General features: G+C 66.8%; 90 protein-coding genes, 2 tRNA genes and 15 pseudogenes (2 of these 107 only partly in view). 63 read left to right on the top strand and 44 right to left on the bottom strand.

Going from position 1 to position 115,343, the window contains the following annotated elements; translation table 11 throughout:
- Positions 1-5, top strand: partial view of a DUF4917 family protein gene (locus tag DL544_RS19280; protein WP_023123965.1) — the end only. The gene continues 1,018 nt to the left of window position 1, outside the view; 5 of the gene's 1,023 nt are visible here — the last part of the coding sequence; its start codon lies off the left edge, out of view; its stop codon occupies positions 3-5.
- Between the two features lie 76 nt (positions 6-81).
- Here the strand turns inward: DL544_RS19280 and DL544_RS19275 are convergent, their stop codons facing one another.
- Complete coding sequence (locus tag DL544_RS19275; protein ID WP_139727848.1) at positions 82-2,115, bottom strand: ParB/RepB/Spo0J family partition protein; 2,034 nt, start codon at positions 2,113-2,115, stop codon at positions 82-84.
- A gap of 79 nt (positions 2,116-2,194) precedes the next feature.
- A complete protein-coding gene (locus tag DL544_RS19270) occupies positions 2,195-3,022 on the bottom strand; it encodes a DUF932 domain-containing protein (protein WP_023123964.1) in 828 nt (275 codons plus the stop codon).
- Positions 3,023-3,304: 282 nt separating this feature from the next.
- Between DL544_RS19270 and DL544_RS22625 the strand changes: the two genes are divergently transcribed.
- The 10 genes and pseudogenes from DL544_RS22625 (at position 3,305) to DL544_RS22615 (ending at position 15,074) form a co-directional block, all read left to right on the top strand.
- The gene (locus tag DL544_RS22625) at positions 3,305-3,835 is read left to right on the top strand and encodes a DUF6988 family protein (RefSeq protein ID WP_425524976.1); all 531 of its coding nucleotides are present in this window, start codon (positions 3,305-3,307) and stop codon (positions 3,833-3,835) included.
- A 266-nt stretch (positions 3,836-4,101) separates the two neighbouring features.
- Positions 4,102-5,226 (top strand): AAA family ATPase, encoded by a 1,125-nt coding sequence (locus DL544_RS19265; protein WP_023980278.1) that lies wholly within the window; start codon positions 4,102-4,104, stop codon positions 5,224-5,226.
- Positions 5,223-7,448: a S8 family peptidase gene (locus DL544_RS19260; RefSeq protein WP_023082437.1), complete on the top strand. Its 2,226-nt coding sequence runs from the start codon at positions 5,223-5,225 to the stop codon at positions 7,446-7,448. The genes DL544_RS19265 and DL544_RS19260 overlap by 4 nt, the downstream gene beginning before the upstream one ends.
- 54 nt (positions 7,449-7,502) lie before the next feature.
- Positions 7,503-8,282: an RNA polymerase sigma factor gene (locus DL544_RS19255; protein ID WP_019184003.1), complete on the top strand. Its 780-nt coding sequence runs from the start codon at positions 7,503-7,505 to the stop codon at positions 8,280-8,282.
- Positions 8,279-8,872, top strand: a complete 594-nt coding sequence (locus DL544_RS19250) for a hypothetical protein (protein WP_023082436.1) — start codon at positions 8,279-8,281, stop codon at positions 8,870-8,872. Before DL544_RS19255 ends, DL544_RS19250 begins: the two co-directional genes overlap by 4 nt.
- Before the next feature lie 3 nt (positions 8,873-8,875).
- Complete coding sequence (locus tag DL544_RS19245; RefSeq protein WP_139727846.1) at positions 8,876-12,346, top strand: UvrD-helicase domain-containing protein; 3,471 nt, start codon at positions 8,876-8,878, stop codon at positions 12,344-12,346.
- A gap of 55 nt (positions 12,347-12,401) precedes the next feature.
- Positions 12,402-13,331, top strand: coding sequence for a multiubiquitin domain-containing protein (locus tag DL544_RS19240; RefSeq protein ID WP_021156364.1), 930 nt, complete (start codon positions 12,402-12,404; stop codon positions 13,329-13,331).
- Complete coding sequence (locus DL544_RS19235; protein WP_019183999.1) at positions 13,331-14,737, top strand: ThiF family adenylyltransferase; 1,407 nt, start codon at positions 13,331-13,333, stop codon at positions 14,735-14,737. Before DL544_RS19240 ends, DL544_RS19235 begins: the two co-directional genes overlap by 1 nt.
- Positions 14,734-14,970 (top strand): annotated as a pseudogene (locus DL544_RS22620) (ubiquitination-like system serine protease family protein); the annotation flags it as partial. The gene DL544_RS19235 and the pseudogene DL544_RS22620, both read left to right, overlap by 4 nt.
- Positions 14,971-14,993: 23 nt before the next feature.
- Entirely contained in the window at positions 14,994-15,074 is an 81-nt protein-coding gene (locus tag DL544_RS22615) for a ubiquitination-like system serine protease family protein (protein ID WP_479692452.1), read from the top strand.
- 183 nt (positions 15,075-15,257) lie between these two features.
- Here DL544_RS22615 and DL544_RS22130 read toward each other — a convergent pair whose 3' ends face one another.
- Positions 15,258-15,707 (bottom strand): DUF1016 N-terminal domain-containing protein, encoded by a 450-nt coding sequence (locus DL544_RS22130; protein WP_255313000.1) that lies wholly within the window; start codon positions 15,705-15,707, stop codon positions 15,258-15,260.
- A gap of 75 nt (positions 15,708-15,782) precedes the next feature.
- A complete protein-coding gene (locus tag DL544_RS19220; RefSeq protein WP_021156366.1) occupies positions 15,783-16,982 on the bottom strand; it encodes a tyrosine-type recombinase/integrase in 1,200 nt (399 codons plus the stop codon).
- A 345-nt stretch (positions 16,983-17,327) separates the two neighbouring features.
- On the opposite strand from DL544_RS19220, the gene yegS reads away from it, so the two are divergent.
- From yegS to DL544_RS19185, 7 genes are all read left to right on the top strand, one after another.
- The gene (yegS, locus tag DL544_RS19215) at positions 17,328-18,275 is read left to right on the top strand and encodes a lipid kinase YegS (RefSeq protein WP_139728159.1); all 948 of its coding nucleotides are present in this window, start codon (positions 17,328-17,330) and stop codon (positions 18,273-18,275) included.
- A 200-nt stretch (positions 18,276-18,475) separates the two neighbouring features.
- Positions 18,476-19,951 carry an anthranilate synthase component I gene (trpE, locus tag DL544_RS19210; protein ID WP_065178876.1) on the top strand — a complete coding sequence of 492 codons (1,476 nt, stop codon included), beginning with the start codon at positions 18,476-18,478 and terminating at the stop codon, positions 19,949-19,951.
- A 67-nt stretch (positions 19,952-20,018) separates the two neighbouring features.
- On the top strand, positions 20,019-20,798 hold the full coding sequence (locus DL544_RS19205) for an SIMPL domain-containing protein (RefSeq protein WP_065197061.1): 780 nt from the start codon (positions 20,019-20,021) through the stop codon (positions 20,796-20,798).
- A gap of 2 nt (positions 20,799-20,800) precedes the next feature.
- On the top strand, positions 20,801-21,388 hold the full coding sequence (locus tag DL544_RS19200; RefSeq protein ID WP_139727843.1) for an anthranilate synthase component II: 588 nt from the start codon (positions 20,801-20,803) through the stop codon (positions 21,386-21,388).
- A 16-nt stretch (positions 21,389-21,404) separates the two neighbouring features.
- Positions 21,405-22,436, top strand: a complete 1,032-nt coding sequence (trpD, locus tag DL544_RS19195; protein WP_049443905.1) for an anthranilate phosphoribosyltransferase — start codon at positions 21,405-21,407, stop codon at positions 22,434-22,436.
- Positions 22,437-22,509: 73 nt separating this feature from the next.
- A complete protein-coding gene (gene trpC, locus DL544_RS19190; RefSeq protein WP_139727841.1) occupies positions 22,510-23,304 on the top strand; it encodes an indole-3-glycerol phosphate synthase TrpC in 795 nt (264 codons plus the stop codon).
- Entirely contained in the window at positions 23,301-24,017 is a 717-nt protein-coding gene (locus tag DL544_RS19185) for a haloacid dehalogenase-like hydrolase (protein WP_139727839.1), read from the top strand. The genes trpC and DL544_RS19185 overlap by 4 nt, the downstream gene beginning before the upstream one ends.
- Positions 24,018-24,158: 141 nt before the next feature.
- Here DL544_RS19185 and DL544_RS19180 read toward each other — a convergent pair.
- A pseudogene (locus tag DL544_RS19180) lies at positions 24,159-24,919 on the bottom strand (sulfite exporter TauE/SafE family protein).
- Between the two features lie 134 nt (positions 24,920-25,053).
- Positions 25,054-25,743 (bottom strand): cAMP-activated global transcriptional regulator CRP, encoded by a 690-nt coding sequence (gene crp, locus DL544_RS19175; RefSeq protein ID WP_010482649.1) that lies wholly within the window; start codon positions 25,741-25,743, stop codon positions 25,054-25,056.
- 148 nt (positions 25,744-25,891) lie between these two features.
- On the opposite strand from crp, the gene speD reads away from it, so the two are divergent.
- Both speD and DL544_RS19165 read left to right on the top strand, forming a co-directional pair.
- Entirely contained in the window at positions 25,892-26,686 is a 795-nt protein-coding gene (speD, locus tag DL544_RS19170) for an adenosylmethionine decarboxylase (protein ID WP_005411315.1), read from the top strand.
- Positions 26,687-26,854: 168 nt separating this feature from the next.
- Entirely contained in the window at positions 26,855-27,175 is a 321-nt protein-coding gene (locus tag DL544_RS19165) for a DMT family transporter (protein WP_005419816.1), read from the top strand.
- A gap of 84 nt (positions 27,176-27,259) precedes the next feature.
- Here DL544_RS19165 and coq7 read toward each other — a convergent pair whose 3' ends face one another.
- Entirely contained in the window at positions 27,260-27,904 is a 645-nt protein-coding gene (coq7, locus tag DL544_RS19160; protein WP_065178880.1) for a 2-polyprenyl-3-methyl-6-methoxy-1,4-benzoquinone monooxygenase, read from the bottom strand.
- Positions 27,905-28,100: 196 nt separating this feature from the next.
- Between coq7 and rplM the strand changes: the two genes are divergently transcribed.
- Complete coding sequence (gene rplM / locus DL544_RS19155) at positions 28,101-28,529, top strand: 50S ribosomal protein L13 (RefSeq protein WP_005414692.1); 429 nt, start codon at positions 28,101-28,103, stop codon at positions 28,527-28,529.
- A gap of 2 nt (positions 28,530-28,531) precedes the next feature.
- Positions 28,532-28,924, top strand: coding sequence for a 30S ribosomal protein S9 (gene rpsI / locus DL544_RS19150; RefSeq protein ID WP_005411311.1), 393 nt, complete (start codon positions 28,532-28,534; stop codon positions 28,922-28,924).
- Positions 28,925-29,247: 323 nt separating this feature from the next.
- Here the strand turns inward: rpsI and DL544_RS19145 are convergent.
- A tRNA-Gln gene (locus DL544_RS19145) sits at positions 29,248-29,322 on the bottom strand.
- 55 nt (positions 29,323-29,377) lie between these two features.
- Positions 29,378-29,454 (bottom strand) — tRNA-Met (locus tag DL544_RS19140).
- A gap of 120 nt (positions 29,455-29,574) precedes the next feature.
- Between DL544_RS19140 and DL544_RS19135 the strand changes: the two genes are divergently transcribed.
- The 3 genes from DL544_RS19135 to bfr all read left to right on the top strand — a co-directional run bounded on the left by DL544_RS19135 (position 29,575) and on the right by bfr (position 31,224).
- Complete coding sequence (locus DL544_RS19135; RefSeq protein ID WP_005419809.1) at positions 29,575-30,198, top strand: RNA pyrophosphohydrolase; 624 nt, start codon at positions 29,575-29,577, stop codon at positions 30,196-30,198.
- 203 nt (positions 30,199-30,401) lie between these two features.
- A complete protein-coding gene (locus DL544_RS19130; RefSeq protein WP_065178881.1) occupies positions 30,402-30,611 on the top strand; it encodes a (2Fe-2S)-binding protein in 210 nt (69 codons plus the stop codon).
- Positions 30,612-30,753: 142 nt separating this feature from the next.
- Positions 30,754-31,224 carry a bacterioferritin gene (gene bfr / locus DL544_RS19125; protein ID WP_005419804.1) on the top strand — a complete coding sequence of 157 codons (471 nt, stop codon included), beginning with the start codon at positions 30,754-30,756 and terminating at the stop codon, positions 31,222-31,224.
- Position 31,225: 1 nt separating this feature from the next.
- Here bfr and DL544_RS19120 read toward each other — a convergent pair.
- The 3 genes and pseudogenes from DL544_RS19120 to DL544_RS19110 all read right to left on the bottom strand — a co-directional run bounded on the left by DL544_RS19120 (position 31,226) and on the right by DL544_RS19110 (position 36,009).
- Positions 31,226-33,458: pseudogene (locus DL544_RS19120) on the bottom strand (ATP-binding protein).
- 1 nt (position 33,459) lies between these two features.
- Positions 33,460-35,373 (bottom strand): EAL domain-containing protein, encoded by a 1,914-nt coding sequence (locus tag DL544_RS19115; protein ID WP_139727837.1) that lies wholly within the window; start codon positions 35,371-35,373, stop codon positions 33,460-33,462.
- Positions 35,374-35,392: 19 nt separating this feature from the next.
- Positions 35,393-36,009 (bottom strand): annotated as a pseudogene (locus DL544_RS19110) (DUF4126 domain-containing protein).
- A 179-nt stretch (positions 36,010-36,188) separates the two neighbouring features.
- Between DL544_RS19110 and DL544_RS19105 the strand changes: the two are divergent.
- The 5 genes and pseudogenes from DL544_RS19105 to ampE all read left to right on the top strand — a co-directional run.
- Positions 36,189-36,925: pseudogene (locus tag DL544_RS19105) on the top strand (DUF6776 family protein); the annotation flags it as partial.
- A gap of 9 nt (positions 36,926-36,934) precedes the next feature.
- Positions 36,935-37,398: pseudogene (locus DL544_RS19100) on the top strand (bactofilin family protein).
- Positions 37,399-37,429: 31 nt separating this feature from the next.
- Entirely contained in the window at positions 37,430-37,822 is a 393-nt protein-coding gene (erpA, locus tag DL544_RS19095; RefSeq protein ID WP_005419789.1) for an iron-sulfur cluster insertion protein ErpA, read from the top strand.
- Between the two features lie 119 nt (positions 37,823-37,941).
- The gene (gene nudC, locus DL544_RS19090; protein WP_065178883.1) at positions 37,942-38,847 is read left to right on the top strand and encodes an NAD(+) diphosphatase; all 906 of its coding nucleotides are present in this window, start codon (positions 37,942-37,944) and stop codon (positions 38,845-38,847) included.
- 146 nt (positions 38,848-38,993) lie between these two features.
- Complete coding sequence (gene ampE / locus DL544_RS19085; protein ID WP_139727835.1) at positions 38,994-39,881, top strand: regulatory signaling modulator protein AmpE; 888 nt, start codon at positions 38,994-38,996, stop codon at positions 39,879-39,881.
- A gap of 482 nt (positions 39,882-40,363) precedes the next feature.
- On the opposite strand, the pseudogene DL544_RS19080 reads toward ampE, so the two are convergent.
- The 10 genes and pseudogenes from DL544_RS19080 to DL544_RS19035 form a co-directional block, all read right to left on the bottom strand.
- Positions 40,364-40,788, bottom strand: a pseudogene (locus DL544_RS19080) (DUF2752 domain-containing protein).
- Positions 40,789-40,831: 43 nt separating this feature from the next.
- Positions 40,832-41,113: a CD225/dispanin family protein gene (locus DL544_RS19075; protein WP_065198179.1), complete on the bottom strand. Its 282-nt coding sequence runs from the start codon at positions 41,111-41,113 to the stop codon at positions 40,832-40,834.
- Positions 41,114-41,147: 34 nt separating this feature from the next.
- Positions 41,148-41,435, bottom strand: coding sequence for a CD225/dispanin family protein (locus tag DL544_RS19070; protein WP_065198178.1), 288 nt, complete (start codon positions 41,433-41,435; stop codon positions 41,148-41,150).
- A gap of 230 nt (positions 41,436-41,665) precedes the next feature.
- A pseudogene (locus tag DL544_RS19065) lies at positions 41,666-43,554 on the bottom strand (MFS transporter).
- A 98-nt stretch (positions 43,555-43,652) separates the two neighbouring features.
- The gene (locus DL544_RS19060) at positions 43,653-44,447 is read right to left on the bottom strand and encodes an SDR family NAD(P)-dependent oxidoreductase (protein WP_065178885.1); all 795 of its coding nucleotides are present in this window, start codon (positions 44,445-44,447) and stop codon (positions 43,653-43,655) included.
- A gap of 141 nt (positions 44,448-44,588) precedes the next feature.
- A complete protein-coding gene (yccS, locus tag DL544_RS19055) occupies positions 44,589-46,766 on the bottom strand; it encodes a YccS family putative transporter (RefSeq protein ID WP_139727832.1) in 2,178 nt (725 codons plus the stop codon).
- Between the two features lie 95 nt (positions 46,767-46,861).
- Complete coding sequence (locus DL544_RS19050; RefSeq protein ID WP_139727830.1) at positions 46,862-48,928, bottom strand: TonB-dependent siderophore receptor; 2,067 nt, start codon at positions 48,926-48,928, stop codon at positions 46,862-46,864.
- A gap of 286 nt (positions 48,929-49,214) precedes the next feature.
- Complete coding sequence (locus DL544_RS19045; protein ID WP_065186763.1) at positions 49,215-52,337, bottom strand: efflux RND transporter permease subunit; 3,123 nt, start codon at positions 52,335-52,337, stop codon at positions 49,215-49,217.
- A gap of 31 nt (positions 52,338-52,368) precedes the next feature.
- Positions 52,369-55,602 carry an efflux RND transporter permease subunit gene (locus DL544_RS19040; RefSeq protein ID WP_065186764.1) on the bottom strand — a complete coding sequence of 1,078 codons (3,234 nt, stop codon included), beginning with the start codon at positions 55,600-55,602 and terminating at the stop codon, positions 52,369-52,371.
- Positions 55,603-55,676: 74 nt separating this feature from the next.
- Positions 55,677-56,921 carry an efflux RND transporter periplasmic adaptor subunit gene (locus tag DL544_RS19035; RefSeq protein WP_065186765.1) on the bottom strand — a complete coding sequence of 415 codons (1,245 nt, stop codon included), beginning with the start codon at positions 56,919-56,921 and terminating at the stop codon, positions 55,677-55,679.
- A 186-nt stretch (positions 56,922-57,107) separates the two neighbouring features.
- On the opposite strand from DL544_RS19035, the gene DL544_RS19030 reads away from it, so the two are divergent.
- From DL544_RS19030 to DL544_RS18980, 11 genes are all read left to right on the top strand, one after another.
- Positions 57,108-58,427 carry a M20 family metallopeptidase gene (locus DL544_RS19030; RefSeq protein ID WP_053500212.1) on the top strand — a complete coding sequence of 440 codons (1,320 nt, stop codon included), beginning with the start codon at positions 57,108-57,110 and terminating at the stop codon, positions 58,425-58,427.
- 491 nt (positions 58,428-58,918) lie between these two features.
- Entirely contained in the window at positions 58,919-59,737 is an 819-nt protein-coding gene (queF, locus tag DL544_RS19025; protein ID WP_139727828.1) for an NADPH-dependent 7-cyano-7-deazaguanine reductase QueF, read from the top strand.
- 203 nt (positions 59,738-59,940) lie between these two features.
- Positions 59,941-60,234, top strand: coding sequence for a LysM peptidoglycan-binding domain-containing protein (locus DL544_RS19020; protein ID WP_005419771.1), 294 nt, complete (start codon positions 59,941-59,943; stop codon positions 60,232-60,234).
- A 43-nt stretch (positions 60,235-60,277) separates the two neighbouring features.
- The gene (locus DL544_RS19015; protein WP_072169182.1) at positions 60,278-60,790 is read left to right on the top strand and encodes a hypothetical protein; all 513 of its coding nucleotides are present in this window, start codon (positions 60,278-60,280) and stop codon (positions 60,788-60,790) included.
- 315 nt (positions 60,791-61,105) lie between these two features.
- Positions 61,106-63,328, top strand: a complete 2,223-nt coding sequence (locus tag DL544_RS19010; RefSeq protein ID WP_139727826.1) for an NADP-dependent isocitrate dehydrogenase — start codon at positions 61,106-61,108, stop codon at positions 63,326-63,328.
- 307 nt (positions 63,329-63,635) lie between these two features.
- A complete protein-coding gene (locus DL544_RS19005) occupies positions 63,636-64,601 on the top strand; it encodes a hypothetical protein (protein WP_065196830.1) in 966 nt (321 codons plus the stop codon).
- On the top strand, positions 64,594-65,142 hold the full coding sequence (locus DL544_RS19000) for a GTP-binding protein (protein ID WP_065178843.1): 549 nt from the start codon (positions 64,594-64,596) through the stop codon (positions 65,140-65,142). Before DL544_RS19005 ends, DL544_RS19000 begins: the two co-directional genes overlap by 8 nt.
- Positions 65,135-65,551: a roadblock/LC7 domain-containing protein gene (locus DL544_RS18995; protein WP_065178842.1), complete on the top strand. Its 417-nt coding sequence runs from the start codon at positions 65,135-65,137 to the stop codon at positions 65,549-65,551. Before DL544_RS19000 ends, DL544_RS18995 begins: the two co-directional genes overlap by 8 nt.
- 53 nt (positions 65,552-65,604) lie before the next feature.
- A complete protein-coding gene (locus tag DL544_RS18990; protein WP_005419760.1) occupies positions 65,605-65,964 on the top strand; it encodes a hypothetical protein in 360 nt (119 codons plus the stop codon).
- Between the two features lie 146 nt (positions 65,965-66,110).
- Entirely contained in the window at positions 66,111-67,841 is a 1,731-nt protein-coding gene (aceK, locus tag DL544_RS18985; protein WP_065178841.1) for a bifunctional isocitrate dehydrogenase kinase/phosphatase, read from the top strand.
- An 80-nt stretch (positions 67,842-67,921) separates the two neighbouring features.
- A complete protein-coding gene (locus DL544_RS18980; protein WP_065196831.1) occupies positions 67,922-68,824 on the top strand; it encodes an energy transducer TonB in 903 nt (300 codons plus the stop codon).
- Positions 68,825-68,863: 39 nt separating this feature from the next.
- Here DL544_RS18980 and DL544_RS18975 read toward each other — a convergent pair whose 3' ends face one another.
- The 3 genes from DL544_RS18975 to trxA all read right to left on the bottom strand — a co-directional run bounded on the left by DL544_RS18975 (position 68,864) and on the right by trxA (position 72,953).
- Positions 68,864-70,438 carry a sensor domain-containing diguanylate cyclase gene (locus DL544_RS18975; RefSeq protein WP_139727824.1) on the bottom strand — a complete coding sequence of 525 codons (1,575 nt, stop codon included), beginning with the start codon at positions 70,436-70,438 and terminating at the stop codon, positions 68,864-68,866.
- Between the two features lie 208 nt (positions 70,439-70,646).
- A complete protein-coding gene (gene rho / locus DL544_RS18970) occupies positions 70,647-72,395 on the bottom strand; it encodes a transcription termination factor Rho (RefSeq protein WP_053498291.1) in 1,749 nt (582 codons plus the stop codon).
- A 228-nt stretch (positions 72,396-72,623) separates the two neighbouring features.
- Positions 72,624-72,953 carry a thioredoxin gene (trxA, locus tag DL544_RS18965; RefSeq protein WP_005411275.1) on the bottom strand — a complete coding sequence of 110 codons (330 nt, stop codon included), beginning with the start codon at positions 72,951-72,953 and terminating at the stop codon, positions 72,624-72,626.
- A 508-nt stretch (positions 72,954-73,461) separates the two neighbouring features.
- Here trxA and rhlB point away from each other — a divergent pair.
- The 6 genes and pseudogenes from rhlB (at position 73,462) to rpoH (ending at position 79,648) form a co-directional block, all read left to right on the top strand.
- Positions 73,462-75,185 (top strand): annotated as a pseudogene (gene rhlB, locus DL544_RS18955) (ATP-dependent RNA helicase RhlB).
- Positions 75,186-75,300: 115 nt separating this feature from the next.
- Positions 75,301-75,987, top strand: coding sequence for a cell division ATP-binding protein FtsE (gene ftsE / locus DL544_RS18950; protein ID WP_005419728.1), 687 nt, complete (start codon positions 75,301-75,303; stop codon positions 75,985-75,987).
- 3 nt (positions 75,988-75,990) lie between these two features.
- Positions 75,991-76,937: pseudogene (gene ftsX, locus DL544_RS18945) on the top strand (permease-like cell division protein FtsX).
- Positions 76,938-76,944: 7 nt separating this feature from the next.
- A pseudogene (locus DL544_RS18940) lies at positions 76,945-77,785 on the top strand (response regulator).
- Positions 77,782-78,494: pseudogene (gene ung, locus DL544_RS18935) on the top strand (uracil-DNA glycosylase). The pseudogenes DL544_RS18940 and ung overlap by 4 nt, the downstream one beginning before the upstream one ends.
- A gap of 278 nt (positions 78,495-78,772) precedes the next feature.
- Positions 78,773-79,648 carry an RNA polymerase sigma factor RpoH gene (gene rpoH, locus DL544_RS18930; protein WP_005411269.1) on the top strand — a complete coding sequence of 292 codons (876 nt, stop codon included), beginning with the start codon at positions 78,773-78,775 and terminating at the stop codon, positions 79,646-79,648.
- 134 nt (positions 79,649-79,782) lie between these two features.
- Here rpoH and purD read toward each other — a convergent pair whose 3' ends face one another.
- Together purD and purH are read right to left on the bottom strand one after the other, a co-directional pair.
- Positions 79,783-81,066, bottom strand: a complete 1,284-nt coding sequence (gene purD / locus DL544_RS18925) for a phosphoribosylamine--glycine ligase (RefSeq protein WP_139727820.1) — start codon at positions 81,064-81,066, stop codon at positions 79,783-79,785.
- Between the two features lie 61 nt (positions 81,067-81,127).
- Positions 81,128-82,711: a bifunctional phosphoribosylaminoimidazolecarboxamide formyltransferase/IMP cyclohydrolase gene (gene purH, locus DL544_RS18920; RefSeq protein ID WP_139727818.1), complete on the bottom strand. Its 1,584-nt coding sequence runs from the start codon at positions 82,709-82,711 to the stop codon at positions 81,128-81,130.
- 207 nt (positions 82,712-82,918) lie between these two features.
- On the opposite strand from purH, the gene DL544_RS18915 reads away from it, so the two are divergent.
- From DL544_RS18915 to DL544_RS18890, 6 genes and pseudogenes are all read left to right on the top strand, one after another.
- The gene (locus DL544_RS18915; protein WP_099485488.1) at positions 82,919-83,536 is read left to right on the top strand and encodes a CDP-alcohol phosphatidyltransferase family protein; all 618 of its coding nucleotides are present in this window, start codon (positions 82,919-82,921) and stop codon (positions 83,534-83,536) included.
- A 34-nt stretch (positions 83,537-83,570) separates the two neighbouring features.
- Positions 83,571-85,322, top strand: coding sequence for a bifunctional alpha/beta hydrolase/class I SAM-dependent methyltransferase (locus DL544_RS18910; RefSeq protein ID WP_139727816.1), 1,752 nt, complete (start codon positions 83,571-83,573; stop codon positions 85,320-85,322).
- A complete protein-coding gene (locus DL544_RS18905; protein WP_139727814.1) occupies positions 85,322-86,650 on the top strand; it encodes a phosphatase PAP2/dual specificity phosphatase family protein in 1,329 nt (442 codons plus the stop codon). The genes DL544_RS18910 and DL544_RS18905 overlap by 1 nt, the downstream gene beginning before the upstream one ends.
- Entirely contained in the window at positions 86,647-87,084 is a 438-nt protein-coding gene (locus DL544_RS18900; protein WP_005419714.1) for a hypothetical protein, read from the top strand. Before DL544_RS18905 ends, DL544_RS18900 begins: the two co-directional genes overlap by 4 nt.
- Before the next feature lie 13 nt (positions 87,085-87,097).
- Positions 87,098-87,727 (top strand): lysophospholipid acyltransferase family protein, encoded by a 630-nt coding sequence (locus DL544_RS18895; protein ID WP_005419712.1) that lies wholly within the window; start codon positions 87,098-87,100, stop codon positions 87,725-87,727.
- Positions 87,724-88,700, top strand: a pseudogene (locus DL544_RS18890) (phosphatidate cytidylyltransferase); the annotation flags it as partial. The gene DL544_RS18895 and the pseudogene DL544_RS18890, both read left to right, overlap by 4 nt.
- A gap of 201 nt (positions 88,701-88,901) precedes the next feature.
- Here the strand turns inward: DL544_RS18890 and fis are convergent.
- From fis to prmA, 3 genes and pseudogenes are all read right to left on the bottom strand, one after another.
- The gene (fis, locus tag DL544_RS18885) at positions 88,902-89,177 is read right to left on the bottom strand and encodes a DNA-binding transcriptional regulator Fis (protein ID WP_005419706.1); all 276 of its coding nucleotides are present in this window, start codon (positions 89,175-89,177) and stop codon (positions 88,902-88,904) included.
- A 115-nt stretch (positions 89,178-89,292) separates the two neighbouring features.
- Positions 89,293-90,058, bottom strand: a pseudogene (locus DL544_RS18880) (DUF3426 domain-containing protein).
- Positions 90,059-90,100: 42 nt separating this feature from the next.
- The gene (gene prmA, locus DL544_RS18875) at positions 90,101-91,021 is read right to left on the bottom strand and encodes a 50S ribosomal protein L11 methyltransferase (RefSeq protein ID WP_065186334.1); all 921 of its coding nucleotides are present in this window, start codon (positions 91,019-91,021) and stop codon (positions 90,101-90,103) included.
- 163 nt (positions 91,022-91,184) lie between these two features.
- On the opposite strand from prmA, the gene DL544_RS18870 reads away from it, so the two are divergent.
- Both DL544_RS18870 and DL544_RS18865 read left to right on the top strand, forming a co-directional pair.
- Positions 91,185-92,150, top strand: a complete 966-nt coding sequence (locus DL544_RS18870) for a hypothetical protein (protein ID WP_065178827.1) — start codon at positions 91,185-91,187, stop codon at positions 92,148-92,150.
- Positions 92,147-92,521: a hypothetical protein gene (locus DL544_RS18865; protein ID WP_005419699.1), complete on the top strand. Its 375-nt coding sequence runs from the start codon at positions 92,147-92,149 to the stop codon at positions 92,519-92,521. Before DL544_RS18870 ends, DL544_RS18865 begins: the two co-directional genes overlap by 4 nt.
- Positions 92,522-92,654: 133 nt before the next feature.
- Here the strand turns inward: DL544_RS18865 and accC are convergent, their stop codons facing one another.
- The 4 genes and pseudogenes from accC to DL544_RS22610 form a co-directional block, all read right to left on the bottom strand.
- Positions 92,655-94,022, bottom strand: coding sequence for an acetyl-CoA carboxylase biotin carboxylase subunit (gene accC, locus DL544_RS18860; protein ID WP_065178826.1), 1,368 nt, complete (start codon positions 94,020-94,022; stop codon positions 92,655-92,657).
- 10 nt (positions 94,023-94,032) lie between these two features.
- Positions 94,033-94,512, bottom strand: a complete 480-nt coding sequence (gene accB / locus DL544_RS18855) for an acetyl-CoA carboxylase biotin carboxyl carrier protein (RefSeq protein WP_019660824.1) — start codon at positions 94,510-94,512, stop codon at positions 94,033-94,035.
- 59 nt (positions 94,513-94,571) lie between these two features.
- Complete coding sequence (gene aroQ, locus DL544_RS18850) at positions 94,572-95,015, bottom strand: type II 3-dehydroquinate dehydratase (RefSeq protein ID WP_065186305.1); 444 nt, start codon at positions 95,013-95,015, stop codon at positions 94,572-94,574.
- A 349-nt stretch (positions 95,016-95,364) separates the two neighbouring features.
- Positions 95,365-96,092, bottom strand: a pseudogene (locus DL544_RS22610) (DOPA 4,5-dioxygenase family protein).
- Positions 96,093-96,257: 165 nt separating this feature from the next.
- Here DL544_RS22610 and DL544_RS18840 point away from each other — a divergent pair.
- Positions 96,258-97,085: an isocitrate lyase/PEP mutase family protein gene (locus tag DL544_RS18840; RefSeq protein WP_065178825.1), complete on the top strand. Its 828-nt coding sequence runs from the start codon at positions 96,258-96,260 to the stop codon at positions 97,083-97,085.
- 33 nt (positions 97,086-97,118) lie between these two features.
- Here the strand turns inward: DL544_RS18840 and DL544_RS18835 are convergent, their stop codons facing one another.
- Positions 97,119-97,652: a hypothetical protein gene (locus DL544_RS18835; RefSeq protein WP_005419691.1), complete on the bottom strand. Its 534-nt coding sequence runs from the start codon at positions 97,650-97,652 to the stop codon at positions 97,119-97,121.
- 125 nt (positions 97,653-97,777) lie between these two features.
- Between DL544_RS18835 and DL544_RS18830 the strand changes: the two genes are divergently transcribed.
- Positions 97,778-98,374: an NAD(P)H-dependent oxidoreductase gene (locus DL544_RS18830; RefSeq protein WP_065178824.1), complete on the top strand. Its 597-nt coding sequence runs from the start codon at positions 97,778-97,780 to the stop codon at positions 98,372-98,374.
- 16 nt (positions 98,375-98,390) lie between these two features.
- Positions 98,391-98,984: a TetR/AcrR family transcriptional regulator gene (locus DL544_RS18825; RefSeq protein ID WP_065178823.1), complete on the top strand. Its 594-nt coding sequence runs from the start codon at positions 98,391-98,393 to the stop codon at positions 98,982-98,984.
- 13 nt (positions 98,985-98,997) lie between these two features.
- Here the strand turns inward: DL544_RS18825 and DL544_RS18820 are convergent, their stop codons facing one another.
- The gene (locus tag DL544_RS18820) at positions 98,998-99,780 is read right to left on the bottom strand and encodes a D-alanyl-D-alanine carboxypeptidase family protein (RefSeq protein WP_065178822.1); all 783 of its coding nucleotides are present in this window, start codon (positions 99,778-99,780) and stop codon (positions 98,998-99,000) included.
- A 133-nt stretch (positions 99,781-99,913) separates the two neighbouring features.
- Here DL544_RS18820 and DL544_RS18815 point away from each other — a divergent pair, with 133 nt between their 5' ends.
- Entirely contained in the window at positions 99,914-100,480 is a 567-nt protein-coding gene (locus DL544_RS18815) for a GIY-YIG nuclease family protein (protein WP_005419685.1), read from the top strand.
- A 7-nt stretch (positions 100,481-100,487) separates the two neighbouring features.
- Here DL544_RS18815 and DL544_RS21360 read toward each other — a convergent pair whose 3' ends face one another.
- Positions 100,488-100,631: a hypothetical protein gene (locus DL544_RS21360; protein ID WP_162911598.1), complete on the bottom strand. Its 144-nt coding sequence runs from the start codon at positions 100,629-100,631 to the stop codon at positions 100,488-100,490.
- Between the two features lie 98 nt (positions 100,632-100,729).
- Here DL544_RS21360 and DL544_RS18810 point away from each other — a divergent pair, with 98 nt between their 5' ends.
- Positions 100,730-101,641 (top strand): LysR substrate-binding domain-containing protein, encoded by a 912-nt coding sequence (locus tag DL544_RS18810; protein WP_032954576.1) that lies wholly within the window; start codon positions 100,730-100,732, stop codon positions 101,639-101,641.
- Here the strand turns inward: DL544_RS18810 and DL544_RS18805 are convergent.
- Both DL544_RS18805 and DL544_RS18795 read right to left on the bottom strand, forming a co-directional pair.
- A complete protein-coding gene (locus DL544_RS18805; protein WP_061478210.1) occupies positions 101,625-102,341 on the bottom strand; it encodes an ABC transporter substrate-binding protein in 717 nt (238 codons plus the stop codon). The genes DL544_RS18810 and DL544_RS18805 overlap by 17 nt on opposite strands.
- Before the next feature lie 270 nt (positions 102,342-102,611).
- Positions 102,612-103,451: an arylamine N-acetyltransferase family protein gene (locus tag DL544_RS18795; RefSeq protein WP_005419680.1), complete on the bottom strand. Its 840-nt coding sequence runs from the start codon at positions 103,449-103,451 to the stop codon at positions 102,612-102,614.
- 202 nt (positions 103,452-103,653) lie between these two features.
- Between DL544_RS18795 and DL544_RS18790 the strand changes: the two genes are divergently transcribed.
- Positions 103,654-106,194, top strand: a complete 2,541-nt coding sequence (locus DL544_RS18790; protein ID WP_139727812.1) for a methyl-accepting chemotaxis protein — start codon at positions 103,654-103,656, stop codon at positions 106,192-106,194.
- 92 nt (positions 106,195-106,286) lie between these two features.
- On the opposite strand, the gene DL544_RS18785 is transcribed toward DL544_RS18790, so the two are convergent.
- The 5 genes from DL544_RS18785 to DL544_RS18755 form a co-directional block, all read right to left on the bottom strand.
- Complete coding sequence (locus DL544_RS18785) at positions 106,287-108,809, bottom strand: PepSY domain-containing protein (RefSeq protein WP_065196840.1); 2,523 nt, start codon at positions 108,807-108,809, stop codon at positions 106,287-106,289.
- A 645-nt stretch (positions 108,810-109,454) separates the two neighbouring features.
- Positions 109,455-110,018 carry a TlpA family protein disulfide reductase gene (locus DL544_RS18770; RefSeq protein ID WP_139727808.1) on the bottom strand — a complete coding sequence of 188 codons (564 nt, stop codon included), beginning with the start codon at positions 110,016-110,018 and terminating at the stop codon, positions 109,455-109,457.
- Positions 110,015-112,396 carry a protein-disulfide reductase DsbD family protein gene (locus DL544_RS18765; RefSeq protein ID WP_139727806.1) on the bottom strand — a complete coding sequence of 794 codons (2,382 nt, stop codon included), beginning with the start codon at positions 112,394-112,396 and terminating at the stop codon, positions 110,015-110,017. Before DL544_RS18765 ends, DL544_RS18770 begins: the two co-directional genes overlap by 4 nt.
- The gene (gene cutA, locus DL544_RS18760) at positions 112,393-112,731 is read right to left on the bottom strand and encodes a divalent-cation tolerance protein CutA (protein WP_139727804.1); all 339 of its coding nucleotides are present in this window, start codon (positions 112,729-112,731) and stop codon (positions 112,393-112,395) included. Before cutA ends, DL544_RS18765 begins: the two co-directional genes overlap by 4 nt.
- Positions 112,732-112,799: 68 nt before the next feature.
- On the bottom strand, positions 112,800-114,539 hold the full coding sequence (locus DL544_RS18755; RefSeq protein WP_255313136.1) for an endonuclease: 1,740 nt from the start codon (positions 114,537-114,539) through the stop codon (positions 112,800-112,802).
- Positions 114,540-114,885: 346 nt separating this feature from the next.
- Here DL544_RS18755 and DL544_RS18750 point away from each other — a divergent pair, with 346 nt between their 5' ends.
- The gene (locus DL544_RS18750) at positions 114,886-115,173 is read left to right on the top strand and encodes a co-chaperone GroES (RefSeq protein WP_005411227.1); all 288 of its coding nucleotides are present in this window, start codon (positions 114,886-114,888) and stop codon (positions 115,171-115,173) included.
- Between the two features lie 81 nt (positions 115,174-115,254).
- Positions 115,255-115,343, top strand: partial view of a chaperonin GroEL gene (gene groL, locus DL544_RS18745; RefSeq protein ID WP_005411226.1) — the beginning only. The gene runs 1,561 nt beyond the window's last position; 89 of the gene's 1,650 nt are visible here — the first part of the coding sequence; its start codon is at positions 115,255-115,257; the stop codon falls past the right edge of the window.

The following is a 115,343-nucleotide window of genomic DNA, read 5'->3' as shown; positions in this document are numbered from 1 at the left end:
GCTAACCCTACGTCGGCTTTCAGCGTTATCCGATGGCATCGTTGAAACCCCGGCGCGGTGCGCCGGGGTTATGCTGCTATGTCAGGCGGCGAGCGCGTGGGCTTCCACTACGTCGGCAGTATCTTCCACGTCCTCCGCGCCGTCCTGCGGCTCCGTGTCGTGTCCGCTCTTGAACACGGCGGGCATCCAGCCCATACCATCGGCCAGCCGTTCCGCTTCGCTGGCAATGTAGGCCTTCTTCAACTTTGCCAACCGTGTGACGTGTTCCGCTGCGAACTCGCCCACGGCTTCCAGAATCGCGGCCTTCGGCACATGCTGGAAATACCCGTCTGCGGTGGGCTGCCACCATGCGGCCATGTCTAGCCCCACGGCCTGCGCCAGTTCCGCGCCCGGCTGTTGCGCCGTGGCGCGAGGCGTCACCACGTCCACGGTCGCCGCCACGCATACCGCCAGCAGCCGCACCAGTTCGCCTTGCTCCATCGCCAGCAGCGCGGCGAACAGTTCGGCGCTGTCCTGCGGCAGCGCTTCGCCCGCGACCTGCTGCAACTCGCGCAGGGCTACGGCGGCGGGCGATTCGGGCCAGTCGGGGGCCATGCCTTCCAGCCGGTCTTGCACTTTCAGGCTCACGCCCAGCGGCAAGTCGTGGCCGTAGTGGTTGTCCTGCAAGACGCTCTGCACCATGCCATGCACCAGCGCGGCCAGCGCGACTTGCGGATGTCGGGCGACTTCGATTTGCAGCGCGGCGGTGCGGTGCGCGCTCAACCGCTGCGCCAGCCGGTCGGACAGGCTCGCGGCCTTGGGCTGCTCGGCGTCCTCGCCTTCGTCGTCGTTCCCGGCTTCGCCTTCCGCGCTGCCGAAACCCTGCCGCAAGCGTTCCAGCGTGCGCAGCGCGTTGGCTTCGGCTTCGCGCAACAGCCCGCGATGAATCACAGCTTCGCCGCCGCGGTCGAGGGTGACGATGGCACCGGCCACGGCGCGCACGTCCGGGGCGTAGCCCCGCAAGGCTTCCTCCACGGCTTGCAGTTCCCCGGCGACCTGTTCGCGGCGCGGTTCCAGCGCCTCGGTCTTGTCCTCGTCCTCGGCGTCGTAGGCTTCTTCCAGTTCGGCGTCGATCTTGTCGAGGCGGGTTTGCAGCGATGCGATGCGGCGGGCTTCGCGGGCGCTCGGTTCGCGGCGCTGGCGCGGCGCGTTCTGGAACGCCTGCCGCTCGGCGTAGCTCATGTGCGGCACGGCTTCCACCCATGCCCAACCCTCGGCGCGCACGTTCCCGGCCAGCGCATCCAGCTTGCTGCGCACCAGCGTTTCCAGCAGCGCGGCGTCGGTCAGGTAGGTTCCGGCATCGCCTTCCGCGAACAGGTCGCGGCGGATGCCGCCGCCCGCCGCCGTGTAGGCGTCCAGCCCAACGAAGCGCACTAGCGGATGCGTGGCGTCGATTTCGCGCTCGGTCAGGCGTTCGCGCAACGCGGACGCGCCACGCTGCCATTCGGGCGCACCGTAGAACGCGGCTTCCTGCGCGGCGTGGTCGTCGGTGATGGTCAGGGCCATCAACTGTTCCAGCGTGACGGCTCCGCCCCGGTAGTCGGCCAGCAGGCGCGGCGAGACGTTGGCGAGTTTGAGACGGCGCTGCACCACAAGCGGGGTCACGCCGAAGTCGGCGGCAATGTCTTCGATGGGGCGGCCTTCCTTGACCAGCGCGGCGAACGCCTCGAACTGGTCGGCGGGGTGCATCTGCTCGCGCAGCAGGTTTTCCGCGAGGCTGACGGTACGGGCCGAAGCGTCGGGCACCAGCAGGCAAGGCACTTCAAAGTCGGCGGCGATGCGCTTCTTCTTCGCCAGCAGCTTCAACGCGGTCAGGCGGCGGTCGCCCGCCACCACTTCGTATTGCTCGCCATCGGCGGACAGGATGACGACGAGGTTTTGCAGCAGACCGATGCGGGCGATGCTCGCGGCCAGTTCGGGAATGGACAGGCGCGGGGTCTTGCGTGCGTTGCGCTTGGAGCGGCGCGGCAGCAACTGCGAGAGCGGAACCAAAATCAGGTTCTTGGTCGGGTCGGCCACTTCCAACGGCGCGGCGGTTTCGATGGCTCGGGTTTCGATTTGGGTAACGGCGTTCATGGTGATAACTCCTTGCGGTTAGGGATGCAGCAGCGAGAGAAGCGGCAAGGGCTGCTGCCTGCCCCTGCCGCGTGGGGATTCAGGCTTTCAACTGGCGCATGCCATCGGCTAGCAGCCAAAGCGCACGGTTGAGGCGGATGTTCTGGTCGATGCCCTGCACCGGGCGGGTTTGCTGGCGGCGTCCGTTGGCGCTGCGCCCGCGCAGTCCGCCTTGGGTCAGGTTCTCTTGCGTGCGGTTGAACACGCTCCACAAGTCCGGGCGGCGATCATCAAAGCGGCGCGGCATCAAGATTTGTGATTCCGTGATGGGCGCGGGCTTGTCGGGGTCGTCGTACTTGAGGGCCAGCGCGGCGCGGGCGAACACTTCGGATTCGCCATCGTTCAAGGTGATGGCGCGCATGGCATCGCGGGATTCCTGCACGTGGTCGAAGCCGCGCAAGACTTCGTAAGCGCCTTCGATGACGGAACCGGCCACGTCGCCTTTGTGCGGCACGCGCACATCGGCCACTGTGTCGCCGCAGACAAGGCCATTGCTGCAAACGAACCGGAACATTCCGGCCAGCATCTGATAGCTGCTCGTGCCGTCATGCGAGTTCAACAGCACGATTTCATTGGCTTCCGCGCCGTTGATCTGGCTGGCGTGGCGCAGGCGCAGCATGTGCTTGGTGAAGTCGCGGCGGTCCTCGTTGCGCACGCGGGTCTGCGCCACCATGAAGGGCTGGAACCCTTCCTTGCGCAGTTCCGCCAGTACGGCGGCGGTTGGGATATAGGCGTACCGCTCGGAACGGCTTTCGTGCGGGGCGTCCGCGAAGATGGACGGAGCTACGCGGCGGATTTGGTCATCGGACAGCGGGTAGTCGCTGCGCAGCGACGGGGAGCGGGAAGCGAATCGGGATGCGAGTTGCATGGCATTTCTCCTGACGAAAAAGGTTTGCTGTTCAAACCGCACACCGGATTCCTAGATTCGGAGCCCAGCCTTTCGGCTGTTCGGTGCGGTCGGCACGAGGAACCCGGTTGGCCTCGTTGCCACCGTCTTTCCTGAGTTCATCGCCCGCGGCCAAAGGAGCGCGCGGACGGGGGCCGTCAAGGAAACGAGCGCAGGGTTGGTGCGGCCCGCAGGCGCAGCCGAGGACACGGCCCTGCGCGCCTTGACGGCACACGGGAGCGGGCTACGGTCGCGGGTAAGGTGATGAAGTCAGGGGAGACGGCTGGACAAGGCAACGGCCATCCCTGTATGCCGACCGCACGCAAGCGAAGCGCGCAGGCCCGAAGCTGGAAGCCGGGCCGAAGGCGTCAGCCGAGCGGAGCGAGGGAACGATGGACGCCAGATAGGGGCGAGACTCGCGCAGCGAGGCTCGATGCGCTACGCGCACGACAGCGCGACCGGCCATTGCTCAGATGGCCGGGGACGCCCGAACGCAAAGTGGCCTTTACGATGACGCTATGCCCGAGACAGAACACGCCGATTCCAACGATCCCCTGGAACACATGTTCCAGCGCTCGGAGGCCTTGCACGAACGGTTCAACGAACTGCTCGACGGCGCCGATTTCGACGGCTCCCCATGCATCTGGCCTGGAGGTGCTGCGTAACTCGAACGGCCTGAGGACCATGATCGCCATGATGATGGCCATCCTCAGCGGCGATGAAGCCATCACCATTCCGATGGGCAAGGCCCAGCCGGCGTTCGCCGACTGCCCGCCGGACTTGCTCAAGCCCTGATGGCCGGTCATACGACACCCCGCCCGACCAGGCGCGCATAGGCGCTCAGGCGCTTCTGGGCGTGGAATCGCAGATCACGCTAGACGGCAAACCTGCCAGTCGACGACGGCGCTGTGACCGCCACTGCCGCAGCCTCTCTTACCACTTGACCTCGCTTTATGAGATAATTACTTTAGTCCATTGAAGAATTTTTATTTTTCAATATAAATCAATTAGTTATCGAGGTTGCGGGCGAAATGAGAGAAGAGCAGTCAGATTTAGCCCAGATGGTCCGCCTGGCTTTGGCCGAGCAGAGTGAGGATGTGCGCCTGTTCACGGCGCGGCTAGTCCGCAAGTACCGAGGGACGGCGCCCGACTTGGCCGAGCAGCTCGAACTGTTCCTGAAGTCGAAGCCAGTACGCAGTGTCTCTCCCATGCGCAAGCTGTCGCCTCAGCCGCCAACGGCCCACGCCTTGCCGGTTGACGACGAATCCCGTCTCTCTCTCCTGAAGGTGTTCAAGGACGAACCGACGACAGATGCGCCGCTGCTGTCCGGCGATGTCGAGGATTCACTGGGGCAACTCATCGCCGAGCGCCGGCAGAGCGATCGACTTCAGGCCATGGGGCTGACGCCGACCCGCTCGGCCATCTTTGTGGGGCCGCCCGGGGTCGGCAAGACACTCACGGCCCGCTGGCTGGCCGCGCAATTGAAGGTGCCGCTGTACGTGCTCGACCTGACAGCCGTGATGAGCAGCCTGCTAGGCAAGAGCGGCACCAATCTGCGGGCGGCCATCGATTTCGCCAAACGCGAGCCTTGCGTGCTGCTGCTGGACGAAATCGACGCTATCGCCAAGCGACGCAGCGATGACAGCGACGTAGGCGAACTCAAGCGCCTGGTCACGGTGATCCTGCAAGAAGTCGACGAATGGCCTGCCAGCAGTGTATTGCTGGCGGCCACCAACCACCCGGAACTGATCGATCCGGCGCTGTGGCGACGCTTCGACCTGGTAGTCCAGTTCAAGACGCCCGATGAACAGGCAGTCAAGGAAGCCATCAAGCGATTCCTGGGGCCGGACTACGCCCTTTTTGCCCGTTGGATCGACATCCTGGTGTTTGCATTCGCCGGCCATTCGTTCAGCGACATCGAGCGCGACGTGCAGCGCTTCCGGCGTGCCGTGGCGCTGGGCACGACCACCGACGCTGATCTGGTCGAAGACTTCATGAAGGCGCGTGCGTTGGCGCTCGATAGGCAGGGCCGCATCGATCTGGCAGTGATGCTGGCCAAGCAGACCCGCCTGTCCCAGCACACTGTTTCCGACATCACCGGGGTGAGCCGGGACACGATCCGAAAGTACACCAATGAGACGTCTGCGGTACGAAAGGCCGCACAACGGAGAAAGGCTGACGCATGAGCCAAACCAATTTCCTGATCGGTCGTGGCGAGCTGCTGACCCATGACATCGTCGGTCCGAAGCGCATGCCAGGCAAGGCCGAGGTCTACACGTTCGCGCAGGCGAGGGAGCGAATGGTTCCTCAGTTCCGCAGTGCAAGCAAGGCGCTGGACGAGCTATCTGCTGACGCTTGCCCGGGCGACTTCGCGGTAGCCCGGCTGATGATGAATCCCAGCTTCATTGCGCGCTCGTATTTTCCGACAGGACTGCTGCGTAGTACGGGACTGGAGTCCATCGGGAGCCGTACCGTCAAGGTCAAGCCGCAGGCCTGGACCCGCAAGGGGCAGCCGCATGAAACCACAACGACCGAACTGTTTGTCGCCGGCAAGCGCCAGGCTTTCCGCAACCTCTCCCGATGGACGCAAACCATTGAGGCGGAATCCGACGAGGGCGAAGATCTTGCCCACATCGAACAGTTTGCCGCCTTTGCGCCAGCAGAGCGAATCGTGGGCCTCGGCGGCCCGAAGGATCGCTTTTTCGAAGTAGGCCTACATCTGCTACCGGATGAAGACCCGGGCCTAATCCAGAAGGCTTTCGTGAAGTTCGCGCAGCAGGAAGGCGTGAAGGTCCACAGTGAAGTCGATTTCATCGCCGGCAATCTGTGGTTCGTGCCGGTCGAGGGCAAGCCGCGCGACATTGAGCGGTTGGCCAGCTTCGCCTTCGTGCGGGTGATCCGTCCCGTGCCAAAGCTGCGTGGTATCCGTCCCTTGCAACGCAGTGGTGGGCCCTCAGTGGGATGCAGCCTCCCCACCGAACAGGCCCTTTCATCCGAACCTCGTGTCGCCATCCTGGACGGTGGCCTGCCTAAGCACCATCCGATCGGCCCCTGGCTGCGCTCGTACCGCAAGCTCGACGAAGACGCCGACGATGATCCGGACGGCCCGGAGCATGGCTTGGGCGTGACCTCGGCCGTGCTGTTCGGTCCGATCCAGCCCAACGGTACGGCCGGCAGGCCGTTCGCCCCGGTGGACCATCTGCGCGTGCTGGACCAGGAGGCGGGCGGCGAAGATCCATTGGAGTTGTATCGCACACTCGGTCTCATCGAGCAGGTTCTGCTGTCGAGGTCCTACGAGTTCATCAACCTGAGCCTGGGCCCAGATCTCGAAGTGGAGGACCGGGAAGTTCACGCTTGGACGTCCGTTATCGACGAGTTGCTCAGCGACGGCGACACGCTCATGACGGTGGCCGTTGGCAATAACGGAGACCGGGACCGCGAGCTCGGCTACAACCGCGTACAGGTTCCATCGGATTGCGTGAATGCGCTCGCGGTCGGCGCGGCCGACGACACCGATGCTGGCTGGGCACGCGCGCCCTACAGCGCGATCGGGCCGGGCCGCAGCCCCGGGGTTATCAAGCCAGACCTGATGGCGTTCGGTGGCAACCCAGCAGCCAAATACTTTCATGTGTTGGCGCCGAACGTGAAGCCGGTGCTGACGCCGCAGTTGGGTACCAGCTTCGCGGCTCCGTACCTGCTGCGTAGCGCGGTCGGCGTACGCGCGATCCTGGGCGGAGATCTGACGCCACTCGCCATCAAGGCCCTTCTGGTTCACGCGGCCGATCCTGGCGAGCATGATCCGGTCGAAGTGGGTTGGGGCAAGATTCCTGAGGACACCCTCGACATTATCACCTGCCCGGATGGTGTGGCCCGCGTGGTCTACCAGGGCGAGCTCAAGCCCAGTAAGTACTTGCGTGCCAGCCTGCCGCTGCCCAAGGAAGGACTGCTCGGCAATGTGCGTCTGAAGGCGACGTTCTGCTATGCCTCACCCACCGATCCGCAGGATGCCGCGGCCTACACCAAGGCCGGCCTCGAAGTCGTCTTCCGGCCCAACGACGAGAAGATCAAGGATGGCAAGAGCAACGCGGATACCAAGGGCTTCTTCGACTTGAAGAAGTTCGCCACCGAGCAGGAGCGGCGTTCGGATCAGGGCAAATGGGAAACTGTGCTGCACGGAGCCAAGACCTTCCGCGGCTCCAGCCTCAAGAACCCCGTTTTCGACATTCACTACAACGCCCGCGACGGCGGCGGCCGGGCCACCACTGGTGCCGAGAAGATCCGCTATGCACTGATCCTCTCGGTCGAGGCCCCGAAGCATGCTGATCTCTACAACGACATCTTGCGTGCCTATGCCAAAACCCTCGTGCCGATCCAGCCGCAGGTGTCCTTGCCGATTCGTGTTCGGTGACGGTGGAAAAGAGAACGCATGTATAGAGCGGGCTGACGGGCAAGGAGAAGATCGATGCCGAAACCCTTGAGAAGCAAGGATAAAAACGGGGAGCCGTTCGCGCGACCCCCGGAGATCGACGCCTGTTTGCAGAGGCTGGAGTCGATCGATGCCGCGACACGCCTGCAGGCCTTCACCGTCGCGTCGAGGAAGAGCGACGGCTATGTGCCGTCGGAAGCACTGACATATTTCCTGCGGCGCGCCCATGCGACAGGCGCAAAGGACGAGTTCAAGCAGCTTTTCGGACTGCTCATGAAGCGCGTCGGGCAGTCTCTGTTTGCATCGATCCCGGACTCTCGTATGGCCGGGGCACAAGACATCAGAGAAGAGGTCATGAGCCGATTCGCTGAGCGAATTGCCAAGGACTGCAGCGGCCGCTTCGCTATGCTGGATTTCTTTGAAGTGCGGTTCGACCTAGCATTCGCCCGGTTCCGCAAGACCGTGCTGAGGCAGATTGGTCCGGCCTCGGTCCTTACAGTGCCGCTGTCCACGGATGACGATGAGGGTCAGGACATTTCACCGGAGGTCGAGGCAGCAGCGGCCGACTTCCTCGGAGGCGACCCTCAAAAAATTGACGACCCGGCTTTCCGGTTGGAGTTGGACGCTGCGATTGACGCATTACCAGACGATCAGAGGCGGGTCGTTGGCTTGCTACGGCAAGGCTTCCAGATCGACTCGAAGGACCCGAACATCATGACTATCGCGAAGATGCTCCAGTGCGATGAGAGAACCGTGCGCAATCGCCGCGACCGTGCCTACAAGACCCTCAGGTCTGTTCTGCAGGAGGACGCATGAGTACGTCAAAGCCTTTCGCTGCAGACGAGGAATCTGTGCTGATGGCGTTCTCCATGGAGCCCAACCATGGCCGGGAAACGCTTGAACGCTACATTAGGGAGTACCCGCAGCATGCGACCGCGCTGATCGACTGTTCGATCGATCTGCTTTATGAGGCGCCAGAAGGCGATGTTCCGGCGACCGAAGTGCCGGACAGCGCGATTGATAAGGCCTGGCAGCGATTCGAGCGGGCTGTCCAGCAGCCCGATGCGGAGGTTGCGAATCCGTTCACCAAGCTCAATACGAGCAGCTTCAAGTCGCTCGCACGCAGCCTGGACGTCAGTAACCTCTTCCTCATGCGGGTGCGCGATCGGGCCATTCGTACTGCCACCATTCCTGCCCGATTCGTCGAGAAGCTTGCGTCAGAACTGGGTGTCACCGTTCAATCTGTGAACGCATACCTGCAGGGGCCACCGGGCATGGTTTCCGGACACGCTTTTCGGTCAAATGTGAAGCCGAGTGTGGGCGAGCAGATCACGTTCGACCAAGCTGTCGCGACTTCACAACTCACGCCGGAGCAGCAGGCGACGCTAAAGGCACTGTCGGACTGAACGATGGACGCCACCGAGGCCGCTCGACTGGAAGCAGAACGCCTGCACCGTGCGAACGTCGCGGCCGGCGGAGATCCGACCCGGCCTTTAGTGTTTGCGCTTCAGGAAGCCTCAAATCGCGGCTTGGATGTGTACGCGCTGCGAGAAGGAGACCCACAGCTTAAGGGAGGCAAAGCCACGTTCGACTGTCAGGCTGGAGGCATCCTCTACGAGGATCGTGGATCAGACTTCGAGCGCGCGTTTTTGATTGCACACGAACTCGGCCATGTCGTGCTGGAAGGTGGCACGCTCGATGTGGTGACGGTGGATGTCGAGCCCGACCGATCGCTGGAAGACGCACCGGTGGGCGTCGATCGTGTCCTTGACTACGGGGCGCGTGAGCGACGTGAAGTGAAGATGGACCTCTTCGCGCGCGAGTTCCTGCTGCCGCGTCCTGTGTTGCGCGAGTTGCATGTCAACGAAGGACTGACATCCGACGCGATCGCGATGCGCTTCGGCGCGCCGCTCGCTGTGGTGCAGCAACAGTTGCTTGATGCACTGCTGCTGCCAGCGGCCGAAGAGCCGAACCCCGTAGGCGCCGGCGCCGTGGCAGCTCCGCTCACCCCAGACCCCACGCAGGCTCAGGCGGCAGCACATCGTGGCTTGGCGTTTCAGCTGCAGGCAGGGCCGGGTACGGGCAAGACGCGGACGCTTGTTCGTCGCATCGAAGGGTTGCTTGCGGACGGCGTCGATCCCACCACGATCCTGGTACTCACCTTCTCCAACAAGGCGGCCAATGAACTGTGCGAGAGGATTGCCGCGAGCAATCCTGTCGCGGCGGCGGCGATGTGGATCGGCACATTCCACGCATTCGGGCTGGACATCGTTCGCCGCTTTCACGACCGACTGGCGCTGCCGCCGGACCCACGATTGATCGACCGGACGGAGGCCATTGAACTCCTGGAGGACGAGTTTCCGCGGCTCGACCTGAAGCACTATCGCAACCTCTGGGACCCGGCCCTGGATTTAAGCGACATGCTGAGCGCGATCTCGCGCGCCAAGGATGAGGTTGTCGATGCAGCAGGCTATCGCGCCCTCTCGCAGTCGATGGCGGATCGAGCAGGGACCGACCAGGACGCGAAGGTTCGTGCGCAGAAGTGCCTGGAGGTCGCCACGCTCTTCGAGGCGTACGAACGGCTGCTGACCGCGCGCCAGCTGCTGGACTTCGGTGACCTGGTCGCGCTGCCGGTTCGTCTTGTCGAGGGCAGCGCCGAGGTAAGGGATGCCCTGCGTGCTCGCCATGAGCATGTACTGGTAGATGAATACCAAGATGTCAACCGCGCCTCGGTCCGGCTCCTGAAGGCCATCGTCAGCGACGGCCGCAACCTGTGGGTTGTCGGCGATGCACGCCAATCCATCTACCGCTTCCGCGGCGCCTCTGCGACGAACATCGCGCGCTTTGCGATCGACTTCCCCGGCGCGCAGGCCGCACAGCTGGGCGTCAACTATCGCTCCGACGAACGGATCGTCGATGTGTTCACCGAGTTCGCGCGCGGCATGCAAGCATCCGCCGGTGCGTTGCCGCTGAACCTGCTGGCCGACCGCGGCTCCACAGGAGAACGGGTTGAGCTTCGCGTTGCCGGGTCGGCTGACGATGAAATCTCCGCGCTTGCCGCGTCGATCACGGCCCTGCACGAGCAGGGCATTGCCTATGGTGGCCAGGCGGTGCTGTGCGCGTCCAATGCGCGCCTGAACGCCATTGCAGAAGGTCTTGAGGCCCGGGGCATTCCCGCGCTGCACTTGGGCAGCTTGTTCGAGAGGCCGGAAATCAAGGATCTGCTGGCCTTGCTCTCGCTGGCGACCGACCCGCGGGCGGCCGCGATGGTGCGCGTGGCAACCATGGCTCGGCACCAAATGCCCTTGAAGGATGTCATGCGGGTCATTGAGCCGCTGCGGACGACGAATCCAGCTTCGCTGGATTGGTTGGCAATACACGCCGGAGTGGATGGCCTGACAGACGGCAGTCGAGAAGCGCTATCTCGCCTGTCCGCGCTCTTTGCAGGTGTGAACGCATCGACTGACCCCTGGCTCTTACTTGCTGGATGGACGATCGATGGTCTCGGACTCGCGAAGACGCTTTATTTGGCTGGTGATCCGCAGAGTCGCATGCAAAGTCTGGCTGTCTGGCAGTTCTTGAACTTCTGTCGCCGGCAGCCAAGAGGCCAAGGCATGCCAGTGGTTCGCCTGCTTGATCGCGTCAGGCGGTTAGTTCTGCTCTCTGAGGATCGTGGATTGAGCCAGTTGCCCCGCAGTGCCGAGAACATCGAAGCAGTGCGCTTGATGACCATCCACGGAAGCAAGGGGCTGGAGTTCGATGTCGTTCATTTACCTGGCATGGTAACGTCCGGCCTACCGCGCAACAACGTGCCGCCGCGTTGTCTTCCTCCGGACGGTCTGATCCATGGTTCGGAGGGACTGACCGGCATCGAGGCGGTGAAGGCCGGCCACGACGAGGAAGAAGAGTGCTTGTTCTTCGTAGCGCTTTCGCGAGCGCGCGATAGGCTGCAGCTGTATGCCTACGCCAGGCAGGCAGATGGTCGTACGCGTAGCGCCTCCAAGTTTATCGCCCCGATCGACCGACTCCTTGTTCGTCCGGTACCGGTGCCGTTGCAAGCCGGCTCGACATCGACGGGCACCCCGCTCGCCATCACATGGCAAGGGCGTCCCCAATGGACCGACATCCAGGTCAACCTCTTCGAGCGGTGCCCGCGCCGCTTCTTGTACACGCACGTGCTGAGGCTTGGAGGTCGACGAACTGAAACCGCATTCATGAAGATGCACAACGTCGTGAGCGACGTGTTCGATTGGTTGAAACGGGAGCACGAGACGACAAGTCCCACGGTCGACGAGCTGGCTGCATGCTTCGAGGAGGCCTGGTGCTCCAAGGGTGCGACAGAGCATGGATATGCGGAGGACTACCGCCGCATCGGCAAGCGGCTCGTCGATTTCCTCATCGAGAGCCGGAATCGTGACGTGGCCGCGCCGGCGCCACCGATCTCGCTGGGTTGGGCCGAGGGCGAGATCCTCGTAACCCCGGATGGTGTAGCTCACGGAGCCGGTGGCCGGGTCACGGTGCGGCGCGTCATGACGGGCAAGCAGCGCTCGAACGCCTTCGATGATATTGAGTACACAATTCTCCAACTCGCCGCCGTCCAGGCTTATGGACCACATGCGCAGGTCGAGGTGACCTACCTTACCAGCGAAACCATCCAGCCGATGGAAATCACGTCGCGCAAGCTGGAATCCAGGCGCGAGAAGCTGCAGACCTTTCTTCAGGCAATGCAGGCCGGGCAGTTCCCCTCTAAGCCCGAGGCTCGTAGCTGTCCGCGCTGCCCGCACTTCTTCCTCTGCGGCGAGTTGCCCGGAGGGGGTGGGTACAAGAAAAACTTTGATCGACCTTTCCGGTCTGCCGCTGGGCTGCGATTGACCAAGTAAGGGGCTAGAAAACCTGCAATCCCGCAGATGACGGCTCTCCCTATGAGGCAATCAAATGCAAACCCAGACCACCAGCGGTGATGACCGCTTCGATGTCGAAGATGTTGCTGCGGCGATCCGCGAAGGCCGCAGCCTGCGGCCAGCGGCGCTCTACCGGATCGTCGTCCTGGACGACCAGCTCCACGAACGTCACGTCGATCTCTCCGATCCGGTGCCGACCGGGCGCCAGATCCTTCAGGCCGCCGGATCGCGCCCGGCCGATGAGTACAGCATTTATGCGATTTTGACCTCTGGCGAGTTCGAGGACCTGCGTCTGGACGAAACCTACGATCTGCGCGGCCGCGGTGCGGAACGTTTCGTCATCTTCCAGACTGATCGCGCGTTCAAGTTCACGATCGATGACCGGCAACTGGAGTGGGGCAAGCCCAGCATCAGCGGCCGCGTGCTCAAGGCGCTGGCCGGTGTCCCACCAGAGACCTACGACGTCTATCTCGAAGTGCGTGGCGGGGGCCAGGACATTCTGATCCGCGACGGTGACCTGATCGATCTGGGTAAGCCGGGCATCGAGCGCTTCATCACGCTGATCCGTGACACCACTGAGGGGCTGCTCACGCTGCCCGAAGCGGACCAGCGCTATCTGAGCAGCCATGGCGTGGCTTTCGAGATGGTGAGCGACGGTGCGCACACGGGCGTCATCTTCAAGCAGTTGCCGCTGCCCTCCGGAAAGCTCAACCACGCCACGGCCGATGTGCTCGTTCTCCTGCCGCCGGGCTATCCCGATGTTGCGCCGGACATGTTCTATTGCGACCCGTGGCTGACGCTGCAAAGCGTTGGGCGCTACCCGACCTGCGCTGACCAGGCCCACGCGTTCCAGGGCCGCAGCTGGCAGCGCTGGTCGCGCCACAACACAGCGTGGCGCCCGGGCATCGACGGCCTGCACACTATGCTCAAGCGCATCGAGCACGCCCTGGCGGAGGCGAAGTGATGTCGCCGGCCGCTCTGGACATCGTCCTGCTGGAGCCGCACGAGGCGGCCCTGCGCTTGCTGCTGCAAAGGGAAAACGGTGCCGAGGCGTCCGCCTACGTGCTGTTCGGCAAGGCTGACATCTCGGCAGACCCCTGGTCGGGAGTGCCTCGCACCAGATTGATCTCGCACGAAGTCATCCCCGTCGCGGCCGATGAAATGGTCTCCGCATCGCCTGTCCATGTCACATGGTCCACCCGAGGCTTCATGCGCATTCTCGGCATCGCGAAAGAACGGGGCTTGGTTGCGGGCCTGGTACACACGCATCCGAACGCGGCAGCGTTCTTCTCCGACCAGGATGACCGAAACGAGTCGGAGCTGGCCCGGACGACATTCAACAAGGGCGTTTCCGGCCTAGCCAGCATGGTGTTCGGCCGCGATGACGCCATCGCGGGCAGGCTCTGGACTGCCCCCGGCAAGACGGTCATGGCATCCTCGATCTCGCTGGTAGGAAGCCAGATCAAGATCGCGCGCAAGGTGGCTGCGGCTGACGAAGATCAATTCCTGGCGCGGCAGGCCGCGCTCTTCGGCCAAGGGTTCAATCCAGTCGTGCGCGGGCTGCGGGTGGGTGTCGTAGGGGGCGGCGGCACGGGCAGTGCTGTCGCGATGCTATTGGCGCGGCTGGGCGTCGGCTTTCTGGGGCTGATGGACAAAGACACCATTGATGTCACCAATCTCAACCGCGTGCATGGCTCGCGCACCGCAGATGTGGACGCCGGCTTGGCCAAGGTGGACATCCTCGCGCGCGAGATTCGCGCCGCGGGTCTCGGCACCCAGGTCGTCACCAAAGAGGAGTGGGTCGGCCATCCTGATCTGCGCGATCTGCTGCGCTCCTGCGACGTGCTTTTCGGCTGTACCGACGACCATCAGGGGCGGCTGACGCTCAACCGCCTGGCGCACTACTACGGCATCCCGCTGATCGATGTGGGCCTGCGCATGCGCGCGGCACGCAGCGGCGCGGACTTCGACATGACGGGGCGCGTGTCGACGATTGGGCCCGGCAAACCTTGTCTCATGTGTCTGGGAGTAGCCGATCCGCGCCGCGCTGCGGCCGAAGGACTCCGGCGCAGCGACCCGGCCGAGTTCGAGCGGCGTAAGGCGGAAGCCTATGTGGACGGCGGCGGCGACCCGGCGCCTGCGGTGGTCACGTTCACTACGGCCATCGCCTGCGCGGCCGTCGATGAACTCATTCAGGGACTGACCGGTTTTCGCGGTCCTGCGGGCATGTCGCACAACAGGATTCGCCGCTTTGACCGCGTAGAGGATCGCACCATGACCTGCCGACCCTTGGCGTCTTGCCCGGTTTGTGCCAGCCAGGCGAGCTGGGGACGCGGCGATGTCAACCCATTTCTTGGGGTGATCGGATGACCATGAAGCGACTTATCGCGCGAGCGCTGCGCCGGCTCGGGTGGCTGCAGTACAACCTGCTCGTTTACCCGGTCGCGCAGCATCCGGGCAATAATGCCGTGCCGCCGGGAGAGCTGTGGCTGGTCATCGACACCGGCGTCAAGAAGTGGGCTTGCATGAGCTGCCCCGGCGGTTGTGGCGTGCAGATATCACTTTCCCTTAACCCGGATCGACGACCCCGGTGGTCTGTCGAAACAGACTTCTGGGGCGACCAACCATGTCGCCCTCCATCCACCAGCATCGGGCATGTTCCTGTCACTTCTGGGTAAAGAAGGGTTTGATCGAGTGGTGCCGGTAGAGACCCACCCGGCACCATGTCCGGCCGATACGCAATCGACGCTGTCGTCGGCAAAGGTGCAGCCTTTGCCAAGCTCCGGGAGAAATCCACCATCCGCTGGTCGACTGCTGTTTAATATCAGATTCCGAATATTCGTCCTTGCGGTTCAGTGACTCCAACTCATACGAGCTCTTGATTGCATCGTCAGGCTTTGGCGGTGCGCTCATAGAAGTGGCTGCCGATCTGCCTTCGAGCTGGCGCACCGCGCACCGCGCGGCGCCTCGGCCTCGTAAAACCGACGGGTATGGTCATCCTTGACCGCCAGCAGCCGGACATAGGCCGACCACAGCAACCTGAAGACCAGGGCCAGTTCGGAGAGGTCAAATTTCCGAGACAGCGTCTCGGAAATTGCCTCAAGGGGTAAGCGGCAAAGAAGCGCCGCATGTTTTCCAGGTTGTCCGGGCTGAACCCGCGCCCAAAGCGCGCCGTCAGACCGGCGGACAACCGCGCCATCAACTGCTCGCCGTAACCAGCCCGCCGCCTGCCTTTCTGCTCGGCTTGCACGATCCGGCGGCCAATCTCCCAATAGCTGGTCGTCATCAGCGCATTGACACTGCCCGCCGCTGCTTGGCGCGCGGCATCCAGCAGTTCCACGATGCCGCCCTGGATGCCAGCATATCCAGCCCCGGTAAGGCGGCGGATTCCCCACTGCTGCGGGCGTCTTCCTTGTCATGCTGTCACCTCCACAGAACGGGACGCCCCGGTAATCGCCAGCCGCCGATTCGCCACCAGCTCGGCGGCATCTCGCACCGGCTTGTCCTCGGTATGTACGTAGTGCATAAACATCGCAACGGTCTTGTGACCTGTGAGCTTCATGCCCACTTTGGTTGGCACGCCTGAGTTGGCAATGTCGGTCGTCGCTCGATGGCGGATGCCGTGCGTGCCGACATGCGGCACGCCGGCGGCCTTGAGCACGCGCTTCCAGCCGCCATAGTGTTCGCCATGCGTCAGATGCCGGGCCGGGTCGTTGGGCGACGGCAGGACGTAGGGGGAGCCCTCCCGGCGCGGCGCCGTCGAAAGCAGCCGATAGGCTTCCTCGCTCATGGGTTTGGAAATGCCGCCGGTCTTGCTGTCGGGCCAGACGACGCGGCGCTTTTCCAGATCAACCCAGCCCCATTCGAGCGGGCAGATTTCGGAGCGGCGGGCGGCAAACTCGAATTGCAGGCGGATCGCCAGCGGGATGACGTAGTTCTCCAGTCCCTCGGCTTCCAAGTGCTCCAGGTGACGGAAGATCCGCACCAGTTCATCGTCCACGATGAGCCGGGTTTCCTTGCCGGGCGGAAACATCGGGACGTGGCGGCACGGGTTTGTGCCGTCCGGACGCAGCCCCCACACTTCGGCCAGGTTGAACATCTTGCGCAGCACGCCGAAGGTGCGGTTGGCCTCGGCCGGCTTGTGGGCCAGCTTCTTCATCAGCGCGGCCACGTCCGGGCGCTTCACGTCCTGCACCTTCATCCGCCCCATGATCGGGATGATGCAGCGGTCGATGACGCCCTGATAGCCGCGCTGCGTGCTGGGCTTGTTGCGCTGCTTGGAGTAGTCCTCCATGAAGGTGTGGCAATACTCCTTCATGGTCTGTGCCTTGCGGGCGGCGGCCTTAGCCGCGCTGGGGTCGCCGCCCCGGCGCACCTCGGCCAGCCACTCCTGCGCCATGACACGGGCCTGCTCGACGGTCAGTTCGCCGTACTGGCCCAGGGCCGGCTTGCGGCGCTCGCCGGCGTTCGTCCGGTACTGGAGCATGAACACCTTGCGGCCGGCCGGGGTGATCTTGCACAGGAAGCCGGGCACCACGGTGTCCCGCAGTTCGATGGCCTGCGCCTGGGGCTTGGCGGCATCGACAGCGGATTTGGTGAGTTTGATTCTTGCCATGATGACTCCTCGGAAACCTCGGTTTCCAAGAGCCACATGGGAGCCACGCGACCGGAAGCCGGGTCAAGTTTCGGAAAGCACCGGCATATGATGGACGCGCCTAAGTCCTTGATAAACCTGCTGTAGCGGGCCTGGGCGCAGTCCAGCGAAGTGCCGGGCTGGAGTCATCGTCAAACAAAAAAAAGCCACGCCAATCACTGGCGTGGCCTCGCTGCATGCGTGGGAGGCTGATCCTGCCTCCATCCGTCGTCCCTGCTATGGCCTTCCATTCTCCAGCAGCTGAATGACACCTGCGTGACATTCACTGCGGGCAAACAGTGCATTGCTAGCCTGTGCCGCCCTGACCTGGAAGTACCGCATGACCACCCGCGCTGGCGCCTGATCCTCAACGGCAAATCGGCTGGCAACGATGAACTGCGCGACGCCGTGGGCCATTGGCGCGGGCAGGGCGTGCAGCTGGAGGTGCGGGTGACCTGGGAAGACGGTGACGCTGAACGCTACGTTGCCGAGGCCATCCATCATGGCGTGGACGTGATCGTGGCGGCCGGTGGCGATGGCACGCTCAGCGCGGTGGCCGAGACGCTGGCCCATCGTGAGGAACCGGCAGAAGCGCTGCCTTCGCTGGCGTTGATTCCGATGGGGACCGCCAACGACTTCGCCACGTCGGCAGGCATTCCCACCGAGCCCGGCGATGCCCTCGCGCTGATCGGCCAGGTGCCGGCACGGCCCATCGACCTGTTGCGCGTGGATGCCGATGGCACGCCCTGGTGGTGCGCCAACCTCGCCAGTGGTGGCTTCGGCACGCAGGTGACGGTGGAGACCGATGCCGGCTTGAAGAAGATGCTCGGTGGGCTGGCCTACGTGATCACCGGCATCGCCAAGCTGGGCCGCATCGAGCCGATCGCCGCGCGCCTGTCCGGCCCGGACTTCGCCTGGGAAGGTGACTTCATCGCGCTCGGCATCGGCAATGGCCGGCAGGCCGGCGGTGGCCAGCAGCTGTGCCCGCAGGCACTGATCGATGATGGACTGCTGGATGTGACCGTGCTTCCGGAACTGGAAGGGGAGGTCGCCGCCACCCTCGGCCAGATGCTGAAGTCCGGTACCCAGGCCGCACTGGAACAGCTGGCCACACGGGCGCGGCTGTCGTGGCTGCAGATCGATGCGCCCAAGGCGCTGACCCTGAATCTGGACGGCGAACCGGTGCAGGCCCGTCACTTTCGCGTCGAGTGCGTGCCGGGCAGGGTGCGGATGCATCTGCCGACCGGATGCCCGTTGCTGGAGGGGCAGGGGTAGAGTCATCAGTCCCCGTGGCCACTGCGGGCGTCCGGTGGTTCAGTTTCCCAGGGTTCCCCTGCCGCGCAAGCTGCGATACAGTCAAGGGGTGTCCAGCCAGACGACCCCGCATACTCTTTCTTCCGCACGCCGTTGGTGGCGATGGTGGCCCGTTGCCGTCGTCCGCCCCCATAACGCTGTGTCCCGGAAGGAAAGTCGTCTTGAACTCGCACGCTCAGTTTCAGCAGCAGGCCGCTGAAGGCCACACCCACATTCCCGTCGTCCGCGAAGTGCTGTCCGACCTGGACACGCCGCTCTCGGTCTATCTGAAGCTCGCCGACGGCCCCAATACCTACCTGTTTGAATCCGTCGAAGGCGGCGAGCGCTTTGGTCGTTACTCGATCATCGGCCTGCCGGCGCGCCGCGTGTATGCCTTCCACGGCCACACGCTGACCGTGCGCGAAGACGGCCAGGTGGTGGACACCCGCGAGGTAGCCGATCCCTTCGCCGAAGTCGAGGCGCTGCGCAGCGCCCACTCGGTGCCCAAGCTGGAAGGCCTGCCGGGCTTCACCGGCGGCCTGGTCGGCTGGTTTGGCTTCGAGTGCATCGGCTACATCGAGCCGCGCCTGGCCCCGCCGGCTGGCCGTGATGAGCTGGGCACGCCGGACATCCTGCTGCTGGACTCCAACGAGCTGGCGGTATTCGACAATCTCAAGGGCCGGCTGTACCTGATCGTGCACGCCGACCCGCGTGTCGACGGTGCCTTCGAACAGGCGCAGGCGCGCCTGGACGCACTGACGGCGAAGCTGCGTGCACCGGGCGCCGGCTATCCGGCACCGCTCAACAGCGACGTGCTGGACGAATCGGATTTCGTCTCCGGCTTCACCCGCGAAGGCTTCGTCGATGCGGTCCAGCGCAGCAAGGAATACATCCGCGCCGGTGACATCTTCCAGGTAGTGCTCAGCCAGCGCCTGAGCGTGCCGTTCAAGGCGCGCCCGGTGGATGTGTACCGCGCGCTGCGCGCGTTGAATCCCTCGCCGTACATGTATTTCCTCGATGTCGGCGACCTGCAGGTGGTCGGTTCCTCGCCGGAGATCCTGGTACGCCTTCAGGATGGCGAAGTCACCGTGCGCCCGATCGCCGGCACCCGCCCGCGTGGCGCCACGCCCGAGCTGGACCTGGCACTGGAAGCCGAGCTGCTGGCCGACCCCAAGGAACGCGCCGAGCACCTGATGCTGATCGACCTCGGCCGCAACGATGCCGGGCGCGTCTCCAGGGCCGGTACCGTGGAAGTGGGCGAGCAGTTCGTGATCGAACGCTACAGCCATGTCATGCACATCGTCAGCGAAGTCACCGGGCAGCTGCAGCCGGGCCTGAGCTATGCCGACGTGCTGCGCGCCACGTTCCCAGCCGGCACGGTCAGCGGCGCGCCAAAGATCCGCGCGCTGGAAGTGATCCGCGAACTGGAACCGATCAAGCGCAACGTCTACGCCGGCAGCATCGGCTACATCGGCTGGCACGGCGATGCCGATACCGCGATCGCGATCCGCACTGCGGTCATCAAGGATGGCCGCCTGTACGTGCAGGCCGGCGCCGGCATCGTCTACGACTCGGACCCGGACAAGGAATGGGACGAGACGATGAACAAGGGCCGTGCGCTGTTCCGCGCCGTCGCCCAGGCCGCCAAGGGCCTGTGACGCTCCCCGTGCCGTGGCCTGCGCCGCGGCATCTTCCGCTGTTCCCATTGAAGACAAGGAGTACCGCATGAAGCTGCTGAGCGCATTGCTGTGGTCGTCGCTGCTGGCCACGATGGCCCCGTCTGCGTGGGCGCAGGCCAATACCATTCCGTCGCAGCCGCACCTGCTGGTGAAGGGCGAGGCGCGTCGGGTGGTGATGCCGGACCGCTTCGGCCTGCAGTTGAACATCGAAGAGACCGACATGGACGCCGACGCCGCGCGCCGCCGCGTGCAGGACAACGTGGCGCGCGCGCTGGCGCTGTTCAAGCAGCACAAGGCGGTGGACGGCAGCGTGCGTGCGGACAACCTGCGGATCGGCCCGGCGACGCGCTATGAGCAGAACCGGCAGGTCTTCATCGGTACCCGCGTATCGCGCCAGCTGCGTGCGAGCTTCGCCAGCGTGAAGGCGATGCAGGATGTGCTGGGTGCGTTGAAGGCCGACGAGAACGTACAGGTGAGCAGCCTGGCGCCAACCTATTCGGGTGAAGTGGCGCTGCGCCGCGAACTCAAGGGTGAGGCGGCGGCCCGGACCCGCGAGTCCGCGCAGGGTCTGGCCAAGGCCTACGGCACCCGGCTGCGCGGCCTGTACAGCATTTCCGACGTAGCGCCGAACTTTGCTTATGGCATCCAGGCCGGCAGTTGGCCGAGCAGTGGGGATCTGGTGACGCCGCCTTCGCCGCCCGCGCCCGAGGCACCGATGAACAGCATCGAGACCACGGGCTCCCGCCTGCCCGAGTCGGTCGAAGCCGGCCCCATCACCTACACCGAAAACGTGTACGCCATTTTCCTGATAAGCGACGGAACCTGACCATGTTGTGGATGATCGACAACTACGACAGCTTCACCTACAACCTCGTGCAGTACCTGCAGACGCTGGGCGCTGAAGTGAAGGTGGTGCGCAACGATGCAATGAGCGTGGACGAGATCGCCGCGCAGAAGCCCGAGCGCATCGTCATTTCGCCCGGCCCGTGCACCCCCAACGAAGCGGGCGTGTCGCTGGAGCTGATCCAGCGGCTGGGCCCGACCACGCCGATCCTCGGCGTGTGCCTGGGCCACCAGGGCATCGGCCAGGTCTACGGCGGCATCGTGATCCGCGCCGGCAACATCATGCACGGCAAGACCTCGCCGATCCGCCACGAAGGCAAGGGCGTGTTCGCCGGCCTGCCGGACCGCTACCAGGCCACCCGCTACCACTCGCTGGTGGTGGACAAGAACAGTCTGCCGGACTGCCTGGAAGTGACCGCCTGGACCGAGAACGAGGACGGCTCGATCGAAGAGATCATGGGCCTGCGCCACCGCCAGTTCCCGGTGGAAGGCGTGCAGTTCCACCCCGAATCCATCCTCACCGAACACGGCCACGCCCTGCTGCGCAATTTCCTGCAGCGCCCGGCGGCCTGATCCAAGGAGCATTCCCATGAGCTTCTCCCCCCAGGAAGCCCTGCAACGCACCATCGAGCACCGCGAGATCTTCTTCGACGAGATGGTCGACCTGATGCGGCAGATCATGCGCGGCGACGTGTCGCCGATGATGACCGCCGCCATCCTCACCGGCCTGCGGGTGAAGAAGGAAACCATCGACGAGATCGCCGCCGCCGCCACGGTCATGCGCGAATTCGCGCTGGCGGTGCCGGTGGCCGACAGCACCCACCTGGTCGACATCGTCGGCACCGGTGGCGATGGCTCGCACACCTTCAACATCTCCACCTGCGCGATGTTCGTGGCGGCTGCGGCCGGTGCGCGCGTGGCCAAGCACGGCAACCGCAGCGTGTCGTCCAAGTCCGGCAGCGCCGATGCGGTGGAAGCACTGGGCGCGGCCATCGAGCTGCAGCCAGCGCAGGTGGCCGCTGCCATCGAGCAGACAGGCATCGGCTTCATGTTCGCGCCGATCCATCATCCGTCGATGAAGGTCGTCGCGCCGGTCCGCCGCGAGATGGGCGTGCGCACCATCTTCAACATCCTTGGTCCGCTGACCAACCCCGCCAGCGCGCCGTCGGTGCTGATGGGCGTGTTCCATCCTGATCTGGTGGGTATCCAGGCGCGCGTGCTGCGCGAGCTGGGCACCGAGCGCGCCATGGTGGTCTGGGGCCGCGACAACATGGATGAGATCTCGCTCGGCGCCGGCACCCTGGTGGGCGAGTTGCGCGACGGCAAGGTGCGCGAGTACGAGATCCACCCGGAGGACTTCGGCATCGCCATGTCGGCCAGCCGCAACCTGCGCGTGGACAGCCCGGAGCAGTCCATCCAGATGCTGCGCGCGGTGCTGGACAACGAGCCCGGCCCGGCGCTGGACATCGTCGCGCTCAATGCCGGCGCCGCGCTGTACGTGGCCGGCGTGGCCAGCGACATCGGTGATGGCCTGGCCCGCGCCCGTGCCGCCATCGCCAATGGCAGCGCCCGCCAGCGCCTGCAGCAGTATGTGGAGACCACCCGCGCGCTGGTTGCCTGAGCGCGCGGTTCAGCCTGACCCCGTCGATGGCCGATAATGGCCGTCCTCAGCGCCCCGCACCGAATCGAAGACGATGAGCGACATCCTGCAGACGATCCTGGCCCGCAAGGCCGAAGAAGTAGCCCAGCGCCGCGCCCAGCGCCCGCTCGAGGAGCTGCAGGCCGCCGTGGCCAGCGCCCCGCCGGTACGTGGCTTCGTGCGCGCGTTGCAGGCGGCCGTGGCCAACGGCGACCCGGCGGTGATTGCCGAGGTGAAGAAGGCCAGCCCGTCCAAGGGCGTCATCCGCCCCGACTTCCGACCGGCTGACATCGCGGTCAGCTACGAGTTCGGTGGTGCCAGCTGCCTTTCGGTGCTGACCGACGTGGACTTCTTCCAGGGCGCCGATACCTACCTGCAGCAGGCCCGTGAAGCCTGCACGCTGCCGGTGCTGCGCAAGGACTTCGTGATCGACGCCTACCAGGTGTACGAGGCACGCGTGCTGGGCGCCGACTGCATCCTGCTGATCGTCGCCGCGCTGGACGACACCCAGCTGGCCACGCTGTCGGAACTGGCGCTGTCGCTGGGCATGGACGTGCTGGTGGAAGTGCACGACATCGACGAACTGGAGCGCGCACTGCAGGTGCCGGCGCCGATGATCGGCATCAACAACCGCAACCTGCGCACCTTCGAGGTGTCGCTGCAGACCACGCTGGATATGCAGCAGGCCGTGCCGCGTGACCGCCTGCTGGTCGCCGAAAGCGGCATCCTCGGCCCGCAGGACGTGGCGCTGATGCGCGACGCCGGCATCCATGCCTTCCTGGTCGGCGAGGCCTTCATGCGCGTGGAAGAGCCGGGCGAGGGCCTGCGTCAGCTATTCTTCGCAACATGACAACGCACTATCCGACGCCGCGCGAGGATGCGCCGCTGGTGGTCTTCGACTTCGACCACACCCTCTACGACGGCGATTCGGGTACCCACCTGTTCGCCTCGCTGATCAAGCGCAACCCGCTGCGCATGCTGGCGGCGCTGCTGGTCACGCCGATCGCCGGGCCGATGGTGGCGATGCTGCCGACCCGTCGCGCGGGCATCTCGGTCTATGTGTGGATCGGCAGCTTCGGCCTGCACCGTGCGCGCGACTTCAACAAGGTGATCGACGCCTACGTGCTGCGCAACCAGGCGCAGATGCGCGCCAAGCTGCTGCCGCAGGCGCTGGAAGTGTTCGCCGCGCACCGCGCCAAAGGCGATCGCGTGGTGGTTGCCACCGGCGCGCCGCCGGAGCTGGCCCGCGCGATCCTGGCCTTCGTGGCCCATCAGGATGTGCCGGTGATCGGCACCGAGGTCGGCCCGCGGCTGGGCGGCGTCGGTCCCACCCGTCACTGCCACAACGAAGAGAAGATGCGCATGCTGCGCGAGCGCGGCTATGGCGACATCGATATCGCCTATTCCGACAGCACCGCCGACCTGCCGCTGCTGCTGGCGGCCAAGGCGCCGGTGGTGGTGAACCCGAAGCCGGGGCGGGTGGCGTTCTTCCGCCGCGTGCTGCCGACCGGCACCCGCATCCTCAACTGGGGATGCGTGGATCGCGGCGGCGACAAGGCGTAGCCCGGGGCCAGATCCCATGGGGGCTCTGACCCCATCGCACGATGACGGATCTGCCGGCCAGCGGCCGGCGCTACCCTTCTCCGTCGCGGTTGTGCCGACCCTTCTCCGTTCCGGTAGTGCCGGCCGCTGGCCGGCAAGCGCTCAGCGCCCCAGGTACCCGTGCACCGCATGCCCGATCTGGAACAGGCTGATGCCCAGTACCAGCACGCCCACGGCCACCAGCACCCAGCGCTCCTTCACCCGCTTGACCAGGATCGCCGCCACCGGCGCGGCCATCATGCCGCCGATCAGCAGGCCGGCAACGATCTGCAGATGCTGCACGCCCATCGACAACAGGAAGGTCGCTGACACCGTCAACGTGACCACGAACTCGGCTGCGTTGACTGTTCCGATGGTGGTGCGCGCCTGGCCGCCGCGGGCGAGCAGGGTGGACGTCGCGATCGGCCCCCAGCCACCGCCGCCGCTGGCGTCGAGCAGGCCGGCGAAGAAGCCCAGCACCGGTACCCGGCGGATCTCGCCCTGGGGCATCCAGCGCCCAGCGGCGCGGGCCAGGATGATGATCGCCAGCACCAGCAGGTACAGGTAGATCAGTGGCCGGATGATCTCGCCCGGGACCTGCGTGAGCACGTACGCGCCCAATGCACCGCCCACTGCGCCGGGCAGGGCCAGGCGCAGGAACAGGCGTTTATCGACATTTCCGGCTGCGAGGTGCGACACCCCCGAGGCGCCCGTGGTGAACACTTCAGCGGTGTGGATGCTGGCGCTGACCTGCGCCGGGGCAGGCCCATGCTCAGCAGCACCGACGAGGACACCAGGCCGAACGCCATGCCCAATGCACCGTCCACCAGCTGTGCGCCGAGGCCGATGAGGATGAACCACCAGAATTCGCTGCTCAGCTCCATGCACCGAGCCTAGCCCAGCGGGCCGCGCAGGGGCCGTGTAGAGCTGAAGCCATGCGCGGCTGCCTTCGACGGACAGCAGCCGAGCGTCGGCTCGGCTCTACAGGATGGCTCGGCAGCCTTGGGTTGCCTTGCAATCAACGGGTGCCGTACAGCACCACGGTCTTGCCGCGGGCATGCAGCAGGCCGTCGGTCTGCAGTTTCTTCAGCACGCGGCCGGCCATTTCGCGCGAGCAGCCGACCAGTCGCGCCAGTTCCTGTCGCGATACGCGCAGCTGGCTGCCCTGCGGGTGGCTCATCGCCTCCGGTTCCTGCGCCAGGTCGTGCAGGGTGCGCACGATCCGGTCGGTCACGTCCAGGAATGCCAGGCGGCTGGCCTTGCGGCTGGTGTCGAGCAGGCGCTTGGAAATCTGCTGGCCCAGCGCGTACAGCAGGCGCGGGGCATCGGCCGACAGCGGGCCGAGGAACAGCTGATGCAGGCGCTCGTAGCTGATTTCAGCCAGCTCGCAGGCGGTACGGGTCCGCAGGATCACCTCCCGGCGGTCCGATTCGACGAACAGGCCCATCTCGCCGACGAACTCGCCGGCACCGAAGTAGCCCAGCACAAGCTCGCGATCGTCATCTTCCTCGGCCATGATCGAAACCGAGCCGCTGATGACGTAATACAGGGTTCCCGCCGGGTCTCCGGGCCGGAAGACGTCGGTACGGGTGGGATATCGCCGCCTGTGGCTGTGCGCCAGGAAACGATCGATTGTGGCGATATCCAGGGCCAGTGGACTGCTAGCTAGGCGCACGGTTGACACGATAGGAGCGCTCCCTCTGCGCATGAACGGATTCACGGGGTCGATAGCGGAGCTTAACCAGCGCAATTGTTAAGGGCAAACAGTGTGCCAGAACTCTTGCGTCTTCACGTTCCCCCGGGGGCAGTTTGCCCCATAATTCCCCCTTTCCCTTCTTACACAGGAATCGACCGCCGTGGTCAAGCCGTTGCCTCGCCTGAGGCTGCAGGGTTTCAACAACCTCACCAAGGCGCTGAGCTTCAACATCTATGACGTGTGTTACGCGCGCACCGAAGAGGAGCGTCAGCGTTACATTGAATACATCGATGAAGAGTACAACGCCGACAGGCTGACTCAGATCTTGACCGATGTCGCCGAGATCATCGGCGCCAACATCCTGAACGTGGCCCGCCAGGACTACGATCCGCAGGGTGCCTCGGTGACCATCCTGATCTCCGAAGAACCGGTGATCGACAAGAAGCTGGCCGGCAAGGAGCTGATCTCCGACGCCGTGGTCGCGCACATGGACAAGAGCCACATCACGGTCCATACCTACCCGGAAACCCATCCGCAGGAAGGTATCGCCACGTTCCGCGCGGACATCGACGTGGCCACCTGTGGCGTCATTTCCCCGCTGAAGGCCCTGAACTACCTGATCGAGAGCCTCGAGTCGGACATCGTGATCATGGACTACCGCGTCCGTGGCTTCACCCGCGATGTGAAGGGCAAGAAGCACTTCATCGACCACAAGATCAACTCGATCCAGAACTTCCTGGCCAAGAACATCAAGTCGCGTTACGAGATGTTCGACGTCAACGTCTACCAGGAGAACATCTTCCACACGAAGATGCACCTGAAGGACTTCGACCTGGACCAGTACCTGTTCGAGGAAAAGGCCAAGAACCTGTCGTTCAAGGAACGCATGAAGATCGAAGCGCTGCTCAAGCGCGAGATCGAAGAGCTGTTCCACGGCCGGAACCTGTCCGAGTAAGCCCCATGTGCGATGCCCGCAGGCATCGCCACCCAGGCGGGACGACCCGCCCCGTGGAACCAGTGCCTCGCACGCGTTACAGTTCCACGGTGATGTACCGACCCACGGCCCGGTGTGAAAACACCGGGCCGTTTCGTTTTTCTCAAAAAAGGTAAGGAGCCCCCACCCATGCCCTGGATCTACCTGCTGCTGGCCGGCCTGTTCGAGATCGGTTTCGCCCTCGGAATGAAGTACTCCGAAGGCTTCAGCAAACCCCTGCCCACCGTTGCCACGGTGGTATCGGCCCTGATCAGCCTGTACCTGATGAGCCAGGCGATGAAGAGCATCCCGGTCGGTACGGCCTACGCGATCTGGACCGGCATCGGTGCCATGGGCGTGGCTGTGCTCGGCATCTACCTGTTCAATGACAGTGCGTCGCCGGCCCGCCTGGCCTGCGTGGGCCTGATCGTGGCCGGCGTGATCGGCCTGAAGCTGGTCTCGCCCAATTAATCGGTAGTGCCGGCCGCTGGCCGGCAACCTCTTGATCTTCTGCGGTGCCTGCGCGGTCGCCGGCCAGCCGGCACTACCCCGGGCCTACAGCCGGTAGGCGATGGTCTTCATCACCCTGGAGGCCAGCGCCATCACGCCAGGGATCGGGAACGGCAGGCGGCGTGCGCCGGCCTGCTCGGCGTGCTCCGCATGGCGGGCTTCGTCTTCCTTCATCACCTCGATGACCGCACGGCTGCGCAGGTCGCCGGCCGGCAGATCGACCAGGTGCTCGTCCAGATGGGCTTCCACCTGGCGCTCGGTTTCGACCACGAAGCCGAGGTTCCAGCCGTCGCCGCGCAGCCCGGCCAGGGTGCCGATGGTGTAGCTGCCGGCGTACCACAGCGGGTTGAACAGGCTCGGGCGGCTGTCCAGCTCGCCCAGCCGGGTGGCACACCACGCCAGGTGGTCGGTCTCCTCCTGGGCCGCTTCCAGCAGGTGTTCACGCGTGGCAGGGTCGCGGGCCACGGCGGCCTGCCCGAAATACAGGCCCTGTGCGCAGACTTCGCCGACGTGGTTGATCCGCATCAGCCCGGCCGCGTGGCGGCGTTCAGCGTTGTCCATGCCCGGCTCGCTGGTGTCCGCGGCCGGGTAGGGGCGGGCTGCCGGCGGGTTGCCGAACACCGTGTCCAAGGCGCGCTGCGCTTCGGTCAGCAGATGGTCCAGCGGTGTGGTCTGGCGGAGCACGGTCATGGCGGTACGCGGTGGGACGGAAGACCCCTCGATTCTCCCCCGGCTCCGGCCCCCTGCCAACCCGGGACATGGCCGGCTTGCACCGGGGGCTTGACCTGCGTACAATCCCGCCTCTTACGCTTCACCTTTCACAACGCGTGGCAGAGTTCCGGCGAGCCGTTCGCCGCAATGAGCCCGACCTAACATAGAGTTCTTCATGAGCACTTTCACTGCCAAGAACGAGACCGTCCAGCGCGACTGGTACCTCGTCGACGCCGAGGGCAAGACCCTGGGCCGTCTCGCCACCGAGCTGGCCCGCCGTCTGCGTGGCAAGCACAAGCCGGTCTACACCCCGCACGTTGATACCGGCGACTACCTGGTCGTCATCAATGCAGAAAAGATTGCCGTCACCGGCAAGAAGCTGCAGGACAAGATGTATCACCGTTTCACCGGTTACATCGGCAACCTGAAGACCGAGTCCCTGGCCCAGGCGCTGGAGCGCCACCCGGAGCGCGTGATCGAGATCGCCGTCAAGGGCATGCTGCCGAAGGGCCCGCTGGGTCGCCAGATGTACCGCAAGCTCAAGGTCTACGCCGGCACTGAGCATCCGCACGCCGCACAGCAGCCGCAGGTTCTGGATATCTAATCATGGCTATCACTCAAAACTACGGCACTGGCCGCCGCAAGTCCTCCACCGCTCGCGTGTTCCTGCGCAAGGGTTCGGGCAACATCACCGTCAACGGTCGTCCGCTGGACGAGTTCTTTGGTCGTGAGACCGCGCGCATGATCGTGCGCCAGCCGCTCGAGCTGACCAAGAACACCGAAAGCTTTGACATCCTGGTCACCGCCGCTGGCGGCGGCACCACCGGCCAGGCCGGTGCGATCCGTCTGGGCATCGCCCGTGCTCTGGTCGAGTACGACGAAACCCTGAAGTCCGAGCTGCGCAAGGCTGGCTTCATGACCCGTGACGCCCGTGAAGTCGAGCGTAAGAAGGTTGGTCTGCACAAGGCCCGCCGCGCCACCCAGTTCTCCAAGCGCTGATCTACCGCGCCTGGTTGGGCTCCTTCGGGAGCCCGCTGGATGGGAAAGCAAAAGCCCGGCTTCGGTCGGGCTTTTGTCGTTCTGGGGTCATCGATGTCCTGGTTGCCGGCCAGCGGCCGGCACTACCCGGGGCGTCGCATCTCGGAAGGGGTGGGGTGGTGCCGTTTCCTGCGGAGCAGGGTCCGATCCCGCGGGTGCCTCTCTGGAGAAGAGCCCCCTTGTTGTTCAAGGGGCGCGCCGACAGGCGCAGGGATCAGGTGGAATGCGCGACCAAATTAAAAGCAAAAGGCCAGATCTTTCGATCTGGCCTTTTGCTTTTAATTTGGCTGCCCCGGATGGATTCGAACCACCGAATGCCTGAGTCAGAGTCAGGTGCCTTACCGCTTGGCGACGGGGCAAAACGTGCAACTATTTTCTCACTTTTCACACTGAAAAACAACTTGATTTTCAGTGTGGTGGCTATGGGTGGACTCGAACCACCGACCCCAGCATTATGAGTGCTGTGCTCTAACCGGCTGAGCTACATAGCCTTGGTGAGCCCGCTATTCTGCGGATGTGTATCGGCCCTGTCAACACTTTTGTGCCGTGCTTGTGGGCCGACAGAGGGCATGGATAGTCCCGACCAGTAGATTTTCTTAGGAGTCCGCATCGTGATCGATCCGGACGGCTATCGACCGAACGTCGGCATCGTGCTGATGCGGCAGGACGGCCAGGTGTTCTGGGCACGACGCGTGCGCCGGGACGGCTGGCAGTTCCCGCAGGGTGGCATGAACACCGACGAGACGCCTGTCGAGGCCATGTATCGTGAACTGCAGGAAGAGACCGGCCTGCTGCCTGAGCACGTGGAAGTGCTCGGGGCGACGCCCGGCTGGCTGCGCTACAAGCTGCCGGCGCGGGCCATCCGCCGCAATGAACGGCAGGTCTGCATCGGGCAGAAGCAGGTCTGGTTCCTGCTGCGCCTGACCGGCGACGAATCGCATGTGCAGCTGGACCATACCGACTCGCCCGAGTTCGACCACTGGCGGTGGGTGGACTTCTGGTACCCGGTGGAGCACGTGGTGATGTTCAAGCGTGGCGTCTATGCGCGCGCGCTGCGACACCTGGCGCCGTTGGCGCGTGGGGTGGCCGGGCAGGGCGTCAGCGCCATGCCCAAGAGTGCCGCCGAGGCCTGGATGCCGGGCCACGCGGCCGGCCATGACAGGCCCCGGAAGCGCACGCCCAAGCGCGGCGGCTACTGGCCGCGCAAGGCCAAGGGGGAGTCCGGGGCGGTTTGAATGGGAGGCCACGCAGGCTGCGGGCCGATCCGTCACAACGCGTCCCCGCCGGCTGTTTCCAGCAGGACCGGGCTGTCCGGCGGGCCGGCCAATCCGACTGTGAACGGTATCGAGAATGGTTCAGGTCTCTGATTGACAACCATTCTCGTTTCCATTGGAATAGGCAACAGGCCGCTTCTGGCCTGCCAGCCCGGTTCCCGCCTGTGTACGTCTGCATCTGCAACGGAGTCACCGACCACCAGATCCGCGAAGCCGCCCACCATGGTGTCAGCACGGTGGCCGAACTGACCATGCGTACCGGTTGCGGTGCCACCTGCGGTTCCTGCCTGGACATGGCCGGCGACCTGCTGGCCAAGGCACGCGCGACGCACGATCTGCCGCTGCCGGTATTGGGCCTGGCCCAGGTTGCCTGATCGTTTCCTCGCGGCCTGTTGACGCCGCGCTTTCGCGTCCTTCACCTGCAACCGCGCAGGCCAATGCGCACGATTCGCGTTCCTTCACCACCGCACGCAAGGCGTTACAGTGCCTGCGTTTTCAGCGTGCAGGAGCATCCCCATGAAGGGCGACACCAAGGTCATCGAATTCCTCAACAAGGTCCTCTACAACGAGCTGACCGCGATCAACCAGTACTTCCTGCACGCCAAGATGCTGAAGAACTGGGGCATCAAGGAGCTGGCCGAACACGAGTACAAGGAATCGATCGACGAGATGAAGCATGCCGACATGCTCGCCGACCGCATCCTGTTCCTCGAAGGCCTGCCGAACTTCCAGGCGCTCGGGAAGCTGCGCATCGGCGAGAACCCGACTGAAATCCTGCAGTGCGACCTGTCGCTGGAACGCGATGGCGTGGTCACCCTGCGCGAGGCGGTGGCCTATTCCGATTCGGTTGGCGACTATGTCAGCCGCCAGCTGTTCGTGAAGATCCTCGACTCGGAGGAAGAGCACATCGACTGGCTGGAAACCCAGCTCGACCTGATCGAGCGCATCGGCGAGCCGAAGTACCTGCTGAGCAAGCTGGAAGAGTGAATCAGCGGTCCTGGCCGGCGCGATGCTGTGCCAGGTAGCCCGTCAGTGCAACGCGCGCCCGGGCGAATTCCGCAACCAGCAGCGCCACCGCGACTGCGGGCGCTGCAGGCTGCCACTACGGGCCTCGTGCTCGATCCGCTGCGCGATCGCCGACAGCGACAATGCCCCCACGTTCGCGCTTGATGATTTCAGGCTGTGCGCGACGGCCTGCATGCGCGGTTCATCGCTGTTCCGCGCGGCCAGCTGCAACTGCTGCACCATCGCCGGCGCATCTTCAAGAAATACCGTGACGATCTGGGTGGCAGCATCGCCGATCACCGCGTGCAGTTCATCCAGTACATCGCGGTCGAGCACCGGTTGTGCTGCTGGCGCCACCTGCTTTTCCGGATTCGGTAGAGCCGAGCCATGCTCGGCTGATGGCGTGCGACTGCAATTGGCCGTCAGCCGAGCATCACCCGGCTCTACAGAAGGCCGTGCAGGTGCTGCGGCTTTACCGCCACCCCAGCGCTGCAGCAGCGCATGCAGCGTGGCGCGTGCGATCGGCTTGGACAGGTAATCGTCCATGCCAGCCTGCAGGCAGCGCTCGCGGTCGCCGGCCATCGCATTGGCGGTCATCGCGATGATCGGCAATCGCGCATGCCCGGTTTCCGCTTCTTCGGCGCGCCAGCGGCGCGTGGCGGCGTAGCCGTCCAGCACTGGCATCTGGCAATCCATCAGCACGATGTCCAGCCCGCCTTCGCGGAGGGCGGCCAGGGCCTGTTCGCCATCGGCGACGTTGCGCACCTCGCACTGGAACACCCGCAGCAGCTGCTCGGCCACCATCCTGTTCACCGTATTGTCCTCCACCACCAGCACGCGCAGATGCAGCGGCGGCAGCGTGGCAGCCGGTTGCTCGTGTTCCGCGCTGGCCAGCAGCGCAGCGGGGCGGGCAGAGGCGACCGGTGCTGCCAGCAGTGCATGCAGGGCGGCGTCGTCGAAGTGGGAGGGCAGCTGGCGCTGGCGGGGGCGTTGCGCAATCGCATCCTCCTGCAGCCACAGTACCTGCAGTGCATCGTCGTCGCCGCGTTCCCCAGTGCGAGCTGCAGCGTGGCCTCGCCGTTGCGGCGTGCGCGCGCATCGACCAGCAGCCAGGCGGGTGCCGGTTTTCCGGGCCGCGCGGGAGCGCGCAGGCGCTCGACCACGCTGTCCAGTTGCGCCAGCACCTCCACCTGCAGTCCATGGTGGGCAGCGATGCGCTCGATGCGTGCCTGCAGCGTTGCATCGGCACTGAACAGCAGCAGCGGTGCCGGCGCGCGCGTCATCGCCGGCAGGTCGCCAGGAACCTTCAGCAGCGGGATCTCGAACCAGAACGTAGCACCCTGGCCGGGCGTGGACTGCACACCAATACGCCCATGCATCAGGTCGATGATGCGTTTGCAGATGGCCAGGCCCAGGCCGGTGCCGCCGTAGATGCGCGTGGTGGATGCGTCGGCCTGGCTGAAAGACTGGAACAGGCGTGCCTGCAGCGCGTCGTCGATGCCGATGCCGGTATCGATGATCTCGAAGCGCAGCTGGTGCTGCGCGGCACCTTCGCCCAGGCGCAGCACGCGCAGCTGCACCTGGCCGCGGGCGGTGAACTTGATCGCATTGGCCAGCAGGTTGCTCAGCACCTGGCGCAGGCGCACCGGGTCGCCGCGCACCGGCAGGCGCACCGATGGATCCAGCTGCAGGCCCAGTGCCAGGCCCTTGGCGTCGGCGGCGCGCTGCATCAGCTGCACCACGCCATCGAGCAGATCGCGCAGGTTGAAGCTGGTGATTTCCAGCTCCAGCGCCTGTGCTTCCAGCCGGGAGTAGTCGAGGATGTCGTCGACGATGCGCAGCAGCTGCTGCGAGCTGGCCGAGGCGGTGGCCAGCATCTGCCGCTGGTCCTCGCTCAGTGGCCCGCGTGCGATCAGCTCCAGCATCGGCAGGATGCCATTGAGCGGGGTGCGGATCTCATGGCTCATCGTGGCCAGGAACTCGCCCTTGGCCAGCACGGCCGCCTCGGCGGCCTGCTTGGCCTGCAGCAGCTGTTGTTCCAGCTGGCCCTGGCGTTCAGTGGTATGGCGTAGCTGGTCCCGTTCAGCGGCCAGCGCTCCGTGCGTGCGCTGCAGCTGCGCCAGCGCACGGTCGCGCGCGCGAAGCCGCAGGCCCAGCACCATCAGCGCGATGGTGGCCGCGGCGAGGGCAACCAGCAGCACGCCCCACAGCGGCACGTCAGAGCACCGCGTTGTGGAAGTCGAAGTTCAGGTCGCTGCCGGCCGACTGCACCATGTTGCCCTGGATGTAGTCGACGCCGCCGACCCACATCGCCGCCGCAGCCTGCGGATCCTCGATCTGCTGGCCGATGATCTGCAGCCCGGCGGCATGGGCCTGATCGATCGCCTTGCGCAGCTCCTCGCGCGTGGCCGGATTGGCATGGCTGCTGGAAAAGCGCGCAGCCATGCGCACGAACGACAGCGGCAGCTGGTTCAGCAGGGCATCGGCCTCGCCGCTGGGTTCGAACTGGCTCAGGCAGAAGCGCACCCCGGCACTGGCCATGCGCTGGCAGAACTGCTGCAGCGGCACGGTGTGGATCAGTGCGTCCGGCAGGCGCACGTCGATCACCAGTGCACTGCCCGGCAGGTCGCGCTGCTGCAGTGATTCCAGCAGCCAGTCGGCGAAGGCGTCGCGCTGCAGGGTGCGCAGCGACTGCGAGACGAACAGGTTCAGTGGCTGCGTCGCGTGGCGGTACAGGTCCAGCAGCCCCAGCGCGTGATCCATCACCTGCTGGTCGAGATCGGCAATGCGGCCTGCGGCTTCCGCTGCCGGGATCACCTGCCCGGCCGCCAGCACGGTGCCGTCGGCCTGGCGAAGGCGCAGCAGCAACTGGTACTGCGCGGTGTTGCCGCCGGCAACAGCGACGATCGGCTGATAGGCCAGTTCCAGCTGTCCTTCCAGCAGCGCCAGGTGTTCCTGTTCGGTGACTGCCTGGCGGTGCACATGGCCGGCCACCCCGGCGCTGAGCAGGCGCGCCTGCAGGGTGGTGCGCTCGACGGCTTCCAACGCACTGTTGGCATCCTCGAAGCCCGGTGACAGCGGTGCATAGCCAACTACGCCGCGCAGGTGCACGGATTCGTCGTCGCGGATCACGAAGGCACGTGCCGACAGCTGCTCGCGCAGGCTGGCAGCGATGCTTTCAAGGGCGTCCTCGTCGGCGCTGCGGGCCAGCAGCAGGAAGCTGTTGTCGTTCAGGCGTGCCAGCAGGTGCGGATGGCCGGCTTCGGCCAGGCGCTGCCCGGCCTGCACCATCAGCCGTTCAAACGCGGCATAGCCATAGCGTTCGCGCAGGCCCAGCGCGCTGGCCACTTCGATGAAGAACACGCCGCCCTGATCGCGGTGGGCGAGTGCGGTGTTGAGCTGCTGCAGCACGTGGTGGCGCGTCGGCAGGCCGGTTTCCGGATTGCTGGTGGCCGGTGCGCCGGTGGCGCCGGGCAGGGTCGCGGCCTGGGCTCGTGCGCGGCGGATGCGGTTGGCCACCGCTGCGATCAGGTGGCGGGGCCGGATCGGTTTGCTCAGGTAGTCGTCCGCGCCGCTGTCGAGGACTTCGAACTGGCGCTCCGGATCCGGATCACCGCTGAGGAACACGATCGGAAGCAGCTGCAGGCCGGGCTGCTGGCGGATCAGCGCGGTCAGGCGCATGCCGTCCAGGCCGGGCAGGTGAAGATCCATCAGGATCAGGTCGGGGCGGTGCTCCTTGATGGCCTGCAGCGCGGCATCGGCATCGTTGTGGACGATCGCCTGCATGCCGGCGCCGTGCAGCACGCTCTGCGCGAACAGGGCCTGCGCCCGATCGTCTTCAACGATCAGCACGCGGTAGGGCGAGTCCGATGGCGACGGGGCCAGATCGTTGTTGCCGGCGTCGGCCAGTGCGATCGGGCCGGGCAGCGGCGGCGGTGCGCTGTTGGCCGGCGTGGACGCATCGGCCGCGACAGGGGATGGGGTCGCCGCCATCGGTGGGTCCACGGCCGGAGGTGCCGTCTCGGGGGCCCAGCGCTGCCAATGGTCGGCCGGAGGGGTTTCAGCGCGTCCCGGGCGGGCGCCCGCGGGGATTCGTTTGCGGCCATCGGTGCTCCTGGTGTTCGCGTCCATTATGCGACAAGCCCGGCGCTCAGCCGGTACCGGTGTGCCCTGGCGGTGCTGCCGATGCACCGCGCGCCAGCCAGCGCACGCCCTTCCACAGGGCGCGCCAGACCAGCCACACCAGCAGCGCACCGGCCAGGCTGCAGGCCAGTACCACGATCAGCGCGATCCACGGGTGTGCCAGGGCGAGGGCCAGGCCACCGATCACGACGGTGTCTTCGGCCGCAGAGGCGACCCAGTTGCTGGCCGGTTCCGGCGAGGTGTTGAGCAGGGCGCGGGTACCGGCCTTCAGGCCATGGCTGGCCAGGGCGACGCCGGCGCCGGCGGCGAGCGCACCGGTGCCCAGCTGGCCATCCGGCGACAGCGTGGCCGCCGCAAGGAATGCGCCGGCCGGTACGCGCGCGAGCGTCTGCACCAGGTCCCACACCGAATCCACGCCAGGGATCTTGTCGGCGAAGAATTCGGCCACCGCCAGCGCCGCCGAGGTGCCCAGCACCCACCAGGATTCGGTGGCCTGCAGGGCGGGGGGAGGTCGACCCAGCCAAGCAGCCCGGCCAGGCCGACACCGAACACGGTGAGGTAGACGCGGATACCGGCCAGCCAGGCCAGCAGGATGCCGATCACGAACAGGTGGGCTTCGGTCATGGCGGTGCTCCGGCGACGGAACTGTGCAGGGGGCCACACTATCGACGATGGCGTGCCTGAACGCCACCGACCGTGGCCGGCCACTGCGCAGGAAACCCACCCGTCCTGTCATACACTAGCCCGTCGTTTGCCACAGGGGCCGTACCGGTGTCGCCCTTGCGATACCCCGGAAACCACCCATGACCAACCGTCCTCCCATGCGCGTGCAGGTCCGCCTGCCCGGCGCGCCGCAACCGCCTGCCGACCGTCGCCGCCTGCTGGTGATCGGCGGCATCTGGCTGCTCAGCCTGGTGCTGGCGGTGCTTGGCGGCTGCTGGATGGCCACCCGCGCGATGCCCAGGGCCAGCGCCTGCAGGCCGCCGAAAAGCGTGCCGAGGCGCTGCAGGCACAGCTGACCGAGCTGCGCCAGAAGCAGGCCACGCTGGAAGCCTCTGACCGCATCAGCCGTGCCGCCAATACCGAGGTGCAGTCCTCGCTGGCAGAGCGCGATGAGGAAATCGCCGGGCTGCGCGCCGATGTTGCCTTCTATGAGCGGCTGGTCGGCTCGACCAGCCAGCGCAAGGGCCTGAACACCCATTCGATCGAGTTCAGCCCGGAAGCGGCCGGCACCTGGCAGTACACCGCCGTGCTGACCCAGAACCTCAACCGCGGGGCCATCAGCCAGGGGCAGATGCGCTTCACCGTGGAAGGCGTGAAGAACGGCAAGCTGGCCACGATCAGCTGGGATGATCTGCACCAGCGCAGCAAGGTGCCGGGACAGGACTACTCGTTCCGGTACTTCCAGCAGCTCACCGGCAGCGTGATGCTGCCGGCTGACTTCACCCCGCAACGCGTGCGGGTGACATTGGGGAGTGGTACGGGGGGTACCACCCAGGTATTCGACTGGAAACAGGCCGGTGCGCCGGCCAGCAAAGGGAGTAGGCAGATGTTCGGAAGCAGCAAATCCAACCGTGAAGGCCAGCTGGTGGTGGATGCCCTGATCGGCAACCAGGTGGTGATCCGCGGGATGTGGAATTCAGTGGTGGCCTGTATGTGGAAGGCCGCATCCACGGCAAGGTGATCGCCGCCGAAGGCGCCAGTGGTGCGACCCTGACGGTTGCCGAGCACGGCGTGATCGAAGGTGAGATCCGGGCCCAGGTGGTGGTCATCAGCGGCCGCCTGGACGGCGATGTACACGCCACCGAGAAGGTCGAGTTGACCCCGAGCGCACGGGTCAATGGCAACGTCCATTACCAGGTGGTGGAGATGAACGCGGGCGCGCAGCTGAACGGCCGCCTGATCCATGCCAGCGCCCCGATGGCAGCCTTGCCGGCGCCGGAAGGCGAAGACGCCCATGATGGCAAGGGCGATACCGCCGCGCGTCGCAAGCTGGCCGAGGCGATGGCTTGAAAGCCGTCGTCGGCACCCCCATGCTGGCAGCATGAGCACGCTAGTCTCCCTGCCCGGCGCCACCCCGGTTGCCGCGCCCGATTACCAATCGCTGGAGCGCCCGCTGAACTTCACCGAGTCGGCGGCCGCCAAGGTCAAATCCCTGATCCAGGAAGAGGGCAACCCCGACCTGGCCCTGCGTGTGTACATCGAGGGAGGCGGCTGTTCGGGCTTCCAGTACGGGTTCGAGTTCGACGAGAACCGTGCCGAGGATGACCTGGCGGTACAGACCAGCGGGGTGACCCTGCTGGTCGATCCGCTGAGCCTGCAGTACCTGATGGGCGCGGAGGTGGATTACACCGAGAGCCTGACCGGTGCCCAGTTCGTGATCCGCAACCCCAACGCAAAGACCACCTGCGGCTGCGGCAGCAGTTTCAGCATGTAACCAGGGCGCGGGACCTGTGTCCCGCGCGACAAGGTGTGTGGAGCAAGCTCCGGACCCACAGGCGGTTTCCGCAAAGCCTGCGGCTTGCCACCTGCATCGATTGGCGGCACGCTTGGCGGATGCCCAATACTCCTTCGCCGCTTTCCGGTTTCGCCTTCGTTGGCGAACCGTTGGAGCGCGCCGATGCCCTGCGCGAAGATGCTGATGCACTGGCGCGCCTGTGGCCGGGCGCGCGCATCCTCGTCCTCGATCACGATGGCAGCGCCTTCACCGGCGATGACGACCAGCCGCTGGCGCTGACCGGCGCCGACGTCGGCGGTGGCCCGGGCGCCGCAGTTTTCCTGGGGCTGCGCGGTGATCAGGCATGGTTCTCGGTTGAAGCCAGCAATGTCACCGTGAGCGCGCCACGCCGACTCGATCTGCGCCAGGCTGCGTTGTTGTGGCCGATGGCCGATGCCACCGCTTTCAGCTATGCCCGTGGCATGTCCTACTGGCACTCGCGCACCCGCTTCTGCGGCGTATGCGGCGGCGCGGTGGCGTTTGCCCGTGGCGGCTTCGTCGGCCGTTGTGCGCAGTGTTCCACCGAACACTATCCGCGCGTCGATCCGGCGGTGATCGTCGCCGTGGAAAACCAGGGCCGGCTGCTGCTTGGCCGGCAGTCGAACTGGGCCCCGCGCCGTTACTCGGTGCTGGCCGGCTTCGTCGAACCCGGCGAGACCTTCGAGCAGACCGTGGTGCGCGAAGTCCATGAGGAGAGCAAGGTGCGGGTGACCGCCTGCCAGTACCTCGGTTCGCAGCCGTGGCCGTTCCCCGGCGCGCTGATGGTCGGCTTCCGTGCACAGGCGCATGACGACCTGCCGACCGTGGATGGCGAGCTGGAAGACGCGCGCTGGTTCAGTGCCGACGAGGTCGGCGCCGCGTTGGCGCGCGATGTGGAGGACGACGGCCAGGGCATCCGCCTGTCGCCACCGATCTCGATTTCGCGGGGCCTGATCGAACACTGGTACCGCCAGCAGCGAGGCTGAGTCGGCGTTTCGGCCGGGCCGGTCGTGGCAGCTGTATTGCCGCCACCTGAACACGGCCCGGGTTACAGTCCGGTTCACCCGCGAGGGCACCGCTGCGACAGGTAAGGTAGCGGCGCCGAGCGTTCTGTTTCGTAGGGAGACCTGCCATGTTCACCACTCTGGCCGCCGTGCTGGTGGCGCTGGCCCTGGGCCACGTTGCCCCGGCCGCTGCCGCCTCGATGCGCCGTTTCGACGGCTTCCGGCGCTGGCTGGGCTGGCTGGACGCGCGTGGTGGCAAGGCCTGGCAGGGACCGGCTGGAGTGGCGCTGGCGCTGCTGCCGCCGTTGCTGCTGATGGGGCTGCTGGCGTGGCTGCTGCGCGGAGTGCTGTTCGGCCTGCCGTCGCTGCTGCTGGGTGTGGCCGTGCTGGCCTGGTGCTGGGGGCCGCGTGACCTGGATCGGGATATCGAAGCGATCATTGATGCGGACGACGCCGCGACGCGGCAGGCAGCCGTGCGCAACCTGCAGGCCGCCGGTGGCAGCCTGCGCGAAGACGTGCCGTCGCTGGTCGAGGCGACGGTGCTCAATGCGCTGCGTCGCTGGTTCGCGGTGCTGTTCTGGTTCCTGCTGCTGGGCCCGGCCGGTGCGCTGGGCTACCGCTTGCTGGCGTTGATGGCGGAAAGCCCGATGCGTGCACGCGTGCCGGTGGAGCCGCTGGCGCTGGCGCAGCGCCTGCTGGGCTGGATCGAGTGGCCGGTAGCGCAGCTGATGGCGTTCTCGATGGCGCTGGTCGGCAACTTCGATACGGCGTGGAAGGCCTGGCGCCAGGCCCATGGCGAACGCCTGGCCGGCTCCATCGGGTTCCTGGGCGCGGTGGCGCGGGCCAGCGTCAACGCCGAGCTGCGCGAGGACGCGCACGATTACACCGAGGCGGGGCTGTTGCCGGTGTGGCAGCGGCTGCCGGACCTGCGTGATGCGATGAGCCTGGTGTGGCGGATGCTGCTGTTGTGGCTGGCGGTGCTCGCCCTGCTGGTGATTGCAGGCTGGGTGACGTAGTTGTTTTGCAGGGCTTGCAGCCCTGCACCTGCAGAGGCAACAGCAACAGCAACAGCAATGGCTGGATTGCTGCGAATTGGCGGGGTGGGTCGGATAACGGGGGACGCCGTGAATCCGTCCATGGAGGCTTGGTCGCCGCATCCATGCGGCTCACACCCCGCCATCCGACCCACCCCGCCTTCGACAGTTTTCCGCGCACTGACGTTCTGTAGAGCCGAGCCATGCTCGGCTCCGAGCGAGCGCAGCGAAGCGATCCGCTTCCGCTTTTGATCTTCTCTTTCTTTTCCGTGGTGGACGCACACGGAAACTGTCCGTGGCCGGGCGGGATGGGTTTGCGGGGGTGTCCGCGGCATGGATGCCGCGGCCAAGCCTCCACGGACGGATTCACGGCGTCCCCCGCAAACCCATCCCGCCCGGCCAACCCCAAGGCTTCTGCCTTCAAACGCCGCCCACCACGAGGGGCTGCGCCGTCGGCTGGCAACCTAGATCGGTGCCAGCGCGGTGAATGGCGCCCACGGCAGGTTGCGCAGCAGCGCATAGCCGGGAAGCACCCAGAGCCAGAACGTGGGATTGGCCAGTATCCGCATCAGCGGATCGAGCACACGTGGACGGATGCCGGCGACGTTCAGCAGCATCAGCAGCAGGAATGGCAGGCTGATGACCAGCAACGGGTTCATCCCATCGCGCCGGGCAGGTCGAAATGGACCAGGGAGTACAGGCAGCGCGTGCTGCCGCAGCCCGGGCAGTACAGGCCGGTCAGCGCGTACAGCGGACAGCCCGGCAAGGGATTGCCGGCGGCATACGGATTGACGTTGCGCAACACCGCCGCAGCACCGGCGGCGAGGCCGGCAGAGGCCAGCAGCGGCGCCCAGCGGGCGAATCGGGAGCGGGCGGGAAGCGCGGACATGCAGCAACGGATCCGGCGCGGGCGCCGGATCCGTCCAGGGGCATCAGTAGCTGCTGCCGCCGCTCATGGCGCCCATGCCGCCCACGGCGACAATCAGGATGCCGTACAGCACGCCGACCACGACGGCCGCGATCGCCGACCAGATGGCCCACTTCTTGGCCTTCGCCGAGGATTCCTGCGCGCCGGCGATGTCGCCAGCGGCCAGCTTGCCGTTGACCTGGGCGGCGTAGACGATCGACACGATGCCGGCCGGCAGGCAGCAGAACAGGGTGCTCAGGATCGCCCAGACGAGATTGTTCGGGACCTGCGGAGTAGCGGTGTTCATGGGTTCAAGCTCCTTGATGGGTGGTAGTGGTGAATTACGTTTCGGAAAGAGCGCCCAGTACGGCCAAGCCGCCGAACAGCCCGAACCACAACAGCAACAGGACCGGGAGGGCCACGGCCGAAGCCACTGCCCACCAGCCCGCCTTGCGCGACGCGCTGTAGGCCCCCGGCAGGTCGCCCGCCGCGCGGCGGCCATCGACCTGGGAGGCATACACGATCGACACCACGCCCAGCGGCAGGCAGCAGAACAGCGTCGTCAGGATCGCCCAGACCAGATGGTTGGGGATGTAGACCGGACGGCTGAGCGGTGGTGGTTGATTCAAAGCGAGACTCCATTCCTCGGTGGCCGGCCATGGTGCATTGGCCGGACCTCCCCCCTGTGGGTGCGTAATCTACCTCAACCCGCGCTGCATGTATGCGGTTACAGTCAGATACTGGAGTGTATGGCCATTGACCGGAAGCTTTTGACGGGCCCCTGTAGGGAAACAGAAGCCGTGTCTGCAGGGGAATGGGGGCTGTTGCCTGGAAGGGTTACCGGCGGCCGCGCGGCCGATCAGGCGTGATCGCCACGCAGGGCCCGCACCTGGGCCTCCAGCACCGGGGCGCGGGTGGTGCGGCCATCCACCGCCGGTGCGGCCACCACCTCCACGGTGGCGCGGAAGCGGCGCGGTACGCGCATGCGGCCGAGGCGGCTGTCGCGCCGGCTCCACATGCTCGACCACATGCCGCGCAGCGCCATCGGCACCACCGGCACCGGCCGCCGCTCGAGGATCTTCTCGACGCCGGACTTGAACGGCGCCATTTCCCCGTCGCGGGTCAGCGCACCCTCGGGAAGATGCAGACCAGTTCGCCTTCGGCCAGCGCAGCGTCGATCTCGTCGAACGCGCGCTGCATCAGTGCCGGGTCTTCGCGAGCACCGGCGATCGGGATTGCCTTGGCGGTCCGGAAGATCCAGCGCATTACCGGGATGTTGAAGATCCTGTAGTACATGACGAAGCGCACCGGGCGCGGAATCGTCGCCGACAGGATCAGCGCGTCCATGTAGCTGACGTGGTTGCAGACCAGCAGCGCGGCGCCTTCGTCCGGCACGTTGGCCTCGATGCCGTGCGGGCGCAGCCGGTACAGGGTGCGCACCATCAGCCAGCTGAGGAAGCGCATCAGGAATTCAGGGACGATGGTGAAGATGTAGATCGCCACCAGCGCGTTGGCGATGGCCAGCGCCAGGAACTGCTGCGGAATGGTCCAGTGCAGCAGCTTGTGCGCGGCCAGCGACAGCAACGCCGCAGCGACGATGAAGCCCGAGTTCTGGATGTTCAGTGCGGCGAACACGCGCGACATCTGCGCCTTCGGCGTGCGGCTCTGGATCAGTGCGAACAGCGGCACCACGAAGATGCCGGTGAACAGGCCGATGCCGACCAGGTCGATGACGATGCGGATGCTGCCGGGCTGCTGCAGGAACGGACCAATGATCAGCCCGTGCACGGTCGCTTCGCCGCTGCGGGCGAAGTACAGGTCGAGCAGGAAGGCGGTCATGCCGAACGCACCCAGCGGCACCAGGCCGATTTCCACCGTGCGTGCCGACAGCTTCTCGCACAGCAGCGAGCCGACGCCGGTGCCGACCGAGAACAGGGCCAGCGCAAAGATGTACAGGGTCGGCTCGCCGCCCAGGTTGGTCACCGCGTAGGCCGGTAGCTGCGAGGTCAGCACGGTGCCAACGAACCAGAACCAGGACACGCCCAGGATCGAGTTGCGCACGGCCTTCTGCTGGCGCGCCATGCGCAGTACCGCCAGCGATTCCGGCAACGGGTTCCAGTTGATCTTCAGGGTCGGGTCGCCTGCATCGACCCTGGGAATCAGGCGCGCGGCGATGTTGCCGCAGATCGCCAGGGCGATGATCGCGCACGAAGCCACCACCGTACCGTGGCTGCCGGCCACGGTGAACACCAGGCCGCCGACGATCATGCCGGAGAGGATCGACATCGAGGTCCCCATCTCGACCAGGCCGTTGCCGCCGGTCAGTTCCTCGGGCCTGAGCACCGACGGCAGCACCGAATACTTCACCGGGCCGAACAGGGTGGACTGCATGCCGGTACAGAACAGCGCGACCAGCAGCACCGGCAGGCTCTGGGTGAGGAAGCCGGTGGCCGCCAGCGACATGATCACGATCTCCATGGTGGTGGTGATCACGATCAGCCGCGATTTTTCCAGTTTGTCGGCGATCTGCCCGGCCAGCGCCGAGAACAGGAAATACGGCAGGATGAAGATGGCCGGTGCCAGGGTGGCGTACAACCCCAGTTCTTCCTCCGGCACGGCCATGAACAGCAACATGCTGATGATCGCCTGCCGGTACACGTTGTCGTTGAACGCACCGAGCGCCTGTACGACGAAGAACGGCAGGAAACGGCGCTGGCGCAGCAGGGCGAATTGGTTGTGACCGGACATGGAGCCTCCTTGACCGGCGCAGCCTAGCATTCCTGCCCATCCGCTGTGGGTGCGGACCTGTGGGTGCGGACCGCTGGTCCGCACACCTGCCAGCACCCTCAGACGATATCGTCGACCACGCCGCCGTCCACGCGCAGCGCCGCGCCGGAGGTGGCGGAAGCCTGCGGCGAGGCCAGGTACACCACCATGTTGGCCACTTCCTCGACCGTAGCGGTGCGCTGGATCACCGAAGACGGCCGGTGCGCCATCACGAACTCGCGGCCGATCTGTTCCAGCGGCTTGCCGCTGCGCTGGCGTTCATCCTCGAACATCGCGGCGAAGCCATCGGACAGGGTCGGGCCAGGCAGCACTGCGTTGACGGTGACGCCACTGCCGGCCACGCGCTTGGCCAGGCCGCGTGACAGTGACAGCTGCGCGGTCTTGCTGACCCCGTAATGGATCATGTCGGACGGAATGTTGCGCGCCGATTCGGACGAGATGAACAGCACGCGGCCCCAGCCGGCATCGACCATCGCTGGCAGCAGCGCACGCGACAGGCGTACGCCGGACATCACGTTGGTCTGCCAGTAGCGCTCCCAGGTGGCGTCATCGGTCTGGAAGAAATCCTCTGGGCCGAAGATGCCAGCGTTGTTGACCAGGATGTCGACCCTCGGCAGCCCAGCCAGCAGCGTATCGACACCGGCCGCATCGGAGAGGTCGGCGGCGACACCCAATACGTCGGCTACCGGCACGGCCGCGAGCAGGTGTCGGCGGGCGCGCTCGACGCTGTCGGTGCTGCGGCCATTGAGAACGACCCGCGCACCAGCGCTGGCCAGGCCCTGGGCGATGGCCAGGCCGATGCCGGCGGTGGAGGCGGTCACCAGCGCGGTGCGGCCGCTGAGTTCGATTTTCATGGTGATGATCCAGAGCGGGCGATTGCCCAGTATCCGCGTGGCGGCGTGATCGAACTGCATCGCCCGGTGCAACGCGCCGTTGCACGCGGCGCAGCAGATCCACGCCCTGCGTGGATGGGATGCCCGATCAGCGATGAGGGATCAGGTCAGGTTGGTCGCCGCCTCATTGGCCGCGGCACGCACCTTCGGCAGCATGCGCAGTACCAGCGCCATCTGGGTACGGATCAACTGCAGTTTCGGTGGCATCGCCTCGTCGATCTGCTCCAGCTCGGCGGCCACCGCGCGGTCGGCGTCGTTGTCATCGTCCGCGACGGGTTGCCGCGCGGTCAGCGCCGTCGCCAGCTCCTGAAGTGCCTTGCGCACGCGATCGCCCGCGGCCAGCGCCAGTGGATCGCCTGCGTAGCTGTCCACCTGGTCGCGGTGCGCACCCAGCGCCGACAGATGCCCCAGCAGCGTGTTGGACAGCGCCAAGAAGCGGAAGCCGGCATCCAGGTTGCGGCGCACGTGGCCGGGTTCGCGCAGCATGTTCGACAGTGCGGTGGACAGCGCGGCGTCGGCGTTGTGCATGTCGCGGCGGGCGATGCGGTAGGCCAGGTCGTCGCGCATGCCGCTGCGGTACTGGCCCAGCACCGAATCCAGGTAGCGAGCGGCAGTGTCCAGCACGCGTGCCAGGACGAGATGCAGCTGGCGGCCCTGCCAGTCGGGCAGGATCAGGAACGCTGCCGCCGCTGCGATCGCGCAGCCCAACAGCGTATCGACCATGCGCGGTACGATCAGCACGAAGCCATCGCCGATCAGGTTGAAGCAGGTCAGCGCCATCACGGTGATCGCGGCTGATGCCACCAGGTAGCGGTCGGTGCGGGTGAAGAAGAACAACAGTGCCGACAGCAGTGCGATCAGCAGCTGTACGTGCAGCTGCGGGAACAGCTGCAGCAGTGCCCAGGTCAGCACCAGTCCGGCGACGGTGCCGACGATGCGCTGTGCCAGGCGCTGGCGGGTGGCGCCGAAGTTGGGCCGGCACACGAACACGATGGTCAGCAGTACCCATGAACCGTTCTGCGCATTGAACAGCCGGATCGCTGCAAAGCCGGCGATCAGCGCCAGTGCCATGCGCAGGCCATGGCGGAACAGCACCGAGCCGGGCGTGAGCTGCTGGCGGATGCGCACGCCCATCTCGCGCAGGGTATGCGGGTTGCTGTCGCGCAGGCGGGTGTCGACGTTGTCCAGGCTGGCTTCGGAACGTTCGGCATCCAGCAGGCGGCGCTCGATGCTGCGCAGGTTGTGAACCAGCAGGTCCAGCGAGCCGAGCAGGCGCTGCCACTGCGGGCGCTGCTGGTCACGCAGGTAGGCGAGCGCGTCGGCCAGGTCGCGCCCGGCCTGCTGGTTGCTTTCGCCGTATACGAACGGACGACGCAGCCGGATCGCCTCGCCCAGGCGGGCACAGGCCTGGCCCTGCAGGTCGAGCAGGCGCTGGCAGCGGTAAAGCACATCGCTGTGGAAGAAGGCGTCCACCAGCGCGCCATACGGGTAGTGCGAGGAACTGGCGCGCTCGTGGAAATCCTGCGCCATGTAGTACAGGCGCAGGTACAGGCCGGAGTTCACCCCGGGCCGGCCGGAGCGGCCGAAGCGGGCCAGGATCGCGGTCTTGGCCTCGTTCAACGCACCCACCACACGGCGGTTCTGTTCGGCCAGGTCGAGCTGGCGACGTTGCAGGTCGGCTTCGCGCACCGGCTCGAACAGCGCAGCCTTCAGCTGCAGGTAGCGGCCCAGCTCAAGGTACAGCCGCGCCACGCGTTCGCGCACCGGCCGGTTGGCGAACAACGCGGCCCACAGGATCGACAACAGCCCGTACCAGACCGCACCGGCCAGCAGATGGCTGACCGCTTCCAGTGCGCTGTGCAGGTCGCTGGCACCATGTTGTTCCAGGCCGATCATCGTGTAGATCGCCAGCGTCACCGTGGCCTGGGCAATGGATGCGTAGCGCTCGCCGAGCGCGCCAAGCAGGGTCAGGCCGAAGGTGGACAGTGCCAGCGCGCCGATGAAGATCCACGGCCACGGGAACAGCCAGATCACCGAAGCCGCCGCAATGCAGAAGCACAACAGGGACAACACCACGGCCTTGGTCCGGCCCCACCAGTTGTCGTCGGTTTCTGCGATGGCGCTTGCGATGATGCCGAGGAACACGCCGGGCAGGGCGGTCAGCGCCTCGAACTGCCAGCACACGGCCACGGCCGCGGTCAGCGCGATGAACACGCGCAGGCCGTAGCTGGCCTTTTCGTGGGCCCACAGTCGGCTGAGGCGGGATTGGCGGGCGGACATGCAGGCTCGGTGGAAGGGTCTTCCACCATTATTGCGGGCTGCGCGTGAAATATGGAGTGCGGACCAACGGTCCGCACCCACGGTGCTGCCGGACCCTACATGTCGAACCGCACGCTCACAGCGAACGTACGTGGCAGGCCTGTGCCGGCGTTGGACCAGTACTTCCGGTTGGCCAGGTTCTCGACGCTGGCGCGCACGGTCAGCGGATGACCGGAGGCGAGCAGGCGGTAGCCGATGCCTGCATTGACCAGCGTGTAATCGGGCAGCTTCAGGGTGTTGTCGGCGTCGTACCAGACATCGCCGTAGTAGCGCACCGCGGCGTATGTTTCCAGGCCATCCACCCGCAGCTGGTAGGTGGCGTGCACGGCCCCGCTCCAGCGCGCCGCACCGGCGGTACGGTTGCCCTCCTGTGCAGCGCTGGCCGGGGACAGCCTGTCGTAGGTCGGGTCCAGCCAGGTGACGCCTCCGCCAACCGTGAGGACATCGCTGAGGTGCAGGTCGGCACTGGCCTCGATGCCTTCGTACAGCGTGATGCCGTCCTGCACCAGGCGCTTGCCGGCCGGTGTGAGTTCATCGATGTTGGCGCCACGTTCCAGCCGGAACGCCGCCACGTTCGCGTTCCAGCGCGCGGCCTCGGCCTTCGCGCCGATCTCGTACTGCTTGCTGAGGGTCGGGTCGAGCACATCACCGGCGTTGATGTAGTTGTTGCCTACGCGGCTGCCCGCTTCCAGCGATTCGATGTAGCTGGCGTAGAGGGTGACCGCCTCGCTGGGCTTGAACATCACGGCATAGGTCGGTGTGACCGGATAGGTGTGGTAGCGGCCCTTGGTCTCGTAATCGTTGTAGCGCCAGCCCGCCAGCACCGACCAGCCGTTGCCGAGATCGACGGTATCGCTTGCGAACACGGCCTGCTGCACGGTCTCGTCGCCGCGGGTCATCACCCGTGAACCGACGGCGTCATGGCGGATGGCATGGCGCTGGTACAGGTTGGCGCGGCCGATCAGGCTCCATTCGTAGGGACGGTCCCAGCCCAGCCCGGTCTGGTGACTGATGCCTGCCACCACCTGATGCTGCAGCGGACCGGTGTGGAAGCTGCCCTGCAGCATCGCCTGCGCCAGCTTCCACTCGCTCTTGCCACCCAGTTCATAGACGTTGACGTCATAGTCGCCATTGGGCGAATCGATGTAGGCGAAGATCTTGTTGACGTCATTCCACGAGGTGGTGACGCCGTAACTCAGGCTGGTTTTCCAGTCGCTGTTGATCTGCCAGTCCAAGCGGGTCGACAACAGGCTGGAACGAGTGTCGTAGTAGGTGCCGGGGACACTGTTGCCGGAATTCCCGGCGATCGGCCGTGGTAACGAGGTCAGTCCGCGGAAGTAGTACTGCGGCGATTCCTCGCGCAGGTCGCGTGACTGGAACACGCCGTCGAAGGTCCAGATCAGTGCGTCGCTCAGGCGCGCGTCCAGCGACAGTGCGCCCACCTTGCGATCGACGTGGCCACCATTGAAGGTCTCACCCTTTTCCTCGAAAGCATTGAAGCGATAACCGAACATCTGCTCGTTGCCGAAGCGGCCGCCGACGTCCATCCCGCCACTGACGATGCCCTGCTCGCGCCAGCCCAGCTGGGCGGAGAAGGTGGGCGTGTCGGTCGGCTTCTTGGTGATGTAGTTGACGATGCCACCGGGGGCACCGAAACCATAAAGGAATCCACCCGGGCCTTTCAGCAGATCGACCTGTTCCATCACTTCCAGCGGCCACTCGGTACCCCACGAGGAAACCTGCAGGCCATTGACGCGATAGCTGTCGAAGTTCAGGTCGATGCCACGGTTGCGGATCGGCGAACTCCAGCCACTGGCATAGGCGCTGATCTGGGTGGTGACCGAAGGGTCGAGCAGGAACGCTTCGCCCAGCGAGACCACTTGGCGCTGCTCGATCTGCTCGCGGCCCACGGCGGTGATCGCGAACGGGGTATCACGCAGCACGCGATCACCAAGGGCGCCGGTATCGGCGTGGGTGCGTTCGGCGGTGACCTTCACCGCATCCAGATCGGTGGCACTGCGGTTCCGATGGGTGCGCTCGGGTACGGACTGGGCATGCGCGGCACAGGCCAGTGACAGGGAAACGGCAAGCAGCGCCGGGCGGCAGAGTGGGTGCAGGAGCATGGTTCAGTCATCCTCGGCGAACGGCCACGCGCCATCCGCCCGCATGGGGGGAAAGGTTGATGGCTGGGATCACGCAGGCTTGCCGGAGAGGGCAGCGGGGCGCCGCGAAGGGGCGCAGGACCATGGCTGGAGGGGAATTGTTCTCTTTTCGTTACAGCACGTCAAACCCGGAGGCGTGCGGACCAACGGTCCGCACCCACCCTCCGCGCCGGTGGTAGTGCCGGCCGCTGGCCGGCAGATTCGCAGTACCGAGAACTAGATCCACGCCATGCGTGGATGGGCTCTACTACGCCCGCTGCGCGCGCTTGAGCAGCTTCGCTTCGCGCCTGCGCGCGCGACGGGCGCGCCAGCGCTCGGCCAGGCAGGAGAAGATCACGTACAGTGCCGGCGTACTGAGCAGGGTCAGGCTCTGCGAGAACAGCAGGCCGCCGATCATCGCGATGCCCAGCGGGCGGCGCAGCTCGGACCCTTCACCCAGGCCGATCGCCAGCGGCACTGCGGCCAGGATCGCGACCATCGTGGTCATCATGATCGGGCGGAAGCGCACGATGCTGGCCTCGCGTGCGGCATCGCGCGGCGCCAGCCCATGCTCGCGCTGCGCCACCAGTGCGAAGTCGATCATCATGATCGCGTTCTTCTTGACGATGCCGATCAGCAGCACCAGCGCGATCATCGAGATCACCGACAGCTCGGTGTTGGTGCCGAACAGGGCCAGCAGCGCACCGACACCCGCCGCCGGCAGCGTGGACAGGATGGTGACCGGGTGGATCAGGCTCTCGTAGAGCATGCCCAGTACCAGGTACACGGTCAGGATTGCGGCGAACACCAGGATCAGCATGTCGCTGGGATCGGAGTTGAAGCCGAAGCCCGCATCGTCGGCCAGGCGGATGTCGCCGGGCATGCGCATGCCGGCCACGGTCGCGTCGATGATCGCCTTGGCCTCGCCCATGCTCACGTTGGGAGCCAGGTTGTAGCTGAGGTCCATCGTCGTGTACTGGTTCTCGTGGGTGATCTGCGATGGGGCCAGGCCAGGCATCTGCGTGGCCACCGCGGTGATCGGCACCATGTCGCCGTTGCGCGCACGCACGTACACCTCATCCAGCGCCGCCGGGGTGGCGGTCTGCGAGGGCAGGGCATTGACCACGACGCTGTACTGGTTGATGTCCGAATAGATGGTAGAGATCTGGCGCTGGCCGAACGCACCATACAGCGCGCCGTCGATGGCGCCCACTGTGATGCCCAGGCGCGCGGCCTTTGCGCGGTCGATCTGGATGTTCTGGCGCAGGCCGGCATTGTCCACGTCGGTGCCGACGTCGCGCAGCTTCGGGTTCTTCTTCAGTTCCGCCTGCAGCTTGGGCAGCCATTCCTGCAGTGCGGCCAGGTCGTTGCCCTGCAGCGAGATGCGGTACTGCGCGCCCTGGCTGGAACCGCCGCCATCGTTGCTGGGCAGGTCCTGGATCGCGCGCAGGCGCAGCTGCAGGTCGGGATAGCGATCGGCCTTGGCGCTGAGGCGCGCCAACGCATGCGCGGTGGTTTCGCGGCGGCCGTCGCTGCGTGATTTCAGCTCGATGTTGAACTGTGCACTGGAGCCCTGGCGGCCGCTGCCCAGGCGTACACCCACCGTCTTCACCGCCGGGTCGGCCATCAGCATGTCGGTGATGCGGCGCTGGCGCGCGACCATGTCCTCGAACGACACGGTGGCACTGGAGTTGGCGCGGCCCCAGATCAGGCCGGTGTCCTGCGGCGGGAACGCGCCCTTCTTCACCGCGCCGAACAGGAAGATGGTGACGCCGATCAGGATCAGTGGCGTCAGCGACAGCAGCAGCGCGTGGCGCAGCGAGAAATCGAGGAACACGGTGTAGATGCGCAGCATCCGCTCGTGGCCGGCATCCAGCCAGCGGCCGAAACGCGACGGCGGCGCGCTGTGGTCGTGCGCGCTGAGGAAGCGGCTGCACAGCGCCGGGGTCAACGTCAGCGAGACGATCATCGAGACCACGATGGCCGCCACCAGGGTCACGGTGAACTCGCGGAAGAACGCGCCCATCATGCCGCTGGCGAACAGCAGCGGGATGAACACCGCCACCAGCGAGGCGGTGATCGAGACGATGGTGAAGCCGATCTCGCGCGCACCGGTCAACGCCGCCTGCATGCGCGGCATGCCTTCGTCGAGGTGGCGCATGATGTTCTCGATCACCACGATCGCATCGTCGACCACGAAGCCGATCGCGATCACCAGCGCCAGCAGGCTCAGGTTGTTCAGGGTGAAGCCCATCACGTACATGACCAGCGCGGCGCCGGCCAGCGACAGCGGCACGGTCACCGCCGCGATCAGGGTGGGTGCCAGCCGGCGCAGGAACAGCGCCATGGTCAGCACCACCATTGCCAGGCTGATCAGCAGGGTGACCTGCACTTCATGCAGCGACGAACGGATGGTCGGCGTACGGTCGAAGTACGGCGTCATCGTGGTGCCCGGCTGCAGGTAGTCGCGCAGGGTCGGGATCTGCGCCTTGACCCGGTCCACGGTCTCCACGATGTTGGCGCCGGCACGGGTGAACACGTACATCACCACCGCCGGCTTGTGGTCGAACCACGCCGCCTGGTAGGCATCCTGCTGGCCGTCGTAGACGTTGGCGATGTCCTTCAGCCGGATCACCCGGCCGTCGCCCTGGGTCTTGACTACCAGGTCGGCGAAGTCGGCGGCGCGCGCCACCGAGTCGTTGGCGATGATCGCCGTGGTGGTGTTGCCATCGCTGAGGAAGCCGGTGGGCGAGGTCACGTTGGCCGCGCGCACTGCGTTGCGCAGGTCATCGGCGGTCAGGCCCAGCGCGTTCATCAGGCGCAGGTTGACGTCCACGCGCACCGCTGGCGTCGACGCGCCAGCGATGTCGACCGAGGCGACGCCGCTGATCTGGCGGATGCGCTGCGCCAGCAGCGAGTCGGCCACGTTGTAGAGCTCGTCGGCCGACTGCGTCTGCGAGGTCAGCGCGATGGCGATCACCGGGTCGTCGTTCGGGTTCGCCTTCTGGTACATCGGCGAGCCCATGCCCGAGGGCAGGTCGGCCTGAGCCGAGTTGATCGCCGTTTGTACATCCAGTGCCGCCGAATCGATGTTGTGGCCGCTCTGGAAGATCATGAACACCAGCGAGCTGCCTTCCGAGCTCGACGAGCGCATGCGATCGATGCCCGGCAGCTGGCCGAGATGGCGTTCCAGCGGCGCGGTGACCGTCGAGGCCATGGTCGCCGCGTCGGCGCCGGACTGGCTGGCATGCACGAAGATCACCGGGATCTCGATGTTCGGCAGCGCCGATACGCCCAGGCGCAGGTAGCAGATCAGGCCGACCATGAACAAGCCGATGGCCAGCAGTGCGGTGCCGATCGGGCGGCGGATGAAGGGGCCGGACAGGTTCATCGTGCGGCCCCCCACGGCAGCGGGGCGTGGATCATGCCTGCGGCTCCTGCAGCGAACCGTCGCGCAGCGCACGCTGTTCGCGGCGGCGCGCCAGCCACTCGGAGAAGCGCTCCATGTACAGGTAGATCACCGGCGTGGTGTACAGGGTCACCAACTGCGACAGCAGCAGGCCTCCAACGATGGCGATACCCAGCGGGCGGCGCAGCTCCGAACCGATGCCGGTGCCCAGCGCCAGCGGCAGCGCGCCGAGCATGGCCGCGGCGGTGGTCATCATGATCGGGCGGAAGCGCAGCAGGCAGGCGCGGCGGATCGCTTCGTGCGCGTTGGCGCCGGCGCGGCGGGCTTCGATGGCGAAGTCGACCATCATGATGCCGTTCTTCTTGACGATGCCGATCAGCAGCACGATGCCGACGATGCCATCCACCGACAGGCTCAGCCCGCACAGCATCAGCGCCAGCAGCGCGCCGACACCGGCCGGCGGCAGCGTGGAGATGATCGTGATCGGGTGGATGTAGCTCTCGTAGAGCACGCCCAGCACGATGTAGATCACCACCAGCGAGGCCAGCAGCAGCCACACCACATCGGTCTGGCTGCCGGTGAACTCGGCGGCCTTGCCGATGAACTCGGCATGCAGGTGGGTGGGCATGTCCAGGCTGTCCTTGGTCTCCTGGATCGCTCGCACCGCTTCGGACAGCGAATAGCCTGGCGCCACGTTGAACGACACGGTCACCGCCGGCAGCTGCTGCTGGTGGCTGACCACCAGCGGGGCGCTGCTGACCTTGCCTTCGGCCAGCGCCGACAGCGGGATGATGTTGCCGGCGCCGACGGTGATGCCGGTGTTCTGCGCGCCGATGCCGGTGGCGGTGGACGAGTTGGAGGAGGTGACCTGGCCGAAGCTGGTGGCATTGGTGCCGGTCAATGCGCCGGCGCCGTTGGAGGCGACGGCCAGCTGTTCCATCAGCGCAGTGCTGGTGCGGAACTCCGGTGCCACTTCCAGCACCACGCGATACTGGTTGAGCTCGGTGAAGATGGTCGAAATCTGGCGCTGGCCGAACGCATCGTAGAGCGTGTCGTCGATGGTCTGCATCGGCACGCCCAGCACGCTGGCCTTGTCGCGGTCGATGTTCAGCTCCAGGGCGCGGCCCTGGTTGGACAGGTTGTTGTCGACGTCGGCCAGTTCCGGGCGCTTGCGCAGCGCTTCGGTCAGGCGCGTGGCCTGGGTCGCCACCGTCGCCGAATCCACGTCCGACAGCGAGTACTGGTACTCGGTGGCGGCCACGCGGGTATCCAGGGTTACGTCCTGCACCGGCTTCAGGTACAGCGCCACGCCCGGAATGCCGGCCACTGCCTTCTGCAGGCGCGGCAGGATCTCGTCCAGGCCGTCGCGCTGGCTGCGCTCCTTCAGCACGATCGACAGCTGGCCCTGGTTGAGCGTGGGGTTCATGCTGCCGGCACCGATGAAGGCCGACACGCCGGTCACGTCTGGATCCTGGCGCAGCGCTTCGGCCACCTGCCTGGTGCGCTGCTCCATCTGCGGGAAGGCGATGTTCTGGTCGGCCTGCACCACGCCGGTGATCAGGCCGGTGTCCTGTTCGGGCAGCAGGCCCTTGGGAATCAGCACGTACAGCAGCACGGTCAGCACCAGCGCGCCACCGGCCACGGCCAGGGTCAGCCGCTGGTGGCCAAGCACCCAGTCCAGGCTGTGCTCGTAGAGGCCGACGGTGCGCGTCCACAGGTTCTGCTTGCCGGCCGCCGCCGCGCGCTCATGCGCGTCCTCGCCCTCGGGCAGGGCATCGGGCTTGAGCAGGTAGGCGCACATCATCGGGGTCAGCGTCAGCGAGATCAGCATCGACAGCACCACGGCGATGCTCAGCACCCACGCGAACTCGTGGAACAGGCGGCCGGTGACGCCGGGCATCAGCAGCAGCGGCAGGAACACCGCCACCAGCGAGACCGTCAGCGACAGCACGGTGAAGCCGATCTGGCGTGCGCCGATCTCGGCCGCTTCCTTGCCACTCTTGCCCTGCTCGATGTAGCGCACGATGTTCTCGATCATCACGATCGCATCGTCGACCACGAAGCCGGTGGCCACCACCAGCGCCATCAGCGAGAGGTTGTCCAGCGACATGCCGGCGAAGGCCATCACCGCGAAGGTGCCGGCCAGCGACAACGGCACCGCCACCGAGGGAATGATCGTGGCCCACAACCGGCGCAGGAACACGAAGATCACCGCCACCACCAGCCCGATGGTCAGGATCAGGGTGAACTGCACTTCATGCACCGAGGCGCGGATGGTCTCGGTGCGGTCGTTGAAGATCTCCAGGTGCACGTCGGCTGGCAGCACGCCCTGCAGCTGCGGCAGGATGGCGCGGATGCGCTCGACGGTCTGCACGATGTTGGCACCGGGCTGGCGGCGCACTTCCAGCAGTACCGCCGGCTTGCCGTCGGCCCAGGCGGCAAGCTGGTCGTTCTCCACGCCATCGATTACCTCGGCCACGTCCGACAGCCGCACCGGGCGGCCATTCTTGTAGCTGATGATGGTGTCGCGGTACTCGGCGGCGCTGGCCAGCTGGTCGTTGGTGCCGATGCTGTAGGACTGCGTCTTGCCGTTCAACGAGCCCTTGGGCGCATTGACGTTGGCCTGGGTCAGCGCGCTGCGCAGCTGCTCCAGGGTCAGGCCCATGTTCGACAGCTGCGCCGGATTGACCTGGATGCGCACGGCCGGGCGCACATTGCCGGCGATCGAGACCAGGCCCACGCCCTGCACCTGCGACAGGCGCTGGGCCAGGATGGAATCGGCGTAATTGTTGACGTCGCGCAGCGGGCGCGTGTCAGAGGTCAGTTTCAGGGTGACGATGGCCGCGTCGGCCGGGTTCACCCGGTTGTAGACCGGCTGGTAGGGCAGCGACGAGGGCAGGGTGGCCTGGCGGATCGCCGCCTGCACGTCCTGCGCGGCGATGTCGATGTCGCGGTCCATCGAGAACTGCAGGATGATCGTCGACAACCCGGCCGACGAGTCGGAGGTCATCAGCTCCAGCCCGGAAATCTGCCCGAACTGGCGCTCCAGCGGGGTGGTGACCAGCGAGGCCATGGTGGTGGCGTTCGCACCGGGGTACTGGGTGGTGACCACCAGGCTGGGCGCATCGATTTCCGGCAGCGCCGACACCGGCAGCTTGCGGTAACCGAGGATGCCCAGCAGCAACAGGCCCGCCATCAACAGCGAGGTGGCGATCGGGCGGCGGATGAAGATCGTCGAAAAGCCCACGGACTGATCCTTGCTGGCACTTCAATGTCGGCGCCGGCAGGTCCGCCGGCGCGAGGGAGATCAGTGGCCTGCGCTCAGCGCGGGCCACCACCGCGACGGCCACCGCCGCCTGCGTTCTTCTGCTCGGCTGCCTTCAGTTCGGCCTCGGTCGGTGCGGCCGGGGTCTCGCCCGGCTTCAGTGCGGTGACCTTGCTGCCCGGCTTCAGGCGGAACTGGCCTTCACTGACCACCCGCTCGCCGCCCTTCAGGCCTTCGGCGATCTGCACCTGGCTGTCGCCCACTTCCACGCCGCTGCGCACGGTCTGCATCTTTACCGTGTTGTCGCCCTGCACTATGTAGACGTACTCGCCATCCGGGCCACGCAGTACCGCCTGGGTGGGGATCACCACGCCGCCGGCAATCGTGCGCAGCTGCATGCGCACGTTGACGAACTGGCCCGGCCACAGGCCGTTGTCGGTGTTGTCGAACAGGGCGCGCGCCTTGAACGTGCCGCTGTCGGCACTGATCAGGTTGTCGACCACATCGAGCTTGCCGTCGCCGGACAGCACGTGCGAATCGGCGCGGTCCAGCGCCGCCACCGGTACCGTGCCGGCGGCCTGCGCCTGGCGCACATCGCCGAGCTGGCGCTCGGGCAGGTTGAACAGCACGTGGATCGGATGGATCTGGGTCAGCGTGACCAGAGCGGTACCGGCGCTGACCACGTTGCCGGCGTCGACCGCACGGATGCCGGCGATGCCTGAGATCGGCGCGGTGACCCGGGTGTACTGCAGCTGCACCTGCGCCGAGCGCATGCTGGCCTCGTTGGCGGCCACGGCGCTTTCGTACTGTGCCACTTGGTTTCGCTGTGTATCCAGATCGGTCTTGGCGACGTACTGGCGATACTCCGGCGCGTTCGAGCGCTGGTAGTTGGAGCGCGCGGTGGCCAGCAGGGCCTCGTTCTGGCGCTTGGCTGCAGCGGCCTGGTCGTAGCTGGCCTGGGCGGTGCGCGGGTCGATCACCGCCAGCACATCACCCTGCTTCACTTCCTGGCCTTCACGGAAATTCAGGCTCATCAGCTGACCGCCGACCTGCGGGCTGACGGTGACGGTGTTCATCGCGGTCACCGTACCCAGCGCGCTGGCATACACCGGTACGTCCTGGCGCGTGGCTTCGACCACGGTTACCGGCACCGGGCCGGCATCCGGGTCTTCCCCGCCCTGGCGCGCGCCCGCAGCAGGTTTTCCAGCCTTGTCCTTGCCCCCGCCAATGACGCGCAGGCCGACCACGGCCAGCACCAGGATCGCCACGACCAGCAGCACGATCTTCCAAACACGTGACATTACGAGGACTCCGAGAGGGCTGGACCGGACGGGACGCCGGGACAATGCGCAAAGCATACCTGTGCCACATCACGTTTCCTGCATGACGGATGGGACGGGCGCTAAGACCGGATGCGGCACCGGAGGTTCCCGTGGCGCCGGTGTTGCCCTACATTCAGCTGGAACCCTCTTGCTGTGGAGATTGCGATGCGCCGTTCGCTGCTGCTGTCCGCCCTGCTGCTGGCCCTGCCGGCGCTTGCCCATGCCCAGGACGGGCAACGCCCCGAAGTGACCGCCGCCGCGCAGCGGCTGCAGGCCCAGGTGGTCGAATGGCGTCGTGACTTCCACCAGCACCCGGAGCTGTCCAACCGCGAGGCGCGCACCTCGGCCGAGGTCGCCAAGCGCCTGCGTGCGATGGGCCTGAAGCCGAAAACCGGCATCGCCCACCACGGCGTGGTGGCGATCATCGAAGGCGGCAAGCCGGGTCCGAAGATCGCGTTGCGTGCAGACATGGACGCGCTGCCGGTGACCGAGCAGACCGGCCTGCCGTTCGCCTCCAAGGCCACCGACCAGTACCGCGGGCAGACCGTGGGCGTGATGCATGCCTGTGGCCACGACGCGCATACCGCCACCCTGCTCGGCGTGGCCGAAGCGCTGGTATCAATGAAGAAGGACCTGCCGGGCCAGGTGATGCTGATCTTCCAGCCGGCCGAGGAAGGCGCGCCGCCGCCGGAAGAGGGCGGTGCGGCACTGATGCTGAAGGAAGGGCTGTTTGCCGATTTCAAGCCGGAGGCCGTGTTCGGCCTGCATGTGTTCTCCAGCGTGCAGGCCGGCCAGATCGCGGTGCGCGGCGGCCCATTGATGGCCGCCTCGGATCGCTTCGGGATCAAGGTGATCGGTCGCCAGACGCATGGCTCGGCACCGTGGAACGGTGTTGACCCGATCGTCGCCACCGCCGATCTGGTCGGCACCGCGCAGACCATCGTCAGCCGCCGCGCCAACCTGTCCAAGCAACCGGCGGTGCTGACCTTCGGCGCGATCAACGGCGGCATCCGCTACAACATCATTCCCGATGAAGTGGAGATGGTCGGCACCATCCGCACCTTCGACGAAGGCATGCGCCAGCAGATCTTTGCCGACCTGCGCAACGTGGCCGAGCACACGGCCGCCGCGCACGGTGCGAAGGCGGTGACCGACATCTACGAGTCGGAGGGCAACCCGGCCACGGTGAACGACCCGGCGCTGACCGCGAAGATGCTGCCGAGCCTGCAGGCGGTGGTGGGCAAGGACAACGTGTACGAGCCGCCGCTGCAGATGGGCGCGGAGGATTTCTCGCTGTACGCGAAGGAAGTGCCGGGCATGTTCTTCTTCGTCGGCTCCACCAGCGTGGGCATCGACCCGGCGACGGCGCCGGCCAACCATTCGCCGAAGTTCCTGCTGGATGAGAAGGCACTGGATGTGGGACTGCGGGCGTTGCTGCAGGTGAGCCTGGATTACCTGCACGGTGCCGGCACCCCGGCGGGGTGAGGGTTTCCGGCAGGGCTTGCAGCCCTGGGTACGCGACATCGCATGCGCGCTGTCGCTCCCACAGTTCGCTGCGCGAACGGTGGGCCCCCCTTACCAGCTTCCAGACCCCTGCCGCTTCGCGGCCGCCCCCTGACTCAGGGGGCCTTCCTCCAGACCCGATCCCGTGGCTTGCCGGTAGATCCACGCCATGCGTGGATGGCAGACATCGAAAATGTCCGAAGGATCGGATTTTGATTTTCTGATCTTTCCCGTGGTGGATCGGCGGCAGAAATGTGTCGGGGGGCCGGGCGGGTGGGGCTGGCGGGGTATCCGCGCCATGGATGGCGCGGCTAAGCCTCCACGGACGGATTCACGGCGTCCCCGCCAGCCCCATCCGCCCGGCCCACTCCCGGGAATCCAGGCTTTCGACGACCCAACACCCCACCACGGAGGGGCTCCGCCGTTGGCCGGCCCGGCCGAAGGCCCGCCCTCCGCGCGATACAATGACCTCCATGAACACCCCACAGGATTCCAGCCTCGGTCGCGAGGTCAGTTACCCGTCGCAGTACGATCCCGGCCTGCTGTTCCCCATCCCCCGCAGCGGCGCCCGCGCCGAGATCGGCCTCGATGAGGCCGCGCTGCCGTTCGTCGGCCACGACCGCTGGCACGCCTTCGAGCTGAGCTGGCTCGACCCGCGTGGCAAGCCGCAGGTCGCCGTCGCCACGGTGCAGGTGCCATGCACCTCGCCGCGGCTGATCGAATCGAAGTCGTTCAAGCTGTACCTCAACTCCCTCAACAGCACCCGCATCGACAGCGCCGAGGCACTGCGCGCGCGCCTGGTGGCGGATCTGTCGGCCTGCGCCGGTGTGCCGGTCCAGGTCGAGTTCGGCCTGCCAGGCCTGCGCGAGACGCCGCTCGGCGAGTCCATCGACGGGCTGGAACTGGAGATCGACTGCTACGGCCCGCCGCAGGCGGACTTCCTCGCCGCCGATGCGGGTGAGGTGGTGGAAGAGACCCTGGTCTCGTCGCTGCTGAAGTCCAACTGCCCGGTCACCGGCCAGCCGGACTGGGCCACGGTCAGCCTGCGTTACCGCGGGCCGAAGATCGATCGCGTGGGCCTGCTGCGCTACTTGGTCAGCTACCGTGAACACGCCGAGTTCCACGAGCAGTGCGTTGAGCGGATCTTCAGCGAGGTATCTGCGCGCTGCCAGCCACAATGGCTGGAAGTGGAGGCCCGCTATACCCGCCGTGGTGGCCTGGACATCAACCCCTGGCGCGCCAGCCCCGGCATCACCGCCCCGGCTGCGACCTACCGCGAACTGCGGCAGTAACCGGTAGTGCCGGTCGCTGGCCGGCAACCGCAAGGAACCCGCGTCCAGGGCAAGGGAAAGCCGGCCAGCGGCCGGCACGACCGGACACCGTCTCTCCCGATTGTTCAGCCGCCCCCGGGGGCGGCTTCACATCTGCACCATCCCCATTTAACAACCGCCATGGCACCGTGCCAATCACGTAGTCATGCAGACGGGAGTTGTGGATGAGTACCGAGAAGAAAGCCGATTTCTCCGGCGTCAGTGGCAGTGTCGACAGTACCGCCGAGCAGGTGCCGAAGGCGGACTTCTCCGGCGTCAGCGCTTCGGTGGACAGCACCGCGGACGTTGTCAGCGGCGGCACCTATACCGTGCAGAAGGGTGACTCGCTGTCGAAGATCGCCAAGCAGCATCTGGGCGACGCCAATGCCTGGAAGAAGATCTTCGAAGCCAACCGCGATGTGCTTGATGACCCGGACAAGATTTTCCCGGGCCAGACCCTGAAACTGCCGCCGAAGTAAGCCGGCCAGAACGCCGTCCGACAATCCCTGGGAGGAACCCCGAATGATCAAGACCACCCCGCTCCAGACCGCCCTGATCGCCGCCCTGCTGGGCAGCGTCGCCCTGGTCGGTTGCAAGAAGAAAGAAGAGTCGACCGACAACAATGCCGCTCCGGCAGCGACTGCTCCGGCCGAACCGGCAGCACCGGCCCCGATGACCGGCGCGCCGCCGCCGATGGCCGAAGCCGCTGCTGTCAGCGTCTCGTCGGTCACGGTCGGCAAGACCGCAGCCGCCGACAAGTCGGTTGCGACGACGGCTTTGTTCGCGCCGAAGGACGACATCATCGTCTCGGTCAAGACCGACGGTGCTGCCAACAACGTCGCCGTTGGCGCGAAGCTGACCTACCAGGACGGCCAGGTGGCCGGCGAACAGAATGCCACGCTGAACACCAGCGGTGCGGAAACCACCAACGTCACCTTCAAGAATGCAAAGGGCTGGCCGGCCGGCAAGTACCGCGCCGAAGTCACCGTCGATGGCAAGGCGGCCGGAACGCCGCAGGAGTTCGAGGTCAAGTAAGTCCAGCCGACTCTCTCCCGGCAGGGCTCACGATGGACGCAGCCGCGAGGCTGCGTCCTTTTTTGTTGGATGATGGTCGGCTTCATCCAGGCGTCGATGGATCACAGCGTTGCCGGCATGCAGTACCGCCGCGTATGGCGTGGCTTTGCCCCGCGCGACTGAAAACGCGACAATGCAGGGGTTTCCCCGCCGCGCGCCCACCCTGACGGCGACGGGGGAAAGCGTGGGGCCCCGCCTCGCGCGCGACACGGTTGCACGTGGGCCGGCGCTGGCGCCGGCCTTCCCCTGAGCATTGCTACAGAGTCCAAGTCCCCCATGTCCAAGATCCTCTACACGCTGACCGACGAAGCACCGTTCCTGGCCACCCAGTCGCTGCTGCCGATCGTTGACGCCTACACCGCCACGGCCGGCATCGTGGTGGAAACCCGTGACATCTCGCTGTCCGGCCGCATCCTGTCGCAGTTCCCGGAACTGCTGTCCGACGCGCAGAAGGTCAGCGACGACCTGGCCGAGCTGGGCCAGCTGGCGACCACCCCGGACGCCAACATCATCAAGCTGCCGAACATTTCCGCCTCGGTGCCGCAGCTGAAGGCGGCCATCAAGGAACTGCAGGACCAGGGCTACCCGCTGCCGGATTACCCGGAAACCCCGGCCGACGACCAGCAGCGCGACTACAAGGCGCGCTACGACAAGGTCAAGGGCAGCGCGGTGAACCCGGTGCTGCGCGAAGGCAACTCCGACCGCCGTGCACCGCTGTCGGTGAAGAACTACGCGCGCAAGCACCCGCACCGCATGGGCGCTTGGGCGCCGGATTCGAAGTCGCACGTCGCGCACATGGCCGCCGGCGATTTCTACGGCAGCGAAAAGTCGGCCACCCTGGCCAACGCCGGTTCGCTGAAGATCACCTTCCACGGCAACGACGGCAGCACCGCTGTGCTGAAGGAAAAGACCGCGGTCAAGGCCGGCGAGATCGTCGACGCCGCCGTGATGAGCCGCAAGGCGCTGGCCGCGTTCATCGGTGAGCAGATCGCCGATGCCAAGGCCCAGGGCGTGCTGTTCTCGCTGCACCTGAAGGCGACCATGATGAAGGTCTCCGACCCGATCATGTTCGGCGTGGCGGTCAATGAGTTCTACAAGGACGTGCTGGCCAAGCATGCCGACGTGCTCAAGCAGGCCGGTTTCGACGCCAACAACGGCATCGGTGACCTGGCTGCGCGCCTGCCGTCGCTGCCGGAAGCCACCCGTGCCGCGATCGAAGCCGACCTGGCTGCCGAGTACGCACAGCGCCCGGGCGTGGCCATGGTCAACTCGGACAAGGGCATCACCAACCTGCACGTGCCGAGCGACGTCATCGTCGACGCCTCGATGCCGGCGATGATCCGCGACTCCGGCAAGATGTGGAACGCCGAAGGCAAGCTGCAGGACACCAAGGCGGTCATTCCGGACCGCTGCTATGCCGGCGTGTACCAGGCCGTCATCGACGACTGCAAGGCGCACGGCGCCTTCGACCCGGCCACCATGGGCTCGGTGCCCAACGTCGGCCTGATGGCACAGAAGGCCGAAGAGTACGGCTCGCACGACAAGACCTTCCAGATCGCTGCCGATGGCGTGGTCAAGGTCACCGACGACGCCGGCAACCTGGTGTTCGAGCACACTGTGGAAGCCGGTGACATCTGGCGCATGTGCCAGACCAAGGACGCGCCGATCCAGGACTGGGTCAAGCTGGCCGTCGAGCGTGCCCGCCTGAGCAGCACCCCGGCCGTGTTCTGGCTGGATGCCGCCCGCGCCCACGACGCGCAGGTCATCGCCAAGGTCGAGCAGTATCTGAAGGACCACGACACCAACGGCCTGGACATCCGCATCCTGCCGCCGGTGGAAGCCACCGCGTTCTCGCTGGACCGCATCCGCAAGGGCGAGGACACCATCTCGGTGACCGGCAACGTGCTGCGCGACTACCTGACCGATCTGTTCCCGATCATGGAGCTGGGCACCAGCGCCAAGATGCTGTCGATCGTGCCGCTGATGGCCGGTGGTGGCCTGTTCGAGACCGGCGCCGGTGGTTCGGCCCCGAAGCACGTGCAGCAGTTCGTCGAAGAGGACTACCTGCGCTGGGATTCGCTGGGTGAGTTCCTGGCCCTGGCTGCGTCGCTGGAACACCTGGGCAACCGCTATGACAACGCCGCCGCCCGCGTGCTGGCCAAGGCGCTGGACGAAGCCAACGGCCAGTTCCTGGACAACGACAAGTCGCCGTCGCGCAAGCTCGGCGGCATCGACAACCGTGGCAGCCACTTCTACATCGCTCTGTACTGGGCGCAGGCCCTGGCCGCCCAGGACGAGGATGCCGCACTGAAGGCACGCTTCGCCCCGCTGGCCAAGGCGCTGACCGACAACGAGCAGAAGATCGTCGACGAGCTGATCGCAGTGCAGGGCAAGGCCGTGGACATCGGCGGCTACTACCGTCCGGACGTGGCCAAGGCCAGCAAGGCGATGCGCCCGAGCGCGACCTTCAACGCCGCGCTGGAGCTGCTGCGCGGCTGATCCGTCGCCGTTCGGCCGTGACCCCGGAACCCGCGCTTCGGCGCGGGTTTCTTTTCTGGCTCTGGGGTCAGATCCCTTTTGCCACGCAAAAGGGATCTGACCCCAGGCGATGAAACCGTGACTTCCGTCGGCTGTCGGAATGCCGTCAACGGGGCATGAAACTTGCCCGCGATAGCAGTCGCAGAACCGATCGGACACCGCCTGCAACCGCTCCCGATCTGAGCAGTCGATCACGACGGCTGCCGCTGGCGATGCCCTAGCCTTGGCGACGCGAGACCACCGGGGAGGTGGTCGCCCGGGGACACGGATGGCACGCGTGCTGGTAGTGGGAACCGATATCCAGGGCGAGCAGGCCCTGCTGCAACGGCTGCGCCTGGCGTCGGCACTGCCGGACGGCCAGGTCCGCCGCAGCCGGGACCTGGACGATTGCGACCTGCTGGTCATCCGCGATACCCCGGCACTGCGCAACGCGGCCCAGCGCATGCGCCAGCAGCGACCGCGCCTGCAATGCTGGATCGAGGACAACGGCGGCCAACTGCGCGACGGCGACGGACACCAGGATGTGCTCGACGACGGTGCCATCGGCCGCGCGCTGCGTCGCATGCAGTTGGCACCGGAGCCCCTGGCCATGCCCGCACCCGCGCTGATACGTCTGGCCGATGGCGCACACGCCATCACCCGCCTGCTGCGCGAGCGGTTGCCGCTGCGCCATGGCCAGGCACTGTTGAGTGATGCGGGCGAGCCTTTGCTGCTGATGGATCTGGAGCACGACCAGGCCGTGCTGTTGCAGGAACCCGCGAGCGCGCTGGTGGAGCGCCTGGCCGATGCTTTCGAACGCCTGCAGCTGGATGCACTGACGCCAATGCGCCTGCAGGCGCTGGCTGGTGAGCGAACACGCCAGCCGCTGCGGCCGCTGTTGTGGCAATGGGCGCAACGCAGCCGCCACTGGCAGGCACTGGACGAACGCCTGCGCGGCGCTTCGGTGAAGCTGCTGCGCTGGCCGGATTTCCGCGTCCTGGGGCACGACCACGATGGATTCCGCCTGTGCTCGTTGCTGCTCAAGCGCGCGTGCACGGTTGAAGAATGCGCGATGCTGCTTGAGCTGCCGGCGGCGGCCGTTCGCGATTTCATCCACGCGGCCTACCTGTGTGGCTACGCGCAGCTGCAGGCCGCCCCGGCGGCGCCGATGATGGCGACCGGTGGCACCCGCACCGACAACGGACTGCTTGCCCGCCTGTGGCGGCACCTGCGCGGGAGTGAGCGCAATGCGTGAGCACAAGGTGGTGGTGCTGGGCGGCATGGGCAGCGGCAAGTCGACGCTGGTGCGCAGCATCGCGGCCGGCGCGGTAGTCGACACCGATGTGGCCAACAGTGATCGCCTCGGTGCCGACAAGGCCTCCACCACCGTCGCGCTGGACTATGCAGACATCGACCTGCCCAACGGAGAACGCCTGCGTCTGTACGGAACGCCCGGCCAGCAGCGTTTCGATTTCCTGTGGCCGATCCTGCTACAGGGTGCACGGGGCGCGGTGCTGTTGCTGGACGCACGTCGCGTCGGCATTGCCAGCGAGCTGCAGGACTACCTGCAGGTGCTGCAGCCGTTCGCATCATCCCTGGCACTGGTCGTGGCGGTCACCCACCTGGACCAGGCGCCACAGGCGGCGCTGGATGACTGGGCCGCCCGTGCCTGCCTCGATGACCAGCCGCTGCCGCTACTGGCCGTGGATGCCCGTGACCGCGAACAGGGACTGCTGCTGATGGATGTACTGATGAGCGAAATGGAAGCACACGCACTGGTGGCCGCGCATGGGTGACGGGCAGATGGCGGTACTGCCCGATGCGGGCCAGCGTGAGCGCCTGCAGCCGCTGCTGCAGGACCTGCAGCAGCGGGTGGAGGGCGTGCGCACGGTGGTGCTGGCCAGCGTCGATGGCTTTGCCCTGGTCAGCGCCGGTGCCGAAGGACGCGGCGAACGGCTGGCGGCGATGACCAGCGCGATGCTGGCGTTGGCCGCAGCGGTGGGGCGCGAACTGCTGCTGGGCGATCTGCAGACGCTGATGCTGGAAGCGATGGGCGGGAAGGTGCTGATGCTGGCGATCCAGGCCGAGGGACGTGCACCGCTGCTGCTGATGGCGGCCTGCGACCAGCGCAGCGTGATCGGGCAGGTGCTGTGGCAGAGCAGGGAATGTGGCCAGGCGATCCTGGCCGAACTCGGCGGATCGTGAGCCCGGCCGCAGGGGAACGAGGGGCTCGAACCAACATCGACAAGGGGTGCGACGTGGCTGGATTGAATGAATCGTTGAACGCACTGATGGGCATCGACGGCGCGCAGGCAGTGGCGCTGGTCGACTACGAAAGCGGCATGCTGCTGGGCGAAGCCGGTGCCGGCATGGACATGGAGGTGGCCGCTGCCGGCAACACCGAAGTGATCCGGGCCAAGATGAAGACCGCCGCCTCGTTGAACCTCAATGACAGCATCGAGGATATCCTGATCTCGCTGGGCAAGGCGTACCACATCATGCGACCGGTCGCGAAGAAGAAGGGACTGTTCTTCTACATCGTGCTGGACCGGACCAAGTCCAACCTTGCACTGGCCCGACGCAAGGTGCAGGACGTGGAGGCCGAACTGGCGATCTGAGCCGGTAGTGCCGGCCGCTGGCCGGCGTCTGCATCGATCCATCGACGGTCCAGGTGCTGCCGGCCAGCGGCCGGCACTACCTTCGCACTCGACGCCATTGCACACGCCAGCGTATGGTGAAGCCGGTCCTCCCGGCTGAGTCCTGCATGTCCGAGCCTGATATCGATGCCGAGCTGGCGTCGCGCATCGCTGGCGCCATCCACGCTGGCTTCGAGCAGTACCACGCCCGCTTTGCGACGATCACCGCTCGTGCGCGGCAGCGTTTCGAGCAGCGCGACTGGGCGGCTGCGCGCCAGGATGCAGTCGAGCGCATCGCGCTGTACGACCTGTGCATTGCCGAACAGATGGATGCACTGCGGCGCCTTGCCGGCGAAGCAATCGGGGAGCGCGCATTGTGGCTGCAGGTGCATGCACGCTACAGCGCATTGCTGCGGGGGCTGATCGATGCCGAACTGTACAAGACCTTCTACAACACACTGTCGCGGCGCTTGTTCTCCACCCGTGGCGTGGACCCGGCGCTGGAGTTCATCGCCTTTGACGTCGAGCCGTCCGATGCGATCACCCATCCGGTTGCGCGGCATACCTACGCGGTTTCACCCACGCGGCCGGTGGAGGCCCTGCAGCGCGTGTTGGCCGATTACCGCTTCGACATTCCGTATGCGCACCAGCTGCGCTGCGCGGCGGCCATCGCCGTGCGCCTGCAGGACGATCTGGCCCACTGGGGCGATACGCCGGTGCGCAGCATCGAGCTGCTCGACACCGTGTTCTATCGCGAGCGCCGTGCCTACCTGGTGGGCCGCGTGTTCGGCGAGCACCGGTTCTCACCCTGCGTGATCGCGCTGGTCAACGATGAGCGTGGACTGCGCGCCGACGCGGTGCTGACCCGGCGCCGCGACGTCGCCCATCTGTTCGGCGTGTCGCGCAGTTATTTCCAGGCCGACCTTGCCACGGTGGGCGATGCGGTGGTGTTCCTGCGCAGCCTGCTGCCGGGCAAGCCCATCGATGAGATCTACACCGTGCTGGGCCGTGCCAAGCAGGGCAAGACCGAGCGCTACCGCACCTTCTTCCGCCACTTCAACGAGCATCCGCAGGAGCGGCTGGTGCCCGCCGAAGGCACACCTGGCATGGTCATGGCGGTGTTCACCCTGCCCAGCTATCCGCTGGTGTTCAAGCTGATCCGCGACCGCTTCGCGTGGCCCAAGGCGATGTCGCGGCAGCAGGTGGAAGAGAAGTACGCGCTGGTGTTCAACCTCGACCGCGTCGGCCGCCTGCTCGATGCGCAGCCGTATCGCCACCTGCGCTTCCCGCGCGACCGCTTCGCACCGGCCTTGCTGGAGGAGTTGCTGCAGCAATGCTCGCAGACCGTGCGGGTCGATGGCGACCATGTGGAAGTCGCACTGTGCTACGTGCAGCGCCGTTTCCGGCCATTGAATCTGTACCTGCGCGAGCAGGGGGGCGAGGCGGTGCGCGCAGCGGTACTCGACTATGCGCAGGCGATCACCGACATGGCGCGCAACAACATCTTCCCCGGCGACATGCTGCCGAAGAACTTCGGCGTATCGCGACATGGCCGGGCCGTGTTCTACGACTACGACGAGCTGTGCCTGGTCAGCGACTGCGTGTTCCGCGCATGGCCGCAGCCGCGTACGCCGGAGGAAGCCATGGCCGATGAACCCTGGTTCCATGTCGGTCCACGCGACGTGTTTCCCGAGCGCTTCGGCCCGTTCATGGGGCTGCCCGCCAGCGAACTGGCGGCGGTGGGGGAGCACTACCGGCACCTGTTCGATCCGGCGTGGTGGCAGGACCTGCAGGCGCGCTTCGCCGAGGGGAACTATCCGGATACGCCGCCCTACGCGGCGGCCCATCGCCTGGCCTGAACGGCGTGGCGTGAAGCACGTGCCGGTCCGGTCAGGACTGCGGTACGCTCGGTGCTCACTTCATCACCACGGATCCGGCAATGATGCGTTCCCCCCTGTTCCTTGCGCTGGCCCTGGCGTTCTCCGCAGGTGCCCCGCTGCTGCCATCCGAGGCCGTCGCCCAGAACGCGCGCGCCGTGCGCGCCACCGCCGAGATGAGCATGGCGCTGTCGGGCAGTATCGATGTGGCGGCCGACGGCTCGGTCAGCGCGCTGGTCCTGGACCAGCAGGCGATGCTCGCACCGGGTATTGCATCGTTCGTGGAGGGCACCATCCGTGGATGGCAGTTCGAGCCGACGCTGCGCGATGGCAAGCCGGTGGCGGTCCACGCACCACTGCGGGTGCGCCTGCGTGGCAAGCAGCAGGACGACGGCAGCTACCAGGTCAGCATGACCAGTGTCGACTTCAGTGAGTATGACCCGAAGGCTACCGATTCGGTGACCCGGAAGAACATGCCGCCACCGCGCTACCCCGAGGATGTCTTCCGCAGTGGCGGGCAGGGTGATGTGCTGCTGCTGGTCAAGGTGGCCCGCGACGGGACCGTGGCCGACGTCATTGCCGAACAGGTGAACATGACCGTGGTCGCGCCGGAGCGGACCCTGGCCAAGATGCGCGACCTGCTCGCCAAGGCCAGCATCAGCGGCGCCCGAAAGTGGACCTTCGTCCCGCCCACGACCGGCGAGAACAGCACGCGCGACTTCTGGACCGTACGCGTGCCGGTGAACTTCGCCCTGAACAGCGACACCGGCAGCAACGGCAATGCCCAGCCGGAGCGCTATGGCCGCTGGCGTGCCTACATCCCCGGCCCGCGCCAGGCCGCACCGTGGCGCAAGCCGGATGCCGTCGAACAGGTGGGCAGTGATCTGCTGCCTGCCGGGGGCGTGTACATGGTCGATGGCACCCAGCGCGGCCTGCGCCTGCTGACACCGTTGGCGCAGCGCTGAGCCCGGCGCGGTGAAGCGGTCGGCCAGGCCGGCCGCTTTTCAGTCCGCGTACGGGTAGACCACCACCCGGTTGCGGCCCTGTTCCTTGGCCATGTACAGGGCCTTGTCGGCCAGCCGCAGTGCCTGCTCGGCATCGACGTGGAAGCTGGGGAAGTGGGCCACGCCCAGTGACACGGTGATGGTGCCGACCGGCTCGAACGGATGATCGGCGATGTGCTGGCGCAGGCGCTCGCCGGCCTGGCGCGCATAGTCGGTGCTGATGCCCGGCAACAGCAGCAGGAATTCCTCGCCGCCGGCACGGCAGAGGATGTCGCTGTCGCGCGAGTAGCGGCGCATCTGGTCGGCGATATGGACGATGGCCGCGTCGCCGACGTCATGGCCATGGCTGTCGTTGATCGATTTGAAGCGATCGATGTCCAGCGCCAGGATCGCGAACGGAATGCCCTGCACCTGCAGCGCATCCAGCGCCTGCTGCAGGCCGCGGCGATTGAGCAGGCCGGTCAGCGGATCGGTACGGTTGGCGCGGCTGAGCGTGCCGATGCGGTCCTGCAGCGCGTTGAAGCTGTGCAGCACGGCCTGCTTGAGCTGGGCCACCTCGAAGTACCAGGCGCGAATGCCGCTGACGTGGCTGATCGCGTTCCCGGTGTCCTCGCCACCCTGCACGTTTCGCGCCAGCTGCCACAGCGGCATCGAGATGCGACGGGCGAACCACCAGGTGACCAGCAGTGACAGCAGGCCGAGCGGGATCGCATTCCAGATCACCGCGGTCATCAACCGCGACAATGGCTGCAGCGTGGCCTCGGTCGGCCGCTGGGCGATGATGCCCCAGCCGGTGGCCGGCACCGGTGCATAGCCGGCCAGCATCGATACGCCCAGGTTGTTGCGGACCTGCTGCGCACCGCGTTCACCGCGCACGACTGCCTTCACCGCCGGGTTGCCGACCACGTAGTCGCCGACCCGCTTGCCATCGGCGTGGTACAGCAGGCGGCCATTGCGGTCCACCACGTACAGGTACGAGCCGTCGCGGTAGTAGTGCTTGCCCAGCAGCGTGTGCAGCGCACTGCGCTGGCGCAGGTAGAGGGTGCCGCTGACGTAGCCGCGATAGCGGCCCTGGCGATCGAAGATCGGGTGCGACAGCGAGACCAGCAGCTTGCCGGTGGTCGACTGGTAGGGATCGCTGATCATCGGCTGGCGCGCGGCCAGTGCGGCGTTGTTGCCGGCGCTGTGCAGGATCTCGCCCTGCAGCTGCAGGGTCTGCGGCGAGGTGGCGATCACCAGGCCGTCGGCGTCGACCACCAGCGAGGAGTTGAAGCTGTTGGTCTGCAGCTGCAGCCGGCTGGCTTCATCCTGGGCCTGTGCCGGATCGAGATCATTCTGGCCGAGCCGGGTGGCGGCGTAGGCCAGCTCCTGCTGCGCGGCCAGCAGGAAATTCTGGGTGGTCTCGGCCAGTTTGGTGGCATAGACGCGGTTGGCCTCCAGCGTGTTGCCGACCAGCTGGTCGCGCTGCACGCGGTAACTGGCCAGCAGGGTATTGGCCAGGGCGATGATGGCGCTGAGCAGGGCCAGGGCGAGGATCAGCTTGCCCAGGTTCAGGCGGGGGGACAGCGTTCGCATGCGTCGACGGATCCGGCAGGAGGCTGGACCCGACCGGTTCTCCGGAAGGGGCGACAGCGGGAATCGGTGGCCACGCCCTTGGGGCCGGGCAGGGTATCGGGCGAATTATCGCCAAAAGTCGGCGGCGGCAAAGTGAAGCAGGTCGTCCTGCAGGCAAAAAAAACCTGCCGCAGCGGGCGGCAGGTTCTTTTCGATGCAATGGCGCGGATCAGCGCTTCATCGAACCGAAGAACTCGTCGTTGGACTTGGTGTTCTTCATCTTGTCGAGCAGGAATTCCATCGCGGCCATTTCGTCCATCGGATGCAGCAGCTTGCGCAGGATCCAGATCTTCTGCAGCAGTTCCGGTTCGATCAGCAGGTCTTCGCGGCGGGTACCGGAACGGTTGATGTCGATGGCCGGGAACACGCGCTTTTCAGCGATACGACGGCTCAGGTGCACTTCGCTGTTGCCGGTGCCCTTGAACTCTTCGTAGATCACCTCGTCCATCTTCGAGCCGGTGTCGACCAGCGCGGTGGCGATGATGGTCAGGCTGCCGCCTTCTTCCACGTTGCGCGCGGCACCGAAGAAGCGCTTCGGGCGGTGCAGGGCGTTGGCGTCCACACCACCGGTCAGCACCTTGCCCGAGCTCGGCACCACGTTGTTGTAGGCGCGGGCCAGGCGGGTGATCGAGTCGAGCAGGATCACCACATCCTTCTTGTGCTCGACCAGGCGCTTGGCGCGCTCGATGACCATTTCGGCCACCTGCACGTGGCGCGCGGCCGGCTCGTCGAAGGTCGAGCTGATGACCTCGCCGCGCACGGTGCGCTGCATTTCGGTCACTTCTTCCGGGCGCTCGTCGATCAGCAGCACGATCAGGTGCACGTCCGGATGGTTGGTGGTGATGGCGGTGGCGACCTGCTGCATCATCATCGTCTTGCCGGCCTTCGGCTGCGACACGATGAGCGAGCGCTGGCCCTTGCCCTGCGGCGCCATCAGATCGAGGATGCGGCCGGTGATGTCTTCCGACGAACCGTTGCCACGCTCAAGGGTGAAGCGGCGGCGCGGGAACAGTGCGGTCAGGTTCTCGAACAGCACCTTGTTCTTCGACGCTTCGATCGGCTCGCCGTTGATGGTGTCGACGATGTTCAGCGCGAAGTAGCGCTCGCCGTCCTTCGGGAAGCGGATGCGGCCGGAGATGTGGTCGCCGGTGCGCAGGTTGAAGCGGCGGATCTGGCTGGGCGAGATGTAGGTGTCGTCAGGACCGGCCAGGTAGCTGGCTTCGGCCGCGCGCAGGAAACCGAAGCCATCCGGCAGGATTTCCAGCACACCATCGGCGGCGACGCCGTCACCGTGGCGGGTCAGCACCTTCAGCAGGGCGAAGATCACGTCCTGCTTGCGGGCACGGGCCACGCCTTCGGAGATCTGCAGCTGCTCGGCGATTTCCAGCAGCTTCTGTGCCGGCATGCGCTTGAGGTCGCTCAGCGAGTACACCGGGAAGCCCTCGGGCACGTTGGCGTGCGGGCGCGGCACGAACGGCTGCTGCTCGCCGCCGTCATTGGACATGCCGTCGTCGCGGAAGCGATTGTTGCGGTCACGGTCGCGGCGGTTGCGGAAGCGGTCGCGTCGGTTGCCCTGACCTTGCCCCTGGCCCTGCTGGCCGTTCTGGTTGTACGGGTTCTGGCCCTGGTTCTGGCCACCCCCCTGGTGATTCTGCTGCCGCGGCTGGCCGGATTCGCGGCCCTCGCCACCCTCGCCACCGCCACTGCTGGCAGGGGCCTCGGCGGCGGGCGCGCTCGGCGCAGGTGCTGCGGCCGGCGCCGGTGCTTCGGGCGCGGCGGCCAGCGGCAGGGTCGGCTGCGCCGGAGCGGCGCTGGTTTCTGCGGCTGCCGGGGCGGCGGCCTTGCTCACGCGGGGCTTGCGCACGCGCTTTTCGGCGGGCGCATCAGCGCTGCCGGTTTCGGAAGTGTTATCGGACAAGAGCGTTATTCCTCGCTTGACGGTGCGAGCGCCCGGCTGGGGCGGCGAACGTTGGGAATGGGTCTGGAAGAAACTGCGTCCAGAGGGTGCGGCACGCGAACGCGGCCGGATATGCCGACACTATCATCGGCCTGCGGCGCCATGCAAGGGTCGCCGGGAACAGCATTCATCATGGGCGTGGTGCGCCCGCCGGCAGCCGCGCTCGGCGGCTGCCGGAGACCGGCAGGATCAGGCCAGGGCCTTGTCCAGCAGGCCGGCCAGCTGGGCCTTGCCCACCGCACCGATCTGCTCGCCGACCTTCTCGCCATCCTTGAACACGACCAGGTACGGAATCGAACGCACGTGGTACTTCGCGGCCAGCGCACGGTTGTGGTCAACGTTGACCTTGGCGATCTTGGCGCGGCCCTGGTAGGCATCGGCCAGCTCGTCCAGCGCCGGGGCGATCATCTTGCAGGGGCCACACCACTCGGCCCAGAAATCGACCAGCACCGGTTCCTTGGAATTCAGTACTGCGCTATCAAAGTCGGCGTCGCCGACATGTACAACCTTGTCGCTCATCTTGGTTTCTCGTCTTGGATTGCACCCGGCCATGCCGGAGGTGGGTGAACTGGGCCTTGCCCGGTGGCGCGACCCTCGTCGTTGCCTCGCGGCGCACTGCCGCGGTGCGTTCGGCGGGATGCCTGGACGCTCACGGCCGGCAGTGTACCCCTATCGCGGGGCAGGGACAGGCGCCGTCTGGAACCCAGCGTATCGTGATCGCTTCGATGCCCGGTATGTGTCGGATTTCACTGTCCTCCTGTACATGGGGCTGGCAGTGCGCGACACCAGCGCCCCAGACCGGGCCGTTCAAGTCCAGTGTGGCTGGGTGAAGGTGGCGTCTCCGGGTGCCGTGAGACACCGCATTCCGGTTTGCCTGCCCGAGTGCGTTAAACTGGGACATTGTGCGGCGCACGGACCGAGGGTCCCGGCCTGCCAACCCGCCGCAGGGGCCGCAGTTTGCGACGGTTCCCCTAGACGCTGAAGTGCCAGCCGCCCCAAGGGCCGGCGGCCATACCAAGACGGACTCATGAGCGACAAACCGCTGACCGATTTGACCTTTTCCTCCTTCGAGCTGCATCCGGCCCTGCAGGCCGGCCTTGAAGGAGCCGGATTCACCCGCTGCACCCCGATCCAGGCGCTGACCCTGCCGGTCGCGCTGCCCGGTGGTGATGTTGCCGGCCAGGCCCAGACCGGTACCGGCAAGACCCTGGCCTTCCTGGTCGCTGTCGTGAACCGCCTGCTGACCCGTCCGGCGCTGGCCGACCGCAAGCCGGAAGACCCCGCGCCCTGATCCTCGCCCCGACCCGTGAGCTGGCCATCCAGATCCACAAGGATGCGGTGAAGTTCGGTTCCGACCTGGGCCTGCGTTTCGCCCTGGTCTACGGTGGCGTGGATTACGACAAGCAGCGCGAGCTGCTGCAGCAGGGTGTGGACGTGATCATCGCCACCCCGGGCCGCCTGATCGACTACGTCAAGCAGCACAAGGTGGTTTCGCTGCATGCCTGCGAGATCTGCGTGCTCGACGAAGCCGACCGCATGTTCGATCTGGGCTTCATCAAGGACATCCGCTTCCTGCTGCGCCGCATGCCGGAACGCACCATCCGCCAGACCCTGCTGTTCAGCGCCACCCTCAGCCATCGCGTGCTGGAGCTGGCCTACGAGCACATGAACGAGCCGCAGAAGCTGGTGGTCGAAGCCGAGACCATCACCGCTGCCCGCGTGCGCCAGCGCATCTACTTCCCGGCCGACGACGAGAAGATCCCGCTGCTGCTGGGCCTGCTGTCGCGCAGCGAAGGCGCGCGGACCATGGTGTTCGTCAACACCAAGGTGTTCGTCGAGCGCGTCGCCCGCTCGCTGGAGAAGGCCGGCTACCGTGTCGGCGTGCTGTCCGGCGATGTGCCGCAGAAGAAGCGCGAGAGCCTGCTCAACCGCTTCCAGAAGGGCCAGCTGGAAATCCTGGTGGCCACCGACGTCGCCGCCCGTGGCCTGCACATCGATGGCATCAAGTACGTCTACAACTACGACCTGCCGTTCGATGCCGAAGACTACGTGCACCGCATCGGCCGTACCGCGCGCCTGGGTGAAGAAGGTGATGCGATCAGCTTCGCCTGCGAACGCTACGCGATGGGCCTGCCGGACATCGAGGCCTACATCGAGCAGAAGATTCCCTCCGAGCCGGTCACCAAGGAACTGCTGACGCCGCTGCCGCGCCCGGAACGCCCGGCCCCGGCTGCAGGCGAGGAAGGCGAGGACAACGAAAGCGTCGGCCAGATCTTCCGTGAAGCGCGCGAAGCCCGCGCCGCCGAGGAAGAGCGTCGGGGTGGTGGCCGCAGTGGCGGTCGTTCCGGCAGTGGTGGTGGTCGTGGTGGCCGTGACGGCGAGCGCAGCGGCGAACGCCGTTCGCGCGGCCCGCGCAAGCCGCGCGTGGAAGGCGAGCAGGGCGCTGCCGCCCCGGTCGCCGGTGCTGAAGGCGCCGCCGCCACGGCCCCGCGTCCGCCGCGCCCGCCGCGCGCCGAAGGCGCACCGGAAGGTGCCGTGGATGGTGAGCACAAGCCGCGCAAGCGCCGTCGTCGTCGCCATGGCCGTCCGGTCGAGGGTGCCGAGGGCGTGCAGGCCAACGCCGGCAACGGCGCGAGCCCGGTGACCCCGGTGCAGGTGGTGGCCAAGCCGGTGCGTACCGCCGCCGATACCGGCGATTCGTTCCTGACCCGCATCGGCCGCAAGATCCGCCGGATGCTGTCGGGCAACTGATCCTGTAGCACCCGACCGTTGGTCGGGTGGCTTCATGGGCGTGCCGGCCAGCGGCCGGCACTACCGATCCCGTGACCATCTCCACGCCGTCGCGCCGGTCCTGCATAATCGGGGCATGAGTGTCCTGCGCTTCGACAATGTCAGCAAACAGTACGCCGGTGGCCACGAGGCACTGACCGATGTCAGCTTCGAGGTCGCGCCGGGCGAGATGCTGTTCGTCACCGGCCATTCCGGTGCGGGCAAAAGTACGCTGCTCAAGTTGATCCACCTCGACGAGCGGCCCAGCCGTGGCGCGGTGGTGTTCGACGAGCGCAACCTGCTGAAGGTGCGCGGCGGCGACGTGCCGCGCCACCGACGCGCGGTGGGGGCGGTCTACCAGGACCACCGCCTGCTGATGGACCGCTCGATTGCCGAGAACGTGGCGCTGCCACTGATCCTGCGTGGTACCCGCCGTGGCGACATCAACAAGCGCGTGCGTTCAGTGCTCGAGCGCATGGGCCTGGGCCATCGTGAGAAGGCACTGCCCTCGCAGTTGTCGGCCGGCGAGCAGCAGCGCGTCGGCATCGCCCGTGCCATCGTCGGCGAGCCCAAGCTGCTGGTGGCCGATGAGCCGACCGGCAATCTCGACCCGACCTTGGCAGCGGAGATCATGGCCCTGTTCGCCGAGCTGCCCTCGCGCGGCACCAGCGTGCTGGTGGTCAGCCACGACCTGCCGCTGCTGCGCCGCATGCGCAAGCGCGTATTGATCCTCGACCACGGCCGGCTGGTGGATGACATCTCGCCGCAGGACCTGGCGGAGTAACCGATGGCGAAGAACGAAAACAGCGAAGCCGCCGCCCCGTCGCGCGTGGGCGTCTGGTTCCAGCACCACGTGCACAGCGTGGTGTTCAGCCTGGGCCGCGCCTGCCGCAAGCCGTGGGCGACCCTGCTGACCGTGATGGTCATGGCGCTGGCCCTGGCGTTGCCGCTGGGGCTGTCGATCGCGCTGGACAACCTCAAGCAGTTCGCCGGCAGCGTGCAGCAGTCGCGCGACATCAACGTGTTCCTGAAGGGCAACATCGATGGTCCCGGTGCGCTTCGCCTGGCCGGCCAGCTGCGCGACCGCGATGACGTGGCCGAAGTGAATGTGCGCACACCCGAGCAGGGCCTGCAGGAACTGCGCGATGCCGGCCTCGGTGAGGCGATCGATGCGCTCAACGACAATCCGTTGCCCTCGCTGCTGGTGATCACCCGGGCCAGGGCAAGGACGACGCACGCCTGGCACGCGCGCTGGAAAGCCTGCCCGAGGCCGACCTGGTGCAGCACGATGCGCTGTGGCGCCAGCGCCTGGACGCCTGGCTGGCGTTCGGTGCACGGCTGGTGCAGGTGCTGTCGGTGCTGCTCGGCGTGGGCGCCGCGCTGGTGGTCGGCAACACGGTGCGCCTTGACATCCAGGCCCGTCGCGCAGAGATCGGCGTGCTGCAGCTGCTCGGCGCGAGCGATGGCTTCATCCGCCGCCCGTTCCTGTACCTGGGCGCGTGGTACGGGCTGGGCGCCGGCGCAGTAGCGCTGGCCCTGATCGGCGCCGCCGGTGCCGCCCTGCGCGTGCCGCTGGCCGAACTCTCGCGCAGCTACGGCAGCCCGTTCGTGCTGCATGGCCTGGACCTGCTGCACGGCGGCCTGGTCCTGGTCGGCACGCTGCTGCTGGGCTGGCTGGGCGCCTGGCTGGTGACCGGCCACTTCCTCCGCCAGACCCGCCCGACCGACACCTGAGACCGGCATGCAACCGCAAGCGCTGAAGCACCTTGAAGGGCCCGCGACGCGGGTGATGGTGGTCGATGGTTCGAAGCTGGTCCGCAAGCTGATCGCCGATGTCCTGCAGCGTGACCTGCCGGGCGTGGAGGTGATCGGCTGCGACAGCATCGAGGATGCGCAGCAGGCGCTGGCGCAAGGCCCGGTGGACCTGGTGACGACCTCGCTGACCCTGCGCGATGGCGACGGCCTGGCGCTGGCGCGGATGGTGCGCGAAGCCGCCGGCCAGGCCTATGTGCCGGTGATCGTTGTGTCCGGCGATGCCCAGCAGCACCTGGAGCAGCGTCGCTTCACCGAGTACGTCACCGACTATTTCGACAAGGCGCTGGCCATGAGGCACTGGCGACCTTCATCCGTGGCTATGTGCAGCCGCAGACCATCCCGGCGCCACCATCCTCTACATCGAGGACAGCCGCGTGGTGGCCGAGGCCACCAAGCGCATGCTTGAGCGGCAGCAGCTGAACGTACTGCACGTGGTCAGCGCCGAAGAGGCATTCACCCTGCTCACTGCCGAGTCGCTGGGCCGCAGCCGCCACCGCATCGATCTGGTGCTGACCGATGTCACCCTGAAGGGCGAACTGAGCGGGCGCGACGTGGTGCAGCGCGTGCGCGTGGACTTCGGTTACGGCAAGCGCCGCCTGCCGGTGCTGGTGATGACCGGTGACGGCAACCCGCACAACCAGACCGGGCTGCTGCAGTCCGGTGCCAATGACCTGGTGCTCAAGCCGATCGAAGAGCGGCTGCTGGTCACCAAGGTGCTGTTCCAGCTGCGCCTGGCCCGATTGAACGATGGACCCCTGATTCGATGATGGATGAAGTAGCCGACACCCCGACGATCCAGCTGGAACCGAGCTGGAAGCAGCATGTCGGCGATTACCTGCTGCAGCCGCAGATGCGCGAGCTGTCCAGCTTCCTGCGCCAGCGCAAGGCCAGTGGCGCGGCGGTGTTCCCGCCCGGCCCGCAGATCTTCGCCGCGTTCGACGCCACGCCGTTCGAGCAGGTGAAGGTGGTGATCCTCGGCAGGACCCGTATCACGGCCGCGGCCAGGCGCATGGCCTGAGTTTCTCGGTGCCGCCGGGCGTGCCGGTGCCGCCGTCGCTGCTGAACATCTACAAGGAGATCGAGAGCGATCTCGGCATCCCGCGCCCGGACCACGGCTGCCTGATTCCGTGGGCGCAACGTGGGGTGCTGCTGCTCAATGCCGTGCTGACGGTGGAAGAGGGCAAGGCTGGTGCCCACCAGGGACGTGGCTGGGAGGGCTTCACCGATCACGTGGTGGATGTGCTCAACCGCGAACGCGAAGGCCTGGTGTTCATGCTGTGGGGCGCCTATGCGCAGCAGAAGGGCAAGGTCATCGACACCCGTCGCCATCGCGTGCTGAAGTCGCCGCACCCGTCGCCGCTGTCGGCCCATCGTGGCTTCCTCGGCTGCCGGCATTTCTCGATGGCCAACGAGTACCTGCAGCGCCGCGGCCAGGCCCCGATCGACTGGTCGCTGCCGCCGCGTTCGGCGCTCTGAGCACCGTCGGGCTGCTGGGCCTGAACACCGGGCAACGTCTCCGGGCCTGAATGGGTCTGCAGAACGGCCCGTTCAGCTCCGCTTGACTGAAATCGGCCGGTTTCTGCCAGGTAATTGCTTGAATTCCAAGGGATTGTGAATCCCGAAAAGCATGCTCGCCACTGTCATCAAATCGCGCTACGGTAGGGCTCTGTTTGGGACCAGTGTTGCATCAATAGGATGCTGGAACTTTTTCCTCCTTTAGCAGTCCAAATCCCGGACTGCTAAGATGGGTGCCTATGAGCCAGAACACCTCTACTGCCCTTGTGGCAAACAATCTCCCGATTCCCAGTGCGCTCGGTTCGCTGGACGCCTACATCGGTGCCGTGCACCAGATCCCGGTGCTGTCGGTCGATGACGAACAGGACCTGGCCCGTCGCTTCCGCGACGGCAACGATCTGGACGCCGCCCGCGAGCTGGTGCATTCGCACCTGCGCTTCGTGGTGCACGTGGCCCGCGGCTACAACGGCTACGGCCTCGCGCTGGGTGACCTGATCCAGGAAGGCAACATCGGCCTGATGAAGGCGGTCAAGCGCTTCGACCCGGACATGGGCGTGCGCCTGGTCTCCTTCGCCGTGCACTGGATCCGTGCCGAAATGCACGAGTTCATCCTGAAGAACTGGCGCATCGTGAAGGTCGCCACCACCAAGGCGCAGCGCAAGCTGTTCTTCAACCTGCGCAAGTCGAAGACGCGCCTGGGCTGGATGAACGCGGCTGAAGTCAGCGCGGTGGCCAAGGACCTGAACGTGTCCGAGCGCGAGGTCATGGAAATGGAGTCGCGCCTGTCCGGTCGCGATATCGGTTTCGATGCGCCGACCGACGAGGACAACGAGCACGCCCCGCCGTCGCCGGCTGCGTTCCTGGTTGCCGATGACGAAGACCCGTCGATGGCCTACGAGCGCGAGGACAGCGAAGACAACCAGATGCAGCTGCTGCGCGAAGGCCTGGCCGAACTGGATGCGCGTTCGCGCGACATCATCCGTCGTCGCTGGCTGGATGCCGACAGCAAGGTGACGCTGCAGGAGCTGGCCGACGAGTACGGCGTGTCCGCCGAGCGCATCCGCCAGGTCGAGGCGAACGCGCTGAAGAAGATGAAGGCGCTGTTCACCGCGTAAGGCGGGATGGCGTTGAAGCCAGGAAAAGGCCCGGCATTGCCGGGCCTTTTCTTTTCGGTGGCGTCCTCATCCACGCATGGCGTGGATCTACCCAGTGTCAGTAGAGCCACGCCATGCGTGGCTGCGGCGCGGCCTCAGCCCTCGCGTGCGATCGCGCGCCAGCCGATGTCGGTGCGGTGGAACGCGTTGGCCCAGCTCACCTTGGCCACGCCGGCATAGGCATTGGCCTGTGCGTCGCGCACGCTGTCGCCCAGTGCGGCCACGCACAGCACGCGGCCACCGGCACTGACCACCTGGCCCTGCGCATCCAATGCCGTACCGGCATGGAACACCTTGGCGCTGGCCGGCACGTCGCCGAGGCCGGAAATCACATCACCGGTGATCGGCGCTTCCGGGTAGGGCCTCGCGGCCAGCACCACGCCCAGTGACGGGCGCGCATCCCACTGCGCTTCTACCTGGTCCAGGCGGCCATCAATCGCCGCTTCCACCAGCTCGACCAGGTCCGACTGCAGGCGCAGCATCACCGGCTGGGTTTCCGGATCGCCGAAGCGCACGTTGAATTCAATTACCTTCGGCGCGCCGCTGTCATCGATCATCAGGCCGGCGTAGAGGAAACCGGTGAACGGGATGCCGTCGGCGATCATGCCCTGCACGGTTGGGTTCACCACTTCGCGCATCACGCGTGCATGCACCTCCGGCGTCACTACCGGCGCCGGCGAGTACGCGCCCATGCCACCGGTGTTGGGGCCGGTGTCGCCGTCGCCGACGCGCTTGTGGTCCTGCGAGGTGGCCATCGGCAGCGCATGCACGCCGTCCACCATCGAAATGAAGCTGGCTTCCTCGCCATCGAGGAATTCCTCGATCACCACGCGGGCGCCGGCATCGCCGAACGCGTTGCCGGAGAGCATGTCACGCACCGCGTCTTCGGCCTCGGCCAACGTCATTGCGACGATCACGCCCTTGCCGGCGGCCAGGCCATCGGCCTTGACCACGATCGGTGCACCCTTCTCGCGGATGTAGGCCAGGGCAGCGTCCACGTCGGTGTGCACGGCATAGAACGCGGTGGGGATGTTGTGGCGGGCCAGGAAGTCCTTGGCGTAGGCCTTGCTGCCTTCCAGCTGCGCGGCGGCGGCGGTCGGCCCGAAGATGCGCAGGCCGGCGGCGCGGAAGCGGTCGACCACGCCGGCCACCAGCGGTACTTCCGGGCCGACCACGGTCAACGCCACGCCTTCAGCCTGGGCCAGCGCCAGCAGGCCGTCGATATCGGTCACCTTCACCGCCAAGTTGCGGCACTTGTCTTCGCTGGCGGTACCGGCGTTGCCGGGCGCCACGATCACGTCGGTGACACGGGAGGACTGGGCCAGCTTCCATGCCAGGGCGTGTTCGCGGCCGCCGGAGCCGATGACGAGGATCTTCATGGGACAGGGTTCTCGGATACGGAAAAGAAAAGCCGGGCAGGGCCCGGCTTGGTGATGCGGATCAGTGGCGGAAGTGGCGCACGCCGGTGAACACCATGGCCAGGCCATGTTCGTCGGCGGCGGCGATCACTTCGGCATCGCGCATCGAACCGCCCGGCTGGATAACCGCCTTGATGCCGGCGGCAGCGGCGGCATCGATGCCGTCGCGGAACGGGAAGAACGCATCGGAGGCCATCACCGAACCCTCGACCACCAGGTTCGCGTCGGCGGCCTTGATGCCGGCGATGCGGGCCGAGTACACGCGGCTCATCTGGCCGGCGCCGACACCGATGGTGCGGTTGTCCTTGGCATAGACGATCGCGTTGGACTTCACGAACTTGGCCACCTTCCAGGCAAACAGCAGGTCGGTGAACTGCTTGTCGGTCGGCGCCAGCTTGCTGACCACCTTCAGCTCGTTGCGGGTCATGCCGCGGTTGTCTGACGACTGCAGCAGCAGGCCCGAGCCGACGCGCTTGCTGTCGAAGTTGTTCAGGCCGTCGCCATGCGGGATGCGCAGCACGCGTACGTTGGCCTTCTTCTGCGCGTACTCCAGCGCGGCCGGTTCGTAGTCCGGGGCAATCAGCACTTCCACGAACTGGCGGTCCAGGATCACCTTGGCGGTGGCGGCGTCCAGCGGCGTGTTGAAGGCGATGATGCCGCCGAAGGCGCTGGTCGGGTCGGTGGCGTAGGCCAGCTCGTAGGCATCGCCGTTGCCGGCGCCGACGGCCACGCCGCACGGGTTGGCGTGCTTGACGATGACGCAGGCCGGCGCATCGAACTGGCGCACGCATTCCCACGCCGCATCGGCATCGGCCAGGTTGTTGTAGCTCAGCTCCTTGCCCTGCAGCTGCTGGAAGGTGGCCAGCGTGCCCGGGACCGGGTACAGGTCGCGGTAGAACGCGCCGCTCTGGTGCGGGTTCTCGCCGTAGCGCAGGTCCATCACCTTCACGAAGGTGGAGTTCATCTGCGCCGGGTATTCGGCACGGGCCGGCACGGCGGCGTCGGTGGCGGTGACCGCCGACAGGTAGTTGCTGATCGCCGCATCGTACTGGGCGACGCGGTTGAACGCGGCCACCGAGAACGCGAAGCGGGTGGCAGCCGTCAGCTGGCCGTTGTTGGCCTCCAGCGAGGCCAGCAGCTCGGGGTACTGCGACGGGTCGGTGGCCACTGCCACGCGGGCGAAGTTCTTGGCCGCCGAACGCAGCATGGCCGGGCCGCCGATGTCGATGTTCTCGACCGCGTCGGCCAGGGTGCAGTCGGCCTTGGCGGTGACCGATTCGAACGGGTACAGGTTCAGCACCAGCAGGTCGATGGCGCCGATGCCGTGCTCGGCCATCACCGCGTCATCCAGGCCGGAGCGGCCCAGCAGGCCGCCGTGCACCATCGGGTGCAGGGTCTTGACCCGGCCGTCCATCATTTCCGGGAAACCGGTGACCTCGGCCACGTCCTTCACTGCCAGGCCCGCCTCGCGGATCGCCTTGGCGGTGCCGCCGGTGGAAAGCAGCTCCACGCCGCGTGCCGCCAGCGCAGTGGCCAGCTCGACCAGACCGGTCTTGTCGGAAACGGAGAGGAGGGCCCGGCGGACGGGCAACAGATCAGCAGTCATGGGACAGAATCGGCAGCGGAGCGGGGCCGATATTGTAGGCGGTGGCGGCCGATGGCGGGCGCTGGTGGTGGCAATCAACCCGCACCGATGGCCTGTGGCCGCCTTCAGCACCGTCTGGACGGGGGCGGTCCGCAATCAATTCGATGGGGCACGCTGCCCAATCGGGTAGGCTGTGCGGGAACTGCCAAGGATCAGCGGGTTCGGATCGTGTCGATCTATGCATTGAAAGGACGTTTTCAGGACCTCCTGCGTCCAGCCGTACGCGGCCTGTACCGCATGGGGATCACCGCCAATGCGGTGACCGTGGCCGCTGCCGTGGTCTCGCTGCTGGTGGCCGGCGCCGTCTGGTGCTGCGCGCCGGCGCAGCCATGGCTGTACCTGCTGCTGCCGCTGTGGATGCTGCTGCGCATGGCGCTCAACGCGGTGGACGGCATGCTGGCCCGCGAATTCGGCCAGCAGTCGCGGCTGGGTGCCTATCTGAACGAATTGTGCGATGTGATCGCCGATGCGGCGCTGTACCTGAGCCTGCTCAGCGTGCCGGGCGTGCGCCCGGAGGCGCTGTGGCTGCTGGCCTGGACCGCGGCGCTGAGCGAATACGCCGGCGTGCTGGGGCTGATGGTCGGCGCCAGCCGCCGCTATGACGGCCCGATGGGCAAGAGCGACCGCGCCTTCGTGATCGGTGCGCTGGGCCTGCTGCTGGCGTTTGAGTGGGTTGGCGCGATGACGGTCACGGGCGTGGCCGCGGCCATGGCGGTGCTGTGCGTGCTGACGATGATCAACCGGGTCCGTCGCGGACTGCGGGAAACCGCAGTTTCGCCAAATTAATCAAGCAGATAGAAAAAGACAATCAGGAGATTGCATGCGTCAGGCGCAGGAACGGGAATTCCACAGCTTCGACCAGGTACCGCTGTTCTACCGGTACTGGGCGGGCACCACCGCAGCGCCGGCCACCAAGGCCATCGTGCTGCTGCACCGCGGGCACGAGCACTCCGGGCGTGTTACCCATCTGGTCGATGAGCTGGACCTGCCTGACACCGCCTTCTTCGCCTGGGATGCGCGCGGCAATGGCCGTTCGCCGGGCGCGCGTGGCGATGCACCGGGCTTTCCGGCGCTGGTGCGCGACCTGGACAGCTTCATCGCCCACATCGGCGCCGAGCATGGCATCGCGGTGGAAGACATCGTGGTGATCGCGCAGAGCGTGGGTGCCGTGGTCGCCGCCACCTGGGTGCACGACTACGCGCCGCGCCGGCGCGCGCTGGTGATGGCCTCCCCGGCGTTCAAGGTGAAGCTGTACGTGCCGTTCGCACGCCCGGGCCTGGCCTTGATGCAGAAGCTGCGCGGCAACTTCTTCGTCAACAGTTACGTCAAGCCGCAATGGCTGACCCACGATCCGGCGCGGGTGGAAAGCTACCGCACCGATCCACTGATCACCCGGCCGATCTCGGTGCGCGTGTTGCTGGGCCTGTATGAGGCGGCCGATCGCATCGTCGCCGATGCGCAGGCCATCAGCGTGCCGGTGCAGTTGCTGGTGTCCGGCTCGGACTTCGTCGTGCACCGTGGCCCGCAGGACCGCTTCTACGAGCGCCTGTCCAGCCCGATCAAGGAGCGCGTGCATCTGCCGGGCTTCTTCCACGACACGCTGGGCGAGCGTGATCGGGCACCGGCACTGGCACGTATCCGCAGCTTCATCCAGGCGCGATTCGCCGAACCGTTGCGCGAGTTGTCGCGGCGCGATGCGCACCGCCATGGGCCGACATTTGAGGAGTCTGAAATCCTGGCCTGGCCGCCCGAGCGCAACAGCCTGGCCGACCTGCGCTGGCGCGTGGTGCGCGGTGGCCTGCGCTTTGGCGGCAGACTGTCCGAAGGCATTGCACTGGGCCTGCAGACCGGTTTCGATTCGGGCAGCACGCTGGACTACATCTATCGCGACGAAGCACGTGGCAAGGGCCCGTTGGGGCGCCTGGTCGACCGCAACTACCTGGATGCGATCGGCTGGCGCGGCATCCGCATTCGCGGTCGGCACCTGCAGGAACTGCTGCGCGATGCCGCCCAACGCCTGCGCGGGCAGGGCATGCCGGTGCGCGTGCTGGACGTGGCCGCTGGCCATGGCCGTTATGTACTGGAAGCGCTGGGCCAGGGCGAGCAACGCGCCGAGCGCATCGTGCTGCGCGACTTCAGCGGTCTGAACGTGACCCAGGGCCAAGCGTTGATCGAGCGCCTCGGTGCGTCCGACATCGCCCGTTTCGAACAGGGCGATGCGTTCGATCCGGTGCAGCTGGCGCAGGTCGATCCGGCGCCGACGCTGGCGGTGGTATCGGGCCTGTACGAACTGTTCCCCGACAACGACGCCGTGCTGTGCTCGCTGCAGGGCATCGCCGCAACGGTGCCGATGGGTGGCTACCTGGCCTACACCGGCCAGCCCTGGCACCCGCAGCTGGAGTTCATCGCCCGCGCGCTGACCAGTCATCGTGGTGGCGCTGCTTGGGTGATGCGCCGCCGCACCCAGCAGGAAATGGATGAACTGGTGCGCCTGGCCGGGTTCGAGAAAGTGGCGCAGCGCATCGATGACTTCGGCATCTTCACTGTGTCGCTGGCACGCCGGACCGCGTGATGGCGACGCTGGCTGCAACTCCGCTTGCCACGGCGGGGCGCCCCTGGCGGCGCGCGCTGCTGTGGCTGGCCCTGCTGGGCCCGTTCTTCTTTGCCAGCTACGGCTTCGCCAACTGGATGGCCGGCCGCCACGCCGAACTGCCGGTGATGGCGTTCGGCTGGGAAACGCAGATTCCGTTCATGCCATGGACGATCGTGCCGTACTGGTCGATCGACCTGTTCTACGCGGTCTCGTTCTTCCTGTGCCGGCAGCGCCTCGAACTGGACCGGCACGCATTGCGGCTGTTCAGTGCACAGCTGATCGCCGTGAGCTGCTTCCTGCTGTGGCCGCTGCGCTTCAGCTTCGAGCGGCCGGAGATCGGCGGCGTGTTCGGTTGGCTGTTCGATGTGCTGCTGGGTTTCGACAAGCCGTTCAACCAGGCGCCATCGCTGCACATCGTGCTGCTGATCGTGCTGTGGGTGAAGTTCGCGCAGTACCTGCACGGTGCCTGGCGCTGGGTCCTGCATGTGTGGGCGCTGCTGATCGGCGTCTCGGTGTTGACCACGTTCCAGCATCATTTCATCGACATCCCGACCGGGCTGCTGGCCGGCTGGCTGTGCGTGTGGCTGTGGCCGGAGCAGGGCACGCCACCGCTGCGGGCCTGGCGCATCGCGCGGCATGCCAAGCGGTGGCGATTGGCTGCGCTGTACCTGCTGGCGGCCGCCGTGCTGCTGGTGCCGGTGGTCCTGCTGCGGGGTACGGCGTTGTGGCTGCTGTGGCCGGTGGTGTCGCTGATGCTGGTGGCGCTGGCGTATGCCGGGCTGGGCACGGCGGTGTTCCAGAAGCGCGCCGATGGTCGCCTGAGCATGGCGGCACGCTGGCTGCTGGCACCGTACCTGGGCGCCGCCTGGGTCAACTCGCGGCTGTGGACACGGCGTGCGCCGCAGCCGGTGCCGGTGCTGGACGGCGTGTGGCTGGGCCGGATTCCCTGCACGGTATTGCCGGCACCTTTGGTGGCCGTGGTCGATGCCTGCGCCGAGCTGTCCTGCTGCGCGCCGGGTGCGGCGTATGGCAGCGTGCCGATGCTGGACCTGGTGGTGCCCACGCCGGAGCAGCTGCGCGAGGCCGCCGAGGCCATCGAGCGTCTGCGGCCGCAGGGGCCGTTACTGGTGTGCTGTGCACTGGGCTATTCGCGCAGTGCCGCCAGCGTGGCGACGTGGCTGCTGCGCACGGGCCGTGCCGCGGACGTCGGAGCGGCGGTCGCCATCGTGCGTGCGGCACGCCCCGGCATCGTGCTGGGCCCGGAGCATCTGCAAGCCATCACCGCAGCGGCTGGAGTGCGCGCATGAGTGCCGTTCCCGATCTGGCGACCATGCAACTGCTGCTGCGCCAGGGACGCTGGCCCGCGCTGCTGTCGCTGGGGCTGCTGCTGGTGGCGCTGCTGCTGCTGGGCATCGAAGCGGGGTTGGCGATGATCGCCGCCGGGCTGTTGCTGCTCAGTGTGGGCGCTGGGCTCGTGCAGGCCTACCATGCATGGCGGGTCGGGCTGGACGCGAGCCTGCTGCAGCTGTTGCGCGATGAAGGCCTGGAAGGCGAAGCCGCTGCACGCCGTACCGACCAGTTGCTGCAGGACAGTGGCCTGCGCCGCACACCGGCCGATGCGCCGCTGCGCGGCTGGGACGTGCGTTGGGCCGGCATGCGCCGGCTGCTGCTGCGCCAGTACCTGCTGACGGCAGTGCAGGCCGCACTACTGGTACTGGCCGTAGTGTGGCCGCAGACGTGAACGGGAGGGACCGATGTTCGCCGAACTGATTGCACGCGCCTGCAGTGGCGCGATCCACGTGGTGACGGGCGCCCGTGCGCTGTGGATCGGCTGTGCGCCGTCCAGCGAGCGCCGCGTGTACTACGGCAACCACGCCAGCCATGGCGACTTCGTGCTGATCTGGTCGTCGATGCCGCCCGCGCTGCGGCGACAGGTACGCCCGGTGGCCGCCGCCGAATACTGGCAGCGCGACGGCCTGCGCCGCTACCTGATCGATGCGGTGTTCAACGGTGTACTGGTAGAGCGTGAGGCCGGGCACCGCCAGCAGGACCCGTTGCAGGTGCTGCGCGATGCGGTCGACGAAGAGTGCTCGCTGATCCTGTTCCCGGAAGGCACGCGCAATGTGGGCGATGAGCCGCTGCTGCCGTTCAAGAGCGGCATCTACCACCTGGCGCGGCAACGGCCGGAGCTGGAGTTCGTGCCGGTGTGGATCGACAACCTGAAGCGGGTGATGCCGAAGGGCCGGTTCCTGCCGCTGCCGCTGCTGTGCACGGCTACGTTCGGCACGCCGCTGCGGCTGCAGGCCGACGAGGACAAGGCTGCATTCCTGGCCCGCAGCCGGCAGGCGCTGCTGGACCTGGCGCCGAATGGAGGGCGCGCATGAGCTATCTGATGGACGTGTCCGGTGACCTGGCCGCGCGCAGCGTGGGCCAGCAGACCGGTCTGCTGTTTGCCGGCGTCGGCGTGGTGCTGGTGCTGGCCACGCTGGTGGCCGAGACCCTGCGCTGGCGGCAGCGTGGGCAGCCCAGTGCAGTGATCGCCAACCTGGTGTCGCGCATCCGCGCCTGGTGGGTGATGGCGATCGTGGTCGGGCTGGCGCTGTTCTTCGGTCGCGCCGGGGTGATCGTACTGTTTGCGATCATCTCGCTGTTCGCGCTGCGCGAGTTCATCACTCTGGCACCGACCCGCTCGGGCGACTACTACGCGCTGCTGGCCGCGTTCTACATCGTGCTGCCGTGGCAGTACTACCTGGTGTGGATCGACTGGTACGGCATGTACACGCTGCTGATTCCGGTCTACGCATTCCTGTTCCTGCCGATCCTGTCGACCATCGGTGGCGATACCACGCACTACCTGGAGCGGACGGCGAAGGTGCAGTGGGGGCTGATGATCTGCGTGTTCTGCATCTCGCATGTGCCGCTGCTGCTCAACCTGCATGTGCCCGGGCATGATCCGGCGCGCAACGTGCTGCTGTTTGCCTTCCTGGTGATCGTGGTGCAGTCCTCGGATGTGCTGCAGTACATCTGGGGCAAGCTGCTGGGCCGGCACCTGATCGCCCCGAAGCTATCGCCGTCGAAGACGGTGGAGGGCTTCGTGGGCGGCGTGCTGAGTGCCAGTGCGCTGGGTGCGGCACTGTGGTGGATCACCCCGTTCACGCCGCTGCAGGCGTTCGGCCTGTCGCTGCTGATCAACCTGATGGGGTTCTGGGGGGGCTGGTGATGTCGGCGATCAAGCGCGACCGTGGCATCAAGGACTGGGGCCACATGATCGAGGGCCATGGCGGCATGCTCGACCGGCTGGATTCGGTGTGCTTCGCCGCGCCGGTGTTCTTCCATGTGGTGCGGTATTACTGGAAGGCGGCGGGGGCGGGTGATCCTACCGGGCCTTCATCCACGCATGGCGTGGATCTACTGACGGGCGGGGGCGGTTGACTTTGCCGGGCTTCCATCCACGCATGGCGTGGATCCACCGGTAGTGCCGGCCGCTGGCCGGCAACTGCAACTCCCTGCCATCGTTCATGGGGTTGCCGGCCAGCGGCCGGCACGACCCACGCGCGCTTACGCGCTGATGCCGTATTCCTTCAGCTTCTTGCGCAGGGTGGCGCGGTGGATGCCCAGCATCGCCGCGGCGCGGCTCTGGTTGCCTTCGCAGTGGTTGAGCACTTCCACGAACAGCGGGATTTCCATCTCGCGCAGCACGATCTCGTAGACATCGTCCGCGTCGCAGCCATCAAGGTCACGCAGGTAGCGGCGCACGGACTGGGCGACGTGTTCACGCAGCGGTGGCCGGGGAGCGCCACGACTGTTGTCAGGACGAGAGAGGACAGCGTTCAAGGGGGTTCCCGATTCGGTTGGCCCGTGCGCGCGGAGCGCGCGGCCGGACGAGGTGGTGGCGGCCAGTCTAGCGCGAGCGTGCCCGACCTACCACGGCTGGTCGCCTCTATCCTGCTCAGAGGAAGTCGAATGTGAATGCGACGGTGGATGCGGCGGGTTCCTGCACGCGGAACGCAATGCGTGCACTCTGGCCAGGTTCCAGCACGGCCGCGCCGGGGTTCTCGCCGAGGTACTGCGCCGGTGCGAACACGCCGCTGCCGATCACCCGGCCATCGGCGTCAGACAGCGACAGGCGCAGATCCGGCCAGGCCTGTGCCCAGCGCGCATCGTTGCGGATGCTGGCCTGCACCTGCAGTACGCCCGCCTGGCCCGGCACGGGGCGGATCTCGCGGCTGGTCATGGTGAACGCGGTGGGGTCATGCCAGGCCGGCAGGCTGCAGCGCAATACGCCGCACAGTGCGCCCAGCCAGGCGCGGTTGCCGGCGTCGGCGGCCAGTCGCGCACGATCGGCCAGCACGCTCTGCAGGACCAGCAGCAGTGCCAGTCCGGCGACCAGCCCCCAGTGCCAGCGTGGCGTCGGCAGTGCGCGTGGCCGCGAGGTGCCCAGGAAACTGGGTGCATCTCCGGCCACGGCCTGCGGAGCCGGAGCGGCAAGGACGGGTTCGATCACGACCGCTTCGTCGGGGTTGACGATGTCATCGCACTGTCGCGTTTCCGCCATCGGTGGCGGCGCCGCTTCGAGGGGGGCGGGCTTGGGCTGGCGGGATGTCATCCATCGCCGGGTCGGGCGTGCGTGAATCGGTCGCAGGTGCAGCCTCGCCTTCCGACGCGGGGCGCAGGAAGGTGGCCAAGGGGCGGCGCGGCGGGTTCGGCTCGGACATGCTCAGGGTGCGGGCTCGGATCCAGCGGTCATTCAATCACGATCAGGCGCGGCGTACGCCGGTGATGCGCATCCAGTCGCCATCCTGGGTCGCCTGCAGGTCGTTGAACCACGCGGCGTAGCGCTGCAGCAGTTCGCCTTCCTGGCCATGCAGGATGCCGGACAGGGCGATGCGGCCGCCGGCAGCGACGCGCGCGGCCAGCAGCTCGGCCAACGCGTCCAGTGCCGAGGCAAGGATGTTGGCGACCACGATCGGGTAGGTGGCGACCGGTTCGTCCTGCGGCAGGTACACGTGCATGCGTGCCTGCTCGCCGTTGCGCTCGGCATTGTCGGCGGTGGCGACCAGCGCCTGTGGATCGTTGTCCACGCCGACCGCTTCGGCGGCACCCAGCTTCAGCGCGGCCAGGGCGAGGATGCCCGAGCCGCAGCCGAAGTCGAGCACGCGCTGGCCCTGCAACTGGCCGTCCACGGCCAGCTGGTCCAGCCAGCGCAGGCACAGGGCGGTGGTCGGGTGGGTGCCCGAGCCGAAGGCCAGGCCCGGGTCCAGCCGCACCACGGCGGCATCGGCGGCCTGCGCGGCGTCCGGCAGTTCATGGTTCCACGGCACGATCCAGGTACGGCTGCCGAAATCCATCGGCTGGAACTGGTCCAGCCAGGCGCGTTCCCAGTCTTCATCCTCGACGGCGCGGAAGCTGCCGTTGCTCCAGTCCAGTTCCGGATCGAACGATTCCAGCGCGGCCAGCAGCAAAAGTGCATTGCTGTCGGCGGGGAACAGTGCGCTCAGCACCAGGGTGTCCCACAGCGGCGTTTCACCCACGCCGGGTTCGAGGATGGCCTGTTCGTTGCTGGTGTCGGCTTCGGCATCGAGCAGGGTCACAGCCAGTGCGCCGACGTCCTCCAGCGCATTTTCATAGCGGGGCTGGGTGGCTTCGGTGCAGCGCAGGGTCAGTTCCAGGAACGGCATGGCGGTGGGGGCAATCACGGGAAAGGGGCCATGCTAGACCATCGGAGCGTCTCCGTATCGCGTGAGATGCCACCTTGAGATGAACGGGGGCAGTTCAGACAGGCCTGCCGGGCCTTGCTAAACTCGTCACTTTCCTGTGCGCCGTGAACGCTCACCGCCGCCGATGGCCTTCGCCCCGACCCTGAAAACCTGGTTGCTCGTGCTGCCGGCGGTGGCCGTGCTGGGCGTGGCCGGGTACCGGGCCAGCGGCCATGCGGCGGGCGTGGCATCACCGTCGCCGGACCTGCCGACCGTCGTGGCCAGCCGCGACAGCGGAGCGGCGTTGCCGGTGGTGCCGGAAGCCCTGGCGCGCCGGCTGGCCACCGTCGAGCGCGGCAACACGCTGCCGTCGGGCCTGCCGCTGGACCTCCGCGCCGACATCGAAGACGCCAGCGATCTGTACGCCTACGCCCAGCGACTGCGCGTGCAGGCCGATACAGGTAACCATGAAGCGCGCTGGATGCTCAGCCGCGTGTACGACTATTGCGCGCAGTACGCACTCGATCCGGGTGGCTACCGCCTGGACAACAACGTGTTGAGCGGGTTGGGCCTGACCGCGGCGCCGGCGATGATCGAGGCCCGCGAGCGCGTGGCGCAGCGGTGTGGCGGCTTCGTTCCGGGCGACAAGCTGGGCGCTGCGCTGGTGCTGGCCGAACGCCGCAAGGCGGCCGCGCAGGGCAACCTGGCCGCAGAAGCATCGTTGTTCGCCGAGGGTGAGCCGTTGCATGACAGTGCCGAGTACCGCCGCGACCTGGTCGAGCGCGTGCGCACTTCGCGTGACCCGGAGGCCTATATGGCGATCGCGCCGGGCATGGGCGTGCGTGCCGCCGGTGACAGCGCACTCGACGGCCTGGTGGCGGGCGAACAGCTCAGTGAGCTTGCATGGCGGCTTGCGGCCTGCGAACTCGGTCTACCGTGTGGAGCGGACAGCGTGCTGGTCAACAGTTTTTGTGCGAACGGAGGGATCTGTTCGCAGGATGGAGCGCAGGATTTCCGGGATTTCGTGTATGACGCTGCGGTATCGCGGCAAGGTGCTGGGAAAATGAAGGAATGGATCAAGCGATTGATTGGAAAGAGGGACGGGCGATGAATTACCGTCGATTCCTGCATGGGGCCAAGTTCTGGTTCTGGGTGGCGCTGTTCGTGGCCTACTCTGCCGGTGCGGTCGGCCTGCTGATGATCGATACCTACGAGGATCGGTACCGGCATCTGTCGAAGGTGGAACTGACCACGGTGAAGGCGCAGGAAGACGTGCGCCGCGCCGGCGCCAGCCAGGTCGCTGCGGTCTATCGCGCGCAGACGGGCATGCCGTTCGCTTCACTGCCGGCTGGCAGCACCTTCCAGGTAGTTTGGCCGGATGGCTCGACCGAGACCATGGTGATCGTCGATCCGACCTCGCCCAATGGCGTGCGGCCGCTGGCCAATTCGCAGATTCCGGCGACCGCGGCGGACGCGCGCTGAGGCCGCATCAGTAGAGCCGAGCCATGCTCGGCTGCACTCGCCCGCAAGCCGGGAACGGCTCGGCGCTGCCGGAAGGAAAACAGGAAAGGGCGGGAATATCCCCGCCCTTTCCATGTCCAGCATCGGGTGACGATCAGGTCAGCGCGATCGGCTTGTTCTTGCGTTCGGCAAGGCGCTTTTCCAGGTAGTGGATGTTCTGTCCACCGGCCTGGAAGCCCTTGTCGCGCATGATCCGCTGCTGCAGGGCGATGTTGGTCTTGATGCCATCGACCACCATCTCGCTCAGCGCCACCCGCATGCGGGCGATGGCGGTTTCGCGGTCCGGGCCGTGCACGATCAGCTTGCCGATCATCGAGTCGTAGTTGGACGGCACGCGATAGCCACTGTAGATGTGGGTATCCACGCGCACGCCGGGGCCGCCCGGCGGATGGAAGCCGGTGATGGTGCCCGGGCTCGGCACGAAGGTCTCAGCATCTTCGGCGTTGATGCGGCACTCGATGGCATGGCCGGTCAGTACCACGTCGCTCTGCTTGATCGACAGCTTCTGGCCAGCGGCGATCTTCAGCTGCTCGGCCACCAGGTCGATGCCGGTGACCATTTCGGTGACCGGATGCTCCACCTGGATGCGGGTGTTCATTTCGATGAAGTAGAAGCGGCCGTCCTCGTACAGGAATTCGAAGGTGCCGGCGCCGCGATAACCGATGCGGATGCAGGCTTCCACGCACACCTTGCCGATCTGCTCGCGCTGTTCGGCGGTGATGCCCGGTGCCGGTGCTTCTTCCACCACCTTCTGGTGGCGGCGCTGCATCGAGCAGTCGCGTTCGCCGAGGTGGATGGCGTTGCCCTGGCCGTCGGCCAGCACCTGGATCTCCACGTGGCGCGGGTTCTCCAGGAACTTCTCCATGTAGACCTCGCCATTGCCGAACGCGGCCTTGGCCTCGCTCTTGGTGGTTTCGATCGAGGTCTTCAGCGAGGCTTCGGCGTGCACGACGCGCATGCCACGGCCACCACCGCCGCCGGCCGCCTTGATGATGACCGGATAACCGATCTCACGGGCGATCTTGGTGTTGGCGACGATGTCGTCGCCCAGCGGGCCGCCCGAGCCGGGCACGCACGGCACGCCAGCGGCCTTCATCGCGCGGATGGCTTCGACCTTGTCACCCATCATGCGGATGGTGTCAGCCTTGGGGCCGATGAAGATGAAGCCAGACTCTTCCACGCGCTCGGCGAAGTCGGCGTTCTCCGACAGGAAGCCGTAGCCCGGGTGGATGGCCTGGGCGTCGGTGACTTCAGCAGCGGCGATCAGTGCCGGGATGTTGAGGTAGCTCTGCGGCGACGGCGCCGGACCGATGCAGACCGACTCGTCGGCCATGGCCACGTGCTTGAGGTTGCGGTCGACCGTGGAGTGCACGGCCACCGTGCGGATGCCGAGGGTGTGGCACGCGCGCAGGATGCGCAGCGCGATCTCCCCTCGGTTGGCGATGACGACTTTGTCGAGCATGGCGCGCCCCTCAGCCGATCACGAACAGCGGCTGGTCGAACTCCACCGGCTGGCCGTTCTCGCCGAGGATGGCGACGATGGTGCCGGACGTGTCGGCTTCGATCGGGTTGAACATCTTCATCGCTTCGATGATGGCCAGGGTTTCGCCTTCCTTGACCTGCTGGCCCACGGTGACGAAGGCCGGCTTGTCCGGGGCGGACGAGGCATAGAAGGTGCCGACCATCGGCGAGCGCAGCACGTGGCCTTCCGGCAGCGCCGGGCCCGGCTTGGCGGTGCCGCCGGTGGACGCTTCGGTCGGCGACTGCATCGGCATGGCCTGCGCCGCCGGCGCCGCCGGGGCGGCGTACACCGGAGCAGCGACCGGTGCGGCATAACCAGCGACCGGAGCGCGCGACAGGCGCACCGACTCTTCGCCTTCCTTGATTTCGATTTCAGCCAGGTTCGACTCTTCCAGCAGGTCGATCAGCTTCTTGATTTTGCGCAGATCCATGAGGGCCTCTTTGGTTTCTATCTAGGTGAGGAGAGCGCCGTGGGCGCCCGGGTCGACAATCAGGTGGCGGATACGCGCAGCAGCGCCGCGTCCATCGCGTAGCGGTAGCTGTCGGCACCGAAGCCGCACACCACGCCCACCGCCTTGTCACTGAAGTAGCTGTGCTGGCGGAAGGGTTCGCGGGTATGCGGGTTGGATAGGTGGATCTCGATGAACGGCACCGCCACCGCTGCCAGCGCATCGCGCAGGGCCACCGAGGTGTGGGTGAAGGCGGCGGGGTTGATCAGGATGAAAGCGGTTCCGTCGTTGCGCGCAGCCTGCACGCGGTCGACCAGCACATGCTCGGCGTTGGACTGCAGGCTCTCCACGGCGTGCCCGGCAGCCGATGCCTGCGCGGCCAGGGCCTGGTCGATGTCGGCCAGCGTGGTGTGGCCGTACACCTCCGGCTCGCGGGTGCCGAGCAGGTTGAGGTTGGGGCCGTGCAGGACCAGCAGCTTCGCCATGGGATCCGGAAGACGGGAAAGGGCGGCAGTCTGGCGGAACCGGTGGATGCTGTCCAGTTCGGCGAAGTTTGCAGCGTTTCAATCGTATGTTTGAAACGTGCCGGAGGGCCTGTGGCTGTATGGCGGACGCCGGATCAAGGCGCGCTGAACGTCGTGCAGGCGGTGGATGCGAGCACATAGGCCGACGATCACGGCAGGGCCGGGCGAGGGGCGATGCCGCAACGGCCCATGATGCGGTAGATCCACGCCATGCGTGGATGAAGGAAGTGCGGCGCGCAGCAAGCTACGCAGCCACCGAGGGGGCTGCCCAAGGTGCGCTGCCCCCCCAGCGCCCCAATCGGACATCCGCTCAGGTTTCCAGCGGCACCGTCGGCACCACGTTCGGGAATACCTCCTCCAACGGCTCCTGTTCCCCCGGTTGTGGCGCCGGCCAGTTGTAGGCGTTCACCGGCTGCGCGCGGTTCACCCACAAGGCGTAATACAGGTGATCGGCGCGACCGTCGCCGGTATTGGGGTGGATCAGGATGGTCAGCCCCAGGCTGTTGAGCTGCAGCCACGGCACCAGCACCGGCAGCAGGTCGTTGGTGAAGCCGAAGTAGAAAGAGGGCGTGACGTGCGGGCCGCGCGGCTCCAGGTTCCAGTTGCCCAGCTCCACCGGGAAGCGCTCGGCGGCCCAGCGCCGCAGCAGGGCTGCCTTCTCGAAGCTGTCCTCATCGAAATAGATATGGGCGTGGTAGCTCTTGATGTCGGTGTAGGCGCGCGGGCGGTGGGCAACGTGGCCTCGCCGGGGCGCACGCTGGCCGGGCGCGGGGTCGGTTCGCTGGCCGTGGCCTGGCCCCAGGGGCTGCGGCCCTTGGGCGCTGGCGGAACGATGGCGCGGAAGCCAGGTCGCCCGGGTTCGGTGGTGTTCACGGCGCTGCCGACGCGCGCGGCGGCGGTGGCGGTGGACGCGCTGGCCAGGCCGCCGGCGGCCAGGCCGGCCGACGCGATCAGGCGCCGGCGGGCGGGCGAGAGCAGGTCGGCCCAGTGGGCGTCATCGTCGCCTGCGTCGGTGAGGGGATGCGGGTCCGGGTGCATGAGGGGCTCCGTGGCGGCATTGTGGGGGCAGGCGTCCACGCTCGGGCAGGGCTGCCGGTGGCGTCCAATAAGCAGCCGGCATCACTTCATGCACGGCTGCCTTCGTCGCCTTGAGCGCGACCGAACGGCGGGCTAGGGTGCAGGTCTACTGCCCCGGAGCCCGCCATGGCCTCGCCTGATGCCGACACCCTGCGCAAGCGCGCCAGCTTCCGCCAGTTGCATGCAGCAGGATGCTTCGTGCTGCCCAATCCGTGGGACGTGGGCAGTGCGCGCTATCTGCAACGGCAGGGCTTCCAGGCCCTGGCCACGACCAGTGCCGGCTGCGCCTGGAGTGAGGGGCGGCCGGACGGCGCGGTATCGCTGCAGGCCACGCTGGAGCACCTGCGACTGATGGCGGCGGCGACCCCGTTGCCGTTGAATGCCGACTTCGGTGATGGTTTCGGCGCTACGCCACAGGCGGTGGAGGAGGCGGTAGCCGCGGCGCTCGCTACCGGCATCGCGGCGTTGTCGATCGAGGACGCCAGCGGCCTGGCCGATGCACCACTGAGGCCCATCGAGCAGGCGGTCGAGCGATTGCGCGCGGCGCGTGCGGCCATCGACCGCGCGGGCGGCGACGTGCTGCTGGTCGGGCGAGCGGAGAACTTCTTCGTGGGCGTACCGGATCTGCAGGACACCCTGCGGCGCCTGCGTGCCTACGCCGAGGCCGGTGCCGATGTGCTGTATGCACCGGGCATCAGTACGCGCGAGCAGATCAGTGCGGTGGTCGCCGCCGCGGGCTCGAAGCCGGTGAACCTGCTGGTCGCTGGACCCACAGCACTGAGCCTGCAGGACATCGCCGCACTTGGCGTTCGCCGGGTCAGCCTGGGCGGTGCGCTGGCGCGTGCCGCGTGGGCTGGACTGATGCAGGCGACCCAGCCGATCGTGCAGGACGGACGCTTCAATGGCCTGCAGCAGGCGGCGTCCGGGGCTGCCTTGAACGCGTTGTTCCAGTAGCCCCGCGCCCTGCATGACGGGAAGGGCCGGTGACTACAACGCCTCGATCTCCCGCTTGGGCAGGATCACGCCGGGTTCCAGCGCTGGCAGCAGTTGGCGAAGCAGGCGCGGATTGTCCTGCAGCCCCGTGCCGTCCAGATACGTCCACCCGGAACCGCCAATGCGGCGCACGGCCACCATGAACGTGGTGCTGCGCATCGGGGTTTCACGCACCCGTACCAGGGATTGGCGTGGCACGAAGCAGACTTCTTCCTCCCCGGCCGCATAGGTCCGGGTCGGCACACCGACGTCTTCGCTGATGACCACCACGCCGCCGCTGTGCTGCTTCTTCAACGCATCGCGGGTGATCGCCTGGAAGGCCTCATCGCCGCCGGCCAGCCGCTTGAGGCTGGGATGCGTGCGCTCGATGAGGAAGTCCGCGTCGCCGCGGGCGTAGGCAGTCATCAGGGCGCGCACATCTTCGCGCAGGGCCTTCGCGTCACTGGGACTGAGTTCACCCGCGAAGGCGGATGGCAGCAACAGCGACAGCAGCAGCGTCAGTATCGTCAGGGGCAGGCGTCGATCCATGTCCGGATGTCCCACAGGGCATCGTTGCACTATACGTTGGACGCGAAAACAGCGTCCCACCGATGGCGCTGGTTTCCCAGGAATCGCTACTTACCATTGGTAGGTATCAATTCCTGGAGATCCCCATGCACAGCCTCATTGTCATCGCCCACCCTGAGCCCGTTTCGCTGACCCACGCGATGGCGCGTCGCATCGGTGATGCCATTGCCGCGGCCGACACCGGCAACACCGTGGCCTATGCCGACCTGATGGCCGAAGGCTTCGATCCGCGCTTCAACCCGCAGGACCAGGCGTTGTTCCGCAGCACCGGCGCGGTACCGGCCGATGTCGCTGCCGAGCACGCGCGGCTGGATGCCACCGATACGCTGGTGCTGGTGTTCCCGTTGTACTGGTGGTCGTTCCCGGCGCTGCTGAAAGGCTGGATCGACCGTGTGTTCACCAACGATTGGGCCTACGCACAGGATGCGCAGGGCAGGCTGGTGAAGAAGCTGCAGCGCCTGAATGTGCATCTGGTCGGCTTGGGCGGCGCCGACGCAGCCATGGTCGAACGTCGTGGCTACGACGCGGCAATGAGGACGCAGATCGACATGGGCATCTTCGACTATTGCGGCGCACGCGTGCTGTCGTCCCACCTGCTGCTGGACGCCGATACCGGTGCCGCTGAAGCGCATCTACAGACCGCGCTGGCGATCGGCCGTAAAATTGGTGTTCCAATGCGCTGATCGCCGTGCTCCGCCGATGCCCGCCAACGCCACCCCCACGCGCCGCCGAATGACCCGGGAGCAACGCACCCGCCAGTTGCTGGATGTGGCCTGGGCACTGGTCCGCGAAGAAGGTACCGGAGCGTTGACGCTGGGGCGGCTGGCCGAAGCGGCGGGCGTGACCAAGCCTGTGGCCTACGATCACTTCGTGACCCGCAATGGCTTGCTGGCGGCGCTCTACGATGACTATGACGGACGCCAGACCGTGGTCTTCCACGAGCGCATCGGTCGCGCCCGGGCGCAGCTGGTCGATCGGGCGGCGGCCATCGCCTCCGGCTACATCGACTGCGTCCTCAGCCAGGGCAGTGAAGTGCAAGGCATCCTCGCCGCGCTGGTGGGGGCGCCGGAACTGCATGAGGTGCGGCGGCGCTACCAGCAGGATTTCATCGACAACTGCCAGGTCTGGCTGGGCCCGTTCGCCGCCGACGGCACGGTGTCGCTGGCGGGGCGCTGGGCCATCCTCGGTGCGGCTGAAGCCCTTTCAGAGGGTGTGGCTGCCGGCGCGCTGGACAAGGCCGGTGCCGTGGCCGAGCTGCAGCGGCTGATCGTGGCGACGGTCAAGCGGCGCTGAGCCGCACAAGCGGTCAGCCGCCGGCCAGGGCGGCGAATCCCGCGGCCAGCTGGTCGCGCACCAGTGCGTCGCGCGCGTCGCGGCTTGCAGAGCCCAACACCACGGTGATCAGCCGTACCGGCTGGTCCCGCCCGGATACTGGCCGGCACGCGGTGGCGGCCAGGCAGAAGCCTGCGGCCTGGGTGTAGCCGGTCTTCAAGCCGTCCACGCCGTCTTCGCCGAGCAGGGCGTTCTGGTTGCTGCGGTTGAAGCTGCCATGGGCGAACGCGCGCTGCGCGGTGATCGCCAGGATCTGCGGATGGTCGTTCAACAGGCGGGCGGCCAGCACCGCCATGTCGCGCGCGCTGGAGACATGGTGCGGTGTGGTGATGCCGGACACGCTGGCAAACCAGGTGCTGCGCAGCCCGAGCTGGCGTGCGTGCCGGTTCATGCGTTCCAGGAATGCGGCCTGCGATCCGTCCAGGTGACGCGCGATCGCCAATGCAGCGTCATTGCCGGAAACCACCATCAACCCTTCCAGCAGGCGTGCCAGAGTGATTGTCTCGCCGGGCACCAGGCCCATGCGCGTTTCATCATCGGCCACGGCATGCACATCGTCGGCGGCGATGGTGACCGGGTCGTCCCACGAGCGTCCGTTCTCTTCGACGCACGCATAGGCGGCGTAGGCGGTCATCAGCTTGGTCAGCGATGCCGGTTGCCGCGCGGTTTCAGCGTTGTGCTGGTGGATCACCGCGGAGGTCGCCGCTTCCAGGGTGATGGACGAAATCGGTAGGGGGGCGGGCGCAGCAGACGGCATGGCGGGCGGAGATGGCAGCGACGGTCAGCAAGAATAGTTCGTGCCGGCTGCACGAAGCCGCACTGCCGGAGCGCTGCAGCGTCCACGGCAACGCCCGGTTGCGCCCGGGCTGGGGTCGAGGCAGCCTGCGCACATGCAATCGGATATCCGCATCGACGGTCGTGTCTTCACCTACGTCTTCCCGTGTGCGTGGGAGGACTACGCGAAGATCGGCTTTTCACGTGATCCGCTCGGACGCATCAGCGCATTGCATCGGCGATGGTTCGAGTTCTTCGACCTCGATGCCGGTGCGCTGGTGGAAGCGGAGGGCGAGCGCGATGCACGTGATCTGGAGCTGCAGCTGCGTTCGCCGTTCAAGGCGCACCGCGCACCGGCACCGATGACGATCCAGCACAAGGCTGGGGGTCGTACTGAATGGGTACGTGGTGCCAACCAGGCCTTGTCGCTGGCAATTGCTGCGTTGGGTGAACAAGGCTATCGCTGTTACCCGCTGAAGGCATGGCTGCAGGCGGCGCTGCGCCTGCGCATGGACCGGCTGCACGACTGGGCTGTGGTGCAGCTTCCGGAAGAAGAAGGCCTGCGGATTCCCGGTGGCCCCGGTGAGGGCGTGCTGCGTGACACGCTCGACGGTTGCCGGGCACTGGATATCGATCCAATGCCCTGGCTGCCTGAATACGTCCAACGCTGGTACACAGGTTGAGCCGCGTTCAACGGGTCCTCGGCTGCTGAACCGGCGCGGCCGGTTGCGCCGCGCACGCAGGGGAGGCGGTGGACGGGCTGGCCAGCTGGCGTGCCAGCTCGGCGTTGGCCACATGGCCGTGCAGGAACAACAGGCTGCCGAAGATGTTCATGAGCGTGCCTCCACTTGAGTGGATTGCACGATACGGGCAGCATGGAAGCGCAAAAAGAGACATTTCCGCAAGCATGCCTTGAGAGGAATTCAAGCCTGATGTCCCGTCCGCCCCTTCATGCCCTGCAGGGATTCGTGGCCGCCGCGCGGCTGGGCAACCTGTCACGGGCAGCGGCGTCGATGAATCTGACCGTCAGTGCGCTCAGCCATCAGATGCGCCAGCTGGAAGAGCGGCTCGGGCAGCCACTGCTGGTCCGCCAACCGCGTGGCGTCGCCCTCACCCTGGAGGGGCAGCGCCTGCTCGACCAGGTCGGCCCGCATCTGGATGCGATCAACGAAGCTTTCCAGCCCTATGCGGCCCGCGCCGAGCACGTGCTGACGATCAGTGCGGTGCCGTCGATGGCGTCGGCGTGGCTGGTGCCGCGCTTGGGTCACTTCGTGGCTGAGCACCCACAGATCGAGATCAACCTGCAGTCGAGTGAGCGCCTGATTGATTTCGAGCGGCAGCGCCAGTTCGACGCCGCGCTGCGGCTGGGCAGCGGGCAGTGGCCGGGCCTGGTGGTTGAGCCGCTGTTCGACGAGTGGCTGCTGCCGATGGCGAGCCCGGCGCTGATCGAACGCATGGGAGGGATCGACCGGGTGCCACTGAACCAGTGGCCACTGCTGGGGGACCCCGATGGCGCGTGGGGGGCCTGGTTCGCGTTGAGCGGGCAGACCCCGCCGTCGCGCTTCGTAGCGGTGCTGGATGATTCGGAGGCACACCACCGTGCGGCGCTGGACGGGGTGGGCGTGGCGCTGGGGCGGGTGACGCGGGCGCGCTTGTTGCTGGATTCCGGCCAACTGGTTGCGCTGTCCAACCTGCGCCTGAAAACCGCCTGGCCGCATTGGCTGGTCTACCCGCAGCGTTCGGCCCGCCACCGCGGCTTTCTTGCCTTCCGCGACTGGCTGCACGCGCAGGCTGCCGAACACGTGCGGCACATGGCGGACGCTACACTCATCGCACCAGCGTGACCGCCTGCCCGGCGCGCGCGAATGCCTCCTCCAGCAGCGAGCCGGCCTTGATCGCCTCCACTTCCTCGAACAGCGCCTGCAGCGCGTCGGCGGGGCGCGATGCCGGCGCCGCCACCGCCTGCTGGATCGCGGTGAAACGGTCGGCCAGCACGCGGTGGCCGGGATGCGCCCGCGCCCATGCTTGCAGCGGCTGGCGCACGCCGGCGGCGGCATCCAGGCGCTGCAGATCGAACAGGGTGATCGCAGCCGCCGACGTCTCGGCCCGTTCGATCGTGGCGTGGCGCAGTTCGCGGCTGAGAAACAGATCGTAGGCTGCACCGCGGCCCACCGCGATGCGCAGCCCCTCGCGGTCGAGGTCGGTCACCTGCTGCGCGGGACTGTCCTCGCGCACCAGATAGGTGCCTTCGATCTCCACGTACGGAGCACTGAAGGCGATGCGGTCGGCACGTGCCGGATCGATGGCCAGGAAGGCCAGATCCCAGCCGTCTTCGCCTGCCGCAGCGACCACCGAGGCTGCGGCATCGTGACAGGTGAAGCGTGCCTGCACACCCAGGCGCTGCGCCAATATCGCGGCCAGCTCCACCGACGGTCCGCGCGGCGAGTGCGCATCGCCCTGCGCCAGCACCGGGTTGCCCAGGTTGATCGCCACGCGCAGGAAGCCCTGCGGTGCCAGCGCACTTTGGTGATCGGCCAGGGACATGCAGGACTCCGCGAGAAAAGGGGCACCCAGCATGCCAGCGCTGCCCTGCAAGGAGTGTCATGCTGCACGACTGCAGGATGGCCTACCTTCCGTTTGCCGACGAGGCCGCAGGTGTGGGCATGGACTTGGAGGTGAGCCTGGAGCGTGCACTGCGAGCGGGGGCTGAGCTGCGCTTCGGACCGGTCGACGCGGGCGACTGGCGCGTGGCCGAGCCCACGCTCGGCTGCTGTTGGCCCAGCCGCCCAAGCTCAGCCGAGCATGGGCTCGGCTCTACAAGGTCGCGGCGCGTGAGCGCTGCAGCCAGTCGTTGATCGCCGGATCGAGCCGCGGGTCGTCCGGCAGCTGCATGCCGAAGCCTTGCTGCAGCACGTCGCGCACGTCGGCAACATCCTGCAGCGGACGCTTGTCCGGTGCCTGGCCGGGGCGGTACTCGGTGTAGTTGCCGCTGCCGATGGTGCGTCGCCAGTCCGGCCCGGTCAGCGACGCGCGCAGCTGGCCAGGGAAGCTGGAGTCGGGATGGGTGCACACGTACCAGTTGCCCACCACGTTGTCGATCGGTGCCGGCACGTGCAGGTCAAAACGGTACATCGCCCGCCAGCCGTCAGCGGATTCGGCGGACAGCACGAAATCCCCCTCGCCGGGCAGCCGCTGCAGCAGATAGCGTTCGTGCGGAGTGGCCTGCGGCTGCGGATCATGCAGCCGCAGCGGCACGGTCGGGGTCAGGCTGCCGAAACCGGCATCCACCAGCCAGTCATCGCCGTCCACCTGCACGCGCAGCAGCAGGTGGGTCCGTGCGGTCAGTTCGCCGTCCTGGGCAGCCAGCAGCACGCGCGCGCTCAATGGCTGTGCATCGAAGCCCAGCGCCTGCAGCAGCGCCAGCAGGCCGCCGTTGAGTTCGAAGCAGTAGCCGCCACGACGGTCGTCGAGCAGCTTGCGCTGCACGCTGTCCAGGTCGATCGGTACCGCATCGCGCAGCAGGCAGCTGAGGGTCTCGAACGGCAGCACTGCGTTGTGACGCTGCTGCAGCAGGGTCAGGCCGGCCAGCGTCAGCGGTGGCGGGGCATCCAGCTGCAGGCGCTGCAGGTAGCGGGGGACATCGAGCGTCGTCATGGCGGCACCGGGCGGGAGGGGAGGTCCACTGTGCTCCCCCAACCGGGGTTGAGGTCAAGGGCGCTGGTCGTGTCACGCCAGCGTCGCCTGCACCCGGTACAAAGGCCGCGTCCGCCCGTCACCGCTGGGCCAGGACGACGAAAGTTCTAAAGTTGCCTTGAATCCGGCCGATACAGGTGCGTCCTTTTGCCTGGAGTCTGTCATGTCGGCCGTTGTCCCCCACCTCCGGTCCCTGCGCACGCGGCTTGCGGCGCTGCGCCCGGCGTCTTCCGGCCTGCTGCTGTGGCTGCAACCGCATCGGCTGAGCGTAGCCAACAAGCTCAAGGCGACCTTGTGGGTCTGTGGCCTGGGACTGGTCGCAATTGCCGCCGCCTTTGCCTGGACCGGGCATGCCAGCACGCAGGCTGCGCGCAGCCAGGCCAGCTACCAGCGCGGCAGTGATCTGGCCGCGCGCCTGGCCACGCGGGTGGCCGAAGCGCGCCGCCTGCAGATCCAGTATGCACGCAGTTTCGATGATGCCGACCGCGCGCAGCTGCTGGCCACGCAAAAGGCGCTGCAGGACGATCTGCAGGCCCTGCGCACGATGCCGATGGATGCCGGCCGGCGCAAGGCCCTGCAGGCGCTGACCGAAGCTGCAGACGCGTTCTCGCAGGGTGTTGCCGCCCTGTTCGAACGGGTCGACGAGATGGGCCGTGGTGAGGCCGGCCTCGCCGCGCAGCTGCAACTGGCTGCAGACACGCTGCAGGGGCAGGTGGATGCGCAGCAGCGGGATGCGCTGGCGTTGTCCCTGCAGAAGATGCGGCGGCAGGAGGCCCTGCTGCTGCTCGACGGTGATTCCACCCACGCCGACCGCGCCAGCGAAGAAAAGCTGCCGTTCGATCTCGCGCTGGCGGGCCTGCCCGCGGATGCGCAGGTCACCCTGCGCACCGGGATGGATGCGTATCAGGCCGCATTGCTGGGGTATACCGCGGCCCGCGTCGGCCTGGATGTGGAAGCGCAGTCGCTGCTGGATACCGCCGCGGGCGTAGCGCCTGCGCTGGCCGCATTCCAGCAGGCACAGGTGGCGGCGCTGGCCGGGGCGCAGGCACGCCAGCAGGCCGGCGCGCGCACCATGAGCGTGCTGTTCGCACTGACCCTGCTGCTGGTGGCCGGCGTGCTGATCACCAGCCTGGTCCTGGTGCTGCGTGCGGTGCGCCAGCCGATCCAGGACACCCTGCGCTTCGCCAGCGACATCGCTGAAGACCGCTTGGACACCACCCTGCGCGTCTACAACGCCAACGACGAGATCGGCCAGCTGGCGCAGCGCCTGGTCGACATGCAGCAGCGCCTGCGCGCGCGTATCGAGACCGAGCGTGCCGTGGCGCGCGGCAACACCCGGGTGCGCCAGGCATTGGACAGTGCACAGACCGGTTTGATGGTGATCGATGCGGAAGGGCAGGTCGCCTACGCCAACCCGGCATTGCTGCAGCTGCTTGACCTGCGGAACGAAGCGCTGGTGGGCAGCGACGCGGTACGCCTGCATCCGGCGTTGGCCAGCCTGGCCGGCGTGCGCCAGCGCGAAGAGCGCGAGATCGGCCATGCCGGCACGCGTTACCAGCTGATTGCCAACCCCGTCATCGATGAAGGGCAATTCCTCGGCGTAGCGGTGGAATGGCGCAGTCGTGCGCTGGAGACCCTGCTGGAAACCGAGGTCGCTGCCCTGGTCGATGCTGCAGCACACGGCGACCTGCACGGTCGCATCGCGCTGGAGGGCAAGCAGGGCTTCGTGCGCACGTTGTCGACCAGCATCAACCGCCTGCTGGCGACGTTTGAAACCAACCTCGGTGACCTGCAGGCATTGCTGGCTGCGCTGGCCCGTGGTGACCTCAGCGTGCGCATGGAGGGTGAGCTGCAGGGCGTGTTCGCGCGCATGCGCGATGATGCCAACGCGACGGTCGCGCAGCTGGGCCGCATCGTCACCCGCATCCAGCACGCCACCTCCAGTCTCGATACCGGCGTTGGCGAGATCGTTGCCGGCCATCATGATCTGTCTCAGCGCACCGAGCAGCAGGCCGCCAACCTGGAAGAGACCGCCGCTTCCATGCACGAACTGACCGATACGGTCGGTCGCAATGCTGATGCCGCAGGCCGTGCCGACGCGCTGGTCAAGGGTGCGGCTGCGGTGGCGCAGCGCGGCGGCGAGGCTGTCGGCCAGGTGGTGGCGACCATGCAGGGCATCAGCGAGGCATCGCGGCGGATCGGCGACATTACCCAGCTGATCGACGGCATTGCCTTCCAGACCAACATCCTGGCGCTGAATGCGGCGGTGGAAGCGGCGCGTGCCGGTGAGCAGGGCCGCAGTTTCGCCGTGGTAGCCGCAGAAGTGCGCCTGCTTGCACAACGCAGCGCAGAGGCGGCCAAGCAGATCAAGGGCCTGATCGAGGATTCGGTGGCGCGTGTGGGAGAGGGCAACCAGCAGGCCGAACAGGCCGGCACCACGATGGGCGAGATCGTCGGCAGCGTGCAGCAGCTGGCCGAGCTGCTGGCGGGTATCCGCAGTGCGTCGCAGGACCAGCATGCCGGCATCGCACAGGTGAACCAGACCATCGTGCAGATGGAAGCCAATACCCAACGCAACGCCAGCCTGGTGGAAGAGGCCGGTGCCTCCACGGCGCAGATGCAGGTCCAGGTGCGTGCCCTGGCCGACGCGGTGGGCGCGTTCCGGTTGCAGTCGATGCCGCAGGCGCGCGCCGCCGCGGCCTAGTCAGCCGAGCGTAGGCTCGGCGCTACATCGGCTGCAGGAACACTGTAGAGCCGAGCCCATGCTCGGCTCACACCAGCGTTCGGCGGCAGGAATCAATACACGTCGCGGCGGTAGCGCCCGTTTTCCAGCAGCATTTCCACCGCTTCATCGCCCAGCGCCGTTCGCAGCACCTGATCCACGCCTTCGGCCATGCCCTGCAACGACCCACAGACATGGATCACCGCACCGCGCCGCATCCAGTCGCGCAGCGTTCCGGTGGCCGCCTGCAGGCGATCCTGCACATAACCGCCGTCGCCATCGCGCGAGAACGCCAGGTCCACCCGCGCGAGATGGCCATCGGCCTGCCACGCTTCGATCTCGTCGGCGAACAGGAAATCGAGTGCACGCTGGCGCTCGCCGAACAACAGCCAGTGCCCGTGTTCGCCTGCACGGGCGGCTTCGCGCAACAGGCTGCGCAGGCCGGCGATGCCGGTGCCGTTGCCGATCAGCACCATCGGCGCGCCAATGACACGATGGAAACCGGGGTTGCGATGCACGCGGGCGACGATGCCGGCACCGATCGGCGCATGCAACGACAGCCAGCCCGAGCCCAGCCCGGCTCGACCGGAGGCGTCATGCACCAGCCGCACCACCAGCTCCACCACGCCATCATCCGTGCAGGAGGCGATCGAATACTCGCGGCTGGGCAGCAGCGGCAGCCCGGCCAGCCACAGGCAGGCATCCTGCACTGCCAGCGCGGCATCGGCCTCCGGCAGCTCGCGTTCGCTGGCCAGCGCCAGCAGCGTGCGCGGATGGCCATCGACCAGCAAGGGCTGCAGCGGATCCAGCCCATGCGCCTTCAACACGGCACCGGCATGCTGCGCATTGTGGCGGGGCGCGATGTGCAGGATGTCACCGGCCTGCCACTGCACGTCGGCCGGTGCGGCAAGACGGATACGCCAGATCGCTCCGCCGACGCTGCCAGGGTTGAGGCGGTCACGGCCGAGCAGGCGCCACTCATGCATCTGCGTAGCCGCAGGCAGCACGCTGTCATCGGTGACGATGCCGGTGAGCGCACCCAGCTCCTGCTGCCACCGGCGCAGCGCGGGGACCGAGGCGGCATCGACGTCGACGCGCTCGAACAGTGCACGCGCGCCGTTTCCGATCAACCAGCCATCGACCCGGCGGCCGAAGCCGCAGTAGTGCGGGTACTGGCGGTCACCCAGCGCGAGCAGGCCGAACTGCAGGCCCGAAAGGTCCAGCGCTTGTGCAAGCAACTGCCGCGCTGCGCGCCGTGCGGCGTCGGGCGGCTCGCCGTCGCCGAAGGTGCTCAGCACGAACAGCGCGCTCGATGCACGCAGCAGGAGCGCGGCATCGATGCGCGCCAGCGGCAGCACCTGCACCGCATGGCCGGCCGCCTGCAGCTGGGCCGCCGCGCGCCACGCCAGCTGTTCGCCCAGTCCGCTCTGGCTGGCATGCACCACCAGCCACGCTGCGTTGCCGGCGTCGCTGGCCGGCATCGGTAGCGCCTGGCGCAGCCCGCGCGCGGCACGCTGGCTGCGGCGGCGGTCCAGGTACAGCATCCAGCCGGTGATGAAGAACAGGCTCATGCCCAGGCTGCTGAGCATCACCACCACGCGTCCGGGTACACCGAAGTAGCTGCCCGAATGCAGCGCGAACACGCTGGTGGCCAGCTGTCCGCCCGCGCCCTGGCGTGCGTACGGGCGGGCATCGAGAACCGCACCGCTGGCCGGATCGAGCTGCAGCAGGTCATGCGCACGATCGTGGTGGCCGCCGCGCTGCGACGGATCACCGGCCATCACCCGAACATTCAGTGCCTGTCCGGGTTTCTCCGGCAGGCGCAGGTCAATGAAGCCGGCGCGCACGCCCGGCAGCGCGTACAGCGTGGCTTCAATGCGGTGCAGGTCCAGCGACGCATCGGTGGCAACCTGGTGCTTGGCCGCCGGTGGGACGCCCAGCAGCGTGCTGGCCGCACTGCGATACCCGTCGAACGACCACCACAGGCCGGTCAGCGCACTCATCAGGTAGATCAGCAGCACCCAGGTGCCGACTACCGAGTGCAGGCTCCACAGGAAGCCGCGCCCGCTGCGTTTCCACTCCACTGCCAGCCAGCTGCGCCAGTGCCACCAGCGTCGTGGCCAGCGCAGGTAGAGGCCGGACAGGGTGAAGAACAGCAGGGCGATGGCACAGCTGCCGGTGATCCACTTGCCGCGTTCGCCCGCGGCAAGGTGGCGATGCAGGTCCTCGACGAAGTCAAAGAACGCCTGGCCGCGCAGGGCGCTGAAGCGCTCACCGCTGTACGGGTCGAAGTACACCCAGTGGTCCTTGCCGCCGGCAAAGCGCGCGACCGACGGCCGCTGTCCGGTGGCATCGATACGCAGGCGTTGCAGGGGGCGTTCGCTGCCGGCCTGGAGCAGCGGCACCAGTTCACTGAGTGCAAGGGGATGCTGTCCGTCGGCATGGTGCTCGGCGATCTCGGCAAAGCCGGGATTGGCGGCGCGCAGCAGCTCGTCCTCGAAGGACAGCACGGCGCCGCTGAGGCCCATCACGGCCAGGACGGCACCGGCGGTAATGCCCAGCAGCCAATGCAGTTGGAACAGGACGTTCTTGAACATCGAAGGAGAGGGGCCCGGGAGGCTGCCGCCCGCATCCTGCGCAACAGCAAATGAGAATTAGTCGCGGAATTCTCCGTGGCGCGTTGGCTGCGGTCAAGCTGGAGGTACCGGCCCGGCGGCACCCGGCACCCGCGGTAGTGCCGGCCGCTGGCCGGCAACCTCAGAAGCAACAGCCGAAGCAACAGCGGGTTTCCTGTGAGGAGGCGGGGTGGGTCCGGTTGCGGGGGACGGCGCAAGTACGTCCCTGTAGCCTTGGTCACGGCATCCATGCCGCGGACACCCCCTCAACCGGACCCACCCCGCCTTCGACAGTTTCCTGCGATCTGTCGGAACGGCGTTCTGCTTTGGTGGGTGCCGACCGTTGGTCGGCACGGGGTCTGATTCCGTTCTGAATATCGATATCTGACAGATGTGTCGACCAAGGTCGACACCTACCAACAGCCGCGAAGATCTGTCAGAGGTGGGGCGGTGTCGGAGTGCGGGGTGTCAGCCGCATGGATGCGGCTGCCAAGCTTACAGGGACGTACTTGCAGCGTCCCCGCACTCCGACACCGCCCCGCCAACCCACGGAATGCCCGCTTTGGCTTTGGCTGTTGCCGTTGCATTGAGCAGGGTGCAGGGCTGCAAGCCCTGCAAAAAACACCCTCACTTCACCCAGCCGTCGATCTCGCCGTGGGCGAACGGTCCCAGCTTCGCTTTTACCATTCGCCCCTGCGCATCGAACAACACGCTGTAGGGCAGCAGGCCTTGCGCGTTGCCGAGCTGCACGCTGGCATCGCGCGGGCCCGGTGTCTCGATCACGATCGGGTAGTCCACTGGCACCTGCTGCAGGAAACCGCGCACGTCGTCCGTCGTGTCCAGCGCCAGACCCAGCACCTGCACACCGTTGTCGCCCTGGGCATCGGCGAAGCGCGCCAGTTCGGGCATCTCTTTCACGCAGGGCGCACACCAGCTGGCCCAGACGTTGATCAGCAGCGGCCGGCCGGCGAAGTGATCGCGCAGGACCAATGGCTGACCCGCCAGGTCCGGCAGTGTCAGCGCGGGCAACTGATCGCCCACCTGCAGCGTGGGCTTCACGGCCGTCGCCCTGGAAGCCGTTGCTGGCGCGGCAGGTGCTGATGTGCCGGGTGACAGCCGATGCCCGGCCCACAGGCCGAGGCCGGCGGCCAGCACCGCTGTCCACAGCAGCGCTGGCCGTTGCCACTTCATCGTGCGGTGCGCAGCAGCGCTTCCTCGACCACCGCCTGGGTCAGCAGGGTCGGCAGCACGGTCGGCGGCGCGCCGGGGCCGTACACCACGTACAGCGGTACGCCAACCGCCTTGTGCTCTTCCAGGAACGTGGTGATCTGCGGGTCGACGTTGGTGTAGTCACCGCGCATGTACACCGCATTGGTGCGCTTGAGCAGTTCCTTGAACTCCGGCCGTGACAGCACCGCACGTTCGTTGGCCTTGCAGCTCACGCACCAGTCGGCGGTCATGTTGACGAACACCACGCGGTTGTCGGCGCGCAGGCGGTCCAGCAGCTGCGGCGAATACTCGACCACGTTGTCGCTGGCGGCCTGTGCTGCCCTCGCCGGCGGTGCAAGCTGGGTCACGCCCCAGGCCGGAACCAGCGCACCGATCGCCAGCAGCACACCGAGCAGGGTCACCGCACGCGAGCCGGTCCAGCGGTTGCGTTCAAACAGCCACAGGCCGAACGCGAACAGCAGCAGGCCACCCAGCACCAGCGCCATGCCGTCCACGCCGCGCTGCTTGCCCAGCACCCACAGCAGCCACAGCGCAGTGGCGTACATCGGGAAGGCCAGCACGTGCTTGAGCGTTTCCATCCACGGGCCGGGCTTGGGCAGGCGGCGTGCCAGCGCTGGCACGAAGCCGATCAGCAGGAACGGCAGCGCCAGGCCCAGGCCAAGGAACAGGAACACGGTCATCGCCTTCAGCGGTGGGGCAATGAAGGCGTAGGCGATCGCACCGCCCATGAACGGGCCGACGCAGGCACTGCCGACCACGCAGGCCAGCGCACCGGTGAAGAAGTCACCGGCCGGGCCGCTGCGGCTGGCCAGCGACTGGCCAAGATTGCCGATGCCGCCGCCGAGGGTGAATACGCCGGACAGGCTCAGGCCCACCGCGAACATGATGTAGGCCAGCGCCGCCACCACGCCCGGGTGCTGCAGCTGGAAGCCGATGCCGACGGCGTTGCCGATCGCACGCAGGCCTACCATCAGCGCGCCGATCCCCGCGAACGCGACCAGCACGCCCAACGTGTACCAGAGGGCATGGCTGCGCGCGCGCTCGGGGCTCTCGCCGCTCTGCGCCAGGCTCAGCACCTTCAGCGACAGGATCGGCAGCACGCAGGGCATCAGGTTCAGTACCAGGCCACCGGCCAGCGCCAGCAGCAGCACCCAGACGAACGATCGGTCCGGGTTCGGGGTGGTCGCCGGCGGACGCGTGCGCAGGGCGTTGCCATCGCGCGCATCGGCGGCGAACTCATTGCGCGCGCCCTCACTGCCGCTGGCGGCGGGAGCGGCGTTGCCGTCGTTGGGTACGGTCGGCAGCAGGCGCAGCGGTACGCCATTGGCGGATTCACGCGGCGCACCGGCAGCGCCCAGCGCATTGACTGCTTCCTCGCGCACTGGCGCCTGGCCGGTGCCGGCGTTGAGCTTGCCGGCCGGAATCGACAGCTTCACCCGACGGGTCATCGGCGGGTAGCAGATACCATCGGTCTGGCAGCCCTGGAAGGTCACCACCAGGGTGCTGTCGACCGCATCAGTAACGGTGCGGCGCAGCGGCAGCGGCACTTCCACCTGGTTGAAGTACACCGAGACATCGCCGAAGTGCTCGTCGCGATGCGACTGCGCGGCCGGCCAGCGCGGCTTGTCGGCGAGCACGCCGGCGCTGCCTTCCAGCTTCAGCGAAGTGCGGTCGCGGTACAGGTAGTAGCCGGGTGCCGGGCTGAAGCGCAGCAGCAGGGTGTTGCCGTCGCTGGCGATGGCATCGAAGCCGAACGCCTGTTCCGACGGCAGCGGCAGCGCCTGGCTGTTGTTGGCCGCGCCCGGCAGGCGCAGGCCACCGCTGTTGCCGGCACCGGCCAGCGGGTTGTTGAACGGACTGGCGGCACCGGTACGCGCGGCAGGCACCACGGCCGCCGCACCGGCACCCGGCAGGGTGACCTGCACCACGCGCTTCTGCGGTGGGTAGCAGACGCCGGCATCGGCGCAGCCCTGGTAGCGGACTTCCAGGCTGATGGTGCCGGCAGCGTCCGTCGGCGTGCCGGGCAGGGTGGCCTGCAGGCGCTCGCGATAGGTTTCGACCTCGCCGAAGAAATCATCGTGGTGCCTGTCACCCTTGGGCATCTGCAGCGTGCCGGCATTGAAGGCCGGATCCGCCTTGACGCTGGTGCGGTGGCGATACAGGTAGTAGCCCGGTGCGATCTTGAACTGCAGCTGCACCTGGCCCCGTTCGGGGGCAGTGGCGGTCAGCGCGAACGCCTGGTCCACCGGCAGCAGGTCCTTCTCATCCAGGGCCAAGGCGGGCAGCGAGAGCCACAACAGGGCGCACAAGGCGGCGCCACGCGCAAACAGAGTCTTCAATCAGTGTCCTCCCGGGTCTGTGCCCGGATCCAGTCCAGATATGCCGGCAGGCCGGCCCGGGTTTCGACCGCGATGCACTCCGGGAGTTCATACGGATGCAGTTCGACGATCCGGGCGATTGCGTCATCGACGCGGCTCGCGGTGGTCTTTACCAGCAGCTGCAGCTCGGCATCGGTGGTCACCTCGCCCTGCCAGCGGTAGGTGGACTGCGCGCCATCAAGGCGGGTCACGCACGCGGCCAGGCGCTCGCCGACCAGCGCGTGCGCAATGCGCTCGGCACTGGCCCGGTCCGGGCAGGTGGTCAACAGCAGCAGGACGGGATCGACGATCGGCATGACCGCCGAGTATAGGGCCGCCGCCGGGTCAGGGCCCGGCGGCGGCAGTGGACCGCTGCGTTGCGCGGTCAGTTGGCCAGCTGGCAGGTGGCTGGCTTGGCCGAGGTGAACAGGGCCGGGGTCGCCCACTCGGGGTGGTCGATGAACGGGTTGCGATTGCCCTGGAAGCTGTAGACCACGTCATTGCGGGCACGCTCGGCATCATCCGGCGGATCGGACAGGTGCCAGTCGATCAGCGTCGACAGCAGGCCCATGTAGGCCGGCGAACTGCTGGTCTTGACGATCTTGCTGCGGTCGTCGGTCAGCTCCAGGTCCGGCTCGGACTGACCGGTGGCCGCATCCTTGCCACCCTCATAGCGGATCGCCATGTACATCACCGCACGCGCCATGTCGCCCTTGCGCTTGCCCCACACCTCGAAGGTGCCGGTGTTGCCGTCCGGCGTGCGCACCCAGTTGGAGTTGCCCGGGTAGCCGCCGCTGCCGCCGCCCTGCCCATTGTTGGCTTCGGTGGCACGCTCGCCGCAGCTGGCATCGCACTTGGCGAACGGCTTGTTGCCACGGTCGGCGTTCCACTGCGCGTCGGTCAGGTACAGCATGTGGGTGTCGGTGTACGGCGCGTAGGGCAGGCCCTTGTCACCGGTGGTGGTGGCAAAGCCCAGCGAGTTCGGCCAAGTGTGCTCGCGGTTGTAGGTCAGGCCGCTGCCGGTGCCCGCACGATCACTGACCTTGGCGTAGCTGCGGTTGCGGTACGCATCGAGGATGCGGTTCGGGTTGTTCGGATCCTCGTCGGCGATTTCCAGGATGGTCCAGGTGCTGGTGCCCGAGCCGCTGTACGGGTAGGCGGTATGGCCCTTGATGGTGGCGTGCAGCGAGCAGCGCAGCTGGCTGGGGCTGTTGGTGTTGACCCTGGAGTAGTAGCCGGCCGGCACGCCCGGGTTGCCGCCGGTGCTGGCCACGGTGAAGGCGATGCGGCTGTCGGCGGCCGGATGCGCGCCCTGCAGGTCGGTGATGCGCGCGGCGCGGATGTCGAAGCGGCAGGCTTCACCGGCCACCAGCGCGGTATTGGTGGACAGCTTCACGCTGCGGCCGCTGGCCGGGAAGGTCAGCGGCACGCTGCCGGAGGTGCCGCAGCTCAGGGCGAAGGCGCCACTGGCCAGGTTCACCGTCTCGCTGAACACCACTTCCAGGTCGGCGGCAGCGGGGAAGGTGCTGCTGCCCTGCGCCGGGGTGGTGGTGGAGACTGACGGCGGCGTGTTGGGGCCTGGCGTGCCACCGCCGCTGAAGGTCTGGCCGTTGTTGCAGCTGCCGAACGTCTGGCCGGCAGATTCGGCCCAGGTGAAGTGGGCGTACTGGCTGCCGCTGCCGGTCAGCTGCAGCGAGGTGCCCGGCGCGGTGCTGTTGCTTTCGGCCACCGGGATGTTCTGGCTGGTCATGCCCGCGGCGGGGCCACCGGAGGCGGTGATGGCGCCCTCGTAGCTGAGGAACTGGACCACCTTGCCGCTGGCATCGACCAGGGCGATGCCGTCGTTCGGACCATTCTGGAGGCCGTTGGTCGGATAGTTGACCACGGCGATGGTGGCGCTGCCGCAGCCGGCGGCGGTGCCGGCCGGGACCGGATTGTTGGCGTAGACGGTGGCGGCCGACGGGTTGCTGCCGTTGTAGAGGTACAGGCGGTAGCCGGACAGGTCCTCACCGGCAGTGGCTACGACCTCGATCGCTTCGCCGACGTCACCGGCGGCGGTGCTGTCGTCGTAGTGCAGTTCATTGATGAAGACCTCGGCCTGGACCGGCGCAGCGGCCAGCGCCAGCAGGCAGGCGGCGGCAAGCGGGACAGCAATCGCATCGACTACTCCTTGTGATTGGGAATGCCTGACCGAGCCTAAGGCCGATCCAGTGACACTTTGTCGTAAATGAACGTCAGATATCTGACAGTGCGACGCTTGTCACCGAAATTGATCTGGACCGACGCCCTGGCCGAGGCGCGCGGGCGAAAAAATTTTTTCATTCCGCCCTTGAAAGGGGGCGGCAGGGCTCCATCTCTGCCCTGCTCCCGACGTTGTCGGGTTTCTTCACGTGCGGTTCTGGCACTCGCCTGGGGTGAGTGCTAACATCGCCGGACTTTTTTAGACCAATCAATCACTTAAGAGGTCTCCTATGAGCATCAAGCCGCTGCACGACCGCGTTGTGGTCAAGCCGATCGAAGCCGACGAAATCTCCGCCGGTGGCATCGTCATCCCCGACTCGGCCAAGGAAAAGTCCACCAAGGGTGAGGTCGTGGCCGTCGGCCCCGGCAAGCCGCTGGACAACGGCAACGTGCGCGCGCCGTCGCTGAAGGTCGGCGACAAGGTCATCTACGGCCAGTACGCCGGCAGCTCGTACAAGAGCGAAGGCGTCGAATACAAGGTCCTGCGCGAAGACGACGTGCTCGCCGTCATCGGCTGAGCTTCGGCGCGACCTGTTTCAACCTGATCCCAAACTCCCAGCCGCCGGGCCTCGTCCGGCGCTACCAATGAGGTAAATGCAATGGCTGCCAAGGATATTCGTTTCGGTGAAGACGCCCGTTCGCGCATGGTGCGCGGCGTCAATGTTCTCGCCAATGCCGTCAAGGCCAC

Source organism: Stenotrophomonas sp. pho (assembly GCF_006228405.1).
GTDB lineage: Bacteria > Pseudomonadota > Gammaproteobacteria > Xanthomonadales > Xanthomonadaceae > Stenotrophomonas > Stenotrophomonas sepilia.
The sequence above is the reverse complement of the archived record's forward strand: the minus strand, read 5'-3'. Positions and strand labels throughout refer to the sequence as shown.

Excerpts from the sequence above, each read along its gene's own strand:
- DL544_RS19275 (WP_139727848.1), bottom strand. The coding sequence starts at position 2,115 with ATGAACGCCGTTACCCAAATCGAAACCCGAGCCATCGAAACCGCCGCG.
- DL544_RS19270 (WP_023123964.1), bottom strand. The coding sequence starts at position 3,022 with ATGCAACTCGCATCCCGATTCGCTTCCCGCTCCCCGTCGCTGCGCAGC.
- DL544_RS22625 (WP_425524976.1), top strand. The coding sequence starts at position 3,305 with ATGAAGTCAGGGGAGACGGCTGGACAAGGCAACGGCCATCCCTGTATG.
- DL544_RS19265 (WP_023980278.1), top strand. The coding sequence starts at position 4,102 with ATGGTCCGCCTGGCTTTGGCCGAGCAGAGTGAGGATGTGCGCCTGTTC.
- DL544_RS19260 (WP_023082437.1), top strand. The coding sequence starts at position 5,223 with ATGAGCCAAACCAATTTCCTGATCGGTCGTGGCGAGCTGCTGACCCAT.
- DL544_RS19255 (WP_019184003.1), top strand. The coding sequence starts at position 7,503 with ATGCCGAAACCCTTGAGAAGCAAGGATAAAAACGGGGAGCCGTTCGCG.
- DL544_RS19250 (WP_023082436.1), top strand. The coding sequence starts at position 8,279 with ATGAGTACGTCAAAGCCTTTCGCTGCAGACGAGGAATCTGTGCTGATG.
- DL544_RS19245 (WP_139727846.1), top strand. The coding sequence starts at position 8,876 with ATGGACGCCACCGAGGCCGCTCGACTGGAAGCAGAACGCCTGCACCGT.
- DL544_RS19240 (WP_021156364.1), top strand. The coding sequence starts at position 12,402 with ATGCAAACCCAGACCACCAGCGGTGATGACCGCTTCGATGTCGAAGAT.
- DL544_RS19235 (WP_019183999.1), top strand. The coding sequence starts at position 13,331 with ATGTCGCCGGCCGCTCTGGACATCGTCCTGCTGGAGCCGCACGAGGCG.
- DL544_RS22615 (WP_479692452.1), top strand. The coding sequence starts at position 14,994 with ATGTCGCCCTCCATCCACCAGCATCGGGCATGTTCCTGTCACTTCTGG.
- DL544_RS19220 (WP_021156366.1), bottom strand. The coding sequence starts at position 16,982 with ATGGCAAGAATCAAACTCACCAAATCCGCTGTCGATGCCGCCAAGCCC.
- DL544_RS19205 (WP_065197061.1), top strand. The coding sequence starts at position 20,019 with ATGAAGCTGCTGAGCGCATTGCTGTGGTCGTCGCTGCTGGCCACGATG.
- DL544_RS19200 (WP_139727843.1), top strand. The coding sequence starts at position 20,801 with ATGTTGTGGATGATCGACAACTACGACAGCTTCACCTACAACCTCGTG.
- trpD (WP_049443905.1), top strand. The coding sequence starts at position 21,405 with ATGAGCTTCTCCCCCCAGGAAGCCCTGCAACGCACCATCGAGCACCGC.
- trpC (WP_139727841.1), top strand. The coding sequence starts at position 22,510 with ATGAGCGACATCCTGCAGACGATCCTGGCCCGCAAGGCCGAAGAAGTA.
- DL544_RS19185 (WP_139727839.1), top strand. The coding sequence starts at position 23,301 with ATGACAACGCACTATCCGACGCCGCGCGAGGATGCGCCGCTGGTGGTC.
- crp (WP_010482649.1), bottom strand. The coding sequence starts at position 25,743 with ATGCGCAGAGGGAGCGCTCCTATCGTGTCAACCGTGCGCCTAGCTAGC.
- DL544_RS19165 (WP_005419816.1), top strand. The coding sequence starts at position 26,855 with ATGCCCTGGATCTACCTGCTGCTGGCCGGCCTGTTCGAGATCGGTTTC.
- coq7 (WP_065178880.1), bottom strand. The coding sequence starts at position 27,904 with ATGACCGTGCTCCGCCAGACCACACCGCTGGACCATCTGCTGACCGAA.
- rplM (WP_005414692.1), top strand. The coding sequence starts at position 28,101 with ATGAGCACTTTCACTGCCAAGAACGAGACCGTCCAGCGCGACTGGTAC.
- rpsI (WP_005411311.1), top strand. The coding sequence starts at position 28,532 with ATGGCTATCACTCAAAACTACGGCACTGGCCGCCGCAAGTCCTCCACC.
- bfr (WP_005419804.1), top strand. The coding sequence starts at position 30,754 with ATGAAGGGCGACACCAAGGTCATCGAATTCCTCAACAAGGTCCTCTAC.
- DL544_RS19115 (WP_139727837.1), bottom strand. The coding sequence starts at position 35,373 with ATGGACGCGAACACCAGGAGCACCGATGGCCGCAAACGAATCCCCGCG.
- erpA (WP_005419789.1), top strand. The coding sequence starts at position 37,430 with ATGAGCACGCTAGTCTCCCTGCCCGGCGCCACCCCGGTTGCCGCGCCC.
- nudC (WP_065178883.1), top strand. The coding sequence starts at position 37,942 with ATGCCCAATACTCCTTCGCCGCTTTCCGGTTTCGCCTTCGTTGGCGAA.
- ampE (WP_139727835.1), top strand. The coding sequence starts at position 38,994 with ATGTTCACCACTCTGGCCGCCGTGCTGGTGGCGCTGGCCCTGGGCCAC.
- DL544_RS19075 (WP_065198179.1), bottom strand. The coding sequence starts at position 41,113 with ATGAACACCGCTACTCCGCAGGTCCCGAACAATCTCGTCTGGGCGATC.
- DL544_RS19060 (WP_065178885.1), bottom strand. The coding sequence starts at position 44,447 with ATGAAAATCGAACTCAGCGGCCGCACCGCGCTGGTGACCGCCTCCACC.
- yccS (WP_139727832.1), bottom strand. The coding sequence starts at position 46,766 with ATGTCCGCCCGCCAATCCCGCCTCAGCCGACTGTGGGCCCACGAAAAG.
- DL544_RS19050 (WP_139727830.1), bottom strand. The coding sequence starts at position 48,928 with ATGCTCCTGCACCCACTCTGCCGCCCGGCGCTGCTTGCCGTTTCCCTG.
- DL544_RS19045 (WP_065186763.1), bottom strand. The coding sequence starts at position 52,337 with ATGAACCTGTCCGGCCCCTTCATCCGCCGCCCGATCGGCACCGCACTG.
- DL544_RS19035 (WP_065186765.1), bottom strand. The coding sequence starts at position 56,921 with ATGTCACGTGTTTGGAAGATCGTGCTGCTGGTCGTGGCGATCCTGGTG.
- DL544_RS19030 (WP_053500212.1), top strand. The coding sequence starts at position 57,108 with ATGCGCCGTTCGCTGCTGCTGTCCGCCCTGCTGCTGGCCCTGCCGGCG.
- queF (WP_139727828.1), top strand. The coding sequence starts at position 58,919 with ATGAACACCCCACAGGATTCCAGCCTCGGTCGCGAGGTCAGTTACCCG.
- DL544_RS19020 (WP_005419771.1), top strand. The coding sequence starts at position 59,941 with ATGAGTACCGAGAAGAAAGCCGATTTCTCCGGCGTCAGTGGCAGTGTC.
- DL544_RS19015 (WP_072169182.1), top strand. The coding sequence starts at position 60,278 with ATGATCAAGACCACCCCGCTCCAGACCGCCCTGATCGCCGCCCTGCTG.
- DL544_RS19010 (WP_139727826.1), top strand. The coding sequence starts at position 61,106 with ATGTCCAAGATCCTCTACACGCTGACCGACGAAGCACCGTTCCTGGCC.
- DL544_RS19005 (WP_065196830.1), top strand. The coding sequence starts at position 63,636 with ATGGCACGCGTGCTGGTAGTGGGAACCGATATCCAGGGCGAGCAGGCC.
- DL544_RS19000 (WP_065178843.1), top strand. The coding sequence starts at position 64,594 with ATGCGTGAGCACAAGGTGGTGGTGCTGGGCGGCATGGGCAGCGGCAAG.
- DL544_RS18995 (WP_065178842.1), top strand. The coding sequence starts at position 65,135 with ATGGGTGACGGGCAGATGGCGGTACTGCCCGATGCGGGCCAGCGTGAG.
- aceK (WP_065178841.1), top strand. The coding sequence starts at position 66,111 with ATGTCCGAGCCTGATATCGATGCCGAGCTGGCGTCGCGCATCGCTGGC.
- DL544_RS18980 (WP_065196831.1), top strand. The coding sequence starts at position 67,922 with ATGATGCGTTCCCCCCTGTTCCTTGCGCTGGCCCTGGCGTTCTCCGCA.
- DL544_RS18975 (WP_139727824.1), bottom strand. The coding sequence starts at position 70,438 with ATGCGAACGCTGTCCCCCCGCCTGAACCTGGGCAAGCTGATCCTCGCC.
- trxA (WP_005411275.1), bottom strand. The coding sequence starts at position 72,953 with ATGAGCGACAAGGTTGTACATGTCGGCGACGCCGACTTTGATAGCGCA.
- ftsE (WP_005419728.1), top strand. The coding sequence starts at position 75,301 with ATGAGTGTCCTGCGCTTCGACAATGTCAGCAAACAGTACGCCGGTGGC.
- rpoH (WP_005411269.1), top strand. The coding sequence starts at position 78,773 with ATGAGCCAGAACACCTCTACTGCCCTTGTGGCAAACAATCTCCCGATT.
- purD (WP_139727820.1), bottom strand. The coding sequence starts at position 81,066 with ATGAAGATCCTCGTCATCGGCTCCGGCGGCCGCGAACACGCCCTGGCA.
- purH (WP_139727818.1), bottom strand. The coding sequence starts at position 82,711 with ATGACTGCTGATCTGTTGCCCGTCCGCCGGGCCCTCCTCTCCGTTTCC.
- DL544_RS18910 (WP_139727816.1), top strand. The coding sequence starts at position 83,571 with ATGCGTCAGGCGCAGGAACGGGAATTCCACAGCTTCGACCAGGTACCG.
- DL544_RS18905 (WP_139727814.1), top strand. The coding sequence starts at position 85,322 with ATGGCGACGCTGGCTGCAACTCCGCTTGCCACGGCGGGGCGCCCCTGG.
- DL544_RS18900 (WP_005419714.1), top strand. The coding sequence starts at position 86,647 with ATGAGTGCCGTTCCCGATCTGGCGACCATGCAACTGCTGCTGCGCCAG.
- DL544_RS18895 (WP_005419712.1), top strand. The coding sequence starts at position 87,098 with ATGTTCGCCGAACTGATTGCACGCGCCTGCAGTGGCGCGATCCACGTG.
- prmA (WP_065186334.1), bottom strand. The coding sequence starts at position 91,021 with ATGCCGTTCCTGGAACTGACCCTGCGCTGCACCGAAGCCACCCAGCCC.
- DL544_RS18870 (WP_065178827.1), top strand. The coding sequence starts at position 91,185 with ATGGCCTTCGCCCCGACCCTGAAAACCTGGTTGCTCGTGCTGCCGGCG.
- DL544_RS18865 (WP_005419699.1), top strand. The coding sequence starts at position 92,147 with ATGAATTACCGTCGATTCCTGCATGGGGCCAAGTTCTGGTTCTGGGTG.
- accC (WP_065178826.1), bottom strand. The coding sequence starts at position 94,022 with ATGCTCGACAAAGTCGTCATCGCCAACCGAGGGGAGATCGCGCTGCGC.
- accB (WP_019660824.1), bottom strand. The coding sequence starts at position 94,512 with ATGGATCTGCGCAAAATCAAGAAGCTGATCGACCTGCTGGAAGAGTCG.
- aroQ (WP_065186305.1), bottom strand. The coding sequence starts at position 95,015 with ATGGCGAAGCTGCTGGTCCTGCACGGCCCCAACCTCAACCTGCTCGGC.
- DL544_RS18840 (WP_065178825.1), top strand. The coding sequence starts at position 96,258 with ATGGCCTCGCCTGATGCCGACACCCTGCGCAAGCGCGCCAGCTTCCGC.
- DL544_RS18835 (WP_005419691.1), bottom strand. The coding sequence starts at position 97,652 with ATGGATCGACGCCTGCCCCTGACGATACTGACGCTGCTGCTGTCGCTG.
- DL544_RS18830 (WP_065178824.1), top strand. The coding sequence starts at position 97,778 with ATGCACAGCCTCATTGTCATCGCCCACCCTGAGCCCGTTTCGCTGACC.
- DL544_RS18825 (WP_065178823.1), top strand. The coding sequence starts at position 98,391 with ATGCCCGCCAACGCCACCCCCACGCGCCGCCGAATGACCCGGGAGCAA.
- DL544_RS18820 (WP_065178822.1), bottom strand. The coding sequence starts at position 99,780 with ATGCCGTCTGCTGCGCCCGCCCCCCTACCGATTTCGTCCATCACCCTG.
- DL544_RS18815 (WP_005419685.1), top strand. The coding sequence starts at position 99,914 with ATGCAATCGGATATCCGCATCGACGGTCGTGTCTTCACCTACGTCTTC.
- DL544_RS21360 (WP_162911598.1), bottom strand. The coding sequence starts at position 100,631 with ATGAACATCTTCGGCAGCCTGTTGTTCCTGCACGGCCATGTGGCCAAC.
- DL544_RS18810 (WP_032954576.1), top strand. The coding sequence starts at position 100,730 with ATGTCCCGTCCGCCCCTTCATGCCCTGCAGGGATTCGTGGCCGCCGCG.
- DL544_RS18805 (WP_061478210.1), bottom strand. The coding sequence starts at position 102,341 with ATGTCCCTGGCCGATCACCAAAGTGCGCTGGCACCGCAGGGCTTCCTG.
- DL544_RS18795 (WP_005419680.1), bottom strand. The coding sequence starts at position 103,451 with ATGACGACGCTCGATGTCCCCCGCTACCTGCAGCGCCTGCAGCTGGAT.
- DL544_RS18790 (WP_139727812.1), top strand. The coding sequence starts at position 103,654 with ATGTCGGCCGTTGTCCCCCACCTCCGGTCCCTGCGCACGCGGCTTGCG.
- DL544_RS18785 (WP_065196840.1), bottom strand. The coding sequence starts at position 108,809 with ATGTTCAAGAACGTCCTGTTCCAACTGCATTGGCTGCTGGGCATTACC.
- DL544_RS18770 (WP_139727808.1), bottom strand. The coding sequence starts at position 110,018 with ATGAAGTGGCAACGGCCAGCGCTGCTGTGGACAGCGGTGCTGGCCGCC.
- cutA (WP_139727804.1), bottom strand. The coding sequence starts at position 112,731 with ATGCCGATCGTCGATCCCGTCCTGCTGCTGTTGACCACCTGCCCGGAC.
- DL544_RS18750 (WP_005411227.1), top strand. The coding sequence starts at position 114,886 with ATGAGCATCAAGCCGCTGCACGACCGCGTTGTGGTCAAGCCGATCGAA.